This is a genomic window from Rhodococcus sp. 14-1411-2a (assembly GCF_002259485.1).
Classification (GTDB): Bacteria; Actinomycetota; Actinomycetes; order Mycobacteriales; family Mycobacteriaceae; genus Rhodococcoides.
The window spans coordinates 113,419-228,761 of record NZ_NPGA01000018.1 but is presented as its reverse complement, the minus strand read 5'-3'; the positions used below and the strand labels follow the sequence as shown (position 1 = coordinate 228,761).

The following is a 115,343-nucleotide window of genomic DNA, read 5'->3' as shown; positions in this document are numbered from 1 at the left end:
GGGTCTGCAGAAGGCTGCGGTGGCACCGCACATCGGATCAGCGGTATCGGGCACGTCGACGCTGATCCTCGATTCGGACCTGCGCAGGGTGGACGGACCGAACATGGGCGAGCTCTACATCGCCGGTGCTGGCCTTGCTCGGGGCTATCTCGATCGGCCGGCATTGACGGCGACTCGGTTCGTCGCGAACCCCTACGGCGATGCGGGCTCACGGCTCTACCGAACCGGTGACCTCGTTCGCTCCGTCGCAACAGCGGATGGTACTCAGCTGCGGATTCTCGGACGGTCGGACTCGCAGACCAAGATTCGCGGAATTCGGGTCGAGCCGGCCGAGGTCGAGGCCGTGCTGTCGGCGAACCCGTCGGTGCAGTCCGCGGTGGTGCTCGTCGAGGACACCGCGACCGGATCGTCACTCGTCGCGCACGTGAGCACCACGGACGTCGTCGATGTCGATCACCTTCGTGCGGGTATGTCCGAGGTCCTCCCCCGACATCTGGTGCCCGCGCGAATAGTGCTGCACGACAGGCTCCCCCTCACCTCACACGGAAAGGTCGATCGAGTCGCGCTCGCTGCGGGACCGGTGACGGCCAGCGTCGCTCGTCCCACCGGTTCGACGGTCGATTCGGTACGATCAGCTTTTGCAGCCGTGCTTGCGGTCGATGTCGACACCGTCGACGCGGACTCCGATTTCTTCGCCCTCGGCGGCAATTCCCTGGCCGCAGTCATGGTGATGGATACGCTGCGTGAGCAGGTGGCCGATTCGGATCGAGATCGAGTGGACGTGACGTGGTTCTTCGACGTCGCGACACCTGACGCGATCGCAGCCCGACTCGATGCGCTGGGACACGGCGGTGTCACTTCCCAGACGGCTCCGGTGACTCTGCGTGCGCGCTCTCCGTTCGACGTCCTGATACCGCTGCGCGGAGGATCGTCCGATCGGGCACCGCTGTTCTGCATTCATCCGGCCATCGGACTGGTGTGGAGCTACACCGGGATTCTTCCGTATCTGGATGCCGATACTCCCGTCGTCGGAATTCAGGCCCGCGGAATCGTGACCACCGCACCGGAACCGGAATCGGTGAAGGAGATGGCCCGCGACTACGTCAACGCGATCCGCATGGAGTTCCCCGAGGGGCCGTACCGTCTCGCGGGCTGGTCGCTCGGCGGGCTCATCGCGCAGGCCATGGCCGTCGAGTTCGAGAAGCAGGGAGAGGCGGTGGAACTGATCGTTCTCGACGCGTATCCGCTGTGCGAGGAGACGGCACCGAGACAGGAGATGTCGGTGGCGGACCTGCTGCGCGAATTCGTGGGCGAGTTCGAGGTCGAGGACGATCTGACTCTCGACGACGCCATCGCGCTGGTGCGCAGGCAAGGCGCCGCGGCAACGTTGCTCGACGACGATCAGATTCAACGCCTGTACGACCGGTACCGTCTGTTCGTTCGCCTCGGCTACGAGCATCGGCCCGAGTTCTTCGGCGGCGACCTCACGTTCTTCTCCGCGTCGCGCTACCACGGGGTGCCTCGATCCCCCTGGGAATGGCGACAATTCGTCGGTGGGACCATCGCAGATCACCCGGTTCAGACGACCCACAACGAGATGGGTACCCCGAAGGCCCTGGCCGAGGTAGCACGCGGCATCGAGTCACGCACTCCGGCAGCCGCATCGGGGCAATACCGATGAGCGAGACAGTGGTCGAGGTACGGAACCTCGTCAAGGAGTACGTGGGCCGCAAGGGCAATCACGTGGCGCTCAGCGGCGTCGACCTGGTGGTGCCCGCGGGGACGGTGACCGCGGTGTTGGGTCCCAACGGCGCGGGCAAGACCACCGCGGTGCGCATCATCGCGACCCTCAGCGCTCCCACGAGCGGATCGGTGACGGTCGCCGGCATCGACGTGGCGGAGAATCCGCGGGCGGTGCGCGGGCTGATCGGATTGTCCGGGCAGTACGCCGCCGTCGACGGCCGCCTCACCGGGTACGAGAATCTGCGGATGCTCGGTCGGCTCTACGGGCTCGGTGGGTCGCGGTCCCGCAAGCGAGCCAAGGAATTGCTGGCGATGTTCCACCTCGAGGACGCTGCGGGACGGGCGGCGTCGACGTACTCGGGCGGTATGCGTCGACGTCTCGACCTGGCCGGTGCCTTGGTCGCGCGGCCACCGTTGGTGATACTCGACGAACCGACCACCGGCCTCGATCCGCGCAGTCGCGGTGAGCTCTGGGACGTGGTCGAAGGACTGACCGGGGACGGCACCGCGGTGCTGCTGACGACGCAGTACCTCGACGAGGCCGAGCGGTTGGCCGACGACGTGGTGGTGTTCGACAAGGGCCGCGTGGTCGCCGAGGGCACGCCGACTCAGTTGAAATCCCGTCTGCGCGTACCGAGCGCACACGTACAGGTCCTCAATCCCAACAGTCTGAGAGTGGCGACAGAGTTGTTGTCCCGCATGAACGTTCGCACCGACCCCGCCACCGTCCGCGAGGGCTGGTTCGCTGCGGACGCCCCGTACGGGTCGCGGTCGCTGATGCTGATCCTGTCCCGTCTGTACGGGACGGGCATCGACGTCCACGATGCGTACGTCAGCGCACCGAATCTCGACGACGTGTTCTTCGACTTGACCGGTGACGAGGATGCCGGCCGTCATCACACGGGTGCCCCGAAGGCCGAGAGGATCGATCGATGACCACGATGGCCGCGCGACCCGTTCGCCGCGAGGGAATCGGCAGCTTCCTCGTCGATTGCGCGACGATGACGCAGCGGAACCTGTTGGTGATCCTGCGCGTTCCGCAGTTGCTGCTCGGTGCGACGGTGCAGCCGTTGATGTTCGTGCTGCTGTTCTCCTACGTCCTCGGCGGCGCGCTCGGTGGAAGCGACTATCGACAGTTCCTGATGGGCGGAATCTTCACGCAAACCGTGGTGTTCAGCGCTGGGTTCACCGCCATCGGGCTGGCCACCGACAGTCGTGAGGGAATTGTCGAACGATTCCACTCGCTGCCGATGTCGAGGTTGGCGATCGTGCTGGGGCGCACTCTCACCGACGCGCTGGTATCGGTGGTGAGTATCGCCGTGATGATCGGTGCGGGATTCGTCGTCGGATGGCGCATCAACGGATCACTGAGTTCCGCTCTGGGAGCGATTGCCCTGCTGGTGTTCTTCGGTTTCGCGATGTCGTGGATGGGTGCCGTCGTCGGATTGATCTCGGCCACAGCCGAAAGCGCTCAGAGCGTTCTGATGATCATCGTGTTTCCGCTGACCTTCATCTCGTCGGCCTTCATCCCGTCGGCGACGCTGCCCGGGCCACTGCGAATATTCGCGCAATGGAACCCGGTGACCTCGGTGGCCCGCGCCACCCGCGAGGCGTTCGGCAATCCCATCGCACCGTCGACGTTGATCAACGAACCGGTGACCTGGGCGTCCTCGAATCCGATGCTGTACTCCTTCATCGCCTCGATCGTGTTGCTGACGATCTTCGTGCCCCTGACGCTCAAGGTCTCGCGCGGCCGGGTGGGGTGATCTCGCGCAGGGTTGTTCACGTCGGTATCGACCGACGTTGTTGCCAGGTCGAATTGGTCGGATGGAATGCGACGTCAGTCGACGGTGATCCCGAAATCCTCTGCGACACCGCGTAACCCTGTTGCATACCCTTGCCCCACTGCACGGAACTTCCATCCACCGTTGCGCTGGTAGATCTCGCCGAGAATGAGAGCGGTTTCGCTGGTAGAACCCGTGATCGAAAACGAAATGATCGTATGGCCCGAATCGAGGTCGTTGACTACTGCACGTAATCCGTGCAGCGACGAGAACGTTCCGCCGTCGAGAGAACCGACGATGACGATGGTATGGGCGTAGGGAGTTGCTGTAGCCAGGTCCAAAGACACGTAGTCGTGTGCCCCGGCAGTGCCCGAGTACTTCTCGTGTCGGACGGAGCATACTTCGTGGCGTGGTTGATTGTAGAAGACGAAGTCGATATCGGACCTGACCTTGCCGGTGTCGGCCAACAGCAATGCCGAGGTATCAACGGTGGCTCCGGCCGGTCCGCTCTCCCACTCGAGTTCGACGCGGAGCCGATGGGTCTCCAATTCACAGTTTGCGCCCCTGGCCAGCTCCAATACCGAGTTTCGGCCACGATCGTATCGGGGAGCAGAGCGGCCTTCTCCATGCTGGTCCGCCGCACGTGGAGGCATCGGGTCAGCGACCGGTCCGGAGAGAGAACCGAACTGCGTCACCACACGATCGGTAGCGCCCCCAACATCGGCAAAGGATGGACAACCTCGGCCCTGAAGCCTCTCTATGAGCACCACCTGCTCGTACGCGACACCGATCTCGCACGAGGAGAGCTCGATCCGTGTCATCTCGTCGGGTACTCGCCCGTCGATCGATTCACCGAGAGCAACGAAGACTGCGTGTGAGCCCCTCCATGAGGCGAAATGAACGGTAATCCGAGCACCCTGCGCGTCGACGACTTCCTTGGCGAAGAAGTTGCCACTGATGTTCCTCCACTCATCGGCCATCATCCGAGATCGGAGGCTCCAGGACAGTTCGAGCGGCTCGGCATCGACGGGTCGAAGTGTGTGCAGCCCAGGCAAGTTCCACACGCGACGTACGACGGATCGATCGAATATGCGCGCGAACGTAGTTGGGACCACCGAACCGCGTGCGATTGCCGTCGACCACGGTGCCCCCAAGTTGGAAAGCGGATCGACGACCTCTCGAAGAATGCGACCTACGTCCGCATCCGGAGTGACGGGCACGACGATCGCCGACCCGTCGACACCATCGATTCCGAACCAGTAGACGTTCGACAGATCTGGGAAAGCCCCCAGAAGGCCGCTTTCGGTCACCGTTCCGGAGAAGAGCGGTGCCGCCTCCGACGTGGCGACGAAGCACTCGGACAGGTCACCAGGGCCGTACACCATCACACTCAGACCAACGCTGCTGATGAGCTTGTATACGGTGCTGACCGGATCTAGCTCGTCACCGCCGGGGTCGGCCAACGCCTCCGTGTCTGGGCTGTCCGGTGACATCAAGGGTATTCCGTCAGACCCGACGTCCCCAGTCGAGTGGAGTCGACCCTCGTCGATCATCGACGCGATGATGATGCGGACCTTTTCACTGGTCAACAATTCGCCGATGTGGTTCGACAACGCGACGCCTTTGGCACCGGCGTACGTGAAGTAGTCCCAGATCGCGTCCCGTGCGTTGCCGGGTCGTTCCAGAATTGCCTCGATGGCGTCGGATCGGTCCGGGAGGTTCTCAGCCGCGATAGTTCTGCAGATATTCGTCAGAGCGCCGACAACCTTGTCGGTGTCGATGCGCCTCGAGTCACGACCACTCTCAGCAATGAGAGTCTCGGCTAGCGCAACGAAGCTCGGCCGTACCGTCTGGTGACGTTGCCAATTCGCTTCAGCAACAATCGGTTCGGTACTCCAGTCGATCGCCGCGCGTGGGCGCGTGAACAAACCCAAGATGCCGGCCTCTCACTCGGGGACACCCTCGGCGAGGCGACGGTCTCCAGTTCTTTTGCTGTCGAACTACTTCCAATATCCGTCGTGCGTATTGCAGAGATATCCGGTGTTGCTGCACTTGCTGCAATTGAGATGATTTCCGAAATCGCTGCCGCCTCCGCGACCTTTGCAGTTGGGGCATTCGTGAACGCGCTTGTAGCACTTCTTGCACTCCATTGTGGAGTTCCCTTCTCTAGCGGTGAACATGCAAATCGGACTGTACCGATATGTCCGGTGGTGCGAACTCCGCTGTTTGAATGGATTCGAAGGAGTGCATGGGACGGACGAATACCAACCACGGTGAAGAACCCCCGGAGTTACAGGTCCCTCACACAGCATGCAAGTACCAGAAATGGTCTACCCCTAACGTCGTAACCGACATCGACGACAGGGAGCCCCGGACAGTGTTGATCAACCGTTGTGCAGCAGCACTGGCGGTGACCTCGGCCGTTCTCCACCTGAAGATGGGGATCGGCAGCGCACTCGGTGTTGTGGTCGCCGCCATGGCGGTGGTGTGCCTGCTGTGTGCTGCCGATCTGTGGCGGTCGACGAGCAATCGTCCATGGGTGATCATGGCGACGTCGAGCGCCGTGATGCTGCTTGCGCATGCCTCCGGTCCGGCGGGTCATCATCAGGCCCTCGTCACCGACAGCGTCAGCGACGTCTCGGCGGCCTCGATTCTTGCTGCGACCGAACTCGCGCTCGCCGCCGTCGTCGTTTTCCTTCGCACGCGCCGCATTCCGCCGGAACTTCTCCACTACCCATTGCAGGAGCCACGATGACCGATACCTTTGCGCCCGTTGTAGTTCACCCCCTCGAACCGCTGACCCCGCAGGAGATTTCGAGGACGTCGGCGATCGTGACTCGCGAGCAGAGTCTGACCTCTGCTGCGCGCTTCGTCTACATCGAGCTGCTGGAGCCGACCAAAGCCGATCTGCAGCAATCGGATACGGACCGTCGAGCATTCGTCGTCCTGCGTGATCGTGACGCCCATGCCACCTTCGAGGCAGTGGTCTCGCTCACCCATGATGCCCTGATCAGTTACACCGAGATCGCCGATGCCCAGCCACCCATCACGCTGGAGGAATTCCTTCGCTGCGAGGACGTCATCAAGGCCGATCCACGGTGGCAGGAGGCGATGGTCAAGCGCGGCGTTACCGACTTCTCGTTGGCGATGGTGGACAAGTGGGCCAGCGGCCACACCATGGAGGGTGACAACCCCGGTGGTCGACGCCTCGCCCGCCCGCTGACGTTCGTACGAAGCGAAGCGCAGGAGAACGGATATGCGCGGCCCGTCGAGAACCTTGTCGTCACAGTCGATATGGACACGATGGAGGTGGTCGACGTCGCAGACACCGGAGTGGTACCCATCCCACAGACTCCCGGCAACTACCTACCCGGATTCTACGAACGCCCCGGGAATGTCCCGGAGTTCCCCCACCAACGCGCACCGATGAAGAAGATCGACATCACCCAACTCGACGGTCCGTCGTTCACTGTGGACGGCCACTACGTCGAGTGGGCGAATTGGCGCTTGCGCGTCGGCTTCACACCTCGTGAGGGGTTGGTGCTGCATGACGTCGGTTACGTCGATCGCGGAACTCTGCGGCCGATCATCCATCGGGCGTCGCTATCGGAAATGTACGTGCCCTACGGCGATCCCGGTGACAGCCAGTGGAACAAGAACGTGTTCGACGAGGGCGAGTACGGTTTGGGCGTTCTCGCCAATTCGCTCCAGCTGGGCTGTGATTGCCTCGGTGAAATTCACTACTTCGACGCGTACGTCAACGATCAGGACGGTCAGCCGATCGAACTTCCGAATGCGATCTGCATGCACGAGGAGGACTTCAGCATCGGTTGGAAACATACCGACTTCCGCGACAACGTTGGCCAGGTCCGACGCAACCGTCGGCTAGTGGTGTCGTTCTTCGCCACCGTGGGCAACTACGACTACGGCTTCTACTGGCATCTGTATCTCGACGGGTCCATCGAGTTCGAGATCAAGCTGACCGGCATCATTTCCACCGGCGCGATCGAGCCGGGCACGATCCCCGAGTTCGGCACCCTCGTCGCTCCCGGGCTCTACGGACCGCATCATCAACACTTCTTCAGCGTTCGCCTGGACATGAACGTGGACGGGCTACGCAACAATCTCTACGAACTCGAATCCGAGGCAGTTCCCGTCGGGCCGGACAATCCGCACGGCAACGCGTGGCGTCAGACCAAGCGCCATCTCGTCACCGAATCGCAGGCGCAGCGAGTCGCCGATCCACTCCGGGCTCGTTCGTGGTTGATTGCCAACGCGGACAAAAGGAACAAGCTCGGCGGGCATATCGGGTACAAGATCGAGCCGTCCGGTGCGGTCGCTCTGCCTCTGGCACAGCCCGGTTCGCAGCAGGCTCGCCGAGGCGGGTTCGCCGCCGAGCACCTGTGGGCGACGCCGTACGCAGAGCGGGAACGCTATGCAGCCGGTGAGTACGTGGCCCAGAATCCTGGCTTCGACGGCCTGGTGGCATACACCGCGCAGGATCGCTCACTCGAAGACGCAGACCTGGTCATCTGGCCCACGATCGCCGCGCACCACGTGGTGCGCCCCGAGGATTGGCCGGTCATGCCGGTCAGCCATGTGAGTCTGCACCTCAAGCCCACGGGATTCTTCGACGGCAATCCGATGCTGGATCTGGCGCCGGAGACGCCGACCCTCGCTGGGCATTGCTGCACCGAGTAGCCAGCCGCGTCCAGGCCCGGGGACCACGGTCTCCGGGCCTGCTCTTTACGTAGACGTCTCGGTGACCGACGCACTCACCAGCGACGAGGTGCGCACACTCAATCGCGTTCGGTCGGCTCGGAACAGGTCCACCGAATACTCGACGGGTCGTTCGGACTGGTCGTATCCGATGCGTTCGAGCTTCAGGATGGGCGTTCCCTCGGGTTGCCGGAGCAACGAGCCCGCGGGCGCACTGATCGTCGCCAATTCGATGGATTCGTCTGCCATGCAGACCGACACGCCGAGCCTGGTACGCAACGCCTCGTACACCGAGTTCAACGGGGTCTCCAGAACTCGGCCACAGATGCTGTCGCTGAGGTACATCTGCTCCAGCGACAGCGTGTCCCCGTCCGCGAAGCGCAGCCGCAGCAGCGATACCACCGGTCCGTCTCCCAGCACCTGCGCCGCCTCCGGGCTCGGCTCGGCGATCCGCGCCGAGATGACCTTGGTCCCGTCGCGAAATCCCTGTTCGTGCAGCATCTGCGGGACGCCCTTGACGGTGTTGAGGCTCCGCAGAAGTCGCCGGCTCTGACAGAGGGACTGCGCACTTTCCGGTGACGACGAACCCGGTGTCACCGAGGTCAGGAACGCACCGCCGGCTCGCCCCTTCGTCCGTCGGATGACGCCGTCGCGTTCGAGAAGATCCAGCGCTTTGCGCAGCGTCGTCCGTGACGTGCCGAGTCGCTCGGCCAGTTCGCGTTCGGGAGGCAACCGAGCGACGGACCGCGATTCGAGCTCGGCAGCCAACCGAAGAAGCGCCGCGTGCGTCTGCTCCATCAACAGCACCGAATCACCTCGATTCACTCGTCACGACTGCAGAAGCCCATTCAATCTTCAATCAGGCCCGAGCAACACCCCTCGACCTGGGCATTAACGCACGATTAACACGGCGGGTGTCCTATGACCCGCAACCAGGTCACGCGTTACACGACGTTCACGTATCGACGAGAAAACCAGAAATGGTCTACGCCCATCGTTGCACCTACCCGAGAACGCAACATCTACCGAAGGGTGCAACACCGTGGAGGATTCCAGGTCGGCACGCGCCGCTCTCGGCGTGGAGCTCGCCCGCTCGGCGGGCGAGATCGCTCGTCGCTGGTTCGACACCTCAGCCCTCACCGTCGAACAGAAACAGGACGGTTCCCCTGTTACACAAGCGGATCGCGACATCGAGACGCACATCAGAGCCGGCGTCGCCGAGCACTTCCCCGCCGACGGCTTTCTCGGGGAGGAGTTCGGTGAAACCAGTGGCACGTCCGACTACCGATGGATCGTCGACCCGATCGACGGTACCAAGTCGTTCGTGCACGGAGTTCCGTTGTACGCCAACCTGATTGCGCTAGAAGAAGGCGAGCAGATCGTCTTCGGCGTCATCAACCTACCCAGCGCAGACATCCTCATGCACGCCGAGCGCGGCAAGGGGTGCTGGAAAAACGGTGAGCAGGTACATGTTTCGACCAGAACCGATCTGGACGGTGCCTATGTGATGGCAACCTGGCTCGAGGACTGGCACCCGGATACCATCGTCGACCTCCACGCCACGGGTGCCGTGCTGAGGACGTGGGGCGACGCCTACGGCTACATGATGGTCGCGAGCGGCCAGGCCGACGCGGTGGTCGACTACACGACGCAGATCTACGATCTCGCCCCCATGCCGGTGATCATCGAGGAAGCCGGCGGCACGTTCACCTCGCTCGACGGAGCGCGAGACTTCGACAAAGGCAACGGGATTGCGACCAACGGCGCAATTCACGACTCGGTTCTCAAAATAGTCAACCAAGGATGACGCACATGAAAGAGTACATTCGCGGCCTGAGCCGAAAGAGCATCATGACGTTCTTCGGCGGTATCTACGCTCTCGCTCTGCTCTTCGCACTGTTCCCCCCGCTGTACATGTGGGGCAGTGGCATTCGCTACGAGATTCTCGGCATTCCGTTCGCCATCATGTACTGGCTGATCAACGGAGTCGTTCTAGGACTCACTCTCTGGGGTCTCTACATCGTCGAGGACATCCGCGGCGAACTCGACGAGGATCTCCTCCCCGCTACCGCACCGCTGACTGGAGAATGACATGTTGATCATGCTGGGAATGCTCGGCGTCTTCTACGCCGTCGTCATCTTCATCCTCTACACCACCCAACAGAAGACCTCCCCCACGTTCGACGAGTACTCGGTGGGCGGTCGCAGCTACGGCCCCTGGTACGTCGCGATGAGCTACGTCAACTCGTGGTGGCCGGGCTCGGTGTTCATCGCGTTCTTCGGACTTGCCAGCGGCGCAGGCGTATTCGGCCTGTACGGCCTCGCTTACTCCAGCCTCGGTGTCGCCATGATGTACTTCATGGCCACCCGCGCTTGGCGATGGGGAGCGAAGTACAACCTCCGTTCACAGCCCGATCTGCTGGGCCTGCGCTTCAACTCGCGCGGCACCAAGATCGTCGCCAGCGTCATCGGTATCGTCTCGCTCTTCCCCTGGGTGGTCCTCGGCATGCAGGCACTCGGCGAGGTCTTCCAGATCGCCAGTGCCGGAGCGTGGTCGGTCACCACGTGCCTGTTCGTCGGCCTGGCGGTCATCGTCATCCGCCAGTACTGGACCGTCAAGATGGGCATGCGCGGCCTCATCATGACCGACATGTTCCAAGGTCTGGTCGCCTACGTCTTCTCTGCGGCACTGTGTCTGATTCTGCTGTCCGGTGTCGCCGGCGGTCCGATCAGCTTCTCGACCCTCGGAGACGTCGCCGACGAGTACCTGCGCGTTCCCGGCGACGGCGACTCCTACGGCCCGTTCTACCTCTTCGCGCTCATCTTCACCGGTGTCGTCGGATCGTTGTGTTGGCCGACGAGCTTCCAGCGCATCTACACCGCATCCAGTGTCCGCGCAGTCAAGTCCGGCACCATCCGCACCGTGCTGATCTCCGGCGTCTTCTACTCCCTGCTCATGCTCGTCGGCATCGCCGGCACGGTCATTCCCGCCGTCGCCGACTCGCCGCAGACCGGCTGGTTCACCATTGCCGAAAGCTACGGCGGGACCTGGCTTCTGGGGCTCGCCGCCACCATGGTGTTCGCCGCGTCCATGGGCCACATCGACGGCAGCGTGCAGGTCTGCGGACTGCAGATCGCCAACGACATCGTCAACTCCGACAAGCGCAAGCTCACCGACAGCCAGCTCACCAAGGTGGCCAAGACGAGCATGCTCGCGTTCATGGCAGCGGCGGCCATCGTCGCCTACGCCACCTTCAACATGACACGCCTGCAACTCCTCGCGCAGATCTCGTACCAAGGCGTTGTGCAGCTTGCCATTCCACTGTTCCTGGGCATCTTCTGGCGAGGCGGCAACGGTAAGGGCGCAGTCGCCGGAATGATCTCCGGCTTCACCGTCGCACTGGTGCTCACCGCCATCTTCCCGGACGACATCGTCGGGCTCGGCAGCCTCACAGGTGGCGTCGTCGGCATGGCCGTCAACCTGGCCGTGTTCCTCATCGTCTCCAAGGCCACCGGAACCACGGCCGAGGAGAAGGCCCGCGTCGACGAGATGTTCGAGGTCGGCAAGCGTCCTACCCGCACGGCACCGGTCGACCTGTCCTTCGAGGACCAGATCGAAGAACTGGCCACCAACCCCGCACCGGAAAAGATCTGACCGTGACATTTCTCGACGACTTCACCGCTATGTCGCAGTTCGGTGCCACCGCCGCCGGTGGTGTGCACCGCGAGGCAGCAACCGCGGACGACGGTCGAACCAGGCGGTTCCTCGCCGACTGGTTCGACCGGCACGGCTTCACCACCACTGTCGACGCGGTGGGAAACATGTACGGCACCGTGGAATTTGCGCCAGGCGCACCGTACGTCCTCGTCGGTTCGCATCTCGACAGTCAGCCGACCGCCGGGAAGTACGACGGGGCCTACGGGGTCCTCGCCGCAGCCCACGCTGCGTACGAGGTCGCCGAGTGCGTCGAACGTGGCTCGGTCGCACCACAATTCAACCTTGCGGTGGTGAACTGGTTCAACGAGGAAGGCTCCCGCTTCTCGCCCAGCTTGATGGGAAGCGGGGTCTTCATCGGCAAGTTCGAGGCCGACGACATCCTGAAGGTCACCGACCGTAGTGGTGTCAGCGTGCGGGATGCTTTGTCCGATATCGGTTTCCACGGCAATGATTCCGCTCCCGAGGCCGCCTCCTACGCCGAGATCCACATCGAACAGGGTCCCATCCTCGAGAGCACAGGCACGACGATCGGCATCGTCACCGCCAACTGGGCCGCGCGGAAGTACTCGATCACCGTGCACGGCGAGCAGTCGCACACCGGCGCAACTCATATGGCCCTGCGTCACGACGCGTTGGTCGGCGCATCCCGCATCGTGCTCGCTGCCCGCGATCTCACGACCCAGTTTCCGGAACAGGCGCTGCTGGCCTCGGTCGGCGAGTTCGACGTCGAACCCAACTCCCCCATCGTCGTGCCGTCGAAGGTCACCATGGCCATCGACATCCGGTCCTCCGATCCCGAGATTCTCGAGCAGGCCCACGAGAAGATGCTTGCAGCAATCGATTCCGTGAACGCCGACGGGGAGGTGCGGGTCAGTATCGACACCTCGGCGCTGCGTCCGTCCACGAGCTACCAGATCGAGGGCGTCGAACTCGCCGAGGAAGCCGCCGAGGCCCTCGGATTGTCGTGTCGACGGATGCTCACCATGGCCGGCCACGACTCGGTGAATCTCAAGGACGTCGTTCCGACGGTGATGCTGTTCGTCCCCAGCGTCGACGGCATATCGCACAGCGAGAAGGAGCTCACCCACGACACCGACCTACTCGACGGCGTGAAGATGCTCGCCGAGACGGTCGCGCGCATGGTGCGCGGCGATATCGGGGTCGGCCTGCCCGTCGAACTCGCCGACACGAAAGGCACTCGATGAATCCCCTCTTGACGAAGACGATCGCCGAGATTCGCGAGGCGTTCGGCACCGGTGAGACCACACCCCTGCACCTGCTCGATGCCACGCTGGAGCATCTGGCGGCCATAGACCCCGTGATCAATGCGATGGCGTACGTCGATGAATCGGGTGCACGTGCGGCAGCTCAGGCCGCGACCGATCGACTCGTATCCGGTCGTGCCCGGGGCGACCTGGACGGCATTCCGGTGACGATCAAGGACAGCATCCATGCGATCGGGATGCCGTGGCGGCACGGCGTCGCCGCGAATGCGGACCTGCCGATGTCGACCGTCGACGCACCACCGGCTGCGCGACTGAAGGAAGCCGGTGCAGTCATCGTCGGGAAGACGACCATGCCCGACATGGGGATGATGGCAGCCGGCGTCAGCTCGCTGTACGGAGTCACCCGCAATCCCTGGGACCTCTCGCGCAACACCGGCGGGTCCAGTGCAGGTGCAGGTGCGTCGTTGGCGTCGGGCATCGGTTTCGGTTCTGTCGGTTCCGATATCGCCGGGTCGGTGCGGTTGCCTGCAGGACACTGCGGGCTCGTCGCATTGAAGCCGACGCAGGGCCGCATTCCGCATACTGCTCCGTCGACCATGCGATCGGCCGGTCCGATGGCGCGCACCGTCGACGATCTCATCGACCTCTACGGTGTCATCTCGAGGCCCGATCCACGGGACACGTGGAGCCTGCCCCACGAGGACACCACCGACATACGCGGGGGCCTGGCTCCTGCCGGACTCCGCATCGGCGTCATGCTGGACATGGGCTACGGTCCCACCGTTTCCGACGACGTACAGGCCGTGGTGCGTTCTGCAGCAATGCAACTGAGTGCATCGGGTGCCGTGGTCACCGAGATGCCGCCGATCTTCGGCGCCGATCCGTACCCGGCGTTGGATCGCCTGTTCCAGGTTCGTGCGCGTACGGAGTGGGAGGCCATTCCCGAGGATCGTCGATCGGACGTCTTGCCCGCGGTGGCGGACTGGGCCTCGGCGGCGGCAGGGTATTCGGCGGCTCGGTTCTCGCGCGACACCGATGCGGTGATGCGCTCGCAGGAGACGATTCGGGCGCAGACGGCCGAGTTCGACTTCGTCATCTCTCCGGTCATTCCGACGGTGGGGTTCGGGGCCGAAGAGGTTGGCCTCGACCCGGCACAACCATTGGGCCACTGCAGTTTCACCGCGTGGTTCAACCAGACCGCCCAGCCTGCCTCGGCACTCTGCTTCGGCTTCAGCGCACACATGCCCGTCGGGATCCAGGTCGTAGGACCGCGGTTCGCAGATCAGGCGGTGCTCCGGCTGACGAAATGGCTCGAGGGTACACGTGAGTTCGAGATGAATTGGCCGACGGCTGTGGCCGCTGACACGATCGGAGCACTGGGATGACCGTGCGAGAGACATTGAGCGAGTTGGGTATCTGGGCCTCGGGCGAATTGACGTTGGACCCCAGTACCACCATGGCGAGCCCCAGTTGGTGGGGCGCGGACTCCGAGCGCTATTCGGCGCGGGCCGAGGTTGCGGACTCGGGGGCAGGGTCGGCCGCATACGTGAAGGTGATGGAACCGCATGCCCGCGACTACATCGATATCGCAGCAACATTCTCCGCTGCCACCGCGGCCGGTGACGCGGGCATCGGCCCCGCTGTCTTCTTCTCCGACGCAGCGTCCGGTGTGCTGGTGATGGAGGATTTCACCGGACTCTGTTCGACCGCAACGCTCGATCTGTTCGACGAGGATGCGAACATCGAAAAGCTCGTGGTATTGCGGACCTCCGTTCACCGGCTCAGCGGAATCACCAGACGTGCGTCGGTGTTCGAGGACCTGGCGCATGTGCGAGCCCTGGTCGAGCGGGTCGGCGGCGCATTACCGGCCGACTTCGACTGGATGCTGCGCACTCTCGGACCAGCCGAAGCGCGGATCGAGAGCGCCGGCGTCGACGCGGTGCCATGCCACGGCGACGGCAATGTCTCCAACGTCCTGGTGCTCGACGACGGCAGCATGCGGCTCGTCGACTGGGACGTTGCGGCGCTGATGGATCCGCTGCAGGACATCGGTGCGTTGCTCGCCGAGATCCGCCCGTTCGACACCGACGCATGTGAGGTGTTCGAGATGATGTGGGGGTCGTTCGACAGTGCGTTGTTCGATCGCGCCCGCATCTACGGCATCGCCGACTGCCTGCGGTGGGCCCTCATCGGCTCGTATGCGGACGCGATGAGGCCGGGGACGCACGAATACTCGAAGTTCTCCGATTGGCAGTTCCTGAGGGCGCGCGCTGGACTTCGCGACCCCCATTTCGACGACCGAGTACGGAACATCTGAGGTGGCCATGAACGAGATCGCACTGGGATCTGCCCGCACCGAACCCGAGCGGCAGGTGGAGAAAGCCCTGGCTGCCGTTGCGGAGTGGGAGGGACTGAACATCACCTATACCCCGGTACCCGGAGGGTTGATGAACAGCAATTGGCGCATCACCGTCGAGGGAAAACCGAAGCGCTACTTCATGAAACTTCCCGGTGCCGGAACGGATTCGTTCATCGATCGGTCGCTGGCCAACGAAGCTGCCCGTCGCGCAGGTGCTTTGGATATCGGACCCGAGGTGGTGCTGTTCGACCCGGTGACCGGCGTGGAGGTGATCGAGTTCCTCGAAGGCTATCGGGCGTGTACCAACGGGGACCTCAAGCGCCCCGAGATTCCCCTGGGCATGATCGATCTGTATCGCGTACTACATTCGGGAAGCAAGCTCAGCATCACGAAGACGATTTTCGACATGATCGACGAACACCTCGATCAGGTAGCCGAACTCGGCGTGCGATTGCCGCGCGACGCCGAGGTGATTCTCGCGGAGTACGGGCAGGCGAAGAACGCGATGATGGCGTCCGGCTTGGATCTGGTTGCGTGTCACAACGACCCGATGCCGGGCAACATCCTCATCGGAGACGGCCTGCCGATGAAATTGGTGGACTACGAGTTCGCGTCGAACAACGACCGCGCCTACGAGCTGGCCGTCATGATCACCGAGATGTTTTACGGCGAGCAACAGACCATGGAGCTGATCGAAGAGTTCTACGGCAAAGCCGAGTGGTCGATGATCTCTCGCGTACAGGTGTGCAGCGCACTCGCCGACGTCAAATGGGGGCTGTGGGGCTGCATGAACCACAAGCTCAGCACCGCATGGGATTTCGACTACCACAAGTACGGAACCTGGAAGCTTGCCCGAGCGCGGATGAAAATGGCGGATCCACGTTGGGCATTCTGGCTGCAGGGGTTGTGAGGTGACCACACTCGATCGCGTCGGGGCCCTGAGCGTCAACGGTTTCGATGCATCCTCGGCCGTGGGGCTCAGCACCCGCACGCTCGATCTGGTCGAGCGCCGAAGGCGGGTACTCGGGCCTGCCTATCACCTGATGTACGAGACTCCGCTCGAGTTGGTACGAGGCGAGGGTGTGTATGTCTTCGACCCCGATGGCACGCGATACCTCGACATGTACAACAACGTTGCCAGCGTGGGGCATTGCCATCCTCGGGTGGTCGAGGCCGTCACCCGGCAGATGTCGTTGATCAACACGCACACCCGGTATCTGCACGAGGCGGTGATCGGCTACGCCGAGGATCTGGTCGGCACCTTCCCCGACCGGTTGGACACCGCGATGTTCACGTGCACCGGTTCCGAGGCCAACGACCTCGCTCTCCGGATCGCACGGCACGCGGCCGGCCGCCAGGGCATCATCGTCACCGAAAGTGCCTATCACGGTGGGACTGTGGATGTGGCTGCTTGTTCGCCGTCGATGGGTCCGGCGTCCGTTCGCGACGCTCCGTGGTTGCGGACAGTTCCGGCACCGGATGCGTACCGGGTCGAGGGCGATCTGGGAACGTGGTTCGCCCAGCAGGTGCAGGCGCAGATCGACGACCTGGCCTCGTCCGGGATCGGTATCGCGGCTTTGCTAATCGACTCCATCTTCGCCTCCGACGGGATCTTGCCGGAGCCCACACCCTTCCTGAAGCCCGCGGCAGATGTCGTTAATGCTGCGGGTGGGATGTTGATCGCCGACGAGGTGCAGCCGGGATTCGGCCGGCTGGGCGCATCGATGTGGGGCTTCGAGCGGCACGGGTTGCTGCCCGACATCGTCACGATGGGCAAACCGATGGGCAACGGCATGCCCATCGCCGGACTGGTGATGCAGAGCTCGTTGGCGGAACAGTTCGGACGAGACCTGCGCTATTTCAACACCTTCGGTGGCAATCCGGTGACCATCGCTGCGGCGCAAGCGGTGCTGGACGTGATCCGAGACGAGGACTTGGTGGCCAATTCGGCCGCGATGGGTGAGCGCATGCTTGCAGGCCTGAGCACGGTCGCCGATCGCGTCGATTCCATCGGGGACGTCCGGGGTGCGGGATTGTTCGTCGGAGTCGAATTCATCGGCACTGCAGGTCGACCGGATCCGGCCGAGGCACTACGCGTGGTCAACGCGATGAAGAAACGCGGGGTCTTGATCTCGGCCACCGGCCTGTACGGAAACACCCTGAAGATCAGACCACCGTTGACCATCGAGACGGCGGACGTCGACTACTTCCTCGAACAGTTCGCAACAGTCGTGGCCTGACGGGTGGAGCTACCTTCACCGGGCTGCTCGGTGCGCTGGACGGCGCGTGACGGGGACTCGTCGGACCTCGTTGCTTGCGAGACCCAGCAGAGCGTTGTGGCAGATTGCTACACTGGCGGTACTGCTGCGGCGATAGGAAATCATCATGGGCACCACCTCGTCTCTACGTATCGACGACGACCTCTACGATGCGGCAAAAGCGGCCGGATCTGCTGCAAGCCGAAGTGCCGCCCAACAGATTGCCCACTGGGCGCTGATCGGCCGAGAGATGGAGCTTTCACATACAGTCTCCGCACGCGACATTGCCGACGTTCTCGCAGGTAAGGCGCGCTATGACGACCTGACGCCGCACAGGCAGGCCGTCGTTCGCGCGGAGTGGACAGAACAGATCGAATCGGCGACGGAGTCGCTCGACTTCGAGAGTGAATTCACTGCAGAAGGTCGCTCGTACGTCGAGTCCGACGAGCACGGCAACGTCGAGTGGAGCAACCATCGATAGAGCACGCTCCCGAGACAGCCCATCGTGACAACACCGATCTCGGACCCGGTACTTCATCTTCTCGCTGGGCCCAATGGTGCCGGCAAGAGCACCTTCAACGCGCGCGTACTGTCACCCGTCACGCATCTTCCGTTCATCAATGCCGACGAAATCGCACACGATCGATGGCCCGGCGACGAGGCTGCGCACGCTTACGATGCGTCGAAAGTTGCTGCCGAGCTGCGTGCGAAATTCCTCTCGGCACGATCGTCGTTCGTCACCGAGACCGTTTTCTCGCACGAGTCCAAGGTCGAACTGGTCCAGTCTGCCGTCAGTGCAGGCTATTTGGTGACGCTGCACGTCATCGCAATTCCCGTCGAAACGGCTGTGGCCCGAGTACAGAACCGTGTCGATCAAGGCGGTCATTCGGTCCCGGAGGCGAAAATTCGCGAACGGTACGACCGGTTGTGGCCTCTCCTTCGCTCTGCGGTCGAGATGGTGGATCGCGCTCAGGTGTACGACAATTCATCAGCGCGACGCCCATTCCGCACGATTGCTCGGTTCGATCGCGGTCACCTCGTAGGACAGGCCGAATGGCCCAGTTGGATGCCACCGGCCCTGCGTTCGTAACCGCCCTGTCCCGTTGATCGCATTCTGCACATCTCGCCTGAATAGGAACGATCGGGAGACGGTTGGCATATCAGCCTGCGGTCGACTGCACCGGACCCAACGAGGTCAGTGTCCTTTCGGCAACGCGTTCGAGCTGACGCCGCGTTGCGCCGTCTCGGGCACGCTGCGACATGCTTGACAGGATCCTGTTATTGGCTACTCGTCGACTTCGACGCCGTATCTGACGGCCAGTTCAGCCAATCCGTCGTCATAACCTTGGCCGATGGGTCGAAAGCGCCATCCACTCCCTCGCCGGTAGATCTCGGCCAACAGCATCGACTGTTCGGTCGTGGCTGCGTCGAGCACGGCTGTGGCGACCGTCGAATCGAGCCCATCGAGCGATACCGAGACCGCGCCGACATCACCGAACGTCTTGTCGCCGTCTATGGCTGCGGCGATGACGATGCGCGCGCATTCCTCGGGAACGAGTGCCAGATCGATCCGGACACCCTGCTCACTGTCACCGTCGATCGACATCGAGACGGCACCGTCCGAGGTGGCCGGAGCGTTGTAGAACACGAAATCCTCGTCACTGGAGACCAACTCGTCGTCGTTGACCAGGAAGGCGACGACGTCGACACCGACCTGATCGGACTCGTCGGCCCGCCACGAACTGTTCAAAGTCAGCATGGTGAAGCTTGGATCCAGATCGACAACACCACCACGTGGCACCAGCGGGGCGATTCGGGACCGCCGCGCCGGAAGCGGAGCAGGCACCTCGATTTTGAGCTCACGGTCAATCGCCGCCGGTGTCAGCAACGTGAGATCCCGTTCTTTCACTTTCGGCATCCGGGGATCTCCATCGCCGCCGTCCAGAACCAGGATGTCGGTCACGCCAGCGCTGAGATTCACAGCCGGTGTCGCACCGAGTTGAATCAGGCGGGAACGCATCAGCACAGAATCGGCATGCGAACCACCCATGACCAAGACCCTTCTCGTCTGCCAGGGCTTGGCGACTGGATCGGGCTGCTGCACGGGTGGCTTCGGCTGGACCTGCGGCCGAGTGACTTTGGGCGTTCCTGGTTGCACATCCCGTAGCAGGTCGAGCAGTTCGGACTCCGAGATTATCCGAAGTCCATGAGCCCGAGCTCGCTCGACCTTTCTGCTTTCGGTCGTGGGATCCGAGCACACCACCACACTGGTGAATCGGCTGACGGAGTTCATCACGTCCAAGCCAGCTTCGGTGACCTGAGCGGCCAGACGCAACCGCGGAATGCGCGTGTCGCCGCTGATCACGACTCGCATGCCTTGAATCAGACCGCCGTCCCCAGCAAGAGGACCGGGGTTCTCCCACGTGCAATGCGTTCGAGGCACGGTGTCCGGATACAGCGTCAGGCGCTCGGTGCACGTGACGACGGGAAGGGGAAGTTCGAGCGACCTGGCCAGCCGAGCACTGTGAGTGAAAACCTGCGCCAGCACGCGGGCATCGTCGTAGGCGTCGTGCGCATTGGACTGCAGCACTTTCCAGTGCGCGGCCAAGGTGGATAGCTTGTGGTTGGGAGTGTCGAGTTGTAGTCGCCTCGACAATGCCACGGTGCACAACCGTTGCTTCGTCGGCATGTCGATGCCCGCACGCATCGATTCGAGCTTCAGGAAGCCGTGGTCGAAACTTGCGTCGTGCGCGACCAAGGTTCGACCGTCGAGCAGATCCATGAGCTGCGGGGCGATCATGTCGAACGTCGGTGCACCGGCAAGCCGTTCGGGCGTCAGTTTGTGGATGTGCACCGGGCCGGGATCGCAGCCGGGGTTGACCAGTGTCGACAGTTCGCGTCCGACGCGTCCGTCCTCGTCGACCGTCATAGCGGCCACGCTGAGCACCCGATCACGGGATGCCTTCAGACCCGAGGTCTCGACATCGACGACGACCCACTCGTCGCGTCCGGTCTTGACTGCATTCCCCACGGAGGTTCCACTTTCGACGCCAACGGACAGTGGTGGTCACTATGCCTCACGGGTCACCGGCAATACGGCGAATGCCGAACACGGGTCGATCTATTCGCACTGTGGACCAGTGATGTAGCCCTGCTCGCAGCCGTACTGAGTTTGGATATCCCCGCTGGTCGGTTCTTCTCCGCACAACACTCCGCACCGCTCGTAGCCATTCACGACGCCATCGCCGTTTCGATCCTCGGATTCGTTGTACGGATACCCTGCATCGGGTACCGGCGCTGTCGCCACGCATCTCGGGTCGTTCACCACGTACGACCCATCGGTGAAGACCGCGGTGCCGCCGTAATCGCAATATCTCAGTTCAGGCGGTGCCGGCGGGACATATGTATCGCACTCGGCTTCGTACCCTGTCGTGCCGTCCGAGTACAGGGCGGTGCCTGACTGATACAGATCCAAGTCACCGCACTCGTAGGTGATGGGTTGGGGCTGAGGAACAGGCGGCGGCTCAGGTGCCGCCGTCACGTCCACGTTGGAGGTGGGCGACGCCGACACCGTAACGCTCGAACTGCTCGTCACAGGAACAGCTTCGCTCAGTGTCTCGTTGGGGCTGCTCGAGCAGCCGACGCAGACCAGCGCCACTGCGGTGATTGCAATGAAGGTTCTCGTGGACATGCCAACTCCGAGCTGGTCGAGACTGCATGGACCCGTCCCCGGTACAGGCAATGTCGATTCAGTATCGCAATGAACTGACCACCGACACGGGCGATTCGACATTCGGATATGCCGTTATGCCTTCGTTCACAGGCATAACAGGGCTCAGTCCTATAAAAGAGGGGCGTATTGTCGCCTATGCATGTAGTCGCAAGCATAAGGAGCGAATATGGCCCATCCGCGACGACGAAGTCGGAGATATCCGAGTGAGGTGGCGGCCGCCTTCGTCGCACGTCGGCTTCAGTTACGCCTCACTCAAGCAGAGTTGGCATTGCTCGCCGACGTGGGTCGGTCGACGATCCAAGCTCTCGAAGGCGGCAAAGACTCGATCCAACTCGATGGTGCGATCGCCATCGCGAATGCGCTGGGCTGTGACCTTACTTTGCGGACTCGATCCGGAACGCCTGTGCCACCTCTGGATTCGCGTTGACCAAGCCTCAATGCCCGACCGGCCAGGCGGACTGCAACCCCGCGTGGCCGTAGAGCCAGCCATGGAACCCGAATCGGTTCTCGGTAAAGGGTTCCGATCGTCTCGTACGCAACGATTTCAGGGTCTTGCGTACCGGAACTCGCTTGTGGCCCCGGATAGTTCGGTCATGCGCGCTGTTCACCCACGCCCGTCAGTCTCTCTGCTGCTGCATCGGTTCCGAGTTCGACTCGAACCTTCGGGTTGTCGATGTAGAAGCGAATCCACTGTTCCAGCGCCACCGGGTGGACATCGAAGCGTCTGCAGTCGAGTTCGATGTACTTACCTTTCGGCATAATTTCGATTCTCCAGAGCAAGGTTGTGAAGCACCGGTTCATCTTCGCCATTTCGTCGACCCTCACCAGAACCAACGGGTACGACTCCACGACCACAGCGGTGTCTCTTACGTCCACCCACGGTACCTGGATGTCGAATGCCCAGCCGCGGTGGCGAATACCGTCGTCCGAGAGCTCGAGGTAGCCGTTGCGAATACTGCGCAACAGGATTGGAATAAGGAGCGAGGCCATGGACAATCCCATCGCCGCAAGCACCCATCCCACCCCACCCGAGGTGAAACCCATCGCGATCACGCAGATCGACAGAGAGCTGAGTATCACGACGAGCAAACTCAAGCCCAGGGGGTTGTAGCGCACAGTCGAGCCCTGCACCCATCGACGGACGTCAGAGCCTGTCGTGATCGACGACACGTTGGTCCACGCGAAAGCCGCTGCGCTGAAGCAAAACACACCAAATCCGAGAGTCGACAGAGCAGAGGCGATCATTCCCTCCACGACACTCACCACGCACAAGTACAGAGCAATCAGCGCCGCAACCCCGAAGATCACGCTTCGAGCGATCATCGACCCCGGCGATGCCACCCAGCGCCGCACTTCACTGGCCCGCACATCAGAAAATCGCATCCCACGCCCCTGTCGCCAGTTTGCCGATTGCCGACCCCTTGCCGGCAACTGCACAGCACCATCACCAATGGCGTTGCAGACGCGGCCCCACAGCATCAGACGCAGCAGGGGTCGCGCCGGTTCCGTAGTCTCGGGCTGTTCTCTGGTCCGGTAGCAGTCGCCAGATAGTTGTTTCAGTCCCACACCGTGAGCCCGCCGCCCGCCACACTGACTGCTTTGAAGCCCTCGGGCGCTGCAACGGTCCACCCTTCGAAATCAGGGTTTGAGGGAACTACCAGGCTTGCACGGTCGGCGAACTCCATTAGCAAGCCGCCATCATCGGATGCATACGCGTACGCGACCAGTCTGCCGATAAGACGCTGGACAGTGCTGTCTTCGGGTAGCAGCGTGTGCGGCACACCGCGAAACCTCTTAACCCCGGGCTCAGTGACTCGAAAATTCGACTCGATGCGAATTTCGCAATTACGATCTGTATGCAACGCGAGGGAGAACCCGAACTCCAAAGACACAATCGTGTGCCGTACGAGAGGAAGCTCCACGCGTGTCCACCCTCCCGGAATCGGCCGACAGTCTTAGCCGCTCCTGACTGTCAGACGCAGCAGCGATCTCCGCGGTTCCACTGACAAGCCGACCCCGTCGAGGGCCTAAAGGACGGCTTCAGCGAGAGAGCGCCTGCAAGGTCGCCTCTCCCGCGCGATAACCCGCCTCGAACAGCCATGGCCATTCGGAGAAGTCCTCGGGATCGACCACCACCGTCTCGACACCGCCGTTCCCACGCCGCTTGGGCATGTTCTCGGGATGGGACGGGAACCGATCCTTCAGGTACGCGGGTTCGAGACTCTGCCGAAAGATCAGCCACGTCCGAGGCGTAAATCCCACTGCTTCAGCACGTTTCGCGAGTTCGATCCAAGCTTCGGCGTTGGCGTACCCACCTTGGAGTACCAGCCTCCGGGCCTCGAGCATCGGAAACACGCCGTACCAGATCGGCGGGTAACTCAGGAGCGTCTGGCACCAGGCACGACGGCGTTCGGGCGGAATGGGTTCCCACTTCGCCTGTGCTGCTTCGAGTTCGCCACTACCGGACATTGTTCACCTCATCCTGGAGGTGCAACCCTCCATCGACTTGCGCGCCTGCGATTGTGGGACGCGCCGGTTCTTCCCCTGGGGCACCCTGTCGATGGAGACGGGGTTGCCGGACAGCCGGCCAGGTACCTACGGCTGTCACTCTTGAACCTCTCCCGACAATAGCCGAGAGGTACGACACGCACCATCGGCCGAAAGCGGCAGCCACTGCACGCACCCCGTGCACCGAGGTCGCGCACTGGATTGTCATGACCGCTCCGGTGCAGGTCTCAGGCCGAGCTTCCGGAGGACGTCGAGGGCTGCGGTATCAAGCTCGTCGTATTCATCGTTGCCGTCGATCGCGACCAGCATAAACGTGTCCAGAGGACGACCTGCGGTTCGGCTCGTTCCGTCGTCGGGCCCACATTTTTCCTATGCTGTGTTCGTGCCCTCCGACCGAACAGACAGCAACCTCGCTCGCGTGATTCCACTGTTCGGTCGCCGGGGATCCCGTACCACCGACACGGAATTCGTCGACGACATCGAGCCGGCAGTCGAGTCCCCGGCCGAAGGACTGACGCCCCACGATATCGAGCTCACACCACCGACCGCCGAAGACGAGTTCGCAGCGCTGTCCGCATCGAAGCCGATAGCGCAGCTTCGTTCGCTCCTCGACTGGCTCGGTCCGTCACGACCGATCACCGGCACGGGTGTTCCCCGGCCCGGGTCGGTCAGCGAGCTGGCGGAGGCCGTCGGGGTGGATCTGGACGCGCGTGCGCGGAATTCACGATCCATGCGCGACATCCGCAACTTGATGACATTGTGGGATGCGGCAACGGCGGCCGGATTGATCGAGTTGACATCCACCACGGCGATACGTGGTCCCTGGGCCGACGAGTTCGCCCACTCACTTCCCGGCTCGCTGTCCGCTCACCGGACGGCTCTCTCGCACGTCATCCGCCGGTACTTCCTCAGCGAGGACCCGCGGCGCCAGTCGCAAGCCCCCGATGTCGTTGCCGGACAGATAGTTCTCGCCGCGATGACGAGCATTCCACGGACGCAGCTCCCGGAAGTCTGGTCGGCCCACTCCGGAGATCTGTACGAACACATCATTGCGTTGATGCTCCGCGGCCTACTGGACCAATTCATCGCCGACGGGTGGCTGGTCTGCGACGGGACATACGAGGTGCCGGCACCGTTGCGCCCGACCGTCCTGGACGCCATGAAGTCACTTCGATACTACGAAACGGGTGACCTCAACCGATGATCATCACCGGATTGTTCTTCGCCGAGTACGCGCGAGCCTCCAACGACATGCTCGACATCCTCGGCGGCGTCTGGGATACCTGCACGGTTCCTCGCGACACCCGCATGCTCGAATGCCGGCTGGTCGCACTGTTGCAGACGGGACCCGATGACATCGGTAAGGACTTTCCCGCGACTCTCGAAGTGCTCGACGCGAACGGCGAACACATCGTGAATCAGCGGGGGCTGCAAATTCCCGGTGCCGGCTTCACCGGCGAGAACCGATTCTGGTTCCTGCCGATGCAGATGGTGTTCCGCGACGAAGGACGGCACAACTTCATCCTCAGCGCCGGCGGGGCCACAGCGAGCGTCGGGCTTCGCATTGCCTTCGGCTGAGGCCTCGCTCAGTACGACGGCGGTTGGCGATTCGGCACCGCCGACGGGTTCAGTTCGTCATTGGAAAGATGCACCGACAGCCGACGTGACCAAGGCCGATACCGCCGGCGATCGGACTCCGGCCGGCCACGCGATAACCGTCGTAATCATCGGCGCATCGGCCACAGGAACGGCCACGTGGTCGGGCCACTGCCACGCGCGACTCGACGCTGGGATCACCAGCAGCGCCTGACCCAGCGCGACCAGTTGGGCAATCTGCGATTGAGCGCGCACCTCAGGCCCGGGCCCCTCCGAATAGGTCCCGTCGAGCTGCGGCCATCGGGCCATCGGTAGGTCCGGCACATCGCGGATATCATCCATGGCCACTTCACTTTTGGAGGCCAAGGGGTGATCACGCGGAACGATCGCGACCTGCCCCTCGGTGAGGAGGTCCTCGAAGTCGAACCCGACCAGGTCATCGACAGGGCGATGCATCAACGCCACGTCGGCGTCACCGCGGCGGAGATATTCGGCCTGCTCACCGACTTCACACAACACGATGTCCACCTTCGCGGGGTGCGCGTCGAGCACGCGTCGTAAAAGCTCGTGCGACGCACCGGCTTTGGTCACCAATTTGATGACGTTCCCAGCGCTTCGCGCTCGCTGCACTGCCGCAGCGATGGCGTCGAGCGCCGTTATGGCATCCCTCAGGAGCACGGTACCGGCAGCAGTGAGAGCGACTCCGCGACGATTCCTATCCAGGAGGGTGACGCCGAGTCGGCGCTCCATCCTGCTGATCGCCCGCGAGAGTGGTGGCTGGGCGATCCCCAAGCGCTGCGCGGCGCGTCCGAAGTGCAGTTCCTCGGCCACGGCAACGAAATACCGGAGTTCGCGCGTTTCGAGATCATCCACGCCGACAGCCTAGTTGTGATACCCGTTGAGTATCACTGGTTGGTCGATCGGTATTGGACGCACCTGCGCCAGACGCCGACCATGGACTGCATGACAACGAAGACCGCGCTGGTCACCGGCGCCAACAAAGGGATCGGCTTTGCCATCGCGCACGGACTCGGACTGCAGGGAATCAGAGTGGGAGTCGGGGCCCGCAACGATGGACGACGACAGGACGCGGTCGACAAGCTTCGTGCTGCGGGCATCGACGCGTTCGGAGTCCCCCTCGATGTCACGTCGGATCACAGCGTTGCCGCTGCGGCCGACTCGATCCATGACCTCGACATACTGGTGAACAATGCAGGCATTTCCGGCGGCGAACAGCAGAATCCGACGACGCTCGATATCGACGTACTGCGGACTACCCTCGATACCAACGTATTCGGGGTCATCAGAGTGACGAACGCACTACTCCCGGCGCTTCTTCGGTCTGCCTCGCCACGCATTGTCAATGTCTCGAGCAACATGGGCTCGCTCGCGCTACAGACCGGCCCGATCATGGCGGCATATGCTCCTTCCAAGACCATGGTGAACGCGATGACCGTGCAGTACGCACGGCAGCTCGCGGACACTGCGGTGATCGTGAATGCATGCTGCCCGGGCTATGTGGCAACGGATTTCACCGGATTTGCATCCACACGCACGCCGGAGGAGGGTGCGCGCATCGCTCTGAAGCTCGCCACCCTGCCCGACGATGGCCCGCGAGGCGGATTCTTCGACGACGCCGGATCCGTGGCCTGGTGAACACGGCCGATTGTCCGAGGCCAGGCATCGAGTGGCCGACTCGGCGCTGCCGGACTCGGCTGACGTCAGGTGCTGATCGACTCCCGCGCGGCACGTTCCACCGTTCGTCGAGCGGTTCGGGCCACCGCCTCGTCGATCAGGAATCCCTTGCTGTCGACCGCCACACCGGACTCGGCACGCTCCAAGTCGGCCAACAGTTCCTCAGCCTCGCGGACCTCCGTCTCCGACGGCACGAATACCGTTCGGACAGGCGCGAGTTGAGCCGGATGAATACACGCGCGGCCGACAAAACCGAGACCGGCCAGAGTGCGCGTATCAGCCTCGAACGCATCGGCATCTCGGAAGTTTCGCGACACCGCTGCAGGCGGTGGATCGATACCCGCCGCCACGCTTGCTGCGACCACCTGAGCGCGCACGAACGACAGCGACTCCGCAGAACCGTCGACGCCCAGATCGGCGGCGAGATCCACCTCACCGATCTGGAGAAACTTGACCCGAGGCGCACGGGCGATCTCGAGAGCGGCGAACACTCCGGCGGCCGTCTCGATGAGGGGCGACACCACCGCGCTACTGCCACTCAGTAGAGCATCGGCCAGCTCCACCTCGCGAGCAGACGACACCTTCGGCAACCAGATACCCGTCAAGTTCGGGTGCATTACCGCGCGAATGTCATTCTCCTGCAACGCCCCTGGATTGACCCGTACCCAGATCTGCACGTCACCCGGTTCGCAGGCCGCAACCCACGCAGCCACCGTCGCACGCGCGTGGTCCTTGTTCGCCGCGGTGACGGCGTCCTCCAGATCCAGCACCACTGCGTCGGTGCCCGATGCCAGTGCCTTGTCGAAGCGCTCCGGCACGTCCCCGGGAACGTAGAGGTACGTCAGAGCCGACCTCATCCGATGACCCCCGTACCCGCGACGAGGGACTTGGCGATGACGGTGCGCATGATGTCGTTGGTGCCCTCACCGATGGCCATCAGCGGGGCGTCACGGTAGAGGCGCTCGACGACGAATTCGGTGGAGTAGCCGTAGCCACCGTGAATGCGCATGGCTTCGAGGCTGGCGGTGATGGCGGCCTCGGAGGCGAAGTACTTCGCCATGCCTGCTTCCATGTCTACGCGCTTACCCGAATCTGCCTGCGATGCAGCCCAGTACGTCATCAAGCGCGCTGCCTGCAGCTGGGTCGCGATGTCGGCGATCTTGAGCTGAATGGCCTGGAACTCGGCGATGGGCTGACCGAATGCGGTGCGCTGCTTCGCGTATTCAAGTGCAGCGTCGTAGGCAGCCTGCGCAATGCCGACGCTGCGTCCGGCGATGTTGAGACGACCGATCTCGAGACCCGACAGCGCCTGCTGCAGACCACGGCCCTCGACACCACCGAGCAGCGCGTCGACGGGAACGCGCACATCGGTGAACGTGATCTCACACGACTCGGTGCCCTTGTAGCCGAGCTTGCCCATGTCGCGCTGGACCTCGAACCCGTCGGTCGTGGTGTCGATCAACAGCAGCGACATGCCCTTGTGTGCCGGCGTCGTCGTGCTGTCGGTCTTGACCAGTACCGGAAGCACATTCGCGTGTCGGGCGTTGGTGATCCATGTCTTCGCACCGTTGACGACGTAGTGGTCGCCGTCGCGCTTGGCGGTGGTCTTGATGCCCTGCAGGTCGGTTCCGGCACCGGGCTCGGTCAGGCCGACTCCCGTGCGCCATTCACCGGACGCAAGCTTGGGCAGCAGTGTCTTCTTCTGCTCCTCGGTACCGTGCTTGCCGATCATCCAGCACGAGAGGTTGTGGCTGCCGAGAATTCCGGCAACGCCCATCCATCCCCGGGCGAGTTCTTCGTAGACGAGGGTGAACGAGACCTTGTCGAGGTCGAGGCCGCCGTACTCTTCGGGCGTCGTGATCCCGAACAGGCCCATGGCCTTCATGTGTTCGACGATCTCGGTGGGGTATCGACCCGTCTTCTCCCACTCGTTGGCGACGGGGATGATTTCCTTGTCGACGAAGGTGCGCAACGCTTTCCGGAATGCCATCTGCTGTTCGTCGTACGTGAAATCCATGATGATGTCCTGTCGATTGGGGTGTCGTCGATCGAAGTGTCAGGGTGCCGGCGCGATGGCTGCGGCGAGATCGAGAATGGCGGTCAGGTCGGGTTCGTCGACCAATCCGAGGATGCGGTCGGCGAGTTCTCCTGCACGAGAGTCGTTGCTGCAGTTGGCGAGAAACTTCTCCAGCAGCCGGTCGTCGCTCAACGGGAACCCGGCAGATCCTTGGCTGCCGCCGACGGAGGCGTCGAGCACTCGTCCGTCGGTAAGGGTGAGAACTGCCCTGCCCGACGCGGCCGCCGCGGGAACCTCCGACGGGAGGTTCGTCACCCGCACCTTGCGGGCCGTGACAAGAACGTCCTCGCGTGCGATGGATTCGTCTGTGTAGGTCGAGACGGTGATCGCGCCGTCGTGCAGTAGCGCGGCGACGCTCCACGGCAGATCGAACTTGCCGTCGTACGTACTACGCGGTGAGGCGACCCCGGTGTTGGGTCCGCAGACGAACGGGCTCGAATCGGGGTGAACGAAGACCTCGATGTCGGCGACGTCGCTAACCTGAACCGCACTGTCGCCGAGCGCCTCCGAGACGGCGTCGAGCGTGACGTGCATAAGCTGGCAACTGGGATACGGCTTGATGCCGATTCGGGTGGCTTCCCACCGCGTGCCGAGTCCTTCTGTCAGTGCCGCGAAGTTCGTCGGCCGATCGGTCAGCGCAGCGTAGATGCCGCGTCGACCTTCCAGAACCGAGGACGGTCCAGTAGCACCGGCAGCGGCGAGCCGGGCGGCCAGCACACCGTTCATGCTGGCTGATCCGGGATGCAGTGCCTTGGTGTCGGCGTCGGTATCGAGAAACTCGAGCAATCCCGAACTCGACGACCCGGCGATACCCAGAGCGTTGACCAGCGTCTCGGTGTCGAACTTCGAGAGATGTCCGGCGACGAGTGCGGCTGTCAACGGTCCCACCGCTGCCGTGGCATGCACGCCCCGAGCGTGGAATCCGTGGGGACTGACTTCACCGAGACGACAGGCAGTTTCGAGGCCCAGAGTCGCGGCGGTCAACACATCCGCCCCGGAGGCCGACACCTGCTGCCCGACGGCGAATGCAGCGGGCAACGACACCGCCGTCGCGTGCACCAGCGCACCGGCATGCGTGTCGTCGAAGTCCAGAGAGTGCAGCATCACCCCGGTCGCGAAGGCGGCGGCCGGCGCGGACAGGCCTCGGGTGCCGGTGAGCGGCCGCGCCTCGGGTGGTCCGCCAAGGGTGTCGGCCACTGTCCAGCCCGGTCGGCCGTAGCCGAGGCGCTGGGCCGCAACGGTGTTACCGACGCCATCGAGTAGGTGACGCGCGGCCGCGTGCCGGACGTTCTCGGACAGATCGGCGACGGTGACACTCGATGCCCACTCCGCCAGAACCGTCGAGGTCACGCCCGCACCTCATCCTTCGCCGTTCCGAACGCACCCTCGGCCTTGAGTTTTGCGACGCGTTCGTCGTCGTAGCCCAGTTGGTCACGCACGATGTCGTCGAAGTGCTCGTTGCGCTGCGGCGCTCGGCGGTACTGCTTGGCCTCGGAACCGAAGTTCACCGGGGACGCGACCTGACGCACCGTGTTGTACACCGGATGCTCGGTCTCGACAACAAGATTGCGGGCGATCGTGTGCGGTTCGGTCAAAGCGTGCTCGACGTCGTTGATCGGGCCGGTAGGCACCCCGGCCGGGCCGAGCTTCGAGAGCCAATGTTCGACGGTATTGGTGGCGAACACCTCTTCCAGGATCGGCAACAGTACGTCCTGGTGCTTGCCGCGCAGCGAGAAGTTGCTGAACCGTGGATCGGCACCGAGGTCCGGTCGGTCGATGGCGACGACGAGCCGGTCCCAGAACTTCTCCTTCGCGCAGCCGACGATGAGCCAGCCGTCCGTTGCCTCGAAGGCCTGGAACGGAACCAGGGAGGGGTGGGCCGAGTTCTTCGTGCGGATCGGTTCGAACCCGGCGTTGAGGTGCCACGTCGCGGGGTACGTGAGCAGAGACATCGCCGTGTCGTACAGCGAGACGTCGCAGTCACCGCCGATGCCGTCGCGTCGGGCGGCGTGCAATCCAGACAGCAGCGAAATAGCGGCGACGAAGCCACCGGAGTAATCGACCAGCGACAGACCGGATTTCGTCGGCGGGCCGTCCGGGTCGCCGGTGACGCTCATCCAGCCGGCGAGGCCTTGCAGAATGTAGTCGTAGCCAGGCTCTTTCGCACGAGGGCCGGTCATGCCGAAGCCGGTGAGGCTGCAGCACACGATCGCGGGATTGAGGTGCTTGAGCTGGTCGTAGGTGATGCCGATCTTCTCGGGCACGTCACCGCGGAGGTTGGAGTAGACGGCGTCGCTGGTGCGGACGAGGTCCTCGAACACCGCTCGACCGCTCGGGGTCGAAAGATCAAGGGAGAGAGACCGTTTGTTGCGGTTGAAGCTCTCGAAGAAGAGCGAGTCCTCGCCCTCGTTGTAGGGCGGGACGTAGCGTCCGACGTCGCCGCCGACACTGGGGTCCTCGATCTTGATGACATCCGCGCCGAGGTCGGCCAGATGCAGGCTGCCGAACGGGCCTGCGCCGTACTGCTCGAGGGAGATGATGCGGACGTCTTCGAGTGGCCTCATGCGTCGGAATCTTTCGTCGTGGGGAGTTCGAGCGGGCCGTTCTGTGCTTCAGGAAAGTAGTTCTGCCCGATGCCGCTGTCGCGGGTGGCGACCATGACCGAGCGCTTCCACGAAATGACCTCGACGCCATCCTGATTGAGGCCGCGGGTGATCATCGAGACGATGCCGGCGTATGGCCTGGACTCGGACTTGCGCAGCCCGGTGCAGATGCTTTCGGCGTACAGGGTGTCGCCTGCGTAGACCGGGTGGGACATCTTGATGTCGGTGAAGGCCAGGTTCGAGATTGCGTTCTGACTCATGTCGATCACCGAAAGTCCCAGTACCACAGAGACTGTGAAGCCGGAGTTGACGATGACGCGCCCCTCGGTGATGGGGTTCTGCGATGCCAGGTGCGCGTTGAAGTGATTTTGGTTGGTGTTGAGCGACAGCAGCGTGATCCACGTGTTGTCGGTCTCCGAGATCGTCCGCCCGAAGGGATGTTGGTAGACGTCCCCCACGGCGTAGTCGTCGAAGAAGCGCCCCAGAACGGCCGGATGGATTGCCACCGTGTCTCCTCGTGTCGGTTTGGCGAGTGCCTTACCTAGACCATAAACATCAGATGTTTACGGCGTCAAGGCTTCAGCGAAACCGATTTTCGAGGGGCTTCACGTAGAACGGCTCGTTAAAGAGCAGATGTTTTACGGCTTGCGGAGTCGATCCATCTGACGGTAGGAGTCCCCGAGGTGGTCGAGGTGCTTACGCATCAGGTCCATCGCGGCCATCGAATCACCCGCGGCCACCACGTCGCGCAGACTCCGATGGTCACTGTCGACGCATTGCCAGAAACCTTCGGGCGCGTGATCACGCCCGAATCGGCCGGACAGCACTCGGAAGACAGGCGCGGTGATGAGCTCGAGCAGAGGGTTGTGCGCCGCACGAAGCAAGACGAGGTGGAATTCCTGGTTCTTGGCGAAGGTCTCGGGTCCCTGCACTTCGTTGGGGTCGAAGATAGACGCGTTGAGCTGTTCGAGATGCTCGTCGGTGCGGCGGAACGCAGCGATGCCTGCGGCCGGCACCTCCATCAGGTTGCGCACTTCCATGAGCTGGTCGACGGTGACGGTCTCCGCGGCGGCCATGAGCGCCACACCGGTTTCCAGGTGCTCGCTGATGTGCCCGACGCTGGGGACGGCGACGAAGCTTCCCCCGGTCACTCCCCTGGTCGTCTCGATCAGGTTCTGACTGGCCAGGGAGCGAAGGGCCTCGCGAATGGTGCTGCGACCCACGCCGAATTCTGCGGTCAGCTCCGCTTCGCCGGGGAGGCGCTCACCAGGCTGCAATTCACCCGACAGGATGCGGGTGCGCAGATGTCCCGCAAGGACCGCATATGCGGGGACGCTCTTGGCTGTGCCTTTGAGCGGTGCCGGTTCGGCCACTTCTCCCCCTGCTTCTCGACGGCTGACGATCGGCTCGAGCCTAGCCTGGCCGCACTACCGACAGTCAAGAATCGCAGCCGCTGGCGTCTCGAACGAAACCGGCTGCGAATCTGACGGGTTCGCCCTCCACGCCGACCCACTTACTGTATTTCGGGGTCGGATTGACGATCGGTCCCGGGTCCCCGGCACGACAAATATGCCATGCAGGTCCATCACACTCGTCCATGGCGGCATGCGTCATCGAATATTCGACAGAATGTATGCGGTACGTTCCGGTTCAAGAATCATTACGTCGTGCCCGCAGTCGATGTCGATCCAGTTCCAGTCTCGGTTCGCCCGGATCCAGGACCGAACATCTGCCAACGGAGCGTACGAGGGTGCCGTAGCAGCGACATACGTGGCGGGGATTCCGTTCCCGACGGGGTTGTGCAGCCGGACTGAGGTTGTGAACGTGGCAAACGGGTGAGGTGTCAAACGATTCCTAATCCATTCAGCCAGTGGATGATCGAGGGAAATGCCGAACGACGTGGTATCGAAGTTCGGCAACACCACTGCGCGTCCGTTGTCGACTGCAAGCGCTTCACGGGCAGCCGCGGATGCACTGTCGAGTTGACTCAGCGGAGTTTGACCGTCGAATAGAATCATCGCATCGATGTAGACAAGGTGGTCGAGACGCTCGGCGATCCGGTCGGCGACCGCTGTTACTACTGCACCGCCGAAACTGTGGCCGACCAGCACTACATCACGCAGATCAGCATATTCGATGTGCTGGACAACATCCTGAACGAAAGTATTCAGGGTGATGTCGTAGCTCAGCAGGTGACTGCGTTCCCCCAGACCCGTTAGCGTCGGCGTTGTCACTGTATGCCCTTCGCAGCGCAGCCGAGCGGCAACGTCGTTCCAACACCATCCGCCGTGAAACCCCCCGTGCACCAAAACATATGTCTTTGTTGTCACTGCAACCCCGACGGCTTGTTTGCAGCTTTGGCAGGCAGCGGTGTTTCGGTGAGCAACGGTGCCTTGTGAATATCTTCCAGTGACTGCTTGGCGGTGTCGACCTTGAAGGCGAGAAGACCCACCATGAGCGCAAGGATCAGCAAGACGACAAGGGCGATGACCGCCTCTGGCCCCCAATACTTGACCAGAGCCACCGTGATGAACGGCATTGCGATGGCCGCGGCGCGACCGGACATGCTGGCAAATCCGGTACCCCTCAGGCGCAATCGAGTCGGGAACAGCTCTGGCGTATAACCGAACTGACCGAGCGAAACGAAAAAGTACACCGCGGTGACGAGAGCGAACCCGAGTCCGATGACGAATATGTCTTCACGCGCAAACGCAAATGTGATGCCGAAAACAATTATCGCGCCGCAGGACGCTATGAGTCCCCTGGTGCGAGAGACTTTGTCGGCCAGGGCGACGCACACCAGCGACCCCACGAGAGCTCCGGCACTCATTGCGGTGGTGAACGCGAGTGATCCGGTGATGGACATGCCCTGGTTCACCAAGAACGTCGGGATCCACGATACAAATCCGTAAACGGTCACGTTTATCGTCACAATCAGCAAGGACGCGACGAACAGCCTGCTTCGCACTCCGCGAGCAAACAGCGCACTCAGCGGCGTACGCGATTCGGTTCCCTTCTGGGTCCGATACTGGTCCGACTGCACGGGAGGCAAGGGCCCATGTGACGCTGCGACTCGTTTCTCGATGCCGGCGATCACTTCTTCGGCCTCGTCGTGACGACCTTGCTCTTCGAGCCAGCGAGGCGACTCCGGCATGTTTTTTCTGGCGATCCAGACGGCCATGGCGGCAACACCTGCAATGCCGAACATGTATCGCCATCCCAGGTTGGGGATCACGAACAGGCCCACCACCGAGGCAACCGGGAGTCCGGTCGCAATTACCGTTGACAACATTGCGGCCCATCGTCCTCGACGCTCCGGCGGAACAAATTCGCCCAGCATGCCCATTGCCACAACAAGTTCGGCTCCCAGGCCCAACCCCATGATCAGACGCATCGAGATGAGAAATTCGATGTTCGGCGCGAATGCGGCTGCCAGTGACGCCAAGCCGAAGATCAGAAGGTTGTACTGGTAGGCGACTTTTCGTCCCCACCGATCTCCGACGAGACCACCTGCCGCAGCACCTACCATCATTCCGACGAACGTGGCAGACATGAAGATGGCGTTCTGGTCGATCGTGGAGAAGCCCTCGTCGGCCATAGCGGCTATCACGCCCCCGGCAAGGTAGATGTCGAAGGCATCGATAAACGCGCCTGCGCCGATCAACCCAAGCATTGACCAGTGGAAAGACGATATCGGTAGTCGGTCGAGGCGAGGCCCCGAGTTGACTACGTTCTGATGTGTCATAGGTTCTCCAGTGCCTTGTGCCCTGCGGGCAGCATCGTTGTGAAGACATGTGGGTTGTGGTGATCGAAAGCCTGTAATTTGCCAAGGCGTGATTCCGCATGGAGTTTCCAGCGAAAGGTGCGGCCGTCTCGAAGAAGCCTGGAGGCCGACCACTTCGCCTTCGCAATGAGATGCACGTTACACCAAGGCAACTGTAATAGTATGAGTTTTAGGCAGTCAAGAGTGCGTTTTCAGTAGCTTTTCGCGCGTTTGGTGGAGTTAGTCAACGCTAGCCCGGTTAATACATCTGACATTTGAAGGCTGGCCCTGTTCTGGACCTCGCAACCGAGCCAGCATCGGCACGACCGATGCACGCAGGGCGACCCCGGGTGGAGACGGTGTCGGTTGGTCGGCTCGGGTGAGTCCATGGCGGCGATGTCACCGATACGTCGCCACCTCGGCCACCTCGCGGACGCTCGTCCGCAGATAAGCCGTCTACGGAACGCCTGATCCCGCCCTTGGGACCCGGATACATCAGATAGTTTCCCTCAGTCCGCAACCAAATTCACGCATACTAGATCCCGGCGGCACCGTTTCACCTCTGAAAATAACCCTTGACACCTGATACATCTGACGTTTATGGTCTCAAGGAGGACTTGACCAGTCACCGAGGAGGTAGGCAACGGGGTGGCAATGCGTCAAGCCAGTCCTGGGACGGTTTCCGAGGATTGCCCATGGATGACTTTCATCAACTTCCGTTGGGCCGCAATATGACCGACACCGACATCACTCAAGTGACGATGCTGTCGATGAACACCAACCAGAGTTACTTCAACGAGCTTCTTGCCGCACAGAACCCGATCACGGGAGGTTGTGTCATCTGTAACTAGGGGGGTGACATTGCCCGTGGTACTTACAAGTCCGATCCCGGACAAGAGGCTGAATGTCATCGTGAATCTTGCGACCACAGACATCACTATTTCCAACCGCTCTATGCGGGCGACGCCCTGTACACCGAAACTCAGATAACCTCGGCTACGACGAGCAGTGCACCCTAGAAATCAAGCGACACAGGCGGATTCGGAACGATCGACGCGGAGGCGACGACATGAACTCGACAGAACTGGCCCAGTGGGCACACGGTTTAACACTCGGTGCCATTCCTACCGACGTGCAGTACAGCGCAACGCGACATCTGCTCGACGGCATCGGAAATGCGATCGCGGCCAGGCGCCTCGGATATGGGGTGCCTGGGTGGACGGTCGCTGGATCATTGGGCGGGCCCGAAGAGGCACAGCCACTGACCGGAATATCCGCGCTGTCGGCTCCTGCCGCCGCGATGTCCAGCGCAATCCTTGTGCACTCCATAGACTTCGACGATACGCACGCAGGCGGCGTAGTCCATCCAACAGCGATCACATTGCCCGCAGCGTTCGCGGTCGGCCAACAAGTCGGTGCGACGGGTGCAGATGTTCTCCTCGCCGCCGTTGTCGGACTCGAAACTGCGTGTCGCCTCGGCAGCGTCAGTCCGCACGGATTCCACGCGGGAGGCCTGCACGCCACCGCGGTGGTGGGACCTTTGACTGCTGCACTGGTGTCCGGACGCCTTATGGGTCTGACAACTGCGCAGTTGATCGCCGGTCTGGGAATCGCGGGTTCGTCGAGCGGCGGGCTCATGGAGTTCCTCGAGACTGACGCCAACACCAAGTCATTGCACCCGGGAAGCGCCGCATTGAATGGCATCATCGCCGCCCGCCTAGCGCAGGCCGGGGCGACGGGTCCGCACTCTGTGCTCGAGGGAAAGTGGGGGCTCTATGCTGCGTTTTCCAGTCGACCTGTCGACCTCTCCGTCATCACTGACGCGCTCGGGAGCCGTTGGGAAACAGCCAATATTGGGATCAAGTCCTATCCCAGCTGCCAACTGATGCACGTCACGCTCGATGCCGTCGCGGCCGCCGTGTCAACGAAAAAAGTGGATGCATCGAACATCTCGGACATCGAAGTACACGTACACCCGGATTCGCAGACCTTCGTCTGCCGAGACAGTGCGGGCGTCACGCCCCCGGTCAGTACATACGACGCCAAGTTCGACCTTCCGTGGAGCGTCGCAGCCCTCCTGCACGACTCTGCTGTGGACATCAGCACCTACACCGAAGAGTCCATTGGAAGGTCCGACGTCATGGCGACGGCGCGCATGGTGCGCGTCATCGACGCGCCGACCGACGGACCGGCAGTGGCCGCCCCAGGTCGTGTAATTGTGACACTGACCGATGGTCAGGTGCTTGTAGGTACGGTGCCCGGTAGTCGCGGCGGTGCCGCATTCCCGTTGACAGACGAAGAGCTCCGGGCCAAGTTCACCGCGAACTGCGGCGGCCATCCATTGGCAAAGGAATTGGCAGACAGGGTTTTCGGGTTATCTGGCGAGAGCCGGCTCGACGGCATCCTGGCACTCACCGCCGACATCGCCTCCGGAACCGAAGCAGCTGTCACATCGGCCTGAAAGTCACGGGGAACAGTCGTGGTCGACGGTATCGATGCTGCTCGACACGCCCCATACAGTGCCGATGACACCGTTCACCCAGACGTCTATCGGCGGCTACCTGCTGTTGTCCTTCGTCGCAGTCCGCGCATATCTGTTCCTCGACGCGATGAGCCGCGCAACGGGTGGACATGGTCTGCCATTTGACCGCTGCGTGCCGCGCTCAACCTCGTGACCGTTCCGCCCACGATCACCCTGCCGCGTACGGAAACTCGCTTCACCTCGAAGTACGGCGGACGGTGACGAGGTCCGTTCAGCGAGGTCCGAACTGACGGTCACCCGCGTCACCGAGACCGGGCACGACGATGCCCCGATCGTCGAGCTCATCGTCGATAGCAGCGGTGACGACCCTGACGGGATGGCCTGACTTCTCCAGAGCAGCAATACCTTCGGGGGTCACGACCACGCACACGACGACCACATCGGTTGCTCCGCGCGCAACCAGCAGATCGATCGTCCGGGTCATCGAACCACCGGTTGCCACCATCGGATCGAGCACGAAGACCGGGGTACCGGACAGGTCGGCGGGCAGAGACTCCAGATACGGCACCGGTTCGAGCGTCTGCTCGTCGCGCGCCATACCGATGAACCCGACGCCCGACTGCGGAATCAGCGAGCTCGCCTGTTCGACCATCCCGAGTCCCGCGCGCAACACCGGCACGAGCAGAGGTGGGTGTGCGAGCCGAACCCCGGTGGTGTGGGCAACCGGAGTCTCGACATCGAACTCCACCACTCGCGCATCACGCAACGCTTCGTAGACCAACGTGTGAGTCAGCTGGCGCAGCGCAGATCTGAAGGTGGCGTTGTCGCTGTGCACATCGCGCATGGTCGTCAAAAGTGCTGCGGTCAAGGGATGGTCGACTACCTGTGTGTCCATGGTCGGTGATTATGGGCTGTCGATCGACAGTTCGTCCACCTGCTGCGTCATCGATCGACACGCGCTCACCGAGGTCCGAAACCGATCTGTCAGCGTCGGCAACATTTGCCAACGACTCGGTAGCGACGGGCACGTTGACTCGGACGCATGACCCCTCGCTGCATTTCCTTCGGGCTCGCCGCCGACCCACATCTCATCGACTCGTGCAGGGCAGTCCGATGACCGTCGGCCCCCTCTCCGACTGCCTCGTCGTCGACCTCTCCCGCGCACTCGCCGGACCCCAAGCCGCCATGATGCTGGGTGACCTCGGTGCGCGAGTGATCAAGGTCGAGACACCGGCGGGCGGTGACGACACCAGAAGCTGGGGGCCGCCCTTCGTGCCCGACAGCGACGGAGACCGGCATTCCACGTACTTCCTCTCCTGCAACCGCAACAAGGAATCCATCGCGCTGGATCTGAAAGCTCCCGACGATCGATCGACACTGACCGAGCTGATCGGCCGCGCCGACGTCCTGGTCGAGAACTTTCGCCCCGGTGTCCTCGACCGCCTCGGATTCGGCATGGAGGCGTTACACCAACTGAATCCGCGGCTGGTCATCTTGTCGATCACCGGGTTCGGGCACGACGGTCCCGAAGGCGCTCGACCCGGTTACGACCAAATCGCCCAGGGCGAAGCAGGATTGATGTCGCTGACCGGGCCCTCCCGTGACGAACCGACGCGGGTCGGCGTTCCCATCGGGGACCTGCTCGCCGGAATGAACGGTGCCTACGGCGTGGTCGCAGCGCTGCACGAACGCAACACCACCGGCCGTGGACGAGTCGTGCGGACCAGCCTTCTGGCTTCTATCGTGGGCGTCCACGCGTTCCAAGGCACCCGTTACACCGTTGCCGGCGAGGTGCCCCGCCCCACAGGCGGGCATCATCCCTCGATCTGTCCGTACGGCCTCTTCCACTCGGCAGAAGGGTTGGTGCAGATCGCCGTCGGCAGCGAGGGGCTGTGGCAGCGCTTCGCCCCCGAGTTCGAGCTGGACCGCCCGGAGTGGGCCACCAACCCACAACGCGTCGCCGATCGAGACGCAGTGATCGCTGCCGTCGAGGAGGCATTCGCCGACTGGCCCACCGACAAACTGCTCTTATTACTCGGTGAATTGGGCATTCCCGCAGGGCGTGTCCGCGATCTCGCCGAGGTCTACACCTGGGAACAGACCCGGTCGCAGGGACTGCTGATCGACGTCGACCACTCGGCTCTCGGCACCATCACGTTGCCTGGCCCCGCACTTCGTTTCGACAGCGACTGCGAGGGTGCCGGTACGCGCGAATCTCATGCGGCTCCCCCCACTCTGGATCAGCACGGCGACTCGATCCGCACCTGGCTGAAGTCGACATCATGACTCGGACGGACAAACCGGCCCGCCTCGGCGCTCTCGAATTGATCGACATGGTCGTCGACGACGGCAGTTTCGTTCGCTGGGACGGCGAACCGCTGCCACCGATCGGAGTGCACGGACCTCCGCAACAGAGCTACCTGGACGAGCTCGCGGCGGCGCGGGAAGCGACCGGCTGCGACGAGTCGGTCCTGACCGGTGAAGCGACGCTGGCCGGCCGGCGCGTGGCACTTGTCATGTGCGAGTTCGGTTTTCTCGCAGGGTCCATCGGAACTGCGGCTGCGGAACGACTGGTGCAAGCCGTCGAGAAGGCCACTGCGCAGAAGCTCCCTCTGCTGGCCGTGCCCACCTCGGGTGGAACACGCATGCAGGAGGGCACCGTCGCGTTTCTGCAGATGGTGAAGATCTCGGCGGCAATTGCGGCGCACAAGTCGGCGGGCCTCGCCTACGCCGTCTATCTCCGTCATCCCACCACCGGTGGAGCGCTGGCCTCGTGGGGCTCCCTCGGCCACGTGACCGCAGCCGAACCGGGCGCACTGCTCGGGTTTCTCGGCCCGCGCGTGTACGAGGCTCTCTACGGAGCAAAATTCCCCGTGGGCGTGCAAACCGCTGAAAACCTGGCGGCCAGAGGGCTTGTCGACGCCGTTGTGCCGCCAGAGAAACTGCGTGAGGTGGCGATCACGGCCCTCGCCGTGCTGTGCGCGCCGCACGAGCCACCACCCCCTGTTCCGAACATCCCGTTGGAACACCTCGACGACGTCCCGGCCTGGGAATCCATCCGTCGTTCTCGACGGCCGGAACGTCCAGGAGTACGCCGACTCGTGCGATCGGCAGCGAACACGGTCACACCGTTGCAAGGCACCGGAGCCGGTGAAATCGAGCCGGGACTGTTTCTCGCGTTGGCCAAATTCGGTGCCTCGGCGTGCGTCGTGCTCGGTCAGGATCGCACCTTCGCCGATCAACCGTTGGGTCCGGCAGGGTTGCGCGAAGCGCGCCGCGGTATGCGACTGGCCGAGGAACTGCAATTGCCCCTCGTCACCGTCATCGACACCGCTGGCGCCGCATTGAGCAAAGAGGCCGAGGAGGGCGGCCTTGCGGGTGAAATAGCCCGGTGCCTGGTCGAACTCACGACGCTGAAGGCACCCACGATCTGTCTGCTGCTCGGCCAGGGTGCAGGCGGCGGTGCCCTCGCGCTGCTCCCGGCCGACCGCGTCTTGTGCGCGCAGCACGGCTGGCTCTCGCCGCTTCCACCGGAAGGTGCGTCGGCGATCAAATTCCACACCACAGACCGCGCCGCGGAGATGGCCGAGGAGCAGGGCGTGCGCAGTATCGACCTGCTCCGTAACGGCGTCATCGATCGCATCGTGGCCGAACGCCCGGACGCCTCCGACGAACCGGCAGAGTTTCTGTCCCGTCTCGGCACGGTGCTCGAACACGAGCTCGCCGTGCTCCTCGCGGCCGAGCCCGCAGACTTGGTGACCACTCGTCTGCAGCGCTACCGCTACCTGGGGATGTCGAATGACCAAAAAAGTGCCCTGATTGGGCAAAGCTTGCCAGTGCATGCCGGCCAGCACGCTCGATAGCGTTTCTTTCAGTGAGCGCACCGCAGCGCAAACGCCTGCCGACTCCGCAATACCCCAATCCCCGATGAAGGAGATTTCAGTGCCCGATGCAATCGAGGTCCGCAAGGTCCCACTCCACAACGTGTCCGATGCCAGCGAGCTCGCGAAGCTCATCGACGACGGGGTGCTCGACGCCGACCGGGTCATCGCGGTCATCGGCAAGACCGAGGGCAACGGTGGCGTCAACGACTACACCCGCATCATCGCCGACCGCGCCTTCCGTGAGGTGTTGTCCGCGAAAGGAACTCGCAGCGCCCACGACGTCGGCGAGGTACCGATCGTGTGGTCCGGCGGAACCGACGGCGTCATCAGCCCGCACGCAACGATTTTCGCGACCGTTCCGTCGGACAAGGCCGTGCAGACCGAAGAGCCCCGCCTGACCGTCGGCGTTGCGATGAGCGAGCAGCTGATGCCCGAGGACATCGGCCGCACCGCGATGATCACCAAAGTTGCTGCAGCGGTCAAGGACGCGATGGCCAACGCTGGCATCACCGATCCCGCGGACGTCCACTACGTACAGACCAAGACCCCGCTGCTGACGATTCACACCATTCGCGACGCCAAGAGCCGCGGCAAGACGGTGTGGACCGAACAGACCCACGAGTCGATGGACCTCTCGAACGGCGGAACCGCTCTCGGTATCGCTGTTGCCCTCGGCGAGATCGACATGCCGACGGACGAGGATGTCATGCACAGTCGTGAACTGTATTCGTCTGTCGCATCGTGCTCCTCGGGCGTGGAGCTCGACCGTGCGCAGATCGTCGTCGTGGGAAACACGCGCGGAATCGGCGGTCGATACCGCATCGGCCACAGTGTCATGAAGGATGCGCTCGATCAGGACGGCATCTGGGATGCCATCAAGGACGCCGGCCTCGAACTTCCCGAGCGTCCGCGCACCGCAGACCTCGATGGCAAGCTGGTCAACGTATTCCTCAAATGTGAAGCGAGCCAGGACGGTACGGTTCGTGGCCGCCGTAACGCGATGCTGGACGATTCCGACGTGCACTGGCACCGCCAGATCAAGGCGTGCGTCGGCGGAGTCACGGCCGCGGTGACGGGAGATCCGGCTGTGTTCGTGTCGGTCTCGGCCGCACACCAGGGACCCGAAGGCGGCGGACCCGTCGCTGCGATCGTCGACCTCGGATAGCGCAGAGCTCGACTACCGAACGAAGGCCGCGCGGAACCGATTCCCATCGGAGCCGCGCGGCATTCGCTCTCGCACCAGTGTGAATCCCCAGACTGCGGATCTCGAACGAAGGAACTCCCATGGCAACCACCGCCGGACCCGCTACCGAACTTCTGATGTTCGACGCACTCGAACTCAGCGGAAAGATCAAGCGTCGGGAGGTGTCCTGTGTCGAGACCATGACGGCGTACCTGGACCACATCGAGATCCACAATCCCACCGTCAACGCCATCGTGGCCCTTCGTGCCCGCGACGAGTTGATCGCCGAAGCGCAAGAACGTGACGATCAGCTGGCGCAGGGGCAGTACCTCGGGTGGATGCACGGGTTTCCCCATGCGGTGAAGGATCTTTCGGCTGTGAAGGGCCTGCCGTTCACCTCGGGATCGGCCATTTTCGCGGATCGGATCGCCGAGGCGGACGACCTTTTCGTCGCTCGAATCAGAGCCGCCGGAGCGCTCATCATCGGCAAGACGAACACCCCAGAATTCGGCTACGGATCCCAGACGTACAACCCTGTGTACGGCACCACGGTGTCCCCGTACGACACCTCGCGCACCGCAGGCGGCAGCAGCGGAGGTGCGGCGGCGGCACTCGCGCTGCGCATGCTGCCCGTGGCCGACGGCACCGACTACATGGGTTCGCTGCGCAATCCGGCGGCCTTCAACAACGTCGTCGGTTTCCGACCGTCCTGGGGACGAATCCCCGAGCCTGGTTTCGTAGCCCAAGGCGCAGTGGCCGGCCCGATGGGACGATCGGTCACCGACGTCGCTCACCTGCTCTCGACGATGGCCGGCCCGGATGCCAACGCTCCACTCGCAATCGACGAGGACCCGGAAATCTTCACGCGCACCCTCGAACGCAGCTTTCGGGGGGCCAGGATCGCGTGGGTCGGTGATTGGAACGGTTATCTGGCAACCGAACCCGGTGTACTCGACCTGTGCGAATCCGCGTTCCCCATTTTCGCCGATCTCGGTTGCGAGGTCGATGCAGCTCTGCCCGACTACGACCCGGCCCACATCTGGGATTCGTTCCTGACGTGGCGTTGGTGGGCTCAGCTCGGGATGGCCGACCTGTATGCGGATCCTCGGACGCGTGCATTGATGAAGCCCGAAATGGTCTGGGAGATGGAGCATGCCGTCGCACTCAGCGCCCTCGGCATCACCATGGCAGCGCAGAAGCGCAACGACTGGAACGCTGCCCTCAACACGCTGTTCGAGACCTACGACTTCGTTCTCGCACCCAGCGCCCAGGTATTCCCGTTCGACAAGGAACAGCACTGGCCGCAGTCCATCGCGGGGCGTTCGATGGACACCTACCACCGGTGGATGGAGACGGTGGTGCCATGGACGATGGCCGGTGTTCCCATTGCGGCCGTGCCGGTCGGTTTCGACGATCGCGGCCTACCGATGGGGGTACAGATCATCGGCAGGCACGGTGCCGACCGCGCAGTTCTGCAACTCGCGTACGCCTACGAGCAAGCCTCTCGTTGGGTCGAACGCGTCGTCCCTCCTGCGCTCCACGCCCGCTGAACCACTAGCACTGTGAATCGAGCGGGCGGAGTACGGTCTAACAATGGATGACATCGTCGGTGAAATTCGTCCACGAGCACGAGACTTTCCGGCGTCGGCGGGTTACGCACTGACGGTCGAAGAATTGCTCTCACTGCCCAGCCTCTCGGGATCCACTCTGGTCGCCGGCGAGCGTGGCCTCGAGAAGATCGTACGACGCGTCAACGTCATCGAAGTTCCTGACATCCTGCCCTGGGTGAAACAGAACGAACTTCTGCTGACAACGGGTTTCCCTCTCCGACATGGAGATTCAGGACGTCCGTTCGATGCACACGCGCTCGTCGAGCTTGTCGAAGGACTGGCCGAACGCGGTGCCGCAGCGCTCGGCGTCAAGGAAGGCCGCTATTTTGGGGAAGTCCCCGCCGCAATGATCGAGGCAGCCGACCGACTCGACCTTCCCCTCTTCCTCATTCGCCGCGACGTGGGTTTCGACGAGGTCATCTCCGAGGTCTTCACCCACCTCGTCGATCGACAGGCGTGGGCACTCGACATCGCCGACCGAATGCATCGAGCACTCACCTCGATCGTGCTCGAAGGCGGAGACCTACCGCAGATCGCCGACGAGGTGGCCACGCTCTTCGAGGCATCGGTGTTGATCTGCACTCCCGACGGCAGAGTGCAGGCGACGGCCGGGGCCGATGCGGATCTTGCTGCACTCGAAGAGATGCCGCTGTTCGATCCTTCGGGTCGGCTGCTCACCGAGCGCCTTCACGAAGGGCTTCAGCCGGTGCCGGGTGATACCACGCACCGCATGGCAGTGGCACCGATCATCGCGGGCGGAACCGACCACGGCCTCATCGTTGCGGTGGCAGAGGCCGGACGCCTCGGGCCTGTCACCATGCAGTCTCTCGAACGTGCGGCCACGGTGGTCGCGTTGGCGGTCATCAAGAAGCTCGCGGTCTCGGCGGTGGAATCCAAGTTTCGAGGTGACTTTCTTCGCGATGTTCTCAACGGAGCGGCCGAATCCCCCGAACAGATCATCGAGTACTGCGCGCAGTTGGACTGGGACGTCAACCGACGCATGGTCGTCATCGTGGCTCAACTGGACGAGATCGCCGAAGCGGCCGTGCGTAATTCGATGAAGCCTGCGGTCTCCGGACGGCTGCCGCAGGAGCGTCTCACCGCAGCGTGGCAACAGGTCGTGCGGCGTCGGGATCGACGGGCGCCCGTTGTCGGATTCAGCAACGAGGTCGTCATCCTCATGCCGGCCGGGCCCGGCACCGAACACGAGGTGGTCGAGGATCTGATCGGGGCCGTGGCCGGCGACAAAGGTGGTGGCCGTAATTCGTTCGGCGCAGGGGTCAGCCGCGTCATCGACTCCGTCGCCGATATTCCGCGCGCCTACGATCAAGCGCGCAAGGCCGTCATGGTCGGCCGGCGCATGAGCGGCGACGGGTCGGTGGCACATTTCGACAGCCTGGGTGTGCACCGCCTGCTGTCTCTGGTGACCGATGCCGCGGAGTTGCAGGCGTTCGCGAGCGAAGTATTGGGTTCACTCGCGGGCGATGATGCCGATGCTCTCGATCTGCGCCAGACGCTGCAAGCGCTGTTGGATACCAACTGCAATGTCGCCGAAACAGCGCGCGTGCTGCACTTCCACTACAACACCCTCCGCTACCGAATCGGCAAGCTGGAGTCCATCGTCGGCCCGTTCACCACCGATCCGATTCTGCGCCTGGACGTGGCGCTCGCGTTACGCGTGGCGGAAATGAAGGGTCTGTGACATTCACTCAGGAGTTACCCAGTGCTCGAACGCAATTCGATCGGATCCGATGCTCGTTCCCTGGCCGCGGCGGTGCGCTCGGGTAGCCTCTTCGCGCGCGAGGTGATCGAACAACACCTCGAACACCTCGATCGAATCAACTCCGAGATCAACGCAGTCGTCACGGTCGCGGGCACATCGGCTTTGTCGGCTGCCGATGAGATCGACGCCCGCGTTGCCCGCGGAGAGCCTGTCGGGGCGCTCGCCGGAGTGCCGTTCACGGTCAAGGATCTGATCGCCACCGCGGGTGTCCGCACCACTGCAGGCTCATATGCTCTCGCAGACAACGTTCCTCGCATCGATGCACCGGCCGTCGCCCGCATGCGTGACGAAGATGCGATCCTCATCGGGAAGACGAACACTCCCGAATTCGGTGCCAGCGGCCTGACGCACAACGACGTGTTCGGCTACACCGTCAATCCGCTGTCACCGGCGGGGACAAGGCTGTCCCCCGGAGGCAGCAGCGGCGGCGAGTCCGCGGCGATCGCGTCGGGCATGAGTGTTCTGGGGCTGGGCACCGATTTCGGTGGCTCCGTGCGCTGGCCCGCGCACTGCACAGGTCTGTATTCGATCAGGCCTACACCGGGAAGAGTGGACCCGGACGGCCAATATCCCGGTGTCATGCGCGATCACCGGGTTCTGACGAATACGGCGACCATGCACGGTGCGGTGCAGACCATCGGGCCGATGGCACGCTCCCTCTACGACGTGAGCATGGTACTGAGGGTGCTCTCGTCACCGCAGTACCGGTGGATCGACCCTGCGGAAGTGAACACCCACAATCTCGATATCCGTTGGGCACCAGGAGAAGGAACAGTTCCGGTCGACGCGGAGATTCGCGCCGCCACCGAAGCGGCCGCCCTGCGCACCGCCTCGTCCGTCAGGTCGGTCGCGCCCTACCGAGGCACTGCGCTGTGCGAAGGCGACGACCTGTTCACGCGCATGCGCGCCTGCGAAACTCAGACCGACATCGAGCAGTACGGGCCCGCCGAATTCAGTGACAACATCAGGGCGATCCTCGCCTCCGTCCGACCGACGTCGGCGGCGGACGTCGAGGCACTGTGGGCTCACCGCGCCGAACTGCAGCATCGGTTGCTGTCCGAGATGGGCGACGTCTTGGTACTCCCGGTCGCGTCGATTCTCGCCCCACCGCTCGAACGGACGAGCTTTGACGTGGACGGCACCGCATTGTCGTGGTCGCAGGCGTTGGCCAGCAGTCGCGCGATCAGCATCCTCGGTCTGCCGTCGGTGGTGGTTCCTGTTGCCACCTCGGAGAGTGGCCTGACGATCGGTGTCCAGGTCATCGCCCGGCCGTGGCACGAACACCACGCGCTCGCGGTCGCTGCAGTGTTGAGCTGAATCCCCCGTGTCACCACCACCCGCGACGGCGAGTTCTTACAATGACCCGCTTCGGATTTGGTCGAGTTATGTTTCACGTCGAAGCAGCGCCGCCAACTAACGTGATGGGCATCACTCATCCAGTAGGAAGGCGGCGGCATGCGCGACATCCTCGACGATCTCGCCCCATGGCTGCTCGAGCGTGAGCCCTTCGCCCTCGCCACCGTGGTACGGACCTGGCAGTCCTCGCCCCGCCCCGCCGGGGCGGCAATGGCCGTGTCGGCCTTCGGACAGGTGATCGGCAGCGTCTCCGGCGGTTGCGTCGAGGGTGCCTTGTACGAACTTGCCAACGAGGTCCTCGCCGACGGCTGTGCCAGAAGCGAGACCTATCGCGTGGCGGACGACGACGCCATCGGGGTCGGCCTCACCTGTGGCGGAACCATCGAGGTGTTCGTTCGTCTCATCGACGGCGAAGCGTGCGATTCGCTCGCGGAAGTGTCACGTCTCATCGCTGCGGGCGAGCCGGTCGCCGTACTCACCGACCTGACGGCCGATGCTCCGACACGGCACGCGGTTCTCGGATGGAACGTCACCGTGGACTCGGACGGACTCATCGACGTTCAGGCCGACGGATCGACTCTGGAACGCTCCGTCCGAGCGGCGCTGCAGCGCGGCGAATCGGTTCACGACGTTCGATTCACCGACGCCGGCGAAAGTCCGATCATGGTGGAGCTCTTCGGACCCCCACCCCGGATGTACGTCTTCGGTGCCATCGATTTCGCCGCCGCTCTGTGCCATCTGGGAACGTTCGCCGGCTACGCCGTCACCGTCGTCGATGCGCGTGCGGTATTCGCCACTCGGGCGCGATTCCCCGATGCCGTCGAGGTCGTGGTCTCGTGGCCACACACGTTTCTCGAGACAGCGCCGGTCGACGAGCGCACAGTCGTAGCAGTTCTCACTCACGACGAGAAGTTCGACATTCCCCTTCTCGAACGCGCGTTGCGCAGTGACGCTGCGTACGTCGGTGCACTCGGGAGTCGGTCCACTCACCGCCGCCGCATCGAAGTGCTCGGCGAGCGTGGGGTGACCGACACCGAGCTGGAACGGCTGCACTCCCCCATCGGTCTGGATCTGGGGGCACGAACTCCCGCGGAAACGGCCGTATCCATCCTGGCCGAAATCCTGAAGACGTCACGGCAGACCACGGGGCTCGAGTTGCGCGACCTCAGCGGCCCGATACACCGTGATGCACTGTCCGACACAAATACTCGCACGAAGTGGCGATCGGCCGTTCGGTGCTGACAGCGATCGACGAGCAGCCGGGGAGCACCACTGCGGCTCCACATACAGTCGGCAACCTCCTCCGGTCGAGGTTGTTCGCGCACGCAACCCTCCTGGCAGGCCGCACCGGACTCGACCGATCGGTATCGCGGGTGAACCAGATCGAAGATCCCAGCGGCATGTGGTTCTGGCTGCGGCCGGGTGACTTGCTGGCGACGACATGCGAGGCTCTCGAACACATCACGGAGGCGACGGCGGCGTTCCTGGCCCGCGCACATGCCCTCGGCGTAGCGGGCATCATCGTGCAGGTCGACGATGCAACCGCGGTACCGGAGCGCATTCGGCTGAGCGCAGAAGAGCTGGGCTTTCCACTGCTGACGACGAACGAGCAACTCGACACCGATCATCAGCTCACCGCAGGCCTTCGCGAGAGAGCGAAGATGCACACGCGCGCCATGTTTCGGTCGGAACGTCTGCGTCGGACACTCACCGAGATAGCTCTTGCCGGTGGCGGGGTGACGGACTTGGCGTCCGCCGCATCCGTCGAATGCGATGTGGCCGTATCGGTCACCACGGTAGACGGCCGAGAGATCACCACCGCCGGCAATGACGCGGAACTGCGGGCACTTCGGAGTAGCACGGCCCTCGATTCCACCGGGCGGCTGCGTACCGATTCCATCGACGGTGGACTGGGTTTGCGCTCGCTCCAGGACAATTCGATAGCCGTGTGCGCAATCACGGCGAACGGAACCGATCACGGCCGCGTAGTACTGTCCTCCTCTCGTCGAGAGCTGGCGGAATCGGACCTTCACGCCGCGGATACCGCAGCCGGAGTGTTCGCGGTGGCAGTCACTCGCGATCTCGCACTGTCGGCGGTCGAGGAAAAGCACCGGTCGAACTTCTTGCGCGATCTGCTGCTGGGACGAGGCGGCGAACATGCACACGCCGTGGCGCACGCCCGACGATTCGGTTGGGACATCGGACGGCCTGTCGTTGTCGTCGCAATCGAACCGATACCGTGCGGAAACGAGCCGATGCCTACACGCAGACCCCTCGTCGATCGGCAGATGTCGGCATTCTCCGGAGCGCTTGCGCAGCGAGACCCGCACGCCGCCATAGCCGTCCTGGGCAACGAAACCGTGATCATCATGGGCAGTGGCCCCGAGACGGTCTCGAACGTGCACGAGATCGTCGAGCGAGTTCACGGCGACGGCGGCGGCGGTCGACAACCCTTCACCGTCGGCATTTCACGGCCCTGCACTGTGGTCGAGGACATCCCCGGAACCTACGGTCAGGCCCGAACTGCGGTGAAAGTCGGCCGACGAATCGCCGGTGACTGGGCCGTCACCGCGTTCGACGAACTCGGTGTCTTTCGTCTGTTGAGCCTGGTCGACAACGACGACGAACTCGAGTCGTTCACACGAGAGACGTTGCACGATCTCGCAGGACACAGCGACGAGGCACGGGACATGCGCAAGACACTGGAGATGCTGCTGTCCACCAACATCAACATCGCGGAAACTGCTCGCGCACTTCATTTTCACTACAACACTCTTCGCTACCGAATCGTCAAACTCGAGAAGATTCTGGGCCCCTTCACCGACCGCGCAGATCTGCGGCTCGATCTGTCCCTCGCACTGAAGATCATCGCGATGCGCGGCATCGACCACCAGATGTGACGGCCGGACCACCGAGTACTTGGCAGATTGCGCTCGTAGTTACCTGACCCAGCCGCAGTACCGTTGCAGCACAACACTTTACCCATTCTCACGGGCCACTTGGTTCGGGACGTCGAAGAAAGGCTCGACATGCCTATCTGGAAGATTCATGGAGACGGAAAGAACGTCGCACCGGGCGAAGTGGTCGCACCGAACGAGCGATTGAACTGGGGACGCACCATCAGCCTCGGAGGCCAACACGTCGTGTCGATGTTCGGGGCCACGTTCGTCTTCCCCATCATCATGGGACTCAACCCCCAGCTGGCCATACTCATGTCGGGCTTCTGCACGATCCTGTTCCTGCTCATGGTCAAGGGCCGAATCCCAAGCTACCTGGGCACTTCCGCGGTCTTCGTCGGTGGCGTCGCCGCCATTCGTGCGCAGGGCGGCACGTCGGCCGAGGTCACCGGAGCCATCCTGGTGTCCGGTGTGGTGCTCGCACTCGCGGGCCTCGCCATTCACTTCATGGGCGGCGGCGTGGTGGTCAAGGTGCTGCCCCCGGTCGTCACCGGCGCGGTGGTCATGTTGATCGGCTTCAACTTGGCCCCCGTTGTCGCCAGCACGTATTGGCCCCAGGATCAATGGGTCGCTCTCGCAGTGATGTTCGCCCTGATCGTCATGAGTGTTGCTCTGCGCGGATTCCTCGGACGCATCGCAATTTTGTTGTCCCTGGTCTTCGGATACCTGCTGTCGTGGATACTCGATCTCGTATCGGGCCCCATCACGTCCTACGACGCCACGGCCGGCGAGGTGACCGAGCACTTCCGAGTCAATTGGTCGGGTGTCGAGTCGTCGCAGTGGTTCGGCTTGCCGCCGTTCAGCGACGAAGCGAACGGCATCGTGGGTATCCATGCACCATCGTTCAGCCTGGCCTTCATCGTCCTTGTGCTCCCCGGTGTCATCGCCCTGATCGCCGAAAACGCCGGACACGTCAAAGCCGTCGCCGAGATGACCGGGGACGACCTGGACCCGATGATGGGACGCGCACTGGCTGCAGACGGCGTCGCGACGGTGTTGGCCAGTTCGGTCGGTGGCTCGCCCACGACAACCTACGCCGAGAACATCGGCGTCATGGCCGCCACCAAGGTGTACTCGACGGCCGCCTACACCGCTGCCGGACTCATCGCAGTGATCCTCGGATTCTCGCCCAAGTTCGGTGCCCTGATCTCTGCCACGCCGGGAGGCGTACTCGGCGGCATCACTGTGGTGCTGTACGGCATGATCGGCCTTCTCGGCGCGAAGATCTGGCGCGAGAACGGCGTCGACTTCGGCAACCCGCTCAACATGATGCCCGTCGCCGCCGGACTGATCATCGCCATCGGAGACACCTCCCTCGTCTTCAGCGATTCGTTCTCGCTCAGCGGTATCTCGTTGGGCACCATCATCGTCATCGGGCTCTACCACCTGTGTGCACGCATTGCCCCAGAACACATGAAGACACCGATCGACCACTCACCCACCCGTCGATCGGCCACCCGTGGGGGCACGACCGAGGTGGGCCCCCTCGAGCCGTTGCGGTAACGAGCGATTGCCACACTGAGGCGTGACGTTTGTCACCTCTTGACGAAACACTTATCGGCACAGGCAGGCAGGATCGGGATATGAAACCTTCTCCACTGAAATACCATCGACCTCGGTCGATCGAGGAGGCGTGCCAGATTCTGGCGGAAGTCGACGGCAAGGTACTCGCCGGCGGGCAGTCGCTCATCCCGATGTTGTCGATGCGGTTGGCGGCCCCCGGCAACCTGATCGACATCACCGGCATCGACGGGCTCGCAGACATCACCGCCTCCACGCAGTCGGGCGTGACCTTCGCCGCGCTCGCCACGCACGCATCCGTGGCCTCGGACCGCTCGGCCGCTCGGACCCAGCCATTGCTCGGACGAGCGTTGCAGTTGGTGGCCCACCCGACGATCAGGAACCGTGGAACCACCGTCGGATCCATCGTTCACGCCGACCCGTCGGCCGAGATGCCCGCCGTGATCCGGTTGCTCGACGGTTCGGTCACGGTCCAGTCCGTACGGGGACGACGCGAGATCGCCGCGAAAGACCTGTTTCTCGGTCCGCTGGAGTCCTCGCTCGAGACCGACGAGATCGCCGTCTCGGCAACGGTTCCCGCAGTTCGACCGGGTGTGGGAACCGCCATCGACGAAATCGCGCGCCGCCATGGCGATTACGCGCTCGTCGGGGTTGCGGCCCGTGTCTCGGTGGCCGATGACGAGGTACGCACCGCCCACGTCACCTACGTCTCCGCAGGCGAATTCGGCGAGGTCGTCGACTTCAGCGATGTCATCGCCGGTGCGTCGATTTCCGACGCGCGTGATCCGAAGTGGAACGCACTGTCCGAAGCTGCTCGGCATCGCATCGAGACCGAGCCCGATATTCACGCTACAGCCGCCTACCGATCTCAACTCGTCGCAGCGCTGACCGCACGGGTGGTGATGGCCGCCGCAGTCGACGGCGCATCCTCGTTGACCACGCACCAGGCAGCGCTGCACGTCGATTCCGGAGTGAACCAGTAATGACGACAACAGATATCGAACAACAGCTCGACGATCTGATGGTCGAGACCGGCGAACAGCACGTACAGGTGACGTTCACGCTCAACTCGACGAAACAAACGATCGTCGTTCCCGCCCGAACGATCGCCTCCGATGCCATCCGCCAAAATCTTCGCCAGACCGGCACCCACGTAGGGTGCGAGCACGGCGTGTGCGGTGCCTGCACCGTTCTGCTCGACGGTAAGCCCGTCCGGGCCTGCCTGATGCTGGCCGCCAGCCTCGAGGGCCAGAGTGTCACCACGGTGGAGGGTTTGGTGGAGCCGGACGGCACGCTGCACCCCGTGCAGCAGGCGTTCAAGGACTGCCACGGTCTGCAATGCGGCTTCTGCACACCAGGATTCGTCACCACCATCGCGGCGTTCCTCGAAGAGAACGACTCGCCGACGCAGGAAGAAGCCACCGAGGCCATCGCCGGCAACATCTGCCGGTGCACGGGCTACCAGAACATCAAGGCGTCGGTGCTGCGGGCCGCCGAGATCAAGCGTGAACGCGCGGGCGAATTCCCCCTCGGACCGGACGACGAATCGAGCCGAGCGGCACTGGACCGGAAAGTACGGGGAACCACCAATCCCGTCGGCGGACGGATGGGCCGAGCATGAGCACCACCCGCACGGCGCCACCGCACACCCCGACCAACACTGACCCGCTCTTCGGACAACCGCTCTCGCGGTCGGAGGACAATCGACTGCTGAGCGGGAAGGGCAAGTATCTCGACGACCTCGGACACGGCGCACTGATCGCGGCCTTCGTTCGCTCACCGCACGCACATGCGCGGATCACCGGGATCGACATCGACGCCGCTCTCGCCATGCAGGGCGTGCACGCGGTCTACACCTACGACGATCTCGAAGCGGACTCTCCCGAGATGGCCGAGGGCTTGCCGCTGTTGATCCCGCACCCGGCAATCATCGCCCCGCGCAACGGCTTTCCCCTTGCCAAGGACGAGGTCAACCACGTCGGCGAGGCCATCGTCATGGTCATCGCGCAGAGCCGCTACGTGGCCGAGGACGCCTGCGCGGCCATCGAGGTAACCTACGACATTCTCGATCCGGTCGTAGGAATCGAGACCGCTCGCGCCGCGACTCGGCAAGTACACGACGATGTACCCGACAATGTTGCAGCGCATCTGCAGCACAGCTTCGGCGACATCGACCGCGAATTGGCGACGGCACCGCACCGAATCACGCTCAATCTCGACGTGGAGCGTTCGGCAGCAATGCCGTTGGAGGGCAAGGGTGTCTATGCGCGGTGGGACAGCGACGAGGAAACGCTGACCTTCTGGTCGTCGACGCAGACCTCCACCTCGGTGCGCGCGGCCGTCGCAGCGCGGCTCGGGATGGCAATGAACAAGATTCACTGCATCGCACCGGACGTCGGTGGCGGTTTCGGCGTCAAGATCATGCACCCGTGGCCCGAAGAGGTCATGGTGACGTGGGCAGCGCGTCAGTTGGGCCGAGCCGGCATCTCGAACGAGGTCAAATGGGTCGAAGACCGTCGTGAGCACTTCATCTCGAGCGCCCACGAACGGGCCCAGGTCCAAGAGGTCACCCTGGGGTTCGACGACGAAGGACGGTTGCTGGCGTTCGACTTCACCGTCTGGCACGACAACGGCGCGTACCTGCCGTACGGCATCATCGTGCTGATCAACACGGCGACGCAGGTGCTCGGCCCCTACAAGCCGGTCTCGTTCCGCTGCAACGGTTATTCGCTGTACACCAACACCGTCATCGTCATCCCCTATCGCGGTGCCGGCCGTCCGCAGGGCGTCTTCGCGATGGAACGGTCGATGGATGCCATCGCCCAGTATCTCGGCAAGGACCGGTTGCAAGTACGAGAGAAGAACCTCATCAGGCCCGAGGAGATGCCCTACGACTTCGGTCTGATGTTCCAGGACGGTCGACCGTTGATCTACGACACCGGCGATTACCAGGCCGGGATCGACAAGCTCAAGGCACTGATCGACTGGGACGGCTTCCCCGAATACAAGAGGCAGGCAGCGGCGCAGGGACGCACCGTCGGCATCGGCGTCGGCGCGTACGTCGAGGGCACCGGCCCCGGGCCGTACGAGGGTGCGCACGTCCTGATCGAGAACTCGGGAAAGATCAAGGGCGCAACGGGTTTGACCACCCAGGGCCAGGGTCATCAGACGACTTTCGCGCAGATCATCGCCGACGACCTGGGTGTGTCGATCGCCGACGTCGAGATCACCACCGGCGATACGCGTCGATTCGGTTATGCAGTCGGTACATTCGCCTCTCGTGGCGCAGTCATGTCGGGATCTGCGTTCCATGTGGCCGCGCAGATGGTGGCCGAGAAGGCGAAGATCATCGCCGGGCGTGCACTCGATCTCGACCCCGTCGAGTTGGAACTACGCGGGGGCTACGTGAGCAAGATCGGCACCGAACCCGGAGCCGAGGGCACATCCATCTCACTCGGAGTGGTTGCCGTACTGTCCAATCCGCTGCGGTATGCCTTCGACAAGGAATCGAGGCAGGCGACGGGCTTCGCGAAGATGGACACCGACATGACGATCCCGCCGGTCCCCGAGGGCGAGCAGCCGGGCTTGGAAGCGACGGGGTACTACTCGACCCCGCGGTCGACCTTCGCGTCGGGCATCCACGCCGCGATCGTCGAAACCGATCCGGTGACAGCCGAGATACACGTCGAGCGCTACGCGGTGGTGCACGACTGCGGCAACGTCATCAACCCTCGGATCGTCGAGGGCCAGATCCACGGCGGAGTCGCCCAGGGTATCGGCGGCGCGTTGTACGAGAAGATCGTCTACGACGAGCACGGCCAGCTGCTCAACGCCTCGTTCATGGACTTCCTGATGCCGTTCGTGACCGAAGTTCCCGAGACGATCGAGATGGATCACACCGTCACCCCGTCCGGCCTCAACCCGTTGGGAATGAAGGGTGCCGGTGAAGCCGGCGTCATTCCCACTACCGCCGTCATCGCGGCTGCGGTCGAGGACGCCGAGGGCTTCCCGATCACCTCGATGCCCATATCCCCGTCCGACCTGTACGAGCTGCGGCTGACCCACGCGGTCGCCCAGTCATCCAAGGAGAATTCATGAGAATCGCAGGCACCGCAACGCTCACCGCACCGCCCGCCGAGGTGTACGACAGCATGCAGGACGGCCGAGTCCTGGCCGCGACCATCCCCGGTGTGCAATCGCTCGAGCAGCTCAGCGACGATCACTACAAGCTCTCCATCACGGCCGGGGTCGCGGCGATCAAAGGCACGTACGACGGTGAAGTGCTGCTCTCACAACAGAATCGACCCGAGTCGTTCGTCATGACGGCCTCCGGTGCGGGTGCGCCGGGCACTGTGCGCGCCGATGTCACCATCAAGCTCGAGCAGACCCAGAGCGGTGGCACCCTGCTCAGCTACGACGCCGATGCCGTTGTCGGGGGCATGGTCGGCGGCGTCGGGCAGCGCATGATCACCGGCGTCGCCAAGAAGATGGCCGGAGTGTTCTTCAACGGACTCGACGGCGTCATCGCGAACGGGGTGCCCGAGGCCTCGGCATCCGCCGAGGCCTCCCCCGCCGACGCAGCGGGTGGTTCCATCGCGCTGCCGGTCGCAGCCGCGGGTGGACGTTCGGTCGGTGCCGGCGCTCCGGTGGCCGCGCCGTCCGTTCACGGTGCGCTGATCGCTGCTGCGGCGGGCGCGGGCATTGCCTTGGCCGGAGTTGTCCTGGGCAGCGTGCTCACTCGTTCGTCGTGTAATCGGTAGCTTCAGCCTCGTAGACAGAAGGCCGCTCACCCCCAGTGCGGGGTGAGCGGCCTTCCGCGTTGTAAGTACTGCCAATTCGATGGTGCTGCAGAGCGCGCGGAGCTCAAATGCACGGTCGGAGTTTGGCGCCTTGTGCCAAAGATTGTGACGCGCATAACGGGTCGAATGTGAGTACACGTCAGGCACCCGCAGATCCGAGCTTCGGACGCGTGGCCTACGAAACTTACTGAGGAGGAAGCGTGGAACCACGAAAGATTCGGGTCGGTATCGACACCGGTGGCACATTCACCGACGTCGTGGCAGTGGACGAGGAGTCCGGTGCCATGGTCACCACCAAGACCCCCTCCACGCCCAGCGATCCGGCCGAGGGATTTCTGACGGGCATCGACAAAGTGCTTCGGCAGCTGGGTGTCTCGGGTGATTCGCTCAGCGCCGTCAGCCACGGCACCACCGTCGCCACCAACAAGCTGCTCGAGGGCAAGGTCGAGAACCTCGGCTTCATCACCACCGAGGGCTACGAACACGTACTCGAAATCGCCCGTCAGTCGGTACCCGATGGCTACGGCAACTCGTACTTCTGGGTCAAGCCCGATCGCATCGTACCCGCACACCGCGTCCGCACCATCCGCGGCCGGCTCTCGTTCGACGGCAACGAGATTCGCCCCCTCAATGACGACGATGTGCGCGCCGCGGCCGCGTTCTTCAAGGCCGAGGGCGTCAAGACGCTCGGCGTCTGCCTGGTGCACTCCTACGCCAACCCGGACCACGAGCAGCGCGTCTGCGACATCCTGCTCGAGGAGTACCCCGAGGCGACTGTCTCCATCTCCACCGAGGTGCTGCGCGAGTACCGCGAATTCGAGCGCGCCATCACCACCTTGGTCGACGCGGCCGTCAAGCCGAACATTCGCAGCTACGTCACCAACATTGCGAACCGGTTGCGCGAGTTCGCCACCGAATCCGGTGACGCACGCGACGTGCCGTTCTACGTGATGAAGTCCAATGGCGGCGTCCTGTCGGCCAAAGAGGTTGTGCACCAGCCCATCACCACCGTCCTCTCCGGTCCCGCTGCCGGCGCTCTCGGGGCAGCTCTGGTGGCCAGCGCGGCAGGTGTCGAGCAGGTCCTCACCTGCGACGGCGGCGGCACCTCCACCGACGTCACCGTCGTGGTTCGCGGTGAGCCCGCGCTGACCACCGAGGGACGTGTCGGCAACTACCCGTCGAAGATTCCGATGATCGACGTCGTCACCGTCGGCGCAGGCGGTGGATCGATCGCGTGGATGACACCCGAGGGAACGCTGCGCGTCGGGCCGCATTCTGCCGGTGCCGATCCCGGACCCATGTGTTACGGAAACGGCGGCTCCGCTCCGACCATCACCGACGCCCACGTTCTTCTCGGCCGGATCCCTCCCCACCTGCTCGGCGGCGAGATCCCGCTCGATACCGACCTGGCACGTAAGGGCATCGAAGACCTGGCGCACCAGCTTTCCCTCGAGGTCGAGGCCTGTGGCACCGGCATTCTCGAAGTGTCCGCGTGGAACCAGGCCAATGCGCTGCGGCAGATCTCGGTCAAGCGCGGACTCGACGTACGCGACTTCACCCTCGTCACCTTCGGCGGCTCGGGCTCTCTGCTCGCCTGCCGCCTCGTGGACATCCTGGGTCTGAAAGACGTTCTGGTGCCGCTCAACCCGGGCAACGTCTCGGCGTTCGGACTGCTGACCGTCGATGTCCGCAACGACTACGTGCAGACGCACGTCAGCCGCCACGACCGTCTGCGTGCCGAAGACCTGGAGTCGGAGCTGGCCGTGCTCGCTGCGCGCGCCGACGAAGCACTCGCCGGTGAAGGCTTCGCCGCCGAGGATCGTCGCTACGCACGCTCGGCCGACCTGCGCTACTTCGGGCAGGCCTTCGAGGTTCGGGTCCCGATCGCCGACGGTGAGATCACCCAGGCGAGCATCGATCAGGCCGCCGAGGCCTTCCACGAAGCGCATCGCGAGCTCTACGGGTACGACTTCCGCGGCGATCACAGCCAGTTCGTCGAGTGGGTCAACTTGCGGGTCAGCGGTATCGGCCCCATCAAGCGTCCCGTGCTGTCGGAGATCGCCGCCGGCACCGGAGCCGAAAGTGCCCGCACCGGAACGCGTCAGGCGTACTTCGACGGTTGGCACGAGACCGCGATCTACAGCCGTGCGGATCTCGGTGCCGGTGACACGATCACCGGCCCGGCCGTCATCGAAGAATTCAGCTCCACCGTGCCGATCGATCCGGGCTTCTCGGCCCGCATCGACACGTTCGGCAACGTCCGCATCACCCGCACTCTCGACTCGAACGGAGCGAACTGATGACCGTCATCGACAAGGTGAACAACAAGCCCTACCGACTGTCTCCGGTCGACGCACCTGCGCCCGATCCCGTTCTCGTCGAGATCGTGGCCGGTTATCTCGCGAGTGTCGAAATGGAAGTGGAGACGGCTATTTCGAGGACGTCGCGATCGCCGATGATCCGCGACGCCCACGATTTCCGCGCCGGCATCCACGACCGCAATCTGCGCAAGCTCACCGGCCGCTCCTACTCCGCGCTGGTCCATCCGGTTGCCCGCGACTTCCCGCTGGAGACCATGAAGCCGGGTGACGTCTACTTCCACAACGACGTCTATCTATCCGAAGGCGGCATCGGCCACCTGCCCGACCTGTGCGTCACGGTGCCGGTGTTCGCGACCAAGCCCGGCGACACCGAGCCGACAGTGGTGTCGTTCGTCCAGGCATTCGGTCATCACGACGATATCGGTGGCTGCTGCCCCGGTTCAATGCCGTCCGGTGCGACCACCGTGTACGAAGAGGGCCTGATGGTTCCGCCCATCAAGCTGTGGGATCAGGGTGTACCCAACCAGGCCGCGTTGACCATCATGACGCGCAATTCACGGATGCCCGACGCGTTGGCCGCCGATCTCGACGCCGAATGCTCTGCATGCCTCATGGGTGCTCGGCGGATGACGGAGCTGTACGAGCGGTACGGCGTCGACACCGTCGAGGCGTGCTTCGACTCGATGATGGATGCGACCACCGAGATCTACCGTCGTGAGATTCTGAGCAAGATCCCGAAGGGTGAATACACCTGGGAGGACTACGCCGAGCACGATGGCGTCGACGAGCCCATGTTGCACGTTCAGCGGATCACGCTCACCAAGACCGGTCCCGAGGACGAGGGCGGCGAGCGTCTGATCCTGGACTTCACCGGAACAGGACCGCAGGCCAAGGGTCCGATCAACCATTGCGGTGATTACGCCGACGGCAACTTCCTCGCCAAGTGGCTTGCGCCGGTGCTGCGCAACCTCGCGGACTCCCCCGAGCGCATGGCCGAGCTCGACGTCAACGAGGGTGTCATTCCGCTGATCGAGATGAAGTTCCCCGAGAAGGGCACGCTCATCACCCCTATCTTCCCGGCTCCGACCAACGCGCGGACGTTCGTCATCCTGCGTCTGCTCGGTGTGCTTGCCGGCGTCGTCGCAAAGGCCGTGGACGGCAACATGCCTGCCGATCAGGAGACCATCCGCTACACCGGTGTGTACGGCGATGACTTCGACGGTAACTCGTACCTCATGCGTGAGGTACTCGGTGGCGGCTCGGGTGGACGGCACTATGCGGACGGTGAGGACACTATTCACGTTGTGCCCGATTCGCGTAACCTGCCCACCGAGTTCACCGAGAGCCGTTTCCCGTTCATCGTCGAAAAGCTCGGCCTGGCCAAGGATTCCGGCGGTGCCGGACGCTACCGCGGCGGCCTCGGCTACGAGAAGCACATCCGGATGCTCAAGGATGCGCATTTCATGTCCATTGCCGACCGTTCGATTCTCGCGTGCTGGGGAGTCAAGGGCGGTAAGGCCGGCGGATCGTTCTCGGTGACGCTGAATCCGGGTCAGCCCAACGAGCGCGAGTTCGACGCGCTGACCGATGCCGAGCCGATTCTGGCCGGCGACACCATCCGCATCCGTACCACCGGCGGCGGCGGCTGGGGCGATCCCCTGGAACGACCCATCGAGTCGGTCGAGCAGGACGTGCTGTGGGGCAAAGTGTCTCGCGAGTTCGCGGCCAAGGACTACGGCGTCGTCATCGAGGATGGAACGCCGACCGCGGATGTCGAGGCATCGGAGAAGCTGCGAACCGAGATGCGCAACGCTCGCGGCCTCGACGAGCCGTTCTTCGATCGCGGGCCAGGCTACGAACGCCTGTCCGGTGGCGCGAAGTTCGCCGAGTACGACTTCATCGATCGCTGAGATTCACTGATGGAGCTTGATGTGTCCCGTGGCACCGACATCGCGATCGTCGGTGCCACGGGCAAGACCGGACGAGCCGTCGCCGCTGCACTCGACGGTGTGGCGGTGGTAAGGCGACTGAGTCGTTCTGCACCGGACTATCCGGTGGACCTGGAGACCGGTGCAGGCCTTGTCGAGGCGTTCACCGGGTGCCGCGGGGTGTATTTCATTGCACCCAATGTGCATCCGGATGAGCCTGCTCTTCTTGCGCGGGCCCTGGAAGCTGCGGCTTCGGCAGGAGTCGACCATGTCGTCTACCACTCGGTGGCCTGGCCTTACAGCCCTAAAATGCCGCACCACATGGACAAGGCTCGGTGTGAGGAGGAGCTGCGTGCCTTCGGTTCGGAGCGGGGCTTGTACTGGACCATCCTGCAGCCGTGCGCCTATGCGCAGAACTTCGAGGAGGTCCTGACCGGTTCTCCGAGTCTCGTTGTGCCCTATAGCCTGGATACGAAATTCTCGTTCGTCAGTCTTGAGGATGTGGCCGAGGTGGCCGCCCGAATTCTGGTCGAGGGTGCGGAGCGGCATCACGGGGCAACATACGAGCTGGGTGGACCGGAGATGTTGAGTGTCCGAGACGTGGTGCTTCTGGTCGAGACGATGACCGGCCGGTCGGTGGCGATGGAGTCCATTGGTGTCGACGACTGGATGAGACTGCACGGCAGTGAATTGAGTCCCGATGCGCACCAGCGTCTCTCGGCGATGTTCGAGTACTACGACGATAGAGACTTCCTGGCCAGTAGCGCTGTCACGGCAACCTTGCTGGGTAGGTCCCCGACACCGATTCGCGCTCTAGTCCGCTAGGACTTGCTCAGCCCCAAAATTCAGTCCGCGGGCGGTATATGCAACCACCCGCATCCAACTAGTCCGAATCGATCAATGTCGCCAACACTGCTCCAGTTCCCTTGAGAGCGGGCAAGCGGGAGATCTGCTGGTGCGGGTGTCGATTCTCGTAAGTGAATCCCCGCCATCGAGGTACCACCCGTGCGCCCGACTACCGGGTACCGCCGAAGTCGAAGACCTACTCCATTCCAGAGTGTGTCCGCTGGATGAACTGGGCTCACTGCGCTGAGGGTGGCACCGGACCCGTTGGTGCTGTTGCATCCGTCCACCGCACTCCGTCGAACCACCTGCTCTGGCCCGGGCTTCCCGGATCGGGATACCAGCCTGGTCGAGGTGCCTGGTACATCTGCACCCCGGGTGTAGAACGTCGACGGTTCGACGCAACCACGGCGTAAACAATTGCTCCTATGACCACCAATGGAATCGCTAGGAGAACCAGAACGATCAAAATGTGCCACGGGCTGGTTGCCATTGAGAGTCTTCCTTCGTTCGAGATCAGCGAATCCTCGCACACTCGAGTTAGGCGTGTAACACGTCGACCCCGGAAACCGACCATATGGTCGTAACTGTCTGGCTCAGTGCCGGGCAACGGATCCCGCAGCACTCGAGAAAAGACAAAAGATGAACAACGAGTTCCACAACAGCCCGAACTACGGCACGATCAACATCCATCAGACCACGCATGTCGGTTACGTAGTGCCGCAACGTTCATGGCCGCGTCGCCATCCGATACTGACCGCGTTCCTGGTGCTGCTCGCGATCGGGTTCGTGGGATCCAATCCATGGGTGCTGTTCGTCGTCGCGGCGATCTGGATCGGCATGAAGATCTACAAGTCGAACGAGGCGAAGAAGTTGGTCGCCCAGCAGGAACAACAGCGTCTGATCAACAGCGCGAACGCTCAGAATGAGGCGTTCCTGCAGGGCCACCAGTTCGGCACACACGGTCACTTCCCGACACACTAGCCGCGGTCGATCAGCTCAGAACGACTATCTGAGCTGATCAGCGGCGATGCAAAGTCCAATACGGACGCGGTCGGTGGTCTCATCCGAACAACGAACCGCGTCTCGCCCGCGATTGACTTTGTCCCTCTCCCCTACTCCCCTCGCGCTCGTCTGCGATCTTCCGGGGTGAAACCAGATACCGAACACGCATCGACACCGGCCGAGCGCTTTCGATGCTGGTAATCCGCTACCGAATCGAAGGCTGCCGTGACGCCGACCGACGTCGAGACGTACGTCATCGACTTGTCCCGTTGAAAGCCCAGATCGGCACCCACCTCGACGGCGTCGATGTTCGATCCCAAGAACACGAAGTCCCAGCTGTACTCGGACTCCTGCCGCTGGATCAATTCCCGCACAGCAGCATTCGTCCACTCCAGGCTCGCATTCTCGTGGCCGTCGGTCATCACGAGCACCGTCACCGAGCCTGGACGCTCGTCCTCCGGCATCGTGGCCAGCCCGGTGCCCACCTCGCTGACGAGCCGGCCGATCGCGTCGTACAACGCAGTGCTCCCCCGCGGTTCGAGCACGAGCGCAGCAACATCGTCGATGGGTGTGTTGTCGTAGACCAGTTCGTACCGGTCGTCGAACTGTGCCAGCGTGACCACGGTCCGGCCATCGGCCTCACGCTCTTTGGTGATGAACGAGTCGAATCCGCCGCGGGTGTCGTCGGCGATGGACTGCATCGAGCCGGACCGGTCGAGCAGTGCGGCGACGAGGGACAGCTGAGGGTTGGTCATGGTTTCCTCCTTCAGGTCGCAGCCGAAACTGCAACGAGTGAGTTGGGTTGGGAAAGAACGGAACGGCTGTTCGAGTCGATCACCGGAGGGCCACCGTCGTTCCGCCCGAGAACGCCGAATCGTGGAGCTCGATCTCGGCAGGCACGGTCCCGACGGGGACGTCGAACACGACGGTCGTGTCCAGCGCGTTACCCGGGTTGATCTGTTCGTAGCCGATGCCCTCGTCGAGGTAGGCGGTCGCGAGGCTGTCAACGGAGTACTGCTTGCCGTCCGCGTCGAGCAATTTCTGCGAGGATGCGTCCAAGCTCTGTGCCCGGTCGCCGATGTTGCGCACGGTCATCGTCACTTGGACGTACTCGCCCTGTGCGGTCTGCGTCAGATACTCAGAACCGACTGTCGCGACGGGTGGTGCGACCGCGGAGACAACGAACTCGAACTTGCCGTCGCGTACCGGAACGCCGATTCCTGGACTACTCGGCTCGGCAGGGGCTGCAGGAGCTGCTTCCTCCGACGCCGAGGATCCGGCCGGCGCGGGAGCGGTCGGCGTCTCGGACGAACCGCCACCGGCGAGCCGGATGATGACACCCAGTACGACGATCGCCAGGATGACGGTCAGGATCTTGTGTCGGGCAAACCAACTCTTCTTCTGCTCGGGAGCGGGCGGGGCGTATTGCTGCTGGGGGTTCGGGTTCTGGTTGGGCATGTCGAAATTCCTCTCGTTGGGCGATGCATCAACCACACCGCAGTCGGCCCTGCCCGCGCCTCGGCTGACCGGTCGGTGCGCCTCCTCCTTTCGGTCGCATTCGGACAGTGATGCGGGCCGATAGGACGATTCGCGGTGTCGGTGCTCGGCCGTACGCTGCTGATCGTGAGCACGCATAGGTCAGGCATCCTGCGCCGCAAAGCCTGGACAACGGCGGCGGTGGCCTTCAGCCTGTTCTGCTCGTTGATGACCGCTGGGTTGGCGGGCGCGTCCGGCACACCCGGCTGGAACCTGGGCATCGGCGTCACGCTCAACCTGATCGCCGGTGTCGCACTTATATGGCGACACGAGCGCCCATGGGTCGTTCTTGGACTGGCACTGGCCGGCCCGCTGTTCTTCGCAACCGATGCGACGGCGGCGTTGATTGCCCTATTTGCTGTCGGTGCGTTCGCGCGAAGCAAGCCGCTCGTGATTTCTGCCGTCGCGGTGTACGTCGCGTGTGGGGTGTCGTTGACGTACGACGCGCATCGCAGTCGGTACTACTCCGTCCTGACCATCGGTTCGACGAAGGCCGAGGACGGGTCCATGCCGGTGGAATGGGACGTCCCGGCGTGGATTCCGTGGGTCGTCGCGGCAGTGCTCGTCGGGTTGGTCCTGGGTGGAGCGGTACTGCGCCGCACACGATCAGACCTGACGGAGGCCGTGGTCACGCGAGACAAGGTGACGGTGGAGTCCAACGCACTTCGCGAGGAGATGCTGCTGAATGCCGAACGCGCCCGCATCGCCCGCGACATGCACGACACCCTCGCTGCCAGCCTCAGCCGCATCTCACTGTTTGCAGGCGGAATGCAAGTCAACAGCGCCGATGGACCCGAGAAGGTCGCCCAAACTGCATCGATGATTCGGCAGACCGCTCACGATGCGCTCGACGAGCTCAAGCGCATCATCGGCGTTCTGCGCGGATCGGCCGACAAATCGGGCGGCGGCCGGCAGAGCGTCGAGGGCATCTCCGATCTGGTGCACTCGGCGCGGGACGCGGGCTTGCACACGTCACTGATGCTCGACGTGACGCCCGGTGAGGTCGGCGCTGCGAGCAGTCATGTGGCGTATCGGGTGGTGCAGGAATCGCTCACCAATGCGCAGAAGCACGCCGCCGGTTCGACCATTCGGGTGGCGGTGCACGGGTCCGATCAGGCGGGCGTGCGCGTCGAGGTACGCAATCAGCTGATGGGGCAACCGGCGTTCAAGCATGGGTCGGGTACGGGGTTGGCCGGACTGGCCGAACAGGTCCGCGGGGTGGGCGGCACGTTTGGTGCCGGCGCGCAGCCGGGCGAGTTCGTGGTGTCGTGCTGGTTGCCGTGGTACTCCTGACGGGCATTGTCGGAGTCGCGTTCTAAGCTCAGCGAACCATGACAGCGCCAGCCGTGATCACAGTTCTGATCGTCGACGACGACCCCTTCGTTCGACGTGGAGTGACAGACATCTTCGCGAAGACCCCGGACATTGCAGTGGTGGCCGACGTGGAGGACGGCGACCAGGTGCCTGCTGCGGTGGCCGCGTTCCGGCCGCACGTGGTGCTGATGGATCTTCAGATGCGCCGGGTCGGCGGATTGGAATCCACTCGCGAGTTGATGACGCTGGCCCATCCCCCGAAAGTCATTGCGATGACGGCGATGGATGTGGACGATCTCGTAATACGGGCCATCGAGGCGGGGGCGCACAGCTTTCTGAGCAAAAGCGAGGCGCCCGAAACGTTCCATCAGTCGGTTCGTGCAGTGGCATCGGGCAACACGTTGTTCAGTGAGGATTCGCTGCGGAAGATTGTGGCGACGTCGATGTTGCCGGCAGCTCTGGCATCGGTGTCGATGGACGTGCTGAGCCCGCGGGAGCGAGACGTGCTGCGCATCTTGGCTACTGGTTCGACCAATGCCGACATCTCCTCCGAGCTGTACCTCAGTGAGACAACGGTGAAAACCCATATTTCCGGGATCTTTGTCAAACTCGGTGTGCGCAACCGAGTCGAGGCGGCACTGGCTGCATTTCGGGCAGGCATGGTCACGTAAGCGAGCCGAGCCAGAACCGCTGAGCAGCAATCAAATTCGCTGTGCACATATCCTGTTTTAGGCGGACGACGTGCCGCGGCAGGAGCTGATTATGCCTTCCTCTCGTCAGAGAACCGCACTGCTACTTCCGGATCCGGAATCCGGAGAAGTCAAGAATCAACCCCAGAACCCACAGCACCGGAATGGCTACCGCCACCGCGATGACCACGAGAAACACCGTTCCGACAGTCTCCAGGTGCGTGAGAGCCCACCCCAACGCTACGAGCGCGAGCAACACCCCGACCGCGTAGACAGCGATACGGTCGAGCGTGCTGCCCGCGATCACCGGGCCACGGCCGAGGCGACGCAATTCGCCCTTCGAGGTGAGTGTGTAGAGCCGAATACCGTTCTCACGCGCGAACTGTCGAGCCTCGGTGCTGTACCCGCCGTGAGAGGTGTGGCGTCTGACCTTGTTCTTCATACGATCCAGTAGATAGACGTCCCGGTGGATAGCGCGCAATGTGTCGACGTCGACGGGTCTCGAAGAGACTGTTCCTCGTCCGATCACTCTCTTTCCGTCGATGTGAAAGGTCTGATCCGCAGCGCCCTTGCGAGTGCTGGCGTCGGCGAATCCCAACTTCTGCACACTGCGCCGGACGGGCTCTCGGACATCGCGGCGGGTCAGCGGCACATTCATGACGGGAAACTCTTCCTGGACGACGATCGTAGCTTAATCTCGAGATCGTAACGGAGCCGACCGACGCGCTAACGCAGCGTCGAGATGTTCGCAGGCTCAGTCGTACGTGACCAGTTCGCAATGATCCTCGCCGAACTCGCGCGCTCGCAGCCGGCGCTTGACGGTCGGCGCACTGGTGCGGTGCGTGAGATCCCACCAACCGTCGGGCTGCAGAGTCCAGGTGTACCGGTGCCCGTTCCATGTGGTCTGTACCTCGATGGTCACCGGTCCATGGTGTACCAACCGCGCCGGGTCGTCGACGTTGTGGTGCTCCCCTGCTGGCTGGTGGCTCTTCTACTGGATTTCCCGCCACCGGTGCAGCGTGAACTAAGGTCGGCCGTACCGATACTCCTTATCGACCGCGGACAATCATCAAAGCGTGCAGCTCAGCTCATAGCGCTTTGATGCCGAGTACTGTTCTCTTGTCGAGAGTTTCGGTCCAAATCGGGCGGTTGGCGTAGACGTGCATGGTCGCGGAAGGCGCAGTTACCGCACCGTCAGGATAAGACTCCCACTTTCAGTGGACTCGTGGATTTGTGGTGCGTCCCCGGTTCAGAGGGGGCACACCACAGGCATCTTCGACAAACCTGTCGGTGCCCTCGTGTACACATGAAGTTGCAGGCAGTCCGGTAGTCCGGACTCCGCTCTCGCCGACTTTCTCGGCAACCCTTTCGCACAACTGACGAGGAGAACTATGGAACAAACACGCCTCGGGCCCAACGACATACCCGTTGGAGACCCCGGATTCATGGTCGTTATCGAGGTCGACCAACCATTTTCGGACCTCACGCCCCAACGGCGTACCGAACTGCTTCGCAGCGTCGACATGCAGTCAGCACAATTGGAGGAGTTCGCGTTCGGGAATGCCCGGGTTGTCTTCCACACCGCCCACTGTGGGTGGTGGGACGCAGGACGCCTCGCGCTCCGGACAGAAGAAAACGTCCGCCTGACGTGGCCTACCGTCGGAATCGAAATCTGCCGCGCCGACGTGTGGAGTGATGAACCGTTCTTCGATCACGAGCCTTACGGTCTCGGCGAGTTACCCGACTGGTGCCGTCGAAGCGATCCACGACGCCATTCGACAGTGATCGTCGAGGTTGAACCCGAAGGCAAAATACCTCCCCGCCTCCGAGACTCAGACCTGGTGAGCGTCGTATACACGCCGCGGGATGCACGAACGAGTCGTTCCTCCACCGGCCGACCACAGATGATCGTCGAACAACACTTTTATGCCGCCAGCGCCGCGATGTCGACGGCCAAACCCGCGATTACGATTGGAATGCATCGATCGATCACCCGGATTCGATCCGTGCGATCCGACGTGTATCGCGCCGAGGTTTCACATCGGGTACCAACCGGCGGTCTCGTAGCGATGCCACAGATTCCGGACTGGCACTACAACATCGACGATGACGGCAGCAGATACGTCGTCGTGACCGACCTACGCGTGCGGCTAGCGGGCTGGAGTGTCGAAAGTGTGGATGCCGACGAGACTGTTACGCGAAGTAACTTCACCTTCGGCGCGATCTGGGCCGACCAAAGTGGATGCGCGAACAGCACCGACGACGGCTGGTTGAAGGATGCGTGGGAAGCGCCGGTCGAACCCGGTTCACTCGTCCGTGCGTTCATCGTCGATGGTCGACGTCTGGAGGTCGACCAATGGGACTCGTTGGTCGCGTGGATGATCGAGTCGCTGTTCGACAAGCCGGTCGGATTCATCGTCGAGGTGGGTCCCAGCGACTATGTGGCCGACTCCACCGATGACACCCCGGTAGTGTGCTCACAGGTGGTCGTCTTGAGCGACGGTGTGGTGATGCTCCGACGATCCCGGACCGAACTCGGCCATCTACTTCTTGCGGACTATTCGTCCGCGGGCCTGCCTCTCGACGAGTGGCAGAACGACGGCCATTTCGAGGACTGCACGGACGGATATCTGTTCACAAAGGACATTCGTCTGGTCGCGCGGTCGTGCATCGCGTGGATCCGAGTCAATGCCGGCGTGAACACGACAGGCAACATCGGTTGTTCCTACCGATTCGCCGACGAGCTCCCCCGATCCTCGTAACGCACCACCGAGTAGCTACTTTCACCCCAACCGACAGGAGATAAAAATGAAAGTTCTTGGATCGATCTACCGCGCAACCAAGCTGAAGGACATGGACTCGGCTGCATTGGTGTTCGCGATCATGCACGAGATCGACGCCGACCGTGCCGCCCGAACGCAGCTTGGCAATGCTCTTGAGTTAGCGACGGCCGCTCATCTGTCCCAAAAGCGGTTTGGGCGTGCCGCATACCCTGTAGACCCGTACATCGTGCATCCACTCAGGAACGTCTTGCGCCTGATCAGGCTCGGTTGCACCGACACCGATGTTCTCGCCGCGACAGCTCTGCACGACACAGTCGAGGATCAACAGCGGGAGATCGTGTCGATTCTGGATGAGTCACGGCTGTCGGACGAATCGGATCAGCAGGCAGCACTGGATCTCATCACCGAACACTTCAACGCCGAAACCTCCAGACTCGTTGCTGCGGTCACGAATCCGCCCAAAGATGCTCAACTTTCAAAGGCAGAGAAGAACGCGGCCTACGCCGCGCACGTTGCTGACGTCATCAAGGACACCAAGGTCTTCCTGGTCAAGTTCGCCGACTTCGTCGACAACGCAGGAAGCGTGAAATACCTCGAAAACGAGGCGAAGCGAACGAAACTTGCGGCAAAGTACGCGCCGGTCGTCGCGGTCTTTGCCTCAGCCTTCGACGCCAACCGTGACTACCTCGGGTTGCCCAGGAACGGTCTCACCGCGATCGATGCCCGTCTGACGGCGTTGTCGGAGAGTCTGACCCACTAGGGCGACTTACCGAGCATCTTCCCGCGCCACCAAGCATTATTCACCGAAGCCCATCGTCGCTGTCGGCCGCGAAACCACTTTTTCTCCCATCACCTGTTCACTGAGGAATCTACTCAGTTTCTGAGGGTCCGGTTCGACGCGTTCCGCGTCCAAGACATATTTCCATGTCGAATGGTCCGCGGGGTCTGCGAACCGGATGAAACCGACTCCGTGAGCTGCCGCGACGGACCGCACAGCCTTGATGTCACTGCGTAAGGCCGCTGACAGATGAGCCGGAACATGGACGGCGACATACGCATGCGTGGCGGCCCGACGGTGAGCCACAGCTTCATACACGGCTGAAACGTCTATGGCATTGAAAGGTTTGACCTCGATCGTCGAGACTTCGAGGAATTCGCCGGGAACGTACTTGAATTTCCGAAGGCGAACAACGGTGGCGTCAGGCCGCGACCACCGACCGCCGGTTCTCTTGGAGCCGGAGTTGGCAGTATCGTGTACACCCGCCGGTGGTATGGATTCCGATTCTTTTTGCCAATACTTTCTCAGGGTTTGCACGACTGGCCCGTACAGGGCCGACTCTTTCGTTGAGGCTGGAACGAATTCCCACGGTTCGATATCGTTGCCGTTCACGTCTCGCGTAACCCACCCAGGAGGCGGGCTCACTCTTTTCAGGCTGCCGCGGTGGCCTAGGACTACCAACCCCAACTTCAGGAGTTCCTCCTTGGCCGCTACATATCTCTGCGGGGTCCACCTGAGCCGGGCTGCGAGCGATGTATGACCTGGCGGCGGGTCCGGGCTGTGCAGCAGACTGAGCAACTCATTCGAGTCGAGCTCCATCGGGTATTTTGACGGCAATGGTTCATCCATTCATAAGACGGTTTTTAACGTACTCTCACCGGATCGGTCGTTATCGCCCTCGGAGTGGCCAGACCGGACTCGCGTCATCAAGATAGAGCTCGCTTCGATCCGACCGTCGCCCGGTATTCGTTCGCCAGCGAGAAGTCCGAGTCTTCGATGCCAGCGACTGCGTTCGCGATCAGTTCCGAGTGGTCCTGCAAGACTGTAGCTTTGACCGAACTGTCCGTCACCACAGGTTCTTCGATGTCACTTCCTACCGCCGACGTTGCAGCGCGGAGCAATTTGAGCGCTTCCTTCTGCTGCCAGGGCGTCAGCGGTTGTGACGTCACCAGGTCGATGACGAACGTCCGAGTCACTGGCGTCACCTCTATCGACTGCACCGATGATGCAGCGAGAATTGGCGTGCGACGGGGCCGACCCAGTGGAATGACCGTCTGCGGTTCGCCAGCCAAGAAGTCCCCCGGCAGCTCATGGGCTTTCGCTGCCATCAGAGAAACCTGGGCCGAAACTGCCGACCCCTTGAACCAACCGCGACCGACAGTGACCAATCCTCGATCGGCGAGATGGCGAACCGCGGGCAGAAACTTTGCACTGGTCTGCGGCGTCAGCTGTCCGATGCGGTGACCCTCTACGCGTACCTCGACGAGCTTCTTCTCGGTCTTCGCTGTGCTGACGTCGATTTCGTGCAACGTGACCAGCAGTTCGAGCTCACCCTCCGGCTCGACGAAATGCCGGAGGATCTCGAAATGCTCGTCGACCTTCGTCACCTGAACCGAGTATCCGTGCGGCAACATCGTGTACGGCACGTCGGGAGGTTCGTTGCCAGGAATAATCAGGTGTGGCTCGCTTAGTTGCACGTCGATGTTGATGGCCAGATCGACTGGGCTACCCGGCCTGTCATCCCACCGGTTTTGGTCGTAAGCGCGAATGCTCGCAGGCACCGTCGGAACGAGTCCTCGATCGATGAGGCCAATCAGCCGGCTATGGAACAGAATTGCCCGCTCACGAGCCAGGTAGCCGATCAAGTAGTTCGACGCCCGAACTGACACAGCGTATCGATCGTGCGGGTTTCCGGGCTCAGGGATCAACTCGACCGTGCGTCGAACGGTTGAGCCCGACGGGTCGAAGTCCGAACCCAAGGTGGCTTGGATTGCATCGGTATAGGCGTGGACACCGACAACTTCTTCGTTGCACCAGTCTCCCCGACCGCCCCACAACGGGTAGGGCTGCCACTGCCCACCTGCACTGCCCATCGAAAGTCTCCTCGTCTCGCCGAACAGGCAGCACGCTATCCGACCGGACGTACACCGCAGCACTGAACCACCCAAGCGGTCTGATTGACGTCATTCGTCCGAATGAATCCATCGCCGCGACTGGGAACGATCACCGTGACGAGCCCAAGTGGGCCATCCCCTTTCGCTCAAGCGACGGCGTCAGCAAGGCGGCCATACAGATCGTTTCCCACCCTTGCATCATGTCCGACTGTCACCGCCCGCATCCGCAGCTTGTCCAACGCAGCGCGGTGAACAGCCGCTACTCCAGCCAGATCCGCTGCTCGAAGCCACCGCGCTCCGCGCGTTTGTCCACAGCTAGGTTGTCGAGAGCCTCGTCGCTCAATCCGAGATGCGCGGCGAGTGCACGGACGACCTCGAGGACGTCGGCCAGCTCCTCAGGCCGGTTTTTCGGCGTTGCGTCACGAAACTCGTGCGCTTCTTCAAAAAGCTTGTTGATCAACGCATTTCCATAATCCTCAGCCTCAAGGGTTCGATATTTCGGGACACGACCCGAGGCTTCTATGATCGACGGAATCAAATCACGAACAAGTTTTCCCATGCTCAGTAGTGTGCAGGTGTGTCTACTCCGTCGCCCACTGATCCCCTGACACTTGGGCAGCACCTGGTCAGCGTTCTCGACTCTGGCGCACGGGTCGCCACCTACAAGCTGGCCGTGTTGGTCGCTCTACTCGAATTCTCGGTCGAGAACGTTCCCGATGACCATAGTTCCGCCGCGGACGTCGATCTCGACGACTTGGCCGAGCGCGTCGTCGGTCTCTACTGGCGGCAGGTCCGTGACTTCGACGGTCATTATCTCCGCCAGTCGACGCAGGCGAGAGCAACGATTCCCGACACTGTCCGCGAGTTTGCTCGTGCTACGGCAACCGCCGGCCGAGAAGCGCCTTTGGACATCGCGGCCCGGAGAAACCCCGGCTTGTTCCGCGAGATGATCAAGAAGGTGAAGCTTGTTCTCGTGCAACAGCCGCTGCATCGACTGCAACGAGTTCCGGGCGGGTACACGGGCGAGTCATTTCTGTTCGACGACAGTTGGATGAGCGCCAAGATGGGCACGAACACCGTCCTGGCCCATGGCAACCAGATCACGCTGTACCCCGGAGTGTGTTTTGCGCTGGCGCGACTGTCCTCGTTGCTCAAGCCCGCATTGATGCTCGCATGGGTCGAAGATGTCCGGCGAAAGAACAGCTTCCTCGACGAGGACGTGCCAGATCTCGAAGGCCACCTGTTCGGCAACAGCCGAATCGCACTCGTCCGTCCCAAAGCCGCTTTGATCGAGGCCTTCGGTCCGACGTGCTTCTACTGTTCGGCGCGCGTGGGGTCGGACGCCCATGTCGATCACGTACTCCCGTGGTCGAGGGTGGGGATCGACGGTCTCGCGAACTTGGTGTTGGCATGCCCATCGTGCAACACAAGCAAGTCTCAGCTGTTGCCCGCGCAATCACACGTCCTACGTGCGCTCGACCGCGGCCGCGATTCCATCACCGAATTGGCTGCAACCATCGACTGGCCAGCGCAATTCGATCGAGTGGTCACATCAGCACGGGGGCTCTACGCGTCTCAACCAGAGGGCTCCCCAATCTGGTTGAGTCGAAACAAGTTCACAGCTCTACTAGTCGATTTTTCTTGGCTGCAGGGGTACTGCATCGAACTATCGGACATCGCGGAACACGAGTAGCCGACCAGTTCAAAGTTGATTCTGAGGTCTCCGTCGCGCCCCTTCGACAACGTCGATTCGCGGACATCGCCGGCATTCCGTGGAACGTTCCCACAACTAGCGACGATCTCTTACGGTGAGAGCAATGCCGTTCTGCCACCCACCAGTGGAGCGGCAACGACCGAGTAGTGCGGAGATCCGATGACCCAGCCCCAACCGACTGACGCGACTCACCGAATAGAGGAAGGTGGCCTCGTCGTCGAGTTGTTCGCCCATCCTGCGGTGAACCTCGCGCTGGTCCACAACGGGGTTCCTCTGATCACGGCTCTGTCCATCCGGAATGCGTCGAACCAAGACGCAATCGACGTCCAGGCGTCGGTCCAGTTGTTCGGGCGTGGGCATCCCATCTCTCCAGAGTTCGACGAGGTTAACGACGGTCCGCTGGCTCCGGGCTCTGCTCTTCAGTGGGACAACTTCGCCGAAGTCGTGCCTGAGGTCGATCATCTGCAGGAACTCAACGAGAGTTACCCGGCGACCATCTATGTGAGCGTCAAGCACTTGTGGAGTCGACCGATCCAGCTCAAGGTGCCCATCAGGGTTCTGGCACACAACGAGTGGTTCAACGCGCCGGTTTATTACTCGTCCTTGTCCGCCTTCGTGCAGCCCAACACTAGGGCCGTCTCGTCGGTCCTCGCCATCGCCAGCACACTCCTGGAGAATCAGAGCGGCAACTCGTCGCTGGGTGGATATCAGTCCGGGCCAGAGCGCGCCTCCTATATTGCAGGCGCGATCTACGAAGCCCTCCGATCTAAGGGCATTCGATACATCAGCCCGCCTGCTTCGTTCGAGCAGTCCGGCCAGAAGATCCGCACTACAGCGCAGGTGCTGGAGGAAAGGTTTGGAACCTGCATCGATTTGGCAGTCACGTATGCCGCCTGCCTCGAAGCCGCCGGGCTGCGGCCTGTGCTGTGGCTCAAACAGGGTCACGCGTTCGCAGGCTTCATGCGTGAGGAGACGAATCTCGCGAGCGCCACGGTGACCGATACGAACACGATGGTCAACCTCGTGGAATCGAATACGGTCGTCCCCGTCGAGGCTCAGTTCTACGACACCGCGCGAACCGGGACTTTCGCCAGTGCCGTCACCACGGCTCGACGACACTTCGCGTCCCCGGAGACACTAATGGGCGTCACCGCGGTAACGACGGCGCGCAAAGACGGTATCCGGCCGCTCCTGACTCAGGACGAGGTCGTGATGGAGACAGTGGATGACGACTATGCCGCCGAGGCGGGAAGCATCGAGCTTCCGACAGATCTGGTCCGAGCTGCCGCTGAGCACGACGCAGTGTTCGACCCCACCGATAACTCTCCGGCTCGCGTGCAGAAGTGGAAACGATCTCTGCTGGACCTCAGTACCCGAAACAGGCTGCTGAATCTGAAAGCTGCCAAGGAGGTCATCGATCTCCACATACCGAAATCCGGTCTGGCAATTCTCGACGACCTCGTTCACGCCAACGTAGCCATCGAGCTGATGCCCAACGACGAGATCAGCGACATCCACGAGCTCCGGGGTGCCCGTCTGGCGCAGAACATTGACAACGATGTGCTGCTGGAATACCTGCAGAAGAGCAAAAAGCTTTATGCCGCTGTCACCAAGGCGAAGTACGCGACTCAGCTCAAGAGTCTGCAACGGTCGGCCCGAACGATGTTCGAGGAGACCGGATCGGCCAATCTCTTTCTGACTTTCGGTGCGCTCATCCACACCACGTCTACCGGACGCGAGGCGCGAGCTCCCCTGTTTCTTCTCCCGGTCAAAATCACGGGAGGCACCGGGAATGCACCGTTCAAGGTCGCAATCGACTCGTCGGAGACCTCCAACCCGAACTATTGCCTGGTCGAATGGCTACGTCTGAAACACAACGCATCCATCCCTGCGCTGGAGAACCCGCCGACCGACGACTCGGGAATCGACATCGATCTAGCTCTGCAGCAGATCCGGGGTTCGTTGGTCGAGCACAACTTGTCGTTCCGCATCGACGAATGCACATCACTCGGGATCTGCCAGTTCGGCACCTTCGGAATGTGGAAAGACCTCGACGAACACTGGGAGACACTGCAGAAGAGCCCGATCGTGCACCATCTCATCCACTCCGCAGGCGAGTCCTTCATAGACGATGCCCGCCCGAATGGCCAGGACCTGGACAACGTGCCGGTCGAGGAGATCGAAGTGCCCGTTCCCATTCCGGCGGACGGATCCCAGCTACGCGCCGTAGCACTCGCGGCCGATGGACACAGCTTCGTACTCGAAGGTCCTCCTGGTACGGGAAAGTCGCAGACGATTACCAACCTGATCGCCCACACCCTCATGCAGGGAAAGTCGGTGCTGTTCGTCGCCGAAAAGCAGGCAGCGCTCGATGTGGTGAAGCGACGACTCGAGAAGATCGGCCTATCCGATTTCACACTTGACCTACACGGCAAAAACCAGCGACCACAAGCCATTCGTGACCAGCTGAAGAAGGCCATCGATCTGGACGCACACTACAACGAGCGGTTGTGGCAAGCCAGCCTCGCCACCATGCGTTCGCGACACGCGCCGCTCGCGGAGTATCCGAAAGTCCTGCACGACACGAACGGAGCGGGCCTGTCCATGTGGTCGGCCACCGACACCGCGATGGGTCTGCCAGACGGTCCTTCAGCGGACATCCCCCACAGCTTCGTCGCGCAGCCGGCGGTTCCCATCGCCGACATCGAACACTCTCTACGACTCTTCGCTCGATCCGCGCGGACCGCTCGTCCGACGACCGATAACGAATGGAACCTGGTCGGGGCCCTCGACGACGCAATCTCCGAATCGACGTTATTCACCCTCGCCACCGGAATGGACCGAGACCTCGCTTCTGCGCACTCGTCCGCGTTCGCGCGTGGCGCGCTCGAACGGGCGACCGACGCAGCGTCCCTCCACACAATGGCGGACAAAGCCGAACAACTGTCTCGGTTTCCGTCTCCTTCAATTGAGCTGCTGGACAAAGCATCTCGCAGAGACTGGGATGGCGAGCGAGACGCTCTTCTCCGTTGCATCAACGATTTTCAGAATTCCGTGCGGGCGGTATCCGACACCTTTACACCCTTGTTCGTCGCCACCGGCGAAATCGAGCCCGTAGTCGTGGCCGCGACCGAAGCGACCCACGGGCTCTTCGGCAAGAAGAAGCGGGTCGAGGCCTTCCATCACCTGACCGCGTCTCTTGTCGCGCCTGGCGTGTCCCTCACCCCAGAGCAGGCTCTGCCTCTACTGCAGACGCTTCCGGGCGCACGGTCCGACGCTCTTGACGTCAGCAGGCGCATGACGGACCTTTTGCTCGACTTCGCCCCGCAATGGTGGAGCCCATTCGACCCCACTGCCGCAGTTCAACTGCAGCCGCTCATCGAGCACGTGGAGAAAACGTCCGCGATGCGACGAAACGATCCGGCGTCGTGGTCGTTCATTGTCGAATGTGGGTCAATTTCCGAGATCGATATTGCAACGGTGCGTTCGCTCGCCGCGGGGTGGACGCAGTGGATCGCTGCGCTCGGCACAACCCCGGAGTCGCTCGCCCGCTGGCTCGGGGACGATCCTTGGCACCGGAAGTTGTCGAAGGACTGCCGGCGGTGGGTCGACTCTCTCGGCGTCGACGGCATCCACACAGTTCAGCAGTATTCCTCGACGACTTCGTATCTGGACCCGCTCAGGTCGGCCGGCCTGCAAGACTTCGTCACTCAGTTGCTCAGTGGGTCGATTTCGTCGTTGGACGCCGAGCTCTCCTTCATTCGCGGTGTGGCCGCGACCTCCGCACAAGAACGCCGGCGGCGAGCCGGTCTGGTGCACTTCGATCCTGAGCAGCGCTACGGCGAGGTCGACGATTTCTCTGCTGCGGCCGACGCTCAACGTACGGAGCAAGTGGTGGCGCTTCGATCACTTCTGTTGGGACGCAGGCCGTTCAAGGCAGGGCAGCTGACAGATGAGGTGGGCAAGTTGCGTCGCCTGCTCGATGCGAAGCGTGGCGGTCAAACGTTCCGCCGATTGATCACTCGGTACCCGGACCACATCGTGTCTGCAACGCCGTGCTTCTTTGTCAGCCCGACCTCGCTGGCACAGTTCGTCCCGCCAGGGACAGTGACGTTCGACGTGGTCGTGTTCGACGAAGCATCACAGGTGACCGTCCCCCAAGCAGTGGGTGCCCTGGGACGTGGTCGGTCGGGTGTCATCGTCGGCGATTCGCAGCAGATGCCACCGACCGCCGTCGGCAAGGCGACGGCCGGCGACGGCGACGACGTGTTGGACGACGAGGAAGTAGTTCCAGAAGATCTCGACAGCATTCTCTCCGAAGCCGTCGAATCCGGGATCCCACGCCAGTGGTTGTCGTGGCATTACCGGAGCCAGGACGAGTCGTTGATCGCGTTCTCCAACGAAAAATATTACGAAGGCCGCCTGGCCAGCTTGCCCACACCAGGCGGGGACGAGTCGCTCGGTGTCGAATGGCGTCGCGTCCAGGGACATTTCAACCGCGAGAACACCAAACAACGCCATCGAACCAACCTCGTCGAGGCGGAAGCGATCGTTGGGGAGGTGCGTAGGCGACTTGCGAACGCGCACACGGCCAACGAGAGCATCGGAATCGTCACGTTCAACACTCAGCAGCAGACTCTCGTACGCGATCTTCTGGAGGAGTGCCGAGACCCCCTGGTGGCGGAGCAGCTCAGAGAAGACAAAGAAGACGGCCTCTTCGTGAAGAACCTGGAGAACGTGCAGGGCGACGAAAGGGACGTCATTCTGTTTTCGACGGCGTTCTCCAAGAAGCCAGGTGACTCCAAGCTCGTACTTAATTTCGGTCCGCTGACCCGAGCCGGTGGTGAGAAGCGGTGGAACGTGGCCATCACTCGGGCGCGGCGCAAGGTCATCGTGTTCACCTCGTTCGATCCAGCGGATATCGACCTGAGCCGAACGAACTCCGTCGGTATGGCACATCTGCGTGGTTACTTGGAACGGACCGCGCAGCTCGGTGAAGTCACTGAGACCGACGTTCGGTGGGAGTCGGTCGACGCCGTCCTACGCTCGCTCGGTCAGAGCCTGATCGAACGCGGCTACGAAGTACGCCCAGGATACGGGTTGTCCGATTTCGTGCTCGATCTTGTTGTCCGTCAACCAGGCAGTGCTCATTGGCAAGTAGCGGTGCTGACAGACGGACCACAGTGGGCAAAACGCCCTACCGTTTCCGACAGGGACATGACTCCCCAACTCCTCCAGTCAATGATGGGGTGGGGCGGTCTGGTTCGTGTCTGGCTGCCGGAGTGGATCGACAACCCGAACGTGGTTCTCGATCGAATTTCCGAAGCGGTTGCGCGCGCAGCGCGGATCGACGAAGAACGCGCAGCACGTCGTGAGTCCGAGGCCGAGGATTGGCAAGCATCCATCGACGAGCTGACCGACAATTCCACCCTCGACACCCCCGACGCAGATTCAGAAGTCTCCGCGGACACAGAGCTCGAGAACGTGCCCGCGCCTGCAGAACCGGATTTCGAGTACGCCAGGATCGCGAGTGCCATCGAGGAACAACATCAGATACGCCTGTCCAGTACGCGCGACATCCACGAGAAGGGCACGCTGTATTTGGAGGCACCGACGACGCGGCTGGGCGGACGCGAGGATCTCGAACGGGACCAGTCTCCCAGCGTTCGCGCAACTATCGTCGACGCGATTCGAGCCGTTGTGGAGATCGAGGGCCCCATCGAAGTAGACAGGCTGTGTCGGCAGATCGGCACTCGTTTCGGCTTCGATCGCTTGCGCGCCGCTCGGAAAGAACTGATCGAGCGGTGCATTCCCGGCGAGCTGCTCCGCAGTGGCCGGGGCGGCGACTTTGTCTGGCCAGCAGGTTTGGACTCCGAGTCGTGGCGCGGGTTCCGCATCACTCAAACGGGACTCACCCGACCACTACCGGAGATCAGTCCGGAAGAGATTGCCAATGCGATGATGTTCGTGGCGGACGGCAGCGCCCTGGCGCAGTCGGATCTGTTTCGTCAGACGTTGGCCCAGTTCGATCAGAAGCGTCTCACCGCGCAGACCGTCGAGCGACTCCGCCTTTGCCTCGATCTCGCGCTACGCACAAGCCGAATGATGCAGGTCGGTGAGCTTTACGCGAGCGGTTCCTGACTCCACCTCCGAAATGCACCTCGATTGAAAGGCTCAGTGCCGCATGACCTTGGACGAGTTCCTTACCGACGCCGCGAGTAGGTCTGCGGACAACGCGGTGACGCTGACCATCAGGGACTTGCTTGGCCGGTGGGGAGCGAAACGCCGCGATCCGGACACGGTGCAGTCCATTTCGTCGGACCTTGCTGCGTATGGGCTGCAGACGTCACCGTCGTTCGAGGTGAGTTGGATCGACACGGAAGTCATACTGATCGCTCATACTGCGTCTGGCGTGCCCAGTACCGATGATTGGGAACCTCGGCCAACCTCGACAGACACCGAGGATGTGTCGCTGACCGTCTCGAGTTTGCAATCCGCGACCGCTGGGGTCACGCGTGTACGGCCCGACGAGAGCGTGATCAAGGCAAGGTCACTCATGCATCGCCATGACTTTTCGCAGCTACCCGTGATGAAAAGTGAACGCGCCCTGGTCGGCGTCATCAGTTGGGAATCCATCGCAAAGGGTCGGCTCGACGGCGATGTCGACACTGTGAGCAGTGTGCTTGCACCCGCTGCGACCGTTGCTTTGACAGCCGACCTCCTCGCATCCATTCCTCGCATCATCGAGTCCGGATACGTATTCGTGGAGGACAACACGAAGCGGGTAACCGGCATCGTCACGACCTCAGATCTGAGCCAACAGTTCGAACTACTAGCCGGCCCGTTCTTGCTGATCGGCGAGACCGAGAGGCGGTTGCGTCGACTGATCGACAGGTGGTTCTCGGTCGACACCATCAAAAATGCGGTCCACGACTCACCAGAACGCCGCAAGCAGGTGGTGAACGCCTCTGGCTTGACCATCGGCGAGATGATGAAATTGTTTGAGCCCGAATCCCACTGGAAAACGCTGAGCTCTCTGGCCGATCGGAAGACCTTTCTTCAGGCTTTGGATGAAATGCGGCGGTTGCGAAACGACATCATGCACTTCAACCCGGACCCACTCGATCAAACGGCCATCACCGGAACTCGGCAGTTTGCCAAGTGGTTGGAGTATTTGGACTCCGCCGCGGTCGCGAAGGAGTGATTTGAAACCCCGAGCAATCATCTGACTCCACGTCGAAGGAGCCGAAGCAGATCGGCCAAACGGTAGTCTCGTTACGTCAACCTTCTCGATCGATAGTTGAGATATCACCAGGCTCCTCTTCGCTGACAACTGCCAACAATAATGAAAAAAACAGGAGAACGACATGGGCTTTCAGACTCCCTTGTACGAGCTGAATGACTACCTGAAGTGGACCTTGAGTGGGAGAATCCAACTTCCGGATTTCCAGCGTGGATACAAGTGGGAGGACGAGAGAATTCGTCAGCTCCTGGTTACCATTTTGCGAGGTCACCCACTCGGAGTTGTAATGCTTCTCCAAACGGGGAACGACCAGATACGATTCAAGCCCCGACCAATCGAGGGTACGCACATAGCGGATGGCACTGCTGCCGACCTGCTCTTACTTGACGGACAGCAGCGACTCACCTCGCTGACGCAGGCACTTACCGGAACTGGGATCGTACATACGATGGACAGCCGTGGAAAGCTGATGGACCGCCGTTACTACGTCGACATGTCGTTGGCCGTTCAGGGCGACGATCGTATCGACGAAGCGGTGCTATCAATTACCGGCGACGGGATCGAGCGGACCAACTTCGGCAAAGATGTCGTTCGGGACGTCTCGACGGCAGACAAAGAGCGAAGCGCAGGCCTTTTCCCTGCTCGTCTACTCTTCGGTGACGCGATGTCGTGGTTGTTCGATTTCGATGATCGGGATCTCGCCAAGCAATTTAATGCCGACATAGTCAAACCTGCTGGTACTTATAATATTCCCGCGATCGAGCTGGGCAAGGAGACGAGTAAGTCTGCGGTCGCAACCGTATTCGAGAAGGTCAACGTTGGCGGTCTACCGCTCAATGTTTTCGAACTGCTCACGGCTACATTTGCCGGAGATGCGAAATATTTCGAGGCAAACGGCACTGATTTTCGCCTGAATGATAATTGGAAAGAAACCAAAGCCAAGTTCGCAAAGTACCCCGTTCTTGCAGGCCTTGAAAGTACAGACTTTCTACAGGCGGTCAGTCTTCTCGCAACAAGAAAACGTAACTTGAGGGACAAGAGCAATCGACCACCGGCCGTTTCTGCGAAGCGCGAGGATGTACTGAAGCTTTCACTTGAGGATTACCTGGAGTGGGTAAAACCGCTACAAGAGGCTTTCGTTTGGGCCTCCGATTTCTTGGCGGATCGCCACATATTCGATACTCGATTTCTTCCCTACCCGAAGCAGCTGGTTCCGCTCGCAACCTTGCGGGTAGTGCTTGGAAAATCAGCAGACCTACTCGGGCCGCGAGACAAACTCGTTCGATGGTTCTGGTGCGGAATACTCGGAGAACTGTATGGCGGTGCAATTGAGACCCGTTTTGTTCGAGACCTGGAACAGGTACCGTCCTGGGTGCTCGGAGACGATGGTGCCGCTACACCAAATACGATCAATGACGCGACATTCGTCGAATCAAGACTGCACTCTCTTCGCACTCGCCAGGCAGCAGCATACAAGGGCCTGTACGCATTACTTCTAGCAAACGAGGCTCGAGACTGGATGGAGGACAAGGCGCTTGACAAGGTTCAATACGTCAGTTTGGCAGTAGATATCCATCATATCTTCCCCAAGAAGTGGTGCGCCAGTCATCAAATCGATGATGAAAGACGTGAGAGCATCGTCAATAAAACTGGCGTTTCAGCGGTCACGAACAGGACGATCGGCGGCGCTGCACCATCGAGCTACTTACTGCAAATCCAGAAAAAATCGCAAATCGGGGCCGAACAATTGGATAGCATCCTTGAGGCGCACCTTGTCCCGTCCGCCGCTTTACGAACAGATGACTTCGAATCCTTCTTCATACAAAGAAGATCTCGAATCTGCGATTTAGTGGAGAAAGCGATGGGCAAGGACGTACCTCGTGATGTGGGTGGTGACGCCGAGGAAACCTCCGATCGCTTCGAAATTGGGGAGATAGAGGAACTCCCGGACGAAACCGACTGACTCGCAAGACGCGCAAAACCGATTCCGACCAGAAGCCGTTCGGTCCCGCCCCGGACTCCAATACCGATTGGCTACAGTCAGGCAATGACAGCGATAGCCGCAGGAGACACCGCACCAGACGTCGGCCAGCTGGTACGGGTCCGCGGCCAGCAGTGGGTCGTTAATCGCCGCAGCGTGAGCACGCAGCCGCGTGACGAGCTGGCGACCGAACCCCCCGGACGAACGCTCGTCACCCTCAGTTCGGTCAGCGACGACGACTTGGGTGACGAGCTGACCGTCGCGTGGGAGATCGAGCCCGGCCGCGAAGTGCTCCCAGAAACACGGCTTCCTGCCGTTACAGAATCTGGCTGGGACGATCCACAGACCCTTGGCGCATTCCTCGATGCAGTGCGCTGGGGAACCGTGGCAAGCGCTGACGCTGACACTCTGCAGGCCCCGTTTAGGTCGGGCATCACCATCGAGGACTACCAGCTCGAGCCGGTGGCGAAGGCTCTCGGCATGCCGCGCGTGGCACTCCTTATCGCCGACGACGTGGGGCTCGGCAAAACCATCGAGGCCGGCTTGGTTATGCAAGAGATGTTGCTGCGCAACAGAGCTCGCCGTGTGATCGTCGTTTGCCCGGCTCCTCTTACAGGAAAGTGGCGGGACGAGCTGGCAGAAAAGTTTGGTCTCGACTTCACCGTTCTGAACGCTGAAGCCTTGAAGACACTTCGGCGAAGTCACGGTCTGGAAGCCAACCCGTTTTCCGTCTTTCCTCGCACAATTGTGAGCCTGCCCTGGTTGCGTACGCCTCGCGTACAGCGGTTGCTGGACGAGGTCTTGGTCGATAGCGCTCGCCATCCCGGGTTCTTCGACATCCTCGTAGTCGATGAAGCGCACCATTGCGCGCCTCCGGCTCCAGGAAAAGGTAGGAAGTACGCGCTGGACAGTTTGCAGACACGCGCCGTCCGGCGCCTGGGTGACTTCGCGCAACATCGAATGTTCCTATCGGCAACCCCCCACAATGGATACTCCGAGTCTTGGCAAGCATTGCTGGAGCTGTTGGACCCTCGGCGGTTCGCCCGCGGTGTGGAGCCGAGACCGGAAGTTGTCCAGCAGGTCATGGTTCGTCGGCTCAAGGACGATTTGACGCTTCCCGACGGCTCGCCTCGTTTTCCTGGTCGCCGTGCTCGGGCGCTCGAAGTTGCGTACACCACCGACGAACAGACAGGCCATGAATTGCTGTCGACGTACACCGAGTCGAGGCGAAATGTCCCAGGAGGCTCCGCAGTCCGTGCCGGCGACCTGATCAGTCTCCTGCTGAAGAAGCGGATGTTCTCATCCCCGGCGGCATTCGCTCGGACGTTGGATGCACATCGCGCTACCGTGGCGCGAGCTGGCGCTCCGGTTATCGAGGACAATGTTCCTGAGTGGTTGACCGATGCGTTGAGTTGGGAGGACGAGCCCGATCCCGATGAAGCCGAAGCCGACGTATTGGCACGTGCCGCGGCCACCACGGGCGAGTTGAACGCAGCACAGGCGAAGGTACTCGACGAACTCCACCAGTGGGCGCAACGCCGAGCGGAGCCGGCTGATAGTAAGGCCGATGTACTGGTCGACGAGCTGCGACGCCTGTGTCCGCCGGGAAGCGAGACTCGAGTAATCGTATTTACCGAGTACCGGGACACTCAGGTGTGGTTGGCAGGCATTCTCTCCGCTCGAGGTTTTGGCGGAGAGCGGCTGGGTCTGCTGCATGGCGGAATGGACGATAAGCAGCGTGAACACCTGAAAGATGCGTTCCAAGCCTCGCCCGACCGCGATCCGCTCCGCTTTCTGCTTGCCACAGATGCGGCCAGTGAGGGAATCGACCTGCAACGGCACTGCCATACCGTGATTCATTACGACATCCCGTTCAACCCGAACCGACTTGAGCAACGCATCGGTCGAGTCGATCGTTATGGTCAGAGCTCCGAGGTCGACGTCGTCCACTTTGTCGGCGCTGCTTGGCGGTCGGCCGTCGCAGGGTCTTACGACGGCGATCTCGAATTCCTCTCACGTGTGGCTGCCAAAGTTGCCACCGAGCGCCGTGACCTCGGTAGCGTCAATCCAGTGCTTGCTGGGGCTGTGGAGGCTCAGATGCTGGGCCGCCCGTTGCTCGTTGACCCGATGACAGTGAAGGCAAGCCCCGCCGCCACCGTTCTCAAGGCTGAGCAAGGACTTCGGGCCCAAGCCGAACGCTTGCGGGCTCAGCTCGATCAGTCCGTGGCACGACTTCACGTAGCTCCCGACAATGTTCGACGTGTCGTCGACACCGCTCTATCACTTGCTCAGCAGCCGCCGCTCGCCGATCGCCGGGTGGGCGAGGTAGAACCGCCGGAGCTGCGTAGTGGATGGGAACGCACACTTGCCGGTCTGCCAGACCCGTTGTCTGGTGAGCTGCGGCCATTGACCTTCGATGCTGACGTCGCCCGTGGACGCGACGACGTCGTTCTCGCCCACCTGGGACACCCCCTCGTCGCTCAATCGACTCGACTGCTTCGGAGCGCAGTCTGGGGCGGTCGCACTGATTTGTATCGCGTCACAGCGGTCCGCTTTTCACCACCCGACAGTCTGTCTCTACGCGGACCCGTCGTGATTGTGCTTGCCCGTCTGGTGGTGGTGGGTGCCGACGGAGGCCGCTTACACGAAGAAATTGTGCTGGCCGGCCGAGAGCTGCCGGACAAGGGACCGACCAAACGGATGGACCTCCAAAAGGCTAGCTACAGCGAACTCCGGACGTCAGTAGAGGCGGCTCTCGAACCTGATGCCTGCACGCCTGCGCCGTTAGACGCCCGCCACCGGCTTGCACAGCGGTGGGACGAACTCACCCCACGCCTTGTCGAGGATTTACGCCAGCGCGCTACAGCCCAGAAAGATGCCCGTTCGAGCGATCTTGCTGGTCAGCTCAGCAGAGCTACTCAACACACTCGTGCGGTTTACGATCAGCTCCGCGCAACCCTGCAGACGGCACTCGCGAATGACGGCGCAGTCCAACTGGCATTCGATGACCTACACAAGACCGAGCAGCAACAATTCGAGCGTGATCGCCAAGCATGGCAGCAGCGGCTTGACGCCCTCGAAGAGGATCGCGATCGCGAAGTGGACTTGCTCAATCAACGCTACGGGGACGTAAAGGAACTGGTATTCCCGTTCGCCGTGGTTCTCGCTGTCCCGGAAGGAAACAACTAATGAGCCGACGACGTCGCCGCACCTACGCCGCTGGAGAAGCGGCACGACATCGTCATTCATGGCTTGAACTTCTACAGACGTCGGGGCCATCCCTGACCTTGCCCGTCGTCGACCGTGTCTGGCCGACAGGTATTCCCGCTGTTGCACCAACATCACGCCGGGTCGTGCGAGCCGGAGCTGCCCAGGCGTTGGCCGATGGTGGTTCGAGCCGCCGCAGTGCCATCCAGACGGTGCTCGTCGAGGGTCTGGACTGGGGGACTCGTCTGCGCTGGGAAGACCAGGTTCCTTCCTCGATGGCCGAGCCAGTAGGCGAACACGGTGTGCTACTCGCACCGGACTTCGGCTTTTACGCAGACCTGCCTCCCGCTGAAACCTCTGAGGGCGAGACGAATTCGCTTCAGAACGATGAAGAAGAGCTCACGACCGAGCCCACTGCCGGACCGTGGCGACTGCTTGGTTCGATCACCCCATGGGGGACCCACCCTCTGCAGCGGACAAACTCCGACGGATGGTCGGCTAGTCCTGTCGAGCGGTTGGCGGTAGTTCTTCGCGCACGAGATGTCCCGATAGGACTGGTGACCGACGGGCGTTGGTGGGCGCTGGTATGGGCGCCGATCGGCGGCACCGTGGGCGCGTCCGTGTGGGATTCGAGTGTGTGGGGTGAGGAACCGGAATCGTTCGCTGCCTTTGTGGCACTACTGCAACGGTCCAGATTTCTCGCCGTCGCTCATGACGACACCTTGCCCGAGCTGTTCGCGGAAAGCCTTGAGGCGCACGAACAAGTCACCGAAACGCTTGGCCTTCAAGTTCGGGACGCCGTCGAGCTACTTCTCGAGACGCTCGACCGTCTCGATTCGGAATCGGGGGTCCTTCAGGGTGTCAATGATGATGACCTGTATGACGGTGTAGTCACGGTCATGATGCGGGTCGTGTTCCTTCTTTTCGCGGAGGAGCGACGACTACTGCCTAGTGATGACGACATTTATGTAGCCGCGTACAGCGCGAGCCGCCTCGTACAACAACTTGAGGCTGTCGAATCCCTCTCGGGTGCCCAGACGTTGGAGCACCGTACGGGTGCATGGCACAGATTGCTCGCCACTAGCCGCGCCCTGCACGCCGGCGTCGCGCACGAAGATCTCAGGCTTCCGGCGTATGGCGGTGCCTTGTTCGACCCCTCCCGGTTTCCTTGGTTGGAGGGACGCACAGGAATCGAAGGTGCAGAGAGCCTCCCGCCAGCGGTCGACGACGCCACAGTGCTGCGGCTACTTCGTGCCGTCCAGTACGTCGAGGTGGGCGGTGAGCGACGTAGATTGACGTTCCGCGCGCTGGACGTCGAGCAGATTGGATACGTCTACGAAGGGCTCCTGGAGCTCGAGGTGAGAACCGCCCCCGAACCGATACTTCAGCTGATCAGGTCTAAAGACTGGCCGAAGGGGAAGGAACCCAGCGAGCTTCCGCTGTCCGAATTGCAGAAATGGCTTTTAGAGACTCCATCGAAGCTGGCTGCAGAACTCAAAGCCAGGACCGGCCGGAGCGAGAGCCGCCTTGAGAAGGATCTTGCTTCTGCACTCGATCAACACGAACTGGATGCCCTTAGACGCCATGTCGGTGGCGACCTTGCGGATGAGGTACTTCCGGTGGCCCCGGTATTGCGTTGGGACTCCCTCGGACGGCCGGCGGTAATCACCCCTGGACGGCGATTCGTCGCGCCGTCAACTCGACGCGCCTCGACCGGGGCTCACTACACACCCCGAGTGCTAGCAGAGGAAGTTGCCGACAATGCTCTCGAGCCCTTGGTCTACCGACCCGGACCCCTTGAGACGGCGGACCGCAAAGCGTGGAAGATTCGTCCGTCCACGGAGATTCTTGACCTTCGGGTCGCGGACATAGCAATGGGGTCAGGTGCATTTCTCGTCGCAGCATGCCGCTACCTCGCGGACCGACTCATTGAGGCTTGGCAGGAAGAAGGCCGACCAGACGCCGTCTTGACCGCTCGTCATTCGAAACAGGGACGATTCTCAGCTGACGCGGAGGTAGAGCAGTTGTCCCTCGATGCCCGACGCAGGGTCGCCGATCGCTGCTTGTACGGCGTCGACATCAACCCTCTTGCAGTCGAAATGGCAAAGCTGTCCCTGTGGATTGTGACAATGGATCGCGAACGCCCATTTGGATTTCTAGACGATCGCTTTGTGGTGGGGGACAGCCTGCTCGGCATTACTAGCCTCACCCAACTTGAGCACCTCCACCTTTCGCCAAGAAATGTTGCGACATTCGACACTCTCTTACGTGAGGACGAGCTTAAAACGGCCGCTGATCTTCGGCGCATGATAACCGCTCACCCCGTCACCACCGGCCGCGATGTGCAGACCAAGCTAGGGCTCCTCGCAAAAGCGCGCCACACTACCCGAAATCTCGAAGCAATCGCCGACGCATTAGTCGGGGTGGGTCTACGTGCCGCGGAATTAAGAACCTCAAAGAAGATCGACATTGCGTTTGCTTCATTTGCCATGACAGTTGAGGCCGCAGCTCCAAACTGGACAGATAATCTCAGAGGACAGATTGCCGCCGTGCAGGGCGGTCGCCCGCATGGCGCGTGCGTTCGTCGCCCTCTTCAGTGGCCTTTAGAATTTCCGGAAGTTTTTGCAGACACAACTTCCCCAGGTTTTGACGCAATAGTCGGAAATCCACCCTTTCTTGGGGGGAAAAAAATCAGCGGTGCGCTAGGACTCGACTACGCCGCCTTTCTTCAGCATTGGGACGGTCAAGGAAAGCGAGGAAACGGGGACCTCGCTGCGCGTTTCGTCCTCCGCGCGTCCGCTTTGCTAAATAGCCAGGGGCAACTTGGGTATATCACCACGAATACGCTAGTGCAGGGCGATTCCCTTGAAATTGGGCTGTCGGAAATTGCCGCGCGCGGCTTCACGTTTCGTCGCGGGAACCCCAGCCACCCATGGCCAAGCACTAGCGCGAATCTCGAAATTATTGACCTGTGGGCAAGCCGCGCTTCGGTCTCCCCCGCTGGCCTCCGAGAGCTGGCAGGCGAGTCTGTTCCATTTATCGGAGCCGATCTTGAGCTACAGGGCCGAGTATCGGGGCGCCCTCAAAAACTTACCTCTAACGAATCCCTCGCATTCCAGGGCCACAATGTTCTTGGAGTTGGTTTCACAATGTCGCCGTCCGCCGCACGAGACTTACTTGAGCAAAATCCCCAGAGCCGTGAAATTCTAAAGCCATACATAAATGGAAAAGACCTAAATCAAACTCCAGACTGCACCGCCAGCCGTTGGATTATAAGCTTTGAGGAAAGAACATTCGAGGAAGCCAGAAAATTTCCAGAGCTTATCAATATCGTGGAAAGAGAAGTGAGACCCGCTCGGAATAAGCAAGATAGTCAGCGCTATCCAAGGATGGTCAACGAGTGGTGGAAATTTTGGCAATACCGAATTGGCCTTGAAGCAGCAATAGCCCCCCTAGAACTGGTTCTCGCAATGGCGCAGACCAGCAATGCCCTCCAGCCAGTGCGAGTATCGGCGAGGCAAGTTTTTGATCAAAAAGCAGTTATATTCGCCACAGAGGACTATGCATTTCAGGCAGCGATGTCGTCGTCGTTTCATTTCATATGGTCAGTTCGCTACGCGGCTACTATGCGGGTAGACATCAGCTACGCTCACACTGATGTATTCGCTTCATTCCCACTCCCCTCGGTGACTCCAGCGCTCAGCTTGCTTGGCAAACGCCTCGATTCCGAGAGGAGGACCCTCATGATCGAACGCGGCTGGGGCCTTACCACAACCTACAATCATGTGCACGACCCTTCGGACCGGGATCCTGCGGTACGTGCGCTCCGCGGCATTCACTCCGACATCGACCGCGCGGTCATGGCCTCGTACGGGTGGGATCTCGACCTAGAGATTGGACATCATCCTACGAAGATTGGCACTCGGTGGACGGTGTCTCCCCGAGCGCGGTTTGAACTGCTCGACCTTCTCCTTGAGGAAAATCATCGCCGTGCTGGTCTCGTGACGTCGGCTCGAAATAATGCGTGAGCCTTGAGGCCCGTCATCTGCTCGGCGACCGGGATTCCATACCGATTCGAACCGTTCCTGTCGGTGTTGGCTAGTAGCGTTACCTGGGATGAACATTGACGCCGCAGCTGCGGGCACAACATCCTCTTACGACGTCCGCGCCGAGCTGGAGCAATTGCTAGAACGAGATCTCCTCGGGCCACGCGACGGCGATAAGGAAGAACTCCCTCCGGGATTGCCGCCAGCGGAGCGCTATCTCATCGGCAGACTGGTTCCTCGCACGCGACCGTCGGAACCTGCACCCGCCGTCAGATCCACCGACGACGACGCTTTGGCCGACGGTCCTGCAGTCGATGCTGACCCCGATCTCGTCGACAACGAGGTCACGGACGCGACAGGGTCTCCGGGCGACGACGTTCCCGTTACTCAAAGTGCTCGATCTGGAACCATGGCTGCGTCTGCGATCGGGTTGTCGTTTCAGGTCCCCCTTGATGTGGAAAGGATCGTCGTCACTGCATCGTGGGGTTCGTACGCTCCAACCGCGTCCGAAGTCCATGTCACGGCGCAGGGAAAGCCACGGCGTGTGTGGCGGCGTACACCACGCGGAGGCACCGTCGAGGTCGACCTGACCTTGGCCGAGCAAGTGCCGACGCCCATCGATTCAGACCAAGAGCGAGTGGTTCTGCGGGCGACCGTGAGGGACCGCGGCTCGGTGCGGCTGGTCGATCTGGCCCTGGTAAACGATCAGGGAGTGCCCGACTCGAGTCCAGACACGGCACGGATCTATCAGGTTGGCTTGGTAGTCACAGCTCTCGACGGTGCCGCACCGGTGTTTCTCGCCCACAATGACCCTGACACGAGCGAGCCTCCCTCCAAGCAGGACGCCGAACGGCTCCACTTGGCTCTTCTCTATCGGGGCCGCCGTGAGTACTCACACGGTCGCCAGTGCGCCGTCGACCCTGATGTGCGCGACGGCGAGGTGCGCGCCTGGCGACTCAGCACAACGAGCTTCCCGGCTGCTGACGTCGCCCTAACTGTCCCGGGGGATCCCGCGAGTATGCCCGGCCTGGTCACCGATATGGCCCGTCTGGGCAGTCCTGAATTGGCACGCGACGACCTCGACAGAGCCCTCCGCCCGCTTGCCACCGGTTACCGTCGGTGGTTGGCCGACCAGCGAGAAAGACTTGATGATAGCGAAATTCGCCGCTACCGACCGGCGGGGGCCATCGCGCTGGACACCGCAGACACCATGGCCGACCGACTCGATAGGGCGATAACCTTGCTGCGGGATGATCCCCACGCCAGGGAGGCGTTCCGTTTTGCCAATCAGGCAATGGCGCTCCAGCGTGTGCGCAGCGAGATGGTCCGCGAACGTACCGCCGACCCCACCGCCACGGTGAGCGACTTACTTCGTCGTTTCGATGTACCTCGCCAACGAAGCTGGCGGCCCTTCCAATTGGCGTTCGTGCTGCTGTGCTTGCCTGGCCTCACCGATCCTTCCCACCCCGATGCACATCGAGACGAGACCGGTGAGGCGCAACTGCTGTTTTTTCCCACTGGCGGCGGCAAGACCGAGGCCTATCTCGGACTGACCGCTTACACGCTGGGGCTCCGCCGACTCCAAGGTGTCGTCGGTAAGGGCTCGGACGCAAGGGACGGCACCGACGGAGTAGCCGTCCTGATGCGCTACACACTGCGACTGCTAACTGCACAACAATTTCAGCGTGCCACGGCACTCATCTGCGCCTGCGAAATACTACGTCGCGAACGTGTTTCAGCCGGCGACTCACGCTGGGGATCGACCCCGTTCCGGATCGGCCTATGGGTGGGTAGCGCGGTAACACCGAACTCTTTCAGCGAGGCTCGTCGTGCGATCGAAGACACAAAGGGCCATGATGACGCGGTGGGGGGACCCCTTCAGCTTGCCTCGTGTCCCTGGTGTGGATCTCGCCTGTCTGCGGGCCGCGACCTACACGCGCACGAGAAGCGCAGGCGAGTGTTGCTCTTCTGCAGTGATCCAGAGGGTGATTGCGCTTACAGCCCACGCAACTCACCGGACGAGGGCTTGCCGGTCCTTGTCACCGACGAAGAGATCTACCGACTGACTCCCAGTCTGGTGATCGGCACCGTAGATAAATTCGCACAGCTCCCCTGGCGTGCATCAACCGCATCACTTTTCGGCACGGTGAATCAACGCTGCCCACGACACGGCTACATCAGCCCCGACAACGACAAATGCACAGGAAGACATCCGAAAGCCGGACCGCTGCCGTCGACCACCCCGCAGCCGGTGATGGCGCTGCGCCCACCGGACCTCATCATTCAGGATGAGTTGCACCTGATAGCCGACGCTCTCGGTTCTATGGTCGGACTATACGAGACTGTTATCGATGCGTTGTGCACCAGAACCGAGAATGGCAAACCCATCAGGCCGGTGCTGGTGGCATCGACTGCAACCGTGCGACGGGCGCGCGACCAGGTTGAACAAGTCTTCGCGCGCGACCTGTCGATCTTTCCGCCACAGGTACTCGACGCAGGTGAGACCTTTTTCTCAACTGTTGTGTCGCCAAGTCCCGCTACCCCAAGTCGGCGGTACCGCGGAATCTGCGCGACCGGAGAACGGTTCAAAGCCATCGAGATTCGAGTGGCAGCGGCACTCTTGGAACACAGTCAACGACTGTTCGACAAGTACGGCGACGCAGCCGACCCCTACATGACTCTTGTTGACTACTTCACCTCGACGCGAGAGTTGGCGGGGATGCGCCGATTGGTTGAGGACGACATCGCGGATCGACTGACATCTCAGTCCGTAGGAACGCGTCGCAGGCGTCCCCTGGTCACCGAGTTGACCAGCCGCATGCCAAGCAGTCGTATCGCAACCACTCTTGCCGACCTAGAGCGACCGTTCAGCACTCGTTTCGACACGAACGCCGCGATGGATGTCCTCCGCGGCGGACCTGGCGCAGAAAAAGAGCAACTCAGCGAGGCCATTCGAAACAGAGGGGTCCCGGCAATTGACGTCCTGCTGGCTACATCGATGCTTCAAGTCGGTGTGGACGTTCAGCGACTGGGACTGATGCTTGTCACAGGGCAACCGAAAAGCACCGCTGAGTACATCCAGGCAACTTCTCGAGTCGGCCGCAACACGGGTAGGCCGGGCCTCGTGGTGACGCTCTACCAGTGGAGTCGCCCTCGCGACCTGGCTCACTACGAGACCTTTGGATACGACCATGCGACGTTCGGTATGCGCGTCGAGGGCCTGACCACGACCCCTTACAGCGATCGGGCTCTGGACCGGGGCCTCAGTGCCGTTTTAACTGCTGCACTGCGCCATTCAGGCACAGCGTGGCTTCCAAATACAGCTGCTGCCACTGTGCCAGTCACGGGGCCTATGGCGAAACGAGTGGTAGGCATGTTCACTGCTCGCGCTGAGCGCGTCACCCACGACACGGCACAAGCGGCGCTAGTACGCGATCTGGTACAGAGCCGGCTCGACAAGTGGCACCATCAACGAACACATCTCCCGACCGGCACCCTCGGATATCAGCAAGCAGCGGATGTCACCGGGCTGCTCCACAAACCTGACGAGTCTGCTTGGGACACCTGGACGGCACCGATGAGCTTGCGTGAAGTGGAACCCGAGGTACTGCTTCAGCTCGATGGGCGTGACAACAGCCTGGACGACGCCCCCGCGTGGACCTACGACCGAACACTGAAGGATTCGTAATGACCACAGCTGCTCCATCTTCGAAGGTCACGGGACCCAAAGGTCAGCCCAGCCGCATTGGCGGAGCCAGGCCCAGCCATCTGGTGACTACCGGAGGCAGCGGGGCGATCGTCGACCTTCCAGGCATCAGTGTGATCGTCAAAGGAACAGAGAGCTGGCCTCTCGAACGAGCTGAGACCATCGTCGAACCGCGATTGCTAGAGAAGATCCGTGCCACCCTGGGCCCACAGGTAAACGCGCTCCACACCGCGCCGTGGGATCCTCAAGACACCGACGACCCGTGGACACGGACCGGGGTTCCGGTGTCACCTTTCCCGCGCTGGCTTCGCTGCCCAGCGTGTCACCGGCTCGGACCGCTGGACCCGCCTGGCCAGTTCGACCTGGTCCACCGCTACGGCCGGAGACCCGACCTTGCAAAGTTTGTCCACACCACATGCCAAAAACAGACGCAAAAGGCCGCACGTAACAAGCGGGCGTGTCTTCCCGCACGATTCCTTGTCGCTTGCGATGCGGGACATCTCGACGACTTCCCGTACGTCGATTTCGTGCACAGCGGCAGAACCGAGCCGTGCGGTGGACCAAAGCTGGTGCTCCGAGACAGTTCCAGCACCCTGGGGCCGCGAGTCACGATCACATGTGTCGAATGCTCGTCAGCGCGCAACGTCTCCCAAGCCAGCGGCCGGGACGGGTGGGAAGCGCTTCCCGTTTGCAGAGGCCGTCATCCACATCTACAGAAATTCGAGCCGTGCGGCCGAAATCTACGGCTCATGGTGCTCGGCGCGTCTAATCTATGGTTCAGCATCACCGCAAGCGCTCTACACCTACCGCAGAGCCAGACAGTCGCCGACATCGTCAGTGCGAACTGGGAAGTTCTGGGTCCGCAGCCAAACGAGGCTGTGGTCGGACTCCTGGTTGGACAGTTGGATTCACTGCGCGCGCTTCGAGACTCGAAGACATCGGAAGTGTGGTCGGCAATCGAAGCTCTCAAAGCATCCGGAGGGCCTGTTGACGCTCCTCCTCAGACCGACTTGCTCCGTGCCGAATGGGACTTGCTTTCGCACCCCACAACCCAGAAACAAGACGACGATTTTCGGGCGGTACCCATAAGCGGTCCCGATGGATACAACCACCTACTTCAGCAAGTCGTTCTGGTGAGTCGCCTCAGAGAGGTCCAAGCCCTCGTCGGATTCACCCGGCTCACCGCACCGGACCGCCGTGAATTGGATCCGGGAAATCGACTGAGCCTCAGTCGGACCAACAGCCCGAAATGGGTGCCCGCATTCGAGCAGCGCGGTGAGGGAATATTCCTCGAACTACCCGAACCTCGCGTACGCCAATGGGAGCGGCAAGTGTCCGAGCACCCCAGGATCCTAGCAATGCAGGATGCGTTCGCACGGTGGTCTGCAAATCGAGATCGCCCCGTCGATACCACCTTGCCTATACCGCGATTCTTGCTGCTGCACACGCTCAGCCATCTGTTGATTCGTCAGGTCGCTCTCGAATGCGGATATGGCTCGTCAAGCATTCGGGAACGGATCTACGTAGGAACGACGGCCGAGCCGGCCACCGGAATCCTGTTGTCGACCGCCGCCAGCGACAGCGAAGGAACTCTTGGCGGGCTGGTTGCGCTAGGTCAACCGCAGCACCTAAAGCGATTGCTGGACAATGCCTTAGTGGATGCCCAGAGATGCTCCTCGGATCCAATTTGCGCGGAACATGTTCCAGAGGATCCGTCCGACACTCTGCACGCAGCAGCATGCCACGCGTGTCTGTTTGCGTCCGAAACAAGCTGCGAAACAGGCAATCGATGGCTGGACCGAGCGGTAGTCGTCGAACTCACTGGCGACAATCTCGCGTTCTTGCGATGACAGAAGTGTCAGATGTTGTATCACTTTCGGTCAGCTTGAGCCGACGTCTGCCTCCGGCAGACATCCGACGGATTGCTTCCGCGCTCTTGATACCTCACGGATTGAACACACTCCGGGCAACAGCGGGACAGCGCATTCGTGAAGCTTGCGACGAACTGCATACGCTACCGCGGAACAGTGCTACTCGGTCACTTGCAGCCGGCGTCCTCCTTGGAAGTGTCGAGCACGATTCCAGGCAAAGCAGTGTTACCCCGGTTTGGACCGGACCCAATCAAGCTGTGTCGAGCCGTCTCACGTCCGCAGTGGTGATTGACTTAGTAGCCAATGCAGCAAGAAATATCCTCATAGTCGGCTACGCGGTCCATAATGAGCCGAGTGTTACTTCGGCGCTTCACCAGGCAGCGAGTCGGGGTGTCGCGATTACCTTGGTTGTAGAGCGCTCTATCGACAACACCAACTTTTCAGGGGGCAGTCATCCCTTCCCTGGGTTGGTAGCTACTCGGTTGTGTTGGCCCGCAAACTTGAGGCCCGCGGGCGCGTCGCTACACGCGAAGCTGCTCGTCGTCGACGATTCCGCAGCGCTGGTCGGAAGCGCGAACATGACTGGCGCTGCACTCGGCAAGAATCTCGAGTGCGGGCTTCTGGTTCGCGGTGGTTCCGCCCCGGTAAAGATCAGGGAGCACGTTGATCAGCTGCGTAGCAATGGTCAACTGCAGGTGGTGAATTAAAGTACACACAGATACCCTATTTGGCGCGGCCCCAGTTAGCCGGACCACATCTTTCTCTCCGTAGTCGTTGGCAGCTTGCTAAGCTGCGATGTCATCATTGTTTCTACCGCACGAGGATTATGAAACGGCCAGTCGCTCAGCGATACTAAGTCAAGTCCGAACTGGTGAATTCGAAAGAATCCACGTTCAGTGAAAGGTTTTTATGCGCCTGACTCATGTCAAGATCAGTAACTTCCGCAGCCTCGTGGGTGACCACGAATTTGATCTCACAGACGGAACGAATTTTGTTGTGGGCCCAAACAACTGCGGAAAATCGAACCTGCTGACCGCGATCGAGATGGCCATGGATCCTGACGCGGTCTTCGACCCCGAGCGAGATCGACCGGCTTCGTCTCAGGGCGTGGGCGGATGGGCCAAGTCTAGAATCGTCATGGTATTTCAAAAAACTAATGGATCCAGCCCAGAGAAGACTCTTATTGCTCGCGCTCTAGAGTACGAAACTGCGTTGCGCGCTAAACAGGGAAAGACGACGAGTCAACAGGGTCGCACTCACGCCGAAAATGATTGCGTTTGCCGCGTGGTCGCCTTTGGTGCCGCAGGCGCTCGGCAGGTGTCGTACCAAGCGAAGGGCCTCGGTGCCGTGTCGATGCCGGTCGATAGCGAGGAACATACGAAGCTGGAGGCTCAATTCCTGAGAGTACTGAGGTTCGGCGTCGTTCACAGCGGCCAAGATCTACGATCAGTACTCAGCGGGAAGTTCCGAGAGATTTTACAGCTTGTTATCAACGATCATCTTTCGGCTGAGATGGTGGAAATCGATAAACTGCGGCGAACCTATCTAAATGGGCTAGAGCGGAAGCTGTTGAAACCGCTGCGTGAACAGGTGCAAACGAACGTCGGCGGGATGTTCCCCGAAGTCAACTTAGTCAACCTTGTACCTTCCGTTCCAACCCTTGGGCAGACACTCTCGGAAGTTGGCGTGGAGCTCGGTGACGGAGCCACCACTGAGCTCACGGGCAAAGGCACTGGACTAAGAGGCGCGGTACTAGTATCCATGCTGCAGTACCTCGCCGATCAGAGCAGACGGTCGCTTGTCTTGGCAGTAGAAGAACCTGAAGCCTTCCTCCACCCCGGTGCTCAAGAGCTATTGGGAGCCCAGCTGCAGCAGCTGGCGAATCGGTCAGAAGTCACCTTGCTTGTCACTACTCATTCGCCACATATAATCTCCCGCGATAGCAAAGACCGAATTTTCGAGCTCACGAAAAACCCCGAGGGCCACACCCGTCTCGCACGATCCGCAAACGGGGATGATGACCGCGCTGAACTCCTCGGTTCGCTTTATTCCGATGCTGGATTAGCACGAGTTCTGGACAGAGCTACGAAAATCCCGGAGGGTTCTCGTGCGGTGGTAATCACTGAAGGTTACACGGACGACAGGTTCCTCCGGTATGCGCTTGAAGCGTCCGGGAAATTAGACCTCATTGATGGCCTGCACTTCTTGCCAGCAAACGGCTCAAAAAAAGTGGTCTTTCAGGCGGTGCTCGCCGAGTCCGCAACTGATGTTCCGGTCATTGCAATTGTCGACTATGACGAAATGGGCAAGAAGGCTGCGGATCGACTTGAGGACTTCGGATGGAAGAAAACCGTCCAGATTCTGTCGCTCAATTCCTGGCCCAACCGGTGTAAGCAGAACCATGACGTCGAGATCGAAGATCTTCTTCCGACCGCGGCCGCCCTTGCAGCAGGCAAGGCCCTCGGCGATGACGCCCACGATCAAACGATCAAGTGCGGGACCGACAACAGGCATTACAAGTTCTCGAAGGAGTGGAAAGAAGCTGCTCTGGAGAGACTCCCACAAACGCTACGGGGAACGGACTGCAGCTCGATGATCTGGCTGGCGGAGGAAATAAATCGGCGGATCGAAAAGGTTAATTCCGCGTGAAACAGAATTGAGCCGATAGCTAGCCTCGATCTTTCGCAGGGTCGACGTGTTGGCTTGAGTAGCCCGATATTGTAGTTTTTTGGTGCACGTGGCTGGCCCCCGGTAGTCGGACCGCCTCGGATTCCATTGGCCCCACAATTTTCCTACCGGGCGCGCCAGTTGATTAGGGTCTGACACGATTTAAACGTGCGATCTCTCCGCATGTCAGGGTGAGGAGTGTCCAGCGGTTCATAGCGGCGCGGTCTACCACAGGGCGAAGATCGGATTAAAATCACCATGACAACCACCGATTCCTTGCCGATCACCGGCGACAATTGGCAGTTGTAAATCCAGCACACCCCTGAGCCCAAGGAAAGCTACTACCGGCGAGGCTAGGTCGCCAAACAATTTCTTTGCTGAGGCTGTCGAAACTCGGTACGCCGCAAGACCTCAGGAGGCCAAGGCCCGCGCAGCAACGATCCCTCCTTCTCGTATCTTGACCACGATTTCGATCGGAACGCCTTCTGATCTCGCCACTGTCATCGCCGATCGAGGCTGTTGCCCGCCCAAACCGAAGACATCGACGAGAATCCGAGCTTCCTTCGCCGTCAACGTCGCGGCATACCGCAACATCAGATCGAGATTGCCGGGCGTGCCGATCGAACCTGCTACTGAATCCGTTTGCAATGCAGACGGACTCGACACAGCGGCAGCCGAGACAGCAGCAGGGTTCCGGCCTTGAGACCGGGACAGTTCACCAGCGGCAACAGGCTCGGTGAACGTCGGCGGCTTGGAGGAGGCGCGCACTGGTTCCAGTTTGGGTTCGACGGGGCGCGTTAACCATTCAGTCAGTAGCGTCGGCGCTTGTGCGAGGGGGACATCAACCTGCTCTTCAGCGATCTCGAGGAGTTGCTCCAAGAACGCCTCGTGCGCGCCAAGCGACGGATCTTCCATGGTCCCCGGCACGTACATGATCACGAATGCTGCTGCCCGGTCTCCGGGCTTGAGCCGTAGTACCCGACCCATACGCTGAATCATCTGCCGTCGGGAACTGCTGCTGGCTATGATGACGCCGACATCGACAGCGGGAACGTCGATTCCCTCGTCCAATACCCGGGGCGCGACGAGATTGGTCAGCGCACCGCTGCGGAACTGTTGCAGCACTCGAGTTCTGGCCAAACGATCAAGTCCACTGGAGTAAGCGCTGGACTGCACGCCACGCTCACGCAGAAGGGCCGATCCTGCTTCGGCCGACGCCTTCGTCTCGGAGAAGACGATCGACCGGTCCGACTTCGCCAACGCCGGTGCCAACGTTCCGAGCGCATCGATCTTGCCCTGGCAGTCCGCTAGCAAGGACCGTCGCTTGCTGAATGCCGACAGGTACCGGCTGGCGAGTCGTCCTTCCGGAAGGTCTCGTTGTTCCGCCAGCTTCGTCACGGTCTTCATGAACTCGCCGAAAGGCGATGCGACACAATCGTATTTACTAGTGAGATTCTTGCGCGCATCTCGTGCGATCGCATCGTGTTCCTCGAACTTGGTACGTTCTTCTGGCGTGAACTCGATGGCAACCGTCATCAGGCGGACGGGAGCAAGGACGTTGTCTCTCCGCCCACGGGCAAAGTCGCATCCTGCAATCTTCGTTCGGAAGTACGGGAGGATGTGGGTGTCGACACCTTCGTCCTGACGCTCCAGCGTGGCCGTCAATCCGAGGCGATGGTCGAACCTGTCGGTGAAGACCCTAGCGAACCCATCGGTGCCATAGCGGTGGACCTCGTCCGCGATCATCAAGGCACCGGGACGCGGCTGAGGGGCACCCTTCATGATGGCCGACTGAATGGTGGTGATCAGAACGCTGCTATGCCGGAAGTCATCGCGATGCCCGTTCCCCCGCCTACCGACCGATACCGACGGAAGCTGCTGTTTGACCTCCGTGTGCCACTGCTCGAGGAGGTCGATGGTCGGCACGACGACGAGGACCTGCTGGTTCAGGCTCCGCGCCGACACGATCGCAGCCACACCGACACGCGTCTTACCAGTGCCGGTGACTGCTTCGACGATGGCACGATTGCCAGCCCCTCGCCAGGCCTCGAATGCTTCCTTCTGCCAAGCCCTCAGTTCCGTCATGATGCCGCGTCCTCGGGTCGTACCCACTCGGCAACGCCATTGCGTCGATGTCTGCGCACAAGCTTCTTTGTCAGCTCCAAGTCAGCGAGCAGTTGCTGTGCAGCGATCGGGGTCATGCCCGTGATCAACGAGCAACGCCGCAAGGTCAGTGGCGCGTCGCGACGCGCTGCAGCGACTGCGATGACGCGGCCCGTCGACAACGATGCTGCGGGCAGCGATGCCAATGCCGCTTGCACCGCGGCAGGGAGCGTTTCGATACCGACCCCTGCCGTTGCCGCGGCGACAGGTGCTGTCGAAACGACGGGCTTTTTCGACGGTGTCCGTTTCGGCATGACTGCCGGCGAAGGACGCGTCGTCACCGGCACGCGCTTGACGGGGGTGGACCGTCGCGGGGTCGAGTATCGAGAGTCGACCCGAATCTCGCGCGACCCATCGAGCTTCGGCGGTCGTGTCTCCCCCGGCTCGAGCTCGACGACCTGAACGGAAGTCGAACGGACTGGATACTTTTCCTCGATCACCGTAGGCAACGGCGCGACCACGGTATCCACAACCGGAGCAGGAGTCACCGGCTCCTCGTCAGGAAGGGCGTCCTCGTTGGAATTCGCGCTCAGTACAACCGGTTTCCAACTCGCATCCCGGCCAGCGTCTGCGATCTCCACTTCACCGGGAAGAATTCCGACCGCGTCCAGAATTTCGATGATCGGGGCGAGTGCCGTGTCCACGTCGACGACGAACTGGGACGCACGTACTCTCCCGAACGTCCAGCCGCACCGCTTCAAATCCATTTCTCGGCGAAGGCGTTCGACAACAACGCCTCTCGAACGCGTACGGTCGTCATCGCATTCGATCGCGACCTTCGATGCGACACCGGTGACCACCAGATCCAGGACGAGTTCGTTGATCTCGATCGCAGAATTGACGTGGTATCCGCGATCGCGCAGGGCGACGAACACCCTTTGAGCCGTCATCGATACGAAATCACTGTGGAGGACTTCCTCGTCGACAACCTGCGGCATCTCCGGAACCGGGACCGTGGGCGCAGCTTCCAGGTAGGTGAGCAACGACGTCCGCAGATCCAGCGGCGAGAGATCCTCTGCTCGAACAGAATGGAACAACCACAACTGATCACGAGCGCGGCTTGCAGCGACATTGAAGCGGCGCTGCCACATCTCGTTGGTCAACGCATTGCTCGACGATCCCGCGCCGACGACCATCGACACGAACACAACGTCTCGCTCATCGCCCTGGAATTCGGGTGCCGTTCCCACGCGTAAACGCAGGTTGTCCCTTTGCTCGGCCGGGATACGCTCCGAGATCAGCGAGCGGATCAACTCGACCTGCGCGCGGCTCTGCAAGACGACGACTCCGAAAGTCATACCGTCGTAGTCAGGATCGGAGATGCACTCGCACAGTTTCTCGACGAGGCCACGTGCTTCGATCTCGTTGACCAAGGTCGCACTCGACCCGGTCGTTTCTGCGCCCTTGACGTAGGTCGACACGAGCGGTTGCAGGCGTTCCGCTCCGAATTGTCGAACCGGAATCAGCGGAGTGTCTCGATAGAACTGCTTCGACGACCATTCGATGATCTCCGGCATGGACCGGAAGTGCTCACGTAGCCGTACACGCTGGTTGTACCGGCTACGGAGAAGCGAGAACAGGCTCGAGCGAGGGCTGAAATTGTTCCGGACGTGCATCGGTAGATCGCCGAGGTGAGAGTCCAGACGCTCGAAAACAGTGTCGTCGGAGACCTGCTGTATTCGATCCGGTGCGCACTGCTTGTCGTCGCCCACCACGATCACCCGCGGTGCGAGCCACATCAAAAACAGACTGCTGATGTCCGCCTGACTCGCTTCATCGACAATCACGACGTCGAAGACGTTCTGCTGCGGCGGAATCGAAGACAGAACCTGCCCGATCGGCATGATCCACGCCGGAACAGCACTCTGCGCTTCCTGCATGGCAGCCCGTGCTGAGGCTCGGTAACGCTGTGCGATTTTGGTACTGCCAACACCGATGTTGCTGATGCTCTCCTGGTAGGTGTGGAGCGCTTGCATCTCCCGTGACGTCATGCGCTGCAGACACTCTCGCCATGCTTTCTCCGCCGCCAGTGTCGCTGTGAGCTGGGAGATCTCTCTATCTACATCGTCGTAGAGATCGTCCAGGTTCGATGCTTCGGGGCGGACGAGACGCTGTTCGACGTGCTGGGTCGCCCACCTCCACGCCCATGCATCCTCGAAATCGCCGGCAACGGTCACCCAGTCGGTGACGCGGTCGCTTGTGACCAGATGACCAAGTGTCGGTGCTGCTGCATCGAGATCCCGCAGTATTGCATCCATCGACAACTGTTGTTGCTGTTCGACACTCGCGCGTACATAAGCCTGGACCGCAGCGCCGAATGCCTCGCGGTCGGCGGTGCGGAGCGCGTCCGATAGTGCGAGCGCCTCTGTGCTGTTCGCCCCGCCGGTGGCAGCGTCGAAACCATCCGCGATCACCACAAGCCGCTGCAGCGCGTCGCGTGCATTCGCGCCCGCCAGCGCCTTCTCGATATCCGACAACAGCCCTTCCACGCCGTCCAGCGTTCGTAGCGCCACCCGGCCTTCGAGCTCATCCGAGATTGTTGCAATCCGCTCGACGACGTCCTGCACCAGCGCCACGTCGCGCACGGCACCGTCCACCTCGTTGATACGCGCCGCTCGACTCTCTCGGTGCGGAGCGCGAATACCGATGTCCGCCAACAACGATGCGGCCTCGTCTACTGAACGAAGCGCACGGATATGTTCTGCAACAACGCGGTACGCCTGGGCTCCCTGAGCCGGAACGCCATCGACTGTGGCTGTCGCGCCCAGTTCATCGACCGCGGTCTGCTCTTTCGGCGTCCGCAACCACCGGAGGGTGTCGAACCGCCCTTCGGTGTAGAGACGCGCGGCTGCGTCGTACGTCTCCAGAGCAACGAGATCGGCTCTGTCGACCACCACATTCGCTGTACCGACCAATGCGTCGGCAGATTTCGCGTCGTCGAGCAGGGCTGACGCCCCGATTGCCCTCGTCCACAGGTAACCGAGCGAACCGGACAACACACCGTCCAGCACGGCGCGGAGGTCCCCATCCAGCTGCGTGCCGCGCGCAAGAACCTGACGCGACAGTGCTGCCAGTCGGCGCAGCTCCGCCGTCGGGAGATCAGCCAGTGCAGATACCGAAGCCCGACTGCTTGCACCGTCGCACAGTCGAGTGACCACGGTCTTGCTCGGTAGCACTGTGGACAGGTCCGGAAGAGACTGTTCGCGACGGCCCGCCGCATGGAGCTCGCTCTCGACCAGCAGACCCGCGAGCTCAGCAAATTGCGCCGAGGTGATTGGCGGCGACTTCTTATAGAGCGGACCCGGCACCCAGGACAGCTTGGCGGCAGACGCAGCAAGCTGCAAGGCCACTCCCGACATCGTTCCGTCGTAGTGCGAGCCGAAATTCTGGACCTCGGACTCGTCGGACCTCGTCGACGTCAGCTCTTCTTCCAGGGTGTACTTCTTGTTGATCGCTCGGTAACGATCCCCGGCAATTCTCTCGATTCTCCGGTCCGCCTGAGCGATCTCGAAATCCGCAAGACGGCCGGCAATCACCGAGACACTGTGGTCGAGTTCTTCCGACCCACCCTTGGCCAGGTCGGTGATCGACACACACAGATCTTGTAGTTCCGACGGCAACTTGTCTCGGAGCACTCGCAATGCCTGCGACTTCTCACTCGTGACGAGAACTCGCTGACCCTGAGCCAGCAACGCAGACATCAGATTTGCGATGGTGTGGGTCTTTCCCGTTCCGGGCGGCCCTTCGACAACCACACCCGTGTCAAGCGAGAGCTTCTCCATGATGCTGGACTGCGCGCGATTCGCGGCAAGTGGAAAGAGAATCTCTGGCGTCGGCTCTGAGCTGGGACGCGCCAGCCAGTCCAGCCGGTCCGTCGACTCGATGCTCTCGACGAGCTGTTGAAGTCCCAACGGAACGTCGGCACCGTCGTTCAACGCAGCAATCATGGCGTCGTAGTAGGAGACGAGCGCAAAGCCGGTTCGGCGACGAAGCAGCAATGCAGGTGACTCACGGACCGTCCCGCGACGCGCGGCAGGTGGAACATGTCGATCGGCGACGTACGTGATGCTGGAGATGGCCGAACTCGACCACTCCTTCAGAATGCTGGAAGCAGAGCTTGCGATCGGCGAGCCCGCAATGTCGCCGAGTTTATTTGCAAGGAATGCTGCTGACGCCGTGTGTAGTCCTTTCAGCCCGAGCAGCAGTTGTCGGTCTTCGAGGCGAGGGCTGCTTCCAGCCGTCAACTTGACCAGCAGATCCCCGGTGTCCTCGTCCCGAATGACCTCAACCGGTTGAGTCACCAGATGGGAATCGATGGCCACTCCGGACACTGTGGCCGATAGGAGTCCCGACGCCAGAACGACTTCGACTGTCTCTGGCTGTGTGTGCGACTCTTCTCGCATTCGATCGACCGACAAGTAGAGCTCTGCCAGCGGACGTTTCGTCGCGTCGTCGGCTGCCCACACCTGCCACTCGATGAACCACGATCGAAACGCCTCGGACTCGGTTACGCCGGCTCCGCGTGCGAGAGTCGGTGGTGCGGCGGCACGGTCGATCGGGCCTTGCACCGAATCGACGAGCTGATCGGGCAGTTGCGGGGGCGGTTCGACACTGACTCGGACAACCCGGACGACCACGTCGCCCGCTGTTGCGTTGTCATCGACCTGGACGTCGCGGTCCCGTCGATACAGCCACTCGAGCCGAGTCGTCGGCCCGTAGGCGCGAACTGGTTTGGACTGAGCCGAGACCGTCTCGCGCAAGAACTCGAGCAATCGACGGACTCGCCCGCCGACCTCATCGCTGTGAACGGTCACCGCACTCCTCACTCCAAGGTTGTCCCGACAATCTAGCGCCAGAGTCGGACAAACGTGACGGGCGGTCGGTTGGGTGACGTGGGCTTGGTACTGAGCCGTCGCAGGGGCAGGTCGGGCATCACGCCGTGGTCCCGCGCAAACCAGCGTGGATGTCGTGGGTGGTATGTACCGTGTGACTCACCGAGCCGGCAACCGAGGAGTGGTGTGAAGACCGAAGTTCGTTCCCCACTGGATATTTTCAATCTCCCTCAGCACCTGGTCATTCCGTTGTTCCAACGGCCCTACGTGTGGAGTCTCGAAAACCAGTGGGCCCCCCTGTGGGACGACATTCGCAGGCTGTCCGAGCTCCGCGTGAAAGACCCGTCGAGTAGCGCCACCCACTTCTTCGGCGCTGTTGTTCTGCAAGCGCAGGAAAATCAGACGGGCACATTTCAGCCGCGCCTGATCATCGACGGCCAACAGCGCCTCACCACATTGCAGCTAGTCATGGACGCAACTGCGTCCGTACTCGAGGCGCGAGCCGAGGACAATCTGGCCAGACGATTGGAGGAGTTGACCCACAACCCCGCCCACTACGTCGACCAGGAAGAAGATCGACTCAAGCTCCGGCATACCAACCGGGACCGGATGGCCTTCGACGAGGTCATGCAGGCCGACCCGCCAATCGACTATGCGGGTCTCACGCACGCACAGAGTCTGCTTTCTCAAGGGCATCAATACTTCAGCGCCGCCGTGGAGGAGTGGCTCGGACCGGTGACCGACTCGGCCGCGCATTCCCGTGCGGAGGCACTGACGGGAGTGTTGACCAGGGGGCTGCAGCTAGTTGTCATCGACCTTCAAGCCGACGAGAACTCGCAAGAGATCTTCGAGACGCTCAACGCTCGTGGCACACCGTTGACCGCGGCCGATCTTATCAAGAACTTCGTATTTCAGAGACTCGATTCGGAGGGCACTGACACTGCGAAGTCTTACAAGGACGACTGGCCGTTCGACTCCACATTCTGGGAGCGCGAGGTGAGCGTAGGTCGGTACCTCGTCTCTCGGAGTTCACTGTTCCTCAATCAGTGGCTGGTGGCACGTGTGGGTGAGGAGATCAGCCCCCGCCATACGTTCACGCGATTCAAGCATTTTGCCGAACACGAAGCTACACAGTCGATGACAACGCTTCTGCCGATGATCAAGATGCAGGCCGATCAGTACAGGAGTTGGACCGAGCGCGCAGCTGATCCGCACGCACCATTGACCGCGGTAGAACTCAACGTCTACCGACTGCATGCGAGCGAGCTCGAGATACTCAAACCGATACTCATCTGGCTCCACGAGCCGGACTCGAATTACGACCAGGCGACGATCGACGGAGTTGTCAGCGCTTGTGAAAGCTGGGTGATGCGGCGAGTCCTCACTCGGTTGGGGACCAGCGATCTCGGGCGGGTGGTGGCGGACCTCATCAAGAGCAACCGCCAGACTCCGCCCGAGAATCTGATCAACGCGGTCCAGCTCTACCTCACCCGCCTCAACGCGGCCGGTACGTACTGGCCCGGTGACAAGCAAGTGTTCGAGGACGTCAAGACTCAGGCTGTCTACCGTCGGTTCAAGCGAGGCCGGCTCCGTGTGTTCCTCGAAGCGGTCGAAGATCACTTACGCGGCTTCACAACTGCGAAGCCGATGAGTAACTCCCGAGTACCGCGAATTGGCTATCCCATCGAACACTTGATGCCCCAGAAGTGGGAGGCCCACTGGCCAGTGGAGACCCCACCGGAGCAAGACCAGCGGAGAGAACACATCCATCGTCTCGGCAACCTCACACTGCTGACGCAGGCTCTCAACGGGAAAGTGTCCAACGGACCGTGGTTGGGCGAAAACGGCAAACGCGCGAGTTTGGACACTCACGACACCTTTTTGATGAATCGACGGAAGAGCATTGCCGCCGATGGCTGGTCAGAGAAGGAGATCAACGAACGAACCGACGCGCTCATCCAATCCTTGATCGCGACGTGGCCGGTTCCTGAAGGGCATATCGGTGAGGTCAAGGACAAGCCAGCAGAGCAAGCAGCATCAGTGACACTCACGCAACTTGTTTCTGCTGGGCTCCTCGAGCCAGGCACTGAACTTCACGCACGCTCGGGAACCTGGAAAGACCTGCGCGCCATAGTCAACGAAGATTCCAGCCTGTCTTTGGACGGACAACGGTTCACCACGCCGTCGGGTGCAGGCCATCACCTCAGAAAGGGCGCGACCAATGGGTGGCATTTCTGGCTTCTCCCTGACGGCCGGAAGTTGAAGGATCTTCGAGACGAGTACGTCGCCAGCCGTCAGCAGGTCTGAGATCTCGGTGACTGACGATGCGACGACCTTCGGGCACAGCTGCACTGAGCCAAACCCATTCGTGAACAGGATAAATCGAAAGCCGGAGGCAAGTAGTGGCTACGACCGAGGACGGGTTCGCCTTGTTCGAGGCAGAAGTACGTCGGCGCGGCGGAACCGCACAGCGGATGCCGGGTCTGGAAGCTGTTGTCGAGGTGCTGGATTGCGATGCCCGCGTACACCGAGTCAGACTCAAGACGAAGAAGTCGGGAGACTGGCAAGACACCAAGAAGTCACGACTGGTTCGCCCACCACACAGACGCATCGACGCCTGGGCGTTCGTTGACGTCCGACTCGACGCGTCGAACATCAGCATCGTCGAACACGACTGGATGCGAAAAACCATCGCCGCCGACGTGGACGCATGGCTCTCACGGGACCCATCGCGCAACGCCGATACCGAAACGCATCATCGGATCACCGATGCCCAGGTCATCGACTGGCGTGGTCGTTGGGATGTCATCGGGCTGTCTGAAATGCCCACGGTGCGACACGATTCCGTAACCGTGTCCAATCTGGGCGCATGGGTCTTCAAGTGCAATCCGAAAACATGGGACCTCGAAACCTTCGTGGCCGATGGTCACACCCATATCGAAGATTGGTCCGTCGCGAACAACTACCGATCCGAGCTGATTCAGCACGGACAGCGAGCACTTTTCTGGGTGAGCGGTGCCGAAGACGGTGCGATGCCGCGGGGAATCTGGGGTTATGGGTGGACGACTGGTCGTCGCAGATTCGTGGCACAGCCATACGAAGGTTATTGGGAAGACGACGACAAGCGGATCGACTCTCAGTGGTACGTGGACACCGACCTGCACTTGCTCGATGCTCCCGTGACGAGCGCAGAATTGAAGCAGATCGACAGACTCAGTGACCTCGAGGTGCTTCGGCAGCCGGTCGGTAGCAATCCATCGTGGGTCAGCCAGTCTGAGCTCGCAGCTATCGAAGATCTGTTGCCCCCGTGGCCCGAACTCGGGAAACCGGCTGGAACGCCGATCACCGTGAGCGAGCGTGGAGCGGGCTTCGGCGATCCTGTCACGAACAAGCTGATCGAGAATGCCGCGGTCGACGCCGTCACCAACTATTACCGCGACCAATACCATTGCAAGGTAACCGATGTGGGTTCCCAGAAACTGGGATGGGATCTTTCCTGCGTGGCACCGGACGGCACGTTGTACAGGGTCGAAGTCAAAGGTGTTGCCGGTGGCAAGCCGTCGATTCTCCTAACGCGGAACGAATTGCGTTCCGCCAGAGAAGACCCCAACTGGGAGCTTGCGGTGGTTACAAAGGCTCTAAGCAGTCCGACAGTGTCGATCTACTACCCCGAAGACGTCCTCGACGTAGCGGAGAGCATGGTCTACCGGGTCGACCTACCGCCAGTGTGACGCGACGAGCGCCCAGTCGCCCCAACCGGAGCTGGGTCCACATCGACAGACCGACAGCACGCAACTGTGTTTCCGCCGACGTATGCGTGAACCTCAGGGTTGCCCGGTACAAGCCGAACAGCCGGTATTAACCTCTTGCTCGAACCACGTCGCAATCCTCTCCGCTCGAAGGGCAGTCCATCGATGAAGTTGATCTACTTGCACGGTGTCGGCGATGGCGACACGAGCCGAGCGTGGCTCGACGCGCTCAACAAAAGCTTGTTGGCCGAGAACCTGCCAGTGATCGACGAGAAAGACGTGATCGCGCCTCATTACAGCGACCTTCTCTTGTCTCCGGACGCCGCGGCGAGCATCCCAAAGCCCACAGTAAACGGCAAAATTTCCGATCTGTCGGTAGAACGGGCTCAGTTCATCGACAGGCAGATCGAGGCCGCGCGGGTGGTCGGTGCCGACCCGACGGCTCAGGCTCTCGGATTCCCCCTACCCGACTTGGGCGCTATGGATGCAAAGTTGGGCGCAGTTCTGGGCGCTATGCCTGAAAAATGGTACGCGAATGAAATCAAACAGATCCAGGCCTACGTGCACCAGAAAGGTCTTCGCGGAGCCGTTCTGACGCGGGTCCTAGAAGAGATACCTCCAATAGGCGAGATAGTCATAGTTGGCCACAGCTTGGGAAGCGTCGTGACTGTCGATCTCTTGTCGCGGCTTCCTGCAGACGTTTCGGTCCGCCGCGTGGTCACAATCGGAAGCCCCGCACAAACCGGGCTCTTCGCGGTGTCACGGCAGGAACTGATCGGCAACTTCCCCTACGCACGAACCAACTCCTGGTTGAACTTCTTCAGTAAACGAGACCCGGTCACCCGCGCACGCGGGCTGGCAACTGTGTTTGCCGATGTTCAGGACATTCGAGTGAACATCGGCAAGGTTGGTCATAGCTCGGCTGCGTATCTTAAACAACCTTCCGTGGCAAGAGCGGTAGGCAGCGCTTACCACCAATCTGATCTGACTCCAAGGCGCACCACGAAGGTGACTACAGCGCTGACCGACGATACGGCCGCCTTGATATTGGAACTGCACTTTCGGTACGCGGTAGCTGAGGCGATAACTGACGCGAACATCAAGGCTCGTTTTACCGAAGCAATCCGAATTAACCGGCGTGACCTGGTCGCCCAAATATGGGCAGCAGATAAAGAGGGTATACCGCTTCCAAGACAACTGCATTTTCTGGCCGAGGGAAAGACGCCCGAAGTACCCGATTACTGGAGCACTACCAGCATCATCGAACAGCTCACCATCCTCGCGCTCAGCGATCTCACCGCGCCATTCGAAATCGACATTGCAGACGCAAGTTTCAAAGCCATACCAGGTTTCGCCGAACAGATCGGGCTGACTCGAGAATTCGGCGACGCCCTCGCATGGACAATCCGACGCTTCAACAACAAAATGACGAAACTGAGCAAGCCGGGGACGAGCTGGCAGCGATGGGCGATCGCCGGTGCAGGGGTGGCAGTCATCGCCATCGCACCGATCGGTCTCATTGCACTCGCGCCGGCTGGAGCAGCGGGAGCGGCGGCCATGACGGGTGGCCTAGCGGCGCTTGGGCCCGGCGGCATGGCAGGCGGCCTTGCCACGATCGGCGGCATCGCTGGGACGGGTACAGCCATCACAACAGCGGCAACTGTTTCCAGACGCCGAGGAGCGACTCGGTTGAGTTCCGCGGAACTACTACTCGCCGTGGCGGTTGCATACGCGCAAAAAGTCCTGGCCCATGACTTCGATGACGATCTGTGGTCGAAAGCGTCGGCAGCCGTGACAGAACTGTCTGCTCAGATCAACACGGTTGAGGCGCTAAGCGATGCAAAAGCACCTTCGGTGGCAGCGATGATCGCGGAGCGAGACATGACTCAAAACCTGGTCCAGTTCATGGATGCAAACGGTCTCAGTCCGGATACATTGCCGCCCATTGCCCTAACCTGATTCCAATCGTCAGTCGCTCTTCAACAGAACCGCCACCACTCCACACAGGTGCCGCACCTCCGCGACCGTGGGTGCCAACTCATACGCATGGTGGTGGCATGCGTTGCTCAATCTGTTCCACGCCATCGCTGCAGCGTCGGCCCGTTCGGGTGTGTCAAGTGACCGAAGAATCACCGACCGCGATCGCATGCTCGGCCTCTCGATGTCGATCCCCAACGCCACACATCGCTCGACCACCAGTTCCTCCAACGCCTGGCTTGCAAGGAACGCGGCCAAACGCGCCGAACCGCCTGCAGCACCATGACTTCCGTCGAGCAGCAGTTCGGCGCTTCTTAGCGCGATTGCCGGTGACGTTGCAGTAGTCATTCGGCGAGGATCCCGTCGACCATCTTCTTCAGGTCGTTCACCACTTCCTAGGTGATCGGGCGATCGGCACCGTTATGAGTACCAGCATTCGCGATATGGAGCGTCGGGAAGCGTTCGGTGCGGAAGCCGAGCCACTGCGATAGGTCACGTTCGGAATTCTGGTGCACGGCCAGCGCAATCATGTTGCGCGTCTTGTGCACTGCCGACCACCGCTCTTCGGTCGCCAGCCGCGACTCCCCCGCCCTGTGTTGCTTCGCATAGAACACCTGCTGCGCAGCCGATTCCAGAGCCAACCGGAACAAGCCCGGCGCAACTCGCCGCTTGACGTCTTCGGGGACATTCTCGTCCAACACCAATGCCCGCACATCATTGAAATACCGAGTCGTTTGATTCTGTGTCTCGGAAACACTGATGTTAGAACCTGGTTCGCGCGTCACTTCGACGAGCCGCGCGTCGACTGCGAGTTGTCTGATCAGTAGCCAATCGATCATCGTGTGAGAAGTCGATTACCTGACGAGTTGTCGCCAAACTCGAGAGCACCTTGATGAAGCCGTCGATCTTCGCGGGATCCATAGCCTGAATCGGGTCGTCCAACACGATGAAGCGGAACGGGCTGTCCGGTGTTGTCGCTCTCGGAATGAACAGGGCGGACGCCAACGCGTGCAGCTCGCCCTGACTCATCACCGACAGCGCCGAGAATTCGACGCCGTCCACCGACCCGGTCAGCTCGACCCGTCGACTGGTGTTGACGCCCAGCCAATTAATCGCCCCGAGGTCGACGTTGCTTTCCTGCCGCAACGCCGTCCAGATCGCCCGAGCCTGCTCGGCGATGGGAGCCAGTCGCTGATCCCGCAGGTGCTGTGTGCGAAGCAATCCACTTCTCGGCGGCCTCGACGTTCTTGACCGTCTCCTTAACGCTGCGAGCCTCAGTCTCCAGATTCGCCCATGAGGCCAGACACCCCGCAAGCGGTGCCCACGTGTCCTCACGCTGAGTGACGGCTGCCGCTGCTTCACTGTGCATGTCTCCGACTGCTCGATGACCGCGGGAACCGTTGTTGCGACATGATTCGCGAGCTCGGAGGGATGCTCGGGCTGCGTCCGGGATGCGGCTTCTGCAGCCTGATATGCATGCGTCGACTCGCTTCGGAGCCGATCCAGCTCGCGCTGTTGGGACAGAATCTACCGTGAGAGTGAACGCAGCGTTGATCTGAGGGCCAACCGAGCGTCCGTAGGCACGCAGGCCGGGACACGGAAGCTTGAGCAGTGGTGCAACAAGGCACCGGTGATCGCGGGCTCGAGCTTGACGCGTAAGTCGGGTGGAGCGCTGAAGATGATGTTGCGTAGCGAATTGGTCAGCGTTGTCGAGCATTTCCTGAGCCCAGTCAGTGTCACACGGCGAAGTCGGATCAATTCGATTGTTCCGTCATGCGACTTCGGGACGGCCGCGGCGGTGCCGGAGAGAGCAGCCCGCGCCGCAGCTTCCGCATCGATCACATCGGTTTTGCCGCGCAGTCTCCGCATTTGCCGGTTGGGCCGGTGCACTTCGACGACCTCGAATCCTCGGTGGCGAAGGAGTCGGGTGATGGCAACTCCGTACGAGCCGGTGCCCTCGACTGCTATCCGTGCTATGTCGTGGCATGACGTAATCACTGCAGTAGAGCATGATCACCGGCCCCTGTCGTTGCGGCTCTCAAGGTGTCGAGCAGTCGACCCAGATGGTCGACGACCGCAGCGACATGAAAAACCTTGTGCGTGTCGATCCCCGCAAAGACCGCTCAAGGCTCCTGTCAGGTCACACAACCGAGACTCGGCGACGCCCCGACTCGGCCGCGGTGGCGAGGCGGGAGCGTCGAGCAACGGCCGCCGCCAAATCCAAAGAAAGACATCGTTCAGTCAGTTGACATTCGAGTCAGATGTCGCCCCTCTACGCGTCAACCATCATTATTCTTGACATCTGATCTATGAGAATCGCTCCTCACGGGTGGAAGTATGTTCCCCATACCATAGTCGTTCCCCAATGAGTTCAGACGCGACGTCATCGCCGTCGCACGTAAGGGCGAGGCCCCGCTACGCCAGATCGCCAAGGACTTCGGAATCTCCGAAGGACGTCTGAATCGCTGGATCAAGATTGCCGATCGTGAAAACGGCGTAGCTCGTGCCGGCCGGCAGAACCCTGCTGACGATCCGCTGAGCTGCGCGACCTCAAGAAGCATAACCGACTGCACGAGCAGGAGAACGACGTTCTACGGCGAGCTGCGGCCTATCTGAATCGAGACATACTCCCAGAATGATCTAGCCGCTGGTCCTCGACCTTGCTGCCGACGGAGTCCCCGTCACAGTGACCTGCCGGGTGCTCGGATTCTCACCCAAGCATTCTACAAATGGAAGAAAAGTTAGTCACACAACGAGATTGGGACGACGCCCACCTCATCAACGTCGCTCGCCAAATCCACGCCGACGACCCAACGTTTGGCTACCGCTTCATCGCCGACGAATTGCCGGGTCGGAGCATCACCGCCAACGAGGACCGCGTCGCACGGTTGTGCTCACAAGAACGCATCTGGTCCGTGTTTTCGAAGAAGCGCGGCCTGAACCGAAAAGCGGGCCCGCCTGTCCGCGACAATGTCATGGACCGCCAGTTCACCGCACAGACCGCAGATGAGCTGTGGCTGACGGACATTACCGAACACCGCACAGACGAGGGCAAACTTCTTCTCTGCGCGACCAAGGACGTGTGGTCGAACAGGATCGTCGGGTACTCGTTCGACTCCAGAATGAAGGCGTAACTGGCCGTGTCCGCGTTGAACACCGCCGTCGTTCAACGCGAGGCACCCGGTACCATTGTCCACTCGACCCGAGGCAGCCAGTTTCACTCGTAAAGACTCGCGAATACCCTGTTTCACAGGGGTTTACGCAGATCAAAGGGTCGCATCGGGGCGTATGATCACTACGCCGTCGTAAGTCGATCCTCGCACTCCTGCAGAAGCACGTCGTCGACCGCAAGCGGTGGTCTTCGCAGGAGCAGTTACGGCTGACGATCGCACGAGAATACCCACCACCGCAAACGCCGACAACGACGCCTCGGAACGCTCACTCCCGTCGAACTTGAGACATTCAATCGGACCGCACACGCGGCCTGAATCACTCAAACCCACGAGTCCACCGAAGTGG

General features: G+C 61.8%; 87 protein-coding genes, 1 pseudogene and 1 riboswitch (1 of these 89 running past the window's edge). Of the genes and pseudogenes, 57 read left to right on the top strand and 31 right to left on the bottom strand.

The features are described 5' to 3' along the window. The 3 genes in view from CH291_RS18375 to CH291_RS18365 are tightly spaced (each overlapping or abutting the next) and all read left to right on the top strand, a layout consistent with a single transcriptional unit that may run on beyond the window. A protein-coding gene (locus tag CH291_RS18375) for a non-ribosomal peptide synthetase (RefSeq protein WP_094688283.1) crosses the window boundary here: on the top strand, nucleotides 1-1,681 show its 3' portion. The gene continues 8,564 nt to the left of window position 1, outside the view; only the last 1,681 of its 10,245 coding nucleotides appear in the window; its start codon lies beyond the left edge, outside the window; it ends in the stop codon at nucleotides 1,679-1,681. Next, on the top strand, nucleotides 1,678-2,679 hold the full coding sequence (locus tag CH291_RS18370; protein WP_094688282.1) for an ABC transporter ATP-binding protein: 1,002 nt from the start codon (nucleotides 1,678-1,680) through the stop codon (nucleotides 2,677-2,679). The genes CH291_RS18375 and CH291_RS18370 overlap by 4 nt, the downstream gene beginning before the upstream one ends. Next, complete coding sequence (locus tag CH291_RS18365) at nucleotides 2,676-3,509, top strand: ABC transporter permease (protein ID WP_068047085.1); 834 nt, start codon at nucleotides 2,676-2,678, stop codon at nucleotides 3,507-3,509. Before CH291_RS18370 ends, CH291_RS18365 begins: the two co-directional genes overlap by 4 nt. Before the next feature lie 74 nt (nucleotides 3,510-3,583). Here the strand turns inward: CH291_RS18365 and CH291_RS18360 are convergent, their stop codons facing one another. Beyond that, nucleotides 3,584-5,461 (bottom strand): TerD family protein, encoded by a 1,878-nt coding sequence (locus CH291_RS18360; protein ID WP_143545949.1) that lies wholly within the window; start codon nucleotides 5,459-5,461, stop codon nucleotides 3,584-3,586. Between the two features lie 443 nt (nucleotides 5,462-5,904). On the opposite strand from CH291_RS18360, the gene CH291_RS18355 reads away from it, so the two are divergent. Then, nucleotides 5,905-6,282 (top strand): hypothetical protein, encoded by a 378-nt coding sequence (locus CH291_RS18355; RefSeq protein ID WP_094688280.1) that lies wholly within the window; start codon nucleotides 5,905-5,907, stop codon nucleotides 6,280-6,282. Further along, the gene (locus CH291_RS18350) at nucleotides 6,279-8,228 is read left to right on the top strand and encodes a primary-amine oxidase (protein ID WP_094688279.1); all 1,950 of its coding nucleotides are present in this window, start codon (nucleotides 6,279-6,281) and stop codon (nucleotides 8,226-8,228) included. Before CH291_RS18355 ends, CH291_RS18350 begins: the two co-directional genes overlap by 4 nt. 45 nt (nucleotides 8,229-8,273) lie before the next feature. On the opposite strand, the gene CH291_RS18345 is transcribed toward CH291_RS18350, so the two are convergent. Further along, nucleotides 8,274-9,071 carry a GntR family transcriptional regulator gene (locus tag CH291_RS18345; RefSeq protein ID WP_094688278.1) on the bottom strand — a complete coding sequence of 266 codons (798 nt, stop codon included), beginning with the start codon at nucleotides 9,069-9,071 and terminating at the stop codon, nucleotides 8,274-8,276. Between the two features lie 217 nt (nucleotides 9,072-9,288). On the opposite strand from CH291_RS18345, the gene CH291_RS18340 reads away from it, so the two are divergent. The 10 genes from CH291_RS18340 (at nucleotide 9,289) to CH291_RS18295 (ending at nucleotide 18,897) form a co-directional block, all read left to right on the top strand. Then, nucleotides 9,289-10,053 (top strand): inositol monophosphatase family protein, encoded by a 765-nt coding sequence (locus CH291_RS18340; protein ID WP_179276600.1) that lies wholly within the window; start codon nucleotides 9,289-9,291, stop codon nucleotides 10,051-10,053. Between the two features lie 5 nt (nucleotides 10,054-10,058). Continuing rightward, nucleotides 10,059-10,337 (top strand): hypothetical protein, encoded by a 279-nt coding sequence (locus CH291_RS18335; protein WP_094640059.1) that lies wholly within the window; start codon nucleotides 10,059-10,061, stop codon nucleotides 10,335-10,337. Between the two features lies 1 nt (nucleotide 10,338). Further along, nucleotides 10,339-11,901: a sodium:solute symporter family protein gene (locus CH291_RS18330; protein WP_094639970.1), complete on the top strand. Its 1,563-nt coding sequence runs from the start codon at nucleotides 10,339-10,341 to the stop codon at nucleotides 11,899-11,901. A 2-nt stretch (nucleotides 11,902-11,903) separates the two neighbouring features. Then, nucleotides 11,904-13,169, top strand: a complete 1,266-nt coding sequence (locus CH291_RS18325; protein ID WP_256980899.1) for a M20 family metallo-hydrolase — start codon at nucleotides 11,904-11,906, stop codon at nucleotides 13,167-13,169. After that, a complete protein-coding gene (locus CH291_RS18320; protein WP_094688276.1) occupies nucleotides 13,166-14,575 on the top strand; it encodes an amidase in 1,410 nt (469 codons plus the stop codon). Before CH291_RS18325 ends, CH291_RS18320 begins: the two co-directional genes overlap by 4 nt. Then, nucleotides 14,572-15,507, top strand: a complete 936-nt coding sequence (locus CH291_RS18315; RefSeq protein WP_094688275.1) for a phosphotransferase family protein — start codon at nucleotides 14,572-14,574, stop codon at nucleotides 15,505-15,507. The genes CH291_RS18320 and CH291_RS18315 overlap by 4 nt, the downstream gene beginning before the upstream one ends. Nucleotides 15,508-15,514: 7 nt before the next feature. After that, nucleotides 15,515-16,459, top strand: coding sequence for a choline/ethanolamine kinase family protein (locus tag CH291_RS18310; protein WP_094688340.1), 945 nt, complete (start codon nucleotides 15,515-15,517; stop codon nucleotides 16,457-16,459). 1 nt (nucleotide 16,460) lies between these two features. Next, nucleotides 16,461-17,789 carry an aspartate aminotransferase family protein gene (locus CH291_RS18305; RefSeq protein WP_256980898.1) on the top strand — a complete coding sequence of 443 codons (1,329 nt, stop codon included), beginning with the start codon at nucleotides 16,461-16,463 and terminating at the stop codon, nucleotides 17,787-17,789. Nucleotides 17,790-17,934: 145 nt separating this feature from the next. Next, a complete protein-coding gene (locus CH291_RS18300; protein ID WP_094688274.1) occupies nucleotides 17,935-18,288 on the top strand; it encodes a TA system antitoxin ParD family protein in 354 nt (117 codons plus the stop codon). A gap of 24 nt (nucleotides 18,289-18,312) precedes the next feature. Then, nucleotides 18,313-18,897, top strand: a complete 585-nt coding sequence (locus CH291_RS18295) for a zeta toxin family protein (RefSeq protein WP_256980897.1) — start codon at nucleotides 18,313-18,315, stop codon at nucleotides 18,895-18,897. Nucleotides 18,898-19,092: 195 nt separating this feature from the next. Here CH291_RS18295 and CH291_RS18290 read toward each other — a convergent pair whose 3' ends face one another. After that, nucleotides 19,093-20,838: a TerD family protein gene (locus CH291_RS18290; protein WP_094688273.1), complete on the bottom strand. Its 1,746-nt coding sequence runs from the start codon at nucleotides 20,836-20,838 to the stop codon at nucleotides 19,093-19,095. A gap of 90 nt (nucleotides 20,839-20,928) precedes the next feature. After that, entirely contained in the window at nucleotides 20,929-21,498 is a 570-nt protein-coding gene (locus tag CH291_RS18285; protein WP_256980896.1) for a hypothetical protein, read from the bottom strand. A 208-nt stretch (nucleotides 21,499-21,706) separates the two neighbouring features. On the opposite strand from CH291_RS18285, the gene CH291_RS18280 reads away from it, so the two are divergent. Further along, nucleotides 21,707-21,967 carry a helix-turn-helix domain-containing protein gene (locus CH291_RS18280; RefSeq protein ID WP_082898556.1) on the top strand — a complete coding sequence of 87 codons (261 nt, stop codon included), beginning with the start codon at nucleotides 21,707-21,709 and terminating at the stop codon, nucleotides 21,965-21,967. Between the two features lie 164 nt (nucleotides 21,968-22,131). Here the strand turns inward: CH291_RS18280 and CH291_RS18275 are convergent, their stop codons facing one another. The 3 genes from CH291_RS18275 to CH291_RS18265 all read right to left on the bottom strand — a co-directional run bounded on the left by CH291_RS18275 (nucleotide 22,132) and on the right by CH291_RS18265 (nucleotide 24,009). Next, nucleotides 22,132-23,106 (bottom strand): hypothetical protein, encoded by a 975-nt coding sequence (locus CH291_RS18275; RefSeq protein WP_143545948.1) that lies wholly within the window; start codon nucleotides 23,104-23,106, stop codon nucleotides 22,132-22,134. Beyond that, nucleotides 23,097-23,432 carry a DUF6188 family protein gene (locus CH291_RS27445; protein ID WP_373455145.1) on the bottom strand — a complete coding sequence of 112 codons (336 nt, stop codon included), beginning with the start codon at nucleotides 23,430-23,432 and terminating at the stop codon, nucleotides 23,097-23,099. Before CH291_RS27445 ends, CH291_RS18275 begins: the two co-directional genes overlap by 10 nt. A 148-nt stretch (nucleotides 23,433-23,580) precedes the next feature. Next, nucleotides 23,581-24,009 (bottom strand): mandelate racemase/muconate lactonizing protein, encoded by a 429-nt coding sequence (locus tag CH291_RS18265; RefSeq protein WP_094688270.1) that lies wholly within the window; start codon nucleotides 24,007-24,009, stop codon nucleotides 23,581-23,583. Nucleotides 24,010-24,037: 28 nt separating this feature from the next. Next, nucleotides 24,038-24,156: riboswitch (SAM riboswitch) on the bottom strand. 274 nt (nucleotides 24,157-24,430) lie between these two features. Here CH291_RS18265 and CH291_RS18260 point away from each other — a divergent pair. Further along, nucleotides 24,431-25,252, top strand: coding sequence for a hypothetical protein (locus tag CH291_RS18260; RefSeq protein WP_143545947.1), 822 nt, complete (start codon nucleotides 24,431-24,433; stop codon nucleotides 25,250-25,252). Further along, nucleotides 25,249-25,626 (top strand): DUF6941 family protein, encoded by a 378-nt coding sequence (locus tag CH291_RS18255; RefSeq protein ID WP_068047104.1) that lies wholly within the window; start codon nucleotides 25,249-25,251, stop codon nucleotides 25,624-25,626. Before CH291_RS18260 ends, CH291_RS18255 begins: the two co-directional genes overlap by 4 nt. A gap of 57 nt (nucleotides 25,627-25,683) precedes the next feature. Here CH291_RS18255 and CH291_RS18250 read toward each other — a convergent pair whose 3' ends face one another. Further along, on the bottom strand, nucleotides 25,684-26,517 hold the full coding sequence (locus tag CH291_RS18250; RefSeq protein ID WP_094688268.1) for a LysR family transcriptional regulator: 834 nt from the start codon (nucleotides 26,515-26,517) through the stop codon (nucleotides 25,684-25,686). A 90-nt stretch (nucleotides 26,518-26,607) separates the two neighbouring features. Between CH291_RS18250 and CH291_RS18245 the strand changes: the two genes are divergently transcribed. Beyond that, nucleotides 26,608-27,300: an SDR family oxidoreductase gene (locus CH291_RS18245; protein ID WP_256980895.1), complete on the top strand. Its 693-nt coding sequence runs from the start codon at nucleotides 26,608-26,610 to the stop codon at nucleotides 27,298-27,300. Between the two features lie 65 nt (nucleotides 27,301-27,365). Here CH291_RS18245 and CH291_RS18240 read toward each other — a convergent pair whose 3' ends face one another. From CH291_RS18240 to CH291_RS18205, 8 genes are all read right to left on the bottom strand, one after another. Then, nucleotides 27,366-28,196 (bottom strand): HpcH/HpaI aldolase/citrate lyase family protein, encoded by an 831-nt coding sequence (locus CH291_RS18240; protein ID WP_094688266.1) that lies wholly within the window; start codon nucleotides 28,194-28,196, stop codon nucleotides 27,366-27,368. Continuing rightward, nucleotides 28,193-29,356, bottom strand: coding sequence for an acyl-CoA dehydrogenase family protein (locus CH291_RS18235; RefSeq protein WP_094688265.1), 1,164 nt, complete (start codon nucleotides 29,354-29,356; stop codon nucleotides 28,193-28,195). Before CH291_RS18235 ends, CH291_RS18240 begins: the two co-directional genes overlap by 4 nt. Nucleotides 29,357-29,395: 39 nt before the next feature. Further along, complete coding sequence (locus tag CH291_RS18230; RefSeq protein WP_094688264.1) at nucleotides 29,396-30,766, bottom strand: MmgE/PrpD family protein; 1,371 nt, start codon at nucleotides 30,764-30,766, stop codon at nucleotides 29,396-29,398. Continuing rightward, nucleotides 30,763-31,980 (bottom strand): CaiB/BaiF CoA transferase family protein, encoded by a 1,218-nt coding sequence (locus CH291_RS18225; RefSeq protein WP_094634840.1) that lies wholly within the window; start codon nucleotides 31,978-31,980, stop codon nucleotides 30,763-30,765. Before CH291_RS18225 ends, CH291_RS18230 begins: the two co-directional genes overlap by 4 nt. Beyond that, nucleotides 31,977-32,525 (bottom strand): MaoC family dehydratase, encoded by a 549-nt coding sequence (locus CH291_RS18220; RefSeq protein WP_094668919.1) that lies wholly within the window; start codon nucleotides 32,523-32,525, stop codon nucleotides 31,977-31,979. The genes CH291_RS18225 and CH291_RS18220 overlap by 4 nt, the downstream gene beginning before the upstream one ends. A gap of 132 nt (nucleotides 32,526-32,657) precedes the next feature. After that, complete coding sequence (locus tag CH291_RS18215) at nucleotides 32,658-33,392, bottom strand: FadR/GntR family transcriptional regulator (protein ID WP_094688263.1); 735 nt, start codon at nucleotides 33,390-33,392, stop codon at nucleotides 32,658-32,660. 237 nt (nucleotides 33,393-33,629) lie between these two features. Then, nucleotides 33,630-34,325: an alpha/beta fold hydrolase gene (locus CH291_RS18210; RefSeq protein WP_256980902.1), complete on the bottom strand. Its 696-nt coding sequence runs from the start codon at nucleotides 34,323-34,325 to the stop codon at nucleotides 33,630-33,632. 20 nt (nucleotides 34,326-34,345) lie between these two features. Continuing rightward, nucleotides 34,346-35,917 (bottom strand): MFS transporter, encoded by a 1,572-nt coding sequence (locus tag CH291_RS18205; protein WP_218829042.1) that lies wholly within the window; start codon nucleotides 35,915-35,917, stop codon nucleotides 34,346-34,348. A gap of 560 nt (nucleotides 35,918-36,477) precedes the next feature. Here CH291_RS18205 and CH291_RS26875 point away from each other — a divergent pair. The 3 genes from CH291_RS26875 (at nucleotide 36,478) to CH291_RS18195 (ending at nucleotide 38,457) form a co-directional block, all read left to right on the top strand. Then, entirely contained in the window at nucleotides 36,478-36,633 is a 156-nt protein-coding gene (locus CH291_RS26875; protein ID WP_179276599.1) for a hypothetical protein, read from the top strand. 218 nt (nucleotides 36,634-36,851) lie between these two features. Beyond that, the gene (locus CH291_RS18200; protein ID WP_094688260.1) at nucleotides 36,852-38,243 is read left to right on the top strand and encodes an MmgE/PrpD family protein; all 1,392 of its coding nucleotides are present in this window, start codon (nucleotides 36,852-36,854) and stop codon (nucleotides 38,241-38,243) included. Between the two features lie 34 nt (nucleotides 38,244-38,277). After that, nucleotides 38,278-38,457, top strand: a complete 180-nt coding sequence (locus CH291_RS18195; protein WP_094688259.1) for a hypothetical protein — start codon at nucleotides 38,278-38,280, stop codon at nucleotides 38,455-38,457. Between the two features lie 78 nt (nucleotides 38,458-38,535). On the opposite strand, the gene upp is transcribed toward CH291_RS18195, so the two are convergent. Continuing rightward, nucleotides 38,536-39,159, bottom strand: a complete 624-nt coding sequence (gene upp, locus CH291_RS18190; RefSeq protein WP_037190910.1) for a uracil phosphoribosyltransferase — start codon at nucleotides 39,157-39,159, stop codon at nucleotides 38,536-38,538. A gap of 218 nt (nucleotides 39,160-39,377) precedes the next feature. Between upp and CH291_RS18185 the strand changes: the two genes are divergently transcribed. The 16 genes from CH291_RS18185 to CH291_RS18110 all read left to right on the top strand — a co-directional run bounded on the left by CH291_RS18185 (nucleotide 39,378) and on the right by CH291_RS18110 (nucleotide 62,431). After that, on the top strand, nucleotides 39,378-40,550 hold the full coding sequence (locus CH291_RS18185) for a CaiB/BaiF CoA transferase family protein (RefSeq protein ID WP_094688258.1): 1,173 nt from the start codon (nucleotides 39,378-39,380) through the stop codon (nucleotides 40,548-40,550). Continuing rightward, nucleotides 40,547-42,127, top strand: a complete 1,581-nt coding sequence (locus CH291_RS18180) for a carboxyl transferase domain-containing protein (protein ID WP_094688257.1) — start codon at nucleotides 40,547-40,549, stop codon at nucleotides 42,125-42,127. Before CH291_RS18185 ends, CH291_RS18180 begins: the two co-directional genes overlap by 4 nt. Nucleotides 42,128-42,206: 79 nt before the next feature. Next, a complete protein-coding gene (locus tag CH291_RS18175; RefSeq protein WP_094688336.1) occupies nucleotides 42,207-43,313 on the top strand; it encodes a ring-opening amidohydrolase in 1,107 nt (368 codons plus the stop codon). Nucleotides 43,314-43,432: 119 nt separating this feature from the next. Then, complete coding sequence (locus CH291_RS18170) at nucleotides 43,433-44,881, top strand: amidase (RefSeq protein WP_094688256.1); 1,449 nt, start codon at nucleotides 43,433-43,435, stop codon at nucleotides 44,879-44,881. Nucleotides 44,882-44,924: 43 nt separating this feature from the next. Beyond that, nucleotides 44,925-46,643 (top strand): PucR family transcriptional regulator, encoded by a 1,719-nt coding sequence (locus CH291_RS18165; RefSeq protein WP_094688255.1) that lies wholly within the window; start codon nucleotides 44,925-44,927, stop codon nucleotides 46,641-46,643. Between the two features lie 21 nt (nucleotides 46,644-46,664). After that, on the top strand, nucleotides 46,665-48,041 hold the full coding sequence (locus CH291_RS18160; RefSeq protein WP_094688254.1) for an amidase: 1,377 nt from the start codon (nucleotides 46,665-46,667) through the stop codon (nucleotides 48,039-48,041). Nucleotides 48,042-48,179: 138 nt separating this feature from the next. Further along, complete coding sequence (locus CH291_RS18155; RefSeq protein WP_094688253.1) at nucleotides 48,180-49,322, top strand: XdhC family protein; 1,143 nt, start codon at nucleotides 48,180-48,182, stop codon at nucleotides 49,320-49,322. After that, complete coding sequence (locus CH291_RS18150) at nucleotides 49,298-50,980, top strand: helix-turn-helix domain-containing protein (protein WP_256980894.1); 1,683 nt, start codon at nucleotides 49,298-49,300, stop codon at nucleotides 50,978-50,980. Before CH291_RS18155 ends, CH291_RS18150 begins: the two co-directional genes overlap by 25 nt. A 129-nt stretch (nucleotides 50,981-51,109) precedes the next feature. Further along, nucleotides 51,110-52,540, top strand: coding sequence for a uracil-xanthine permease family protein (locus CH291_RS18145; RefSeq protein ID WP_094639943.1), 1,431 nt, complete (start codon nucleotides 51,110-51,112; stop codon nucleotides 52,538-52,540). An 80-nt stretch (nucleotides 52,541-52,620) separates the two neighbouring features. Then, complete coding sequence (locus CH291_RS18140; protein ID WP_094688252.1) at nucleotides 52,621-53,541, top strand: FAD binding domain-containing protein; 921 nt, start codon at nucleotides 52,621-52,623, stop codon at nucleotides 53,539-53,541. Further along, on the top strand, nucleotides 53,541-54,179 hold the full coding sequence (locus tag CH291_RS18135; RefSeq protein ID WP_094688251.1) for a (2Fe-2S)-binding protein: 639 nt from the start codon (nucleotides 53,541-53,543) through the stop codon (nucleotides 54,177-54,179). The genes CH291_RS18140 and CH291_RS18135 overlap by 1 nt, the downstream gene beginning before the upstream one ends. Then, nucleotides 54,176-56,656: an aerobic carbon-monoxide dehydrogenase large subunit gene (gene cutA, locus CH291_RS18130; RefSeq protein WP_094688250.1), complete on the top strand. Its 2,481-nt coding sequence runs from the start codon at nucleotides 54,176-54,178 to the stop codon at nucleotides 56,654-56,656. The genes CH291_RS18135 and cutA overlap by 4 nt, the downstream gene beginning before the upstream one ends. After that, on the top strand, nucleotides 56,653-57,318 hold the full coding sequence (locus CH291_RS18125) for an SRPBCC family protein (RefSeq protein ID WP_094688249.1): 666 nt from the start codon (nucleotides 56,653-56,655) through the stop codon (nucleotides 57,316-57,318). Before cutA ends, CH291_RS18125 begins: the two co-directional genes overlap by 4 nt. 239 nt (nucleotides 57,319-57,557) lie before the next feature. After that, nucleotides 57,558-59,657, top strand: coding sequence for a hydantoinase/oxoprolinase family protein (locus CH291_RS18120; protein WP_094688248.1), 2,100 nt, complete (start codon nucleotides 57,558-57,560; stop codon nucleotides 59,655-59,657). After that, nucleotides 59,657-61,588, top strand: a complete 1,932-nt coding sequence (locus CH291_RS18115) for a hydantoinase B/oxoprolinase family protein (protein WP_094688247.1) — start codon at nucleotides 59,657-59,659, stop codon at nucleotides 61,586-61,588. Before CH291_RS18120 ends, CH291_RS18115 begins: the two co-directional genes overlap by 1 nt. A gap of 9 nt (nucleotides 61,589-61,597) precedes the next feature. Then, entirely contained in the window at nucleotides 61,598-62,431 is an 834-nt protein-coding gene (locus CH291_RS18110; RefSeq protein ID WP_094688246.1) for an NmrA family NAD(P)-binding protein, read from the top strand. 256 nt (nucleotides 62,432-62,687) lie between these two features. Here the strand turns inward: CH291_RS18110 and CH291_RS26580 are convergent, their stop codons facing one another. Continuing rightward, nucleotides 62,688-62,816, bottom strand: a complete 129-nt coding sequence (locus CH291_RS26580; RefSeq protein WP_141215352.1) for a DUF2510 domain-containing protein — start codon at nucleotides 62,814-62,816, stop codon at nucleotides 62,688-62,690. Nucleotides 62,817-63,091: 275 nt separating this feature from the next. On the opposite strand from CH291_RS26580, the gene CH291_RS18100 reads away from it, so the two are divergent. Further along, nucleotides 63,092-63,433, top strand: coding sequence for a hypothetical protein (locus CH291_RS18100; protein ID WP_094688245.1), 342 nt, complete (start codon nucleotides 63,092-63,094; stop codon nucleotides 63,431-63,433). Nucleotides 63,434-63,564: 131 nt separating this feature from the next. Here the strand turns inward: CH291_RS18100 and CH291_RS18095 are convergent, their stop codons facing one another. Further along, complete coding sequence (locus tag CH291_RS18095) at nucleotides 63,565-64,209, bottom strand: vWA domain-containing protein (protein WP_094688244.1); 645 nt, start codon at nucleotides 64,207-64,209, stop codon at nucleotides 63,565-63,567. 79 nt (nucleotides 64,210-64,288) lie between these two features. Beyond that, complete coding sequence (locus CH291_RS18090; RefSeq protein ID WP_094688243.1) at nucleotides 64,289-64,912, bottom strand: DUF4352 domain-containing protein; 624 nt, start codon at nucleotides 64,910-64,912, stop codon at nucleotides 64,289-64,291. 165 nt (nucleotides 64,913-65,077) lie between these two features. Between CH291_RS18090 and CH291_RS18085 the strand changes: the two genes are divergently transcribed. Further along, complete coding sequence (locus CH291_RS18085) at nucleotides 65,078-66,283, top strand: sensor histidine kinase (RefSeq protein WP_306437689.1); 1,206 nt, start codon at nucleotides 65,078-65,080, stop codon at nucleotides 66,281-66,283. A gap of 38 nt (nucleotides 66,284-66,321) precedes the next feature. After that, a complete protein-coding gene (locus tag CH291_RS18080; RefSeq protein WP_094688241.1) occupies nucleotides 66,322-66,975 on the top strand; it encodes a response regulator in 654 nt (217 codons plus the stop codon). A gap of 121 nt (nucleotides 66,976-67,096) precedes the next feature. Here the strand turns inward: CH291_RS18080 and CH291_RS18075 are convergent, their stop codons facing one another. Continuing rightward, the gene (locus tag CH291_RS18075) at nucleotides 67,097-67,651 is read right to left on the bottom strand and encodes a hypothetical protein (RefSeq protein ID WP_094688240.1); all 555 of its coding nucleotides are present in this window, start codon (nucleotides 67,649-67,651) and stop codon (nucleotides 67,097-67,099) included. A 96-nt stretch (nucleotides 67,652-67,747) separates the two neighbouring features. Further along, complete coding sequence (locus tag CH291_RS26870; protein ID WP_179276598.1) at nucleotides 67,748-67,915, bottom strand: hypothetical protein; 168 nt, start codon at nucleotides 67,913-67,915, stop codon at nucleotides 67,748-67,750. 1,147 nt (nucleotides 67,916-69,062) lie between these two features. On the opposite strand from CH291_RS26870, the gene CH291_RS27265 reads away from it, so the two are divergent. Beyond that, a complete protein-coding gene (locus tag CH291_RS27265) occupies nucleotides 69,063-69,755 on the top strand; it encodes a hypothetical protein (RefSeq protein WP_256980893.1) in 693 nt (230 codons plus the stop codon). A 46-nt stretch (nucleotides 69,756-69,801) separates the two neighbouring features. After that, on the top strand, nucleotides 69,802-70,536 hold the full coding sequence (locus CH291_RS18065; RefSeq protein ID WP_094688239.1) for an HD domain-containing protein: 735 nt from the start codon (nucleotides 69,802-69,804) through the stop codon (nucleotides 70,534-70,536). Between the two features lie 36 nt (nucleotides 70,537-70,572). On the opposite strand, the gene CH291_RS18060 is transcribed toward CH291_RS18065, so the two are convergent. The 3 genes from CH291_RS18060 to CH291_RS18050 form a co-directional block, all read right to left on the bottom strand. After that, on the bottom strand, nucleotides 70,573-71,166 hold the full coding sequence (locus CH291_RS18060; protein WP_094688238.1) for a hypothetical protein: 594 nt from the start codon (nucleotides 71,164-71,166) through the stop codon (nucleotides 70,573-70,575). Nucleotides 71,167-71,480: 314 nt separating this feature from the next. Continuing rightward, the gene (locus CH291_RS26575) at nucleotides 71,481-72,200 is read right to left on the bottom strand and encodes a hypothetical protein (RefSeq protein ID WP_143545945.1); all 720 of its coding nucleotides are present in this window, start codon (nucleotides 72,198-72,200) and stop codon (nucleotides 71,481-71,483) included. A 727-nt stretch (nucleotides 72,201-72,927) separates the two neighbouring features. Beyond that, a complete protein-coding gene (locus CH291_RS18050; protein ID WP_094688236.1) occupies nucleotides 72,928-73,227 on the bottom strand; it encodes a nucleoside triphosphate pyrophosphohydrolase in 300 nt (99 codons plus the stop codon). Nucleotides 73,228-73,245: 18 nt separating this feature from the next. Here CH291_RS18050 and CH291_RS18045 point away from each other — a divergent pair, with 18 nt between their 5' ends. From CH291_RS18045 to CH291_RS18000, 10 genes are all read left to right on the top strand, one after another. Beyond that, complete coding sequence (locus CH291_RS18045) at nucleotides 73,246-74,361, top strand: HNH endonuclease (protein ID WP_094688235.1); 1,116 nt, start codon at nucleotides 73,246-73,248, stop codon at nucleotides 74,359-74,361. A 180-nt stretch (nucleotides 74,362-74,541) separates the two neighbouring features. Continuing rightward, nucleotides 74,542-80,523 carry a DUF3320 domain-containing protein gene (locus tag CH291_RS18040; protein ID WP_094688234.1) on the top strand — a complete coding sequence of 1,994 codons (5,982 nt, stop codon included), beginning with the start codon at nucleotides 74,542-74,544 and terminating at the stop codon, nucleotides 80,521-80,523. 43 nt (nucleotides 80,524-80,566) lie between these two features. Then, nucleotides 80,567-81,586 (top strand): CBS domain-containing protein, encoded by a 1,020-nt coding sequence (locus tag CH291_RS18035; RefSeq protein WP_094688233.1) that lies wholly within the window; start codon nucleotides 80,567-80,569, stop codon nucleotides 81,584-81,586. A 163-nt stretch (nucleotides 81,587-81,749) separates the two neighbouring features. Further along, nucleotides 81,750-83,588 carry a DUF262 domain-containing protein gene (locus tag CH291_RS18030; RefSeq protein WP_094688232.1) on the top strand — a complete coding sequence of 613 codons (1,839 nt, stop codon included), beginning with the start codon at nucleotides 81,750-81,752 and terminating at the stop codon, nucleotides 83,586-83,588. 84 nt (nucleotides 83,589-83,672) lie between these two features. Then, nucleotides 83,673-86,795, top strand: a complete 3,123-nt coding sequence (gene drmD / locus CH291_RS18025; RefSeq protein WP_094688231.1) for a DISARM system SNF2-like helicase DrmD — start codon at nucleotides 83,673-83,675, stop codon at nucleotides 86,793-86,795. Continuing rightward, nucleotides 86,795-90,841, top strand: a complete 4,047-nt coding sequence (locus tag CH291_RS18020; RefSeq protein WP_143545944.1) for an Eco57I restriction-modification methylase domain-containing protein — start codon at nucleotides 86,795-86,797, stop codon at nucleotides 90,839-90,841. Before drmD ends, CH291_RS18020 begins: the two co-directional genes overlap by 1 nt. 88 nt (nucleotides 90,842-90,929) lie before the next feature. Beyond that, nucleotides 90,930-94,547 carry a DISARM system helicase DrmA gene (gene drmA, locus CH291_RS18015; protein WP_094688229.1) on the top strand — a complete coding sequence of 1,206 codons (3,618 nt, stop codon included), beginning with the start codon at nucleotides 90,930-90,932 and terminating at the stop codon, nucleotides 94,545-94,547. Beyond that, complete coding sequence (gene drmB / locus CH291_RS27440) at nucleotides 94,547-96,415, top strand: DUF1998 domain-containing protein (protein WP_094688228.1); 1,869 nt, start codon at nucleotides 94,547-94,549, stop codon at nucleotides 96,413-96,415. Before drmA ends, drmB begins: the two co-directional genes overlap by 1 nt. Continuing rightward, nucleotides 96,304-97,143 carry a DISARM system phospholipase D-like protein DrmC gene (drmC, locus tag CH291_RS27435; protein ID WP_373455144.1) on the top strand — a complete coding sequence of 280 codons (840 nt, stop codon included), beginning with the start codon at nucleotides 96,304-96,306 and terminating at the stop codon, nucleotides 97,141-97,143. The genes drmB and drmC overlap by 112 nt, the downstream gene beginning before the upstream one ends. A gap of 202 nt (nucleotides 97,144-97,345) precedes the next feature. Further along, a complete protein-coding gene (locus CH291_RS18000) occupies nucleotides 97,346-99,085 on the top strand; it encodes an ATP-dependent nuclease (RefSeq protein WP_094688226.1) in 1,740 nt (579 codons plus the stop codon). A 429-nt stretch (nucleotides 99,086-99,514) separates the two neighbouring features. Here CH291_RS18000 and CH291_RS17995 read toward each other — a convergent pair whose 3' ends face one another. Then, the gene (locus CH291_RS17995) at nucleotides 99,515-101,188 is read right to left on the bottom strand and encodes a DEAD/DEAH box helicase (protein ID WP_143545943.1); all 1,674 of its coding nucleotides are present in this window, start codon (nucleotides 101,186-101,188) and stop codon (nucleotides 99,515-99,517) included. Beyond that, complete coding sequence (locus CH291_RS17990; RefSeq protein WP_094688224.1) at nucleotides 101,185-106,080, bottom strand: AAA domain-containing protein; 4,896 nt, start codon at nucleotides 106,078-106,080, stop codon at nucleotides 101,185-101,187. The genes CH291_RS17995 and CH291_RS17990 overlap by 4 nt, the downstream gene beginning before the upstream one ends. 204 nt (nucleotides 106,081-106,284) lie before the next feature. Here CH291_RS17990 and CH291_RS17985 point away from each other — a divergent pair, with 204 nt between their 5' ends. The 3 genes from CH291_RS17985 to CH291_RS17975 all read left to right on the top strand — a co-directional run bounded on the left by CH291_RS17985 (nucleotide 106,285) and on the right by CH291_RS17975 (nucleotide 111,806). Then, nucleotides 106,285-108,405 carry a GmrSD restriction endonuclease domain-containing protein gene (locus CH291_RS17985; protein WP_094688223.1) on the top strand — a complete coding sequence of 707 codons (2,121 nt, stop codon included), beginning with the start codon at nucleotides 106,285-106,287 and terminating at the stop codon, nucleotides 108,403-108,405. Between the two features lie 122 nt (nucleotides 108,406-108,527). Then, nucleotides 108,528-109,829 (top strand): protein NO VEIN domain-containing protein, encoded by a 1,302-nt coding sequence (locus tag CH291_RS17980; protein WP_143545942.1) that lies wholly within the window; start codon nucleotides 108,528-108,530, stop codon nucleotides 109,827-109,829. 183 nt (nucleotides 109,830-110,012) lie between these two features. After that, complete coding sequence (locus tag CH291_RS17975) at nucleotides 110,013-111,806, top strand: hypothetical protein (protein ID WP_094688221.1); 1,794 nt, start codon at nucleotides 110,013-110,015, stop codon at nucleotides 111,804-111,806. A gap of 9 nt (nucleotides 111,807-111,815) precedes the next feature. On the opposite strand, the gene CH291_RS17970 is transcribed toward CH291_RS17975, so the two are convergent. From CH291_RS17970 to CH291_RS17960, 4 genes are all read right to left on the bottom strand, one after another. Next, nucleotides 111,816-112,172 (bottom strand): hypothetical protein, encoded by a 357-nt coding sequence (locus tag CH291_RS17970; protein ID WP_094688220.1) that lies wholly within the window; start codon nucleotides 112,170-112,172, stop codon nucleotides 111,816-111,818. Nucleotides 112,173-112,219: 47 nt separating this feature from the next. Then, nucleotides 112,220-112,525, bottom strand: coding sequence for a hypothetical protein (locus tag CH291_RS26855; RefSeq protein ID WP_179276595.1), 306 nt, complete (start codon nucleotides 112,523-112,525; stop codon nucleotides 112,220-112,222). Between the two features lie 61 nt (nucleotides 112,526-112,586). Beyond that, complete coding sequence (locus tag CH291_RS26850) at nucleotides 112,587-113,045, bottom strand: hypothetical protein (protein WP_179276594.1); 459 nt, start codon at nucleotides 113,043-113,045, stop codon at nucleotides 112,587-112,589. A gap of 306 nt (nucleotides 113,046-113,351) precedes the next feature. Continuing rightward, a complete protein-coding gene (locus CH291_RS17960) occupies nucleotides 113,352-113,822 on the bottom strand; it encodes an IS110 family transposase (protein ID WP_094688219.1) in 471 nt (156 codons plus the stop codon). Between the two features lie 387 nt (nucleotides 113,823-114,209). On the opposite strand from CH291_RS17960, the pseudogene CH291_RS17955 reads away from it, so the two are divergent. After that, nucleotides 114,210-115,312: pseudogene (locus tag CH291_RS17955) on the top strand (IS3 family transposase). Nucleotides 115,313-115,343 lie beyond the last annotated feature (31 nt).

Coding starts and splice junctions, on each gene's coding strand:
- CH291_RS18300 (WP_094688274.1), top strand. CDS start 17,935: ATGGGCACCACCTCGTCTCTACGTATCGACGACGACCTCTACGATGCG.
- CH291_RS18125 (WP_094688249.1), top strand. CDS start 56,653: ATGAGAATCGCAGGCACCGCAACGCTCACCGCACCGCCCGCCGAGGTG.
- CH291_RS18170 (WP_094688256.1), top strand. CDS start 43,433: ATGGCAACCACCGCCGGACCCGCTACCGAACTTCTGATGTTCGACGCA.
- CH291_RS18095 (WP_094688244.1), bottom strand. CDS start 64,209: ATGACCAACCCTCAGCTGTCCCTCGTCGCCGCACTGCTCGACCGGTCC.
- CH291_RS18000 (WP_094688226.1), top strand. CDS start 97,346: ATGCGCCTGACTCATGTCAAGATCAGTAACTTCCGCAGCCTCGTGGGT.
- CH291_RS18255 (WP_068047104.1), top strand. CDS start 25,249: ATGATCATCACCGGATTGTTCTTCGCCGAGTACGCGCGAGCCTCCAAC.
- CH291_RS18240 (WP_094688266.1), bottom strand. CDS start 28,196: ATGAGGTCGGCTCTGACGTACCTCTACGTTCCCGGGGACGTGCCGGAG.
- CH291_RS18030 (WP_094688232.1), top strand. CDS start 81,750: ATGGGCTTTCAGACTCCCTTGTACGAGCTGAATGACTACCTGAAGTGG.
- CH291_RS18110 (WP_094688246.1), top strand. CDS start 61,598: ATGGAGCTTGATGTGTCCCGTGGCACCGACATCGCGATCGTCGGTGCC.
- CH291_RS18135 (WP_094688251.1), top strand. CDS start 53,541: ATGACGACAACAGATATCGAACAACAGCTCGACGATCTGATGGTCGAG.
- CH291_RS18370 (WP_094688282.1), top strand. CDS start 1,678: ATGAGCGAGACAGTGGTCGAGGTACGGAACCTCGTCAAGGAGTACGTG.
- CH291_RS18365 (WP_068047085.1), top strand. CDS start 2,676: ATGACCACGATGGCCGCGCGACCCGTTCGCCGCGAGGGAATCGGCAGC.
- CH291_RS26580 (WP_141215352.1), bottom strand. CDS start 62,816: ATGTACCAGGCACCTCGACCAGGCTGGTATCCCGATCCGGGAAGCCCG.
- CH291_RS18180 (WP_094688257.1), top strand. CDS start 40,547: ATGACTCGGACGGACAAACCGGCCCGCCTCGGCGCTCTCGAATTGATC.
- CH291_RS18080 (WP_094688241.1), top strand. CDS start 66,322: ATGACAGCGCCAGCCGTGATCACAGTTCTGATCGTCGACGACGACCCC.
- CH291_RS17995 (WP_143545943.1), bottom strand. CDS start 101,188: ATGACGGAACTGAGGGCTTGGCAGAAGGAAGCATTCGAGGCCTGGCGA.
- cutA (WP_094688250.1), top strand. CDS start 54,176: ATGAGCACCACCCGCACGGCGCCACCGCACACCCCGACCAACACTGAC.
- CH291_RS18155 (WP_094688253.1), top strand. CDS start 48,180: ATGCGCGACATCCTCGACGATCTCGCCCCATGGCTGCTCGAGCGTGAG.
- drmB (WP_094688228.1), top strand. CDS start 94,547: ATGACCACAGCTGCTCCATCTTCGAAGGTCACGGGACCCAAAGGTCAG.
- CH291_RS18050 (WP_094688236.1), bottom strand. CDS start 73,227: ATGGGAAAACTTGTTCGTGATTTGATTCCGTCGATCATAGAAGCCTCG.
- CH291_RS18335 (WP_094640059.1), top strand. CDS start 10,059: ATGAAAGAGTACATTCGCGGCCTGAGCCGAAAGAGCATCATGACGTTC.
- CH291_RS18225 (WP_094634840.1), bottom strand. CDS start 31,980: ATGAGGCCACTCGAAGACGTCCGCATCATCTCCCTCGAGCAGTACGGC.
- CH291_RS18315 (WP_094688275.1), top strand. CDS start 14,572: ATGACCGTGCGAGAGACATTGAGCGAGTTGGGTATCTGGGCCTCGGGC.
- CH291_RS18145 (WP_094639943.1), top strand. CDS start 51,110: ATGCCTATCTGGAAGATTCATGGAGACGGAAAGAACGTCGCACCGGGC.
- CH291_RS18245 (WP_256980895.1), top strand. CDS start 26,608: ATGACAACGAAGACCGCGCTGGTCACCGGCGCCAACAAAGGGATCGGC.
- upp (WP_037190910.1), bottom strand. CDS start 39,159: ATGGACACACAGGTAGTCGACCATCCCTTGACCGCAGCACTTTTGACG.
- drmD (WP_094688231.1), top strand. CDS start 83,673: ATGACAGCGATAGCCGCAGGAGACACCGCACCAGACGTCGGCCAGCTG.
- CH291_RS18235 (WP_094688265.1), bottom strand. CDS start 29,356: ATGGATTTCACGTACGACGAACAGCAGATGGCATTCCGGAAAGCGTTG.
- CH291_RS18100 (WP_094688245.1), top strand. CDS start 63,092: ATGAACAACGAGTTCCACAACAGCCCGAACTACGGCACGATCAACATC.
- CH291_RS18350 (WP_094688279.1), top strand. CDS start 6,279: ATGACCGATACCTTTGCGCCCGTTGTAGTTCACCCCCTCGAACCGCTG.
- CH291_RS27265 (WP_256980893.1), top strand. CDS start 69,063: ATGCCACAGATTCCGGACTGGCACTACAACATCGACGATGACGGCAGC.
- CH291_RS18280 (WP_082898556.1), top strand. CDS start 21,707: ATGGCCCATCCGCGACGACGAAGTCGGAGATATCCGAGTGAGGTGGCG.
- CH291_RS18285 (WP_256980896.1), bottom strand. CDS start 21,498: ATGTCCACGAGAACCTTCATTGCAATCACCGCAGTGGCGCTGGTCTGC.
- drmA (WP_094688229.1), top strand. CDS start 90,930: ATGAACATTGACGCCGCAGCTGCGGGCACAACATCCTCTTACGACGTC.
- CH291_RS18320 (WP_094688276.1), top strand. CDS start 13,166: ATGAATCCCCTCTTGACGAAGACGATCGCCGAGATTCGCGAGGCGTTC.
- CH291_RS18065 (WP_094688239.1), top strand. CDS start 69,802: ATGAAAGTTCTTGGATCGATCTACCGCGCAACCAAGCTGAAGGACATG.
- CH291_RS17975 (WP_094688221.1), top strand. CDS start 110,013: ATGAAGTTGATCTACTTGCACGGTGTCGGCGATGGCGACACGAGCCGA.
- CH291_RS18075 (WP_094688240.1), bottom strand. CDS start 67,651: ATGAATGTGCCGCTGACCCGCCGCGATGTCCGAGAGCCCGTCCGGCGC.
- CH291_RS17970 (WP_094688220.1), bottom strand. CDS start 112,172: ATGACTACTGCAACGTCACCGGCAATCGCGCTAAGAAGCGCCGAACTG.
- CH291_RS18140 (WP_094688252.1), top strand. CDS start 52,621: ATGAAACCTTCTCCACTGAAATACCATCGACCTCGGTCGATCGAGGAG.
- CH291_RS26875 (WP_179276599.1), top strand. CDS start 36,478: ATGGATGACTTTCATCAACTTCCGTTGGGCCGCAATATGACCGACACC.
- CH291_RS18310 (WP_094688340.1), top strand. CDS start 15,515: ATGAACGAGATCGCACTGGGATCTGCCCGCACCGAACCCGAGCGGCAG.
- CH291_RS18185 (WP_094688258.1), top strand. CDS start 39,378: ATGACCGTCGGCCCCCTCTCCGACTGCCTCGTCGTCGACCTCTCCCGC.
- CH291_RS18265 (WP_094688270.1), bottom strand. CDS start 24,009: ATGTCCGGTAGTGGCGAACTCGAAGCAGCACAGGCGAAGTGGGAACCC.
- CH291_RS18090 (WP_094688243.1), bottom strand. CDS start 64,912: ATGCCCAACCAGAACCCGAACCCCCAGCAGCAATACGCCCCGCCCGCT.
- drmC (WP_373455144.1), top strand. CDS start 96,304: ATGCCACGCGTGTCTGTTTGCGTCCGAAACAAGCTGCGAAACAGGCAA.
- CH291_RS18035 (WP_094688233.1), top strand. CDS start 80,567: ATGACCTTGGACGAGTTCCTTACCGACGCCGCGAGTAGGTCTGCGGAC.
- CH291_RS18330 (WP_094639970.1), top strand. CDS start 10,339: ATGTTGATCATGCTGGGAATGCTCGGCGTCTTCTACGCCGTCGTCATC.
- CH291_RS18200 (WP_094688260.1), top strand. CDS start 36,852: ATGAACTCGACAGAACTGGCCCAGTGGGCACACGGTTTAACACTCGGT.
- CH291_RS18040 (WP_094688234.1), top strand. CDS start 74,542: ATGACCCAGCCCCAACCGACTGACGCGACTCACCGAATAGAGGAAGGT.
- CH291_RS18165 (WP_094688255.1), top strand. CDS start 44,925: ATGGATGACATCGTCGGTGAAATTCGTCCACGAGCACGAGACTTTCCG.
- CH291_RS18195 (WP_094688259.1), top strand. CDS start 38,278: ATGCTGCTCGACACGCCCCATACAGTGCCGATGACACCGTTCACCCAG.
- CH291_RS18115 (WP_094688247.1), top strand. CDS start 59,657: ATGACCGTCATCGACAAGGTGAACAACAAGCCCTACCGACTGTCTCCG.
- CH291_RS18020 (WP_143545944.1), top strand. CDS start 86,795: ATGAGCCGACGACGTCGCCGCACCTACGCCGCTGGAGAAGCGGCACGA.